The 112,995-nt window shown below is 72.2% G+C and carries 99 protein-coding genes and 1 pseudogene (2 of these 100 only partly in view); 47 read left to right on the top strand and 53 right to left on the bottom strand.

The genetic code is table 11. The features are described 5' to 3' along the window. On the top strand, positions 1-370 hold the final stretch of the coding sequence (locus tag IE318_RS03895) for an N-acetylmuramoyl-L-alanine amidase (protein ID WP_189896291.1). Its footprint begins 1,631 nt before the window's first position; the window shows 370 of its 2,001 coding nt (coding positions 1,632-2,001); its start codon lies beyond the left edge, outside the window; the stop codon is at positions 368-370. An 88-nt stretch (positions 371-458) separates the two neighbouring features. Here IE318_RS03895 and IE318_RS03890 read toward each other — a convergent pair whose 3' ends face one another. The 3 genes from IE318_RS03890 to IE318_RS03880 all read right to left on the bottom strand — a co-directional run bounded on the left by IE318_RS03890 (position 459) and on the right by IE318_RS03880 (position 2,367). Beyond that, entirely contained in the window at positions 459-956 is a 498-nt protein-coding gene (locus tag IE318_RS03890) for a glycosyltransferase family protein (protein WP_030166146.1), read from the bottom strand. A gap of 118 nt (positions 957-1,074) precedes the next feature. Next, positions 1,075-1,986 (bottom strand): universal stress protein, encoded by a 912-nt coding sequence (locus IE318_RS03885; RefSeq protein ID WP_189896289.1) that lies wholly within the window; start codon positions 1,984-1,986, stop codon positions 1,075-1,077. 138 nt (positions 1,987-2,124) lie between these two features. Beyond that, positions 2,125-2,367, bottom strand: coding sequence for a DUF397 domain-containing protein (locus IE318_RS03880; RefSeq protein WP_030166140.1), 243 nt, complete (start codon positions 2,365-2,367; stop codon positions 2,125-2,127). Between the two features lie 646 nt (positions 2,368-3,013). On the opposite strand from IE318_RS03880, the gene paaK reads away from it, so the two are divergent. Further along, a complete protein-coding gene (gene paaK, locus IE318_RS03875) occupies positions 3,014-4,306 on the top strand; it encodes a phenylacetate--CoA ligase PaaK (RefSeq protein WP_189896287.1) in 1,293 nt (430 codons plus the stop codon). Here the strand turns inward: paaK and IE318_RS03870 are convergent. Beyond that, a complete protein-coding gene (locus IE318_RS03870) occupies positions 4,278-5,792 on the bottom strand; it encodes an acyl-CoA synthetase (protein WP_189896284.1) in 1,515 nt (504 codons plus the stop codon). The genes paaK and IE318_RS03870 overlap by 29 nt on opposite strands. A 207-nt stretch (positions 5,793-5,999) precedes the next feature. On the opposite strand from IE318_RS03870, the gene IE318_RS03865 reads away from it, so the two are divergent. Next, positions 6,000-7,796, top strand: coding sequence for a serine hydrolase domain-containing protein (locus IE318_RS03865; protein ID WP_189896282.1), 1,797 nt, complete (start codon positions 6,000-6,002; stop codon positions 7,794-7,796). Between the two features lie 92 nt (positions 7,797-7,888). Here IE318_RS03865 and IE318_RS03860 read toward each other — a convergent pair whose 3' ends face one another. From IE318_RS03860 to IE318_RS03840, 5 genes are all read right to left on the bottom strand, one after another. Further along, positions 7,889-8,080: a DUF2795 domain-containing protein gene (locus tag IE318_RS03860; protein ID WP_030166129.1), complete on the bottom strand. Its 192-nt coding sequence runs from the start codon at positions 8,078-8,080 to the stop codon at positions 7,889-7,891. 99 nt (positions 8,081-8,179) lie between these two features. Beyond that, entirely contained in the window at positions 8,180-9,757 is a 1,578-nt protein-coding gene (locus IE318_RS03855) for a phytoene desaturase family protein (RefSeq protein ID WP_189896280.1), read from the bottom strand. Positions 9,758-9,835: 78 nt separating this feature from the next. Next, positions 9,836-12,145: a serine/threonine-protein kinase gene (locus IE318_RS03850; protein WP_189896278.1), complete on the bottom strand. Its 2,310-nt coding sequence runs from the start codon at positions 12,143-12,145 to the stop codon at positions 9,836-9,838. 141 nt (positions 12,146-12,286) lie between these two features. Continuing rightward, on the bottom strand, positions 12,287-13,084 hold the full coding sequence (locus tag IE318_RS03845) for an oxygenase MpaB family protein (protein WP_189896459.1): 798 nt from the start codon (positions 13,082-13,084) through the stop codon (positions 12,287-12,289). A 232-nt stretch (positions 13,085-13,316) separates the two neighbouring features. Further along, positions 13,317-14,315 carry an aldo/keto reductase family protein gene (locus IE318_RS03840; RefSeq protein ID WP_189896276.1) on the bottom strand — a complete coding sequence of 333 codons (999 nt, stop codon included), beginning with the start codon at positions 14,313-14,315 and terminating at the stop codon, positions 13,317-13,319. A 181-nt stretch (positions 14,316-14,496) separates the two neighbouring features. Here IE318_RS03840 and IE318_RS44675 point away from each other — a divergent pair, with 181 nt between their 5' ends. Further along, positions 14,497-17,031: an alpha/beta hydrolase gene (locus tag IE318_RS44675; protein WP_229903313.1), complete on the top strand. Its 2,535-nt coding sequence runs from the start codon at positions 14,497-14,499 to the stop codon at positions 17,029-17,031. Between the two features lie 150 nt (positions 17,032-17,181). On the opposite strand, the gene IE318_RS03830 is transcribed toward IE318_RS44675, so the two are convergent. Next, on the bottom strand, positions 17,182-17,574 hold the full coding sequence (locus tag IE318_RS03830; RefSeq protein ID WP_030166115.1) for a four-helix bundle copper-binding protein: 393 nt from the start codon (positions 17,572-17,574) through the stop codon (positions 17,182-17,184). 123 nt (positions 17,575-17,697) lie between these two features. On the opposite strand from IE318_RS03830, the gene IE318_RS03825 reads away from it, so the two are divergent. Together IE318_RS03825 and IE318_RS03820 are read left to right on the top strand one after the other, a co-directional pair. After that, complete coding sequence (locus IE318_RS03825; protein ID WP_030166112.1) at positions 17,698-18,099, top strand: ChaB family protein; 402 nt, start codon at positions 17,698-17,700, stop codon at positions 18,097-18,099. Between the two features lie 262 nt (positions 18,100-18,361). Then, positions 18,362-18,715: a DUF8129 domain-containing protein gene (locus IE318_RS03820; RefSeq protein ID WP_189896274.1), complete on the top strand. Its 354-nt coding sequence runs from the start codon at positions 18,362-18,364 to the stop codon at positions 18,713-18,715. A 72-nt stretch (positions 18,716-18,787) separates the two neighbouring features. On the opposite strand, the gene ctaF is transcribed toward IE318_RS03820, so the two are convergent. Beyond that, positions 18,788-19,216, bottom strand: coding sequence for an aa3-type cytochrome oxidase subunit IV (ctaF, locus tag IE318_RS03815; RefSeq protein ID WP_189896271.1), 429 nt, complete (start codon positions 19,214-19,216; stop codon positions 18,788-18,790). A gap of 19 nt (positions 19,217-19,235) precedes the next feature. Then, positions 19,236-21,014, bottom strand: a complete 1,779-nt coding sequence (ctaD, locus tag IE318_RS03810) for an aa3-type cytochrome oxidase subunit I (RefSeq protein ID WP_189896269.1) — start codon at positions 21,012-21,014, stop codon at positions 19,236-19,238. A 153-nt stretch (positions 21,015-21,167) separates the two neighbouring features. Here ctaD and IE318_RS03805 point away from each other — a divergent pair, with 153 nt between their 5' ends. The 5 genes from IE318_RS03805 to IE318_RS03785 all read left to right on the top strand — a co-directional run bounded on the left by IE318_RS03805 (position 21,168) and on the right by IE318_RS03785 (position 28,181). Then, positions 21,168-22,085, top strand: coding sequence for a YhjD/YihY/BrkB family envelope integrity protein (locus IE318_RS03805; protein WP_189896267.1), 918 nt, complete (start codon positions 21,168-21,170; stop codon positions 22,083-22,085). Between the two features lie 110 nt (positions 22,086-22,195). After that, on the top strand, positions 22,196-22,690 hold the full coding sequence (locus IE318_RS03800) for a DUF1360 domain-containing protein (RefSeq protein ID WP_189896265.1): 495 nt from the start codon (positions 22,196-22,198) through the stop codon (positions 22,688-22,690). 57 nt (positions 22,691-22,747) lie between these two features. After that, complete coding sequence (locus IE318_RS03795) at positions 22,748-23,230, top strand: AAA family ATPase (protein WP_229903312.1); 483 nt, start codon at positions 22,748-22,750, stop codon at positions 23,228-23,230. A gap of 185 nt (positions 23,231-23,415) precedes the next feature. Beyond that, on the top strand, positions 23,416-24,831 hold the full coding sequence (locus IE318_RS03790; protein WP_189896263.1) for a right-handed parallel beta-helix repeat-containing protein: 1,416 nt from the start codon (positions 23,416-23,418) through the stop codon (positions 24,829-24,831). A 311-nt stretch (positions 24,832-25,142) separates the two neighbouring features. Then, complete coding sequence (locus IE318_RS03785; RefSeq protein WP_506005409.1) at positions 25,143-28,181, top strand: NPCBM/NEW2 domain-containing protein; 3,039 nt, start codon at positions 25,143-25,145, stop codon at positions 28,179-28,181. Between the two features lie 121 nt (positions 28,182-28,302). Here the strand turns inward: IE318_RS03785 and IE318_RS03780 are convergent, their stop codons facing one another. Beyond that, entirely contained in the window at positions 28,303-29,352 is a 1,050-nt protein-coding gene (locus tag IE318_RS03780) for a LacI family DNA-binding transcriptional regulator (protein ID WP_030166087.1), read from the bottom strand. Positions 29,353-29,614: 262 nt separating this feature from the next. Here IE318_RS03780 and IE318_RS03775 point away from each other — a divergent pair, with 262 nt between their 5' ends. Both IE318_RS03775 and IE318_RS03770 read left to right on the top strand, forming a co-directional pair. Then, complete coding sequence (locus tag IE318_RS03775) at positions 29,615-31,393, top strand: glycoside hydrolase family 35 protein (RefSeq protein ID WP_229903322.1); 1,779 nt, start codon at positions 29,615-29,617, stop codon at positions 31,391-31,393. A gap of 98 nt (positions 31,394-31,491) precedes the next feature. Continuing rightward, the gene (locus IE318_RS03770) at positions 31,492-33,333 is read left to right on the top strand and encodes an RICIN domain-containing protein (RefSeq protein ID WP_373311063.1); all 1,842 of its coding nucleotides are present in this window, start codon (positions 31,492-31,494) and stop codon (positions 33,331-33,333) included. A gap of 37 nt (positions 33,334-33,370) precedes the next feature. Here IE318_RS03770 and IE318_RS03765 read toward each other — a convergent pair whose 3' ends face one another. After that, positions 33,371-33,967: a TetR/AcrR family transcriptional regulator gene (locus IE318_RS03765; protein ID WP_189896259.1), complete on the bottom strand. Its 597-nt coding sequence runs from the start codon at positions 33,965-33,967 to the stop codon at positions 33,371-33,373. 55 nt (positions 33,968-34,022) lie between these two features. On the opposite strand from IE318_RS03765, the gene IE318_RS03760 reads away from it, so the two are divergent. Both IE318_RS03760 and IE318_RS03755 read left to right on the top strand, forming a co-directional pair. Next, on the top strand, positions 34,023-34,643 hold the full coding sequence (locus IE318_RS03760) for a GNAT family N-acetyltransferase (RefSeq protein WP_189896257.1): 621 nt from the start codon (positions 34,023-34,025) through the stop codon (positions 34,641-34,643). Positions 34,644-34,673: 30 nt separating this feature from the next. Beyond that, positions 34,674-35,162, top strand: coding sequence for an inorganic diphosphatase (locus tag IE318_RS03755; RefSeq protein WP_189896254.1), 489 nt, complete (start codon positions 34,674-34,676; stop codon positions 35,160-35,162). A 14-nt stretch (positions 35,163-35,176) separates the two neighbouring features. Here IE318_RS03755 and polX read toward each other — a convergent pair whose 3' ends face one another. Beyond that, positions 35,177-36,946, bottom strand: a complete 1,770-nt coding sequence (gene polX / locus IE318_RS03750) for a DNA polymerase/3'-5' exonuclease PolX (protein ID WP_189896252.1) — start codon at positions 36,944-36,946, stop codon at positions 35,177-35,179. Between the two features lie 201 nt (positions 36,947-37,147). Here polX and IE318_RS03745 point away from each other — a divergent pair, with 201 nt between their 5' ends. Beyond that, on the top strand, positions 37,148-37,927 hold the full coding sequence (locus IE318_RS03745; RefSeq protein ID WP_189896250.1) for a polysaccharide deacetylase family protein: 780 nt from the start codon (positions 37,148-37,150) through the stop codon (positions 37,925-37,927). Between the two features lie 62 nt (positions 37,928-37,989). On the opposite strand, the gene IE318_RS46085 is transcribed toward IE318_RS03745, so the two are convergent. Genes IE318_RS46085 through IE318_RS03730 form a run of 3 tightly spaced genes read right to left on the bottom strand, consistent with a single transcriptional unit; the run spans position 37,990 to position 40,188 of the window. Continuing rightward, the gene (locus tag IE318_RS46085; protein ID WP_268256726.1) at positions 37,990-38,202 is read right to left on the bottom strand and encodes a hypothetical protein; all 213 of its coding nucleotides are present in this window, start codon (positions 38,200-38,202) and stop codon (positions 37,990-37,992) included. Positions 38,203-38,257: 55 nt separating this feature from the next. Further along, positions 38,258-38,890 (bottom strand): response regulator, encoded by a 633-nt coding sequence (locus IE318_RS03735; RefSeq protein ID WP_189896248.1) that lies wholly within the window; start codon positions 38,888-38,890, stop codon positions 38,258-38,260. After that, positions 38,890-40,188, bottom strand: a complete 1,299-nt coding sequence (locus IE318_RS03730; RefSeq protein ID WP_229903310.1) for a sensor histidine kinase — start codon at positions 40,186-40,188, stop codon at positions 38,890-38,892. The genes IE318_RS03735 and IE318_RS03730 overlap by 1 nt, the downstream gene beginning before the upstream one ends. A gap of 180 nt (positions 40,189-40,368) precedes the next feature. Here IE318_RS03730 and IE318_RS03725 point away from each other — a divergent pair, with 180 nt between their 5' ends. Both IE318_RS03725 and IE318_RS03720 read left to right on the top strand, forming a co-directional pair. Then, the gene (locus IE318_RS03725) at positions 40,369-41,106 is read left to right on the top strand and encodes an ABC transporter ATP-binding protein (RefSeq protein WP_189896246.1); all 738 of its coding nucleotides are present in this window, start codon (positions 40,369-40,371) and stop codon (positions 41,104-41,106) included. After that, entirely contained in the window at positions 41,100-43,556 is a 2,457-nt protein-coding gene (locus tag IE318_RS03720) for an FtsX-like permease family protein (RefSeq protein WP_189896244.1), read from the top strand. The genes IE318_RS03725 and IE318_RS03720 overlap by 7 nt, the downstream gene beginning before the upstream one ends. A gap of 165 nt (positions 43,557-43,721) precedes the next feature. Here IE318_RS03720 and IE318_RS03715 read toward each other — a convergent pair whose 3' ends face one another. Together IE318_RS03715 and IE318_RS03710 are read right to left on the bottom strand one after the other, a co-directional pair. Beyond that, complete coding sequence (locus IE318_RS03715) at positions 43,722-45,305, bottom strand: MFS transporter (protein WP_189896242.1); 1,584 nt, start codon at positions 45,303-45,305, stop codon at positions 43,722-43,724. Positions 45,306-45,317: 12 nt separating this feature from the next. Further along, positions 45,318-46,016 (bottom strand): SDR family oxidoreductase, encoded by a 699-nt coding sequence (locus IE318_RS03710; protein ID WP_189896240.1) that lies wholly within the window; start codon positions 46,014-46,016, stop codon positions 45,318-45,320. A gap of 122 nt (positions 46,017-46,138) precedes the next feature. Between IE318_RS03710 and IE318_RS03705 the strand changes: the two genes are divergently transcribed. Beyond that, positions 46,139-46,630, top strand: coding sequence for a winged helix-turn-helix transcriptional regulator (locus IE318_RS03705; RefSeq protein ID WP_051843892.1), 492 nt, complete (start codon positions 46,139-46,141; stop codon positions 46,628-46,630). A gap of 209 nt (positions 46,631-46,839) precedes the next feature. Continuing rightward, complete coding sequence (locus tag IE318_RS03700; protein ID WP_189896448.1) at positions 46,840-47,334, top strand: PaaI family thioesterase; 495 nt, start codon at positions 46,840-46,842, stop codon at positions 47,332-47,334. A gap of 67 nt (positions 47,335-47,401) precedes the next feature. Here the strand turns inward: IE318_RS03700 and IE318_RS03695 are convergent, their stop codons facing one another. Beyond that, positions 47,402-47,740 (bottom strand): nuclear transport factor 2 family protein, encoded by a 339-nt coding sequence (locus IE318_RS03695; RefSeq protein WP_189896238.1) that lies wholly within the window; start codon positions 47,738-47,740, stop codon positions 47,402-47,404. A 257-nt stretch (positions 47,741-47,997) separates the two neighbouring features. On the opposite strand from IE318_RS03695, the gene IE318_RS03690 reads away from it, so the two are divergent. Further along, entirely contained in the window at positions 47,998-48,363 is a 366-nt protein-coding gene (locus tag IE318_RS03690; RefSeq protein ID WP_189896236.1) for a peptidoglycan-binding domain-containing protein, read from the top strand. A gap of 103 nt (positions 48,364-48,466) precedes the next feature. Here the strand turns inward: IE318_RS03690 and IE318_RS03685 are convergent, their stop codons facing one another. From IE318_RS03685 to IE318_RS03670, 4 genes are all read right to left on the bottom strand, one after another. Further along, positions 48,467-48,877 (bottom strand): cupin domain-containing protein, encoded by a 411-nt coding sequence (locus IE318_RS03685; RefSeq protein WP_189896233.1) that lies wholly within the window; start codon positions 48,875-48,877, stop codon positions 48,467-48,469. Between the two features lie 258 nt (positions 48,878-49,135). Then, entirely contained in the window at positions 49,136-50,578 is a 1,443-nt protein-coding gene (locus IE318_RS03680; protein ID WP_189896230.1) for an MFS transporter, read from the bottom strand. Between the two features lie 244 nt (positions 50,579-50,822). After that, positions 50,823-50,993: a hypothetical protein gene (locus IE318_RS03675; RefSeq protein WP_189896228.1), complete on the bottom strand. Its 171-nt coding sequence runs from the start codon at positions 50,991-50,993 to the stop codon at positions 50,823-50,825. A gap of 318 nt (positions 50,994-51,311) precedes the next feature. Further along, the gene (locus IE318_RS03670) at positions 51,312-52,691 is read right to left on the bottom strand and encodes a serine hydrolase domain-containing protein (protein ID WP_189896226.1); all 1,380 of its coding nucleotides are present in this window, start codon (positions 52,689-52,691) and stop codon (positions 51,312-51,314) included. A gap of 107 nt (positions 52,692-52,798) precedes the next feature. On the opposite strand from IE318_RS03670, the gene IE318_RS03665 reads away from it, so the two are divergent. Next, positions 52,799-53,494, top strand: a complete 696-nt coding sequence (locus IE318_RS03665) for a TetR/AcrR family transcriptional regulator (RefSeq protein WP_189896224.1) — start codon at positions 52,799-52,801, stop codon at positions 53,492-53,494. A gap of 70 nt (positions 53,495-53,564) precedes the next feature. Here the strand turns inward: IE318_RS03665 and IE318_RS03660 are convergent, their stop codons facing one another. Next, a complete protein-coding gene (locus tag IE318_RS03660) occupies positions 53,565-54,149 on the bottom strand; it encodes a GNAT family N-acetyltransferase (protein WP_189896221.1) in 585 nt (194 codons plus the stop codon). Between the two features lie 429 nt (positions 54,150-54,578). Here IE318_RS03660 and dhaK point away from each other — a divergent pair, with 429 nt between their 5' ends. Genes dhaK through IE318_RS03645 form a run of 3 tightly spaced genes read left to right on the top strand, consistent with a single transcriptional unit; the run spans position 54,579 to position 56,638 of the window. Continuing rightward, the gene (dhaK, locus tag IE318_RS03655; RefSeq protein WP_030166028.1) at positions 54,579-55,571 is read left to right on the top strand and encodes a dihydroxyacetone kinase subunit DhaK; all 993 of its coding nucleotides are present in this window, start codon (positions 54,579-54,581) and stop codon (positions 55,569-55,571) included. 55 nt (positions 55,572-55,626) lie between these two features. Then, complete coding sequence (gene dhaL / locus IE318_RS03650; protein WP_189896219.1) at positions 55,627-56,226, top strand: dihydroxyacetone kinase subunit DhaL; 600 nt, start codon at positions 55,627-55,629, stop codon at positions 56,224-56,226. A gap of 1 nt (position 56,227) precedes the next feature. Next, a complete protein-coding gene (locus IE318_RS03645; RefSeq protein WP_189896217.1) occupies positions 56,228-56,638 on the top strand; it encodes a PTS sugar transporter subunit IIA domain-containing protein in 411 nt (136 codons plus the stop codon). A 63-nt stretch (positions 56,639-56,701) separates the two neighbouring features. On the opposite strand, the gene IE318_RS03640 is transcribed toward IE318_RS03645, so the two are convergent. Further along, complete coding sequence (locus IE318_RS03640; protein WP_189896214.1) at positions 56,702-57,469, bottom strand: glycoside hydrolase family 75 protein; 768 nt, start codon at positions 57,467-57,469, stop codon at positions 56,702-56,704. Between the two features lie 445 nt (positions 57,470-57,914). Here IE318_RS03640 and IE318_RS03635 point away from each other — a divergent pair, with 445 nt between their 5' ends. Beyond that, positions 57,915-58,868: a fibronectin type III domain-containing protein gene (locus IE318_RS03635; protein WP_229903321.1), complete on the top strand. Its 954-nt coding sequence runs from the start codon at positions 57,915-57,917 to the stop codon at positions 58,866-58,868. A gap of 162 nt (positions 58,869-59,030) precedes the next feature. Then, entirely contained in the window at positions 59,031-59,576 is a 546-nt protein-coding gene (locus IE318_RS03630) for a hypothetical protein (RefSeq protein WP_189896210.1), read from the top strand. A 94-nt stretch (positions 59,577-59,670) separates the two neighbouring features. Here the strand turns inward: IE318_RS03630 and IE318_RS03625 are convergent, their stop codons facing one another. From IE318_RS03625 to IE318_RS03615, 3 genes are all read right to left on the bottom strand, one after another. After that, positions 59,671-60,222: a PadR family transcriptional regulator gene (locus IE318_RS03625; RefSeq protein WP_030166011.1), complete on the bottom strand. Its 552-nt coding sequence runs from the start codon at positions 60,220-60,222 to the stop codon at positions 59,671-59,673. A 42-nt stretch (positions 60,223-60,264) separates the two neighbouring features. Continuing rightward, positions 60,265-62,280, bottom strand: a complete 2,016-nt coding sequence (locus IE318_RS03620; RefSeq protein WP_189896207.1) for an NADPH-dependent 2,4-dienoyl-CoA reductase — start codon at positions 62,278-62,280, stop codon at positions 60,265-60,267. A 163-nt stretch (positions 62,281-62,443) separates the two neighbouring features. After that, a complete protein-coding gene (locus IE318_RS03615; RefSeq protein WP_189896205.1) occupies positions 62,444-62,812 on the bottom strand; it encodes a hypothetical protein in 369 nt (122 codons plus the stop codon). A 374-nt stretch (positions 62,813-63,186) separates the two neighbouring features. Here IE318_RS03615 and IE318_RS03610 point away from each other — a divergent pair, with 374 nt between their 5' ends. Continuing rightward, complete coding sequence (locus IE318_RS03610) at positions 63,187-65,286, top strand: SpoIIE family protein phosphatase (RefSeq protein WP_189896202.1); 2,100 nt, start codon at positions 63,187-63,189, stop codon at positions 65,284-65,286. A 72-nt stretch (positions 65,287-65,358) separates the two neighbouring features. On the opposite strand, the gene IE318_RS03605 is transcribed toward IE318_RS03610, so the two are convergent. Continuing rightward, positions 65,359-66,210, bottom strand: a complete 852-nt coding sequence (locus IE318_RS03605) for a putative protein N(5)-glutamine methyltransferase (RefSeq protein WP_189896198.1) — start codon at positions 66,208-66,210, stop codon at positions 65,359-65,361. A 336-nt stretch (positions 66,211-66,546) separates the two neighbouring features. Here IE318_RS03605 and IE318_RS03600 point away from each other — a divergent pair, with 336 nt between their 5' ends. The 5 genes from IE318_RS03600 to IE318_RS03580 all read left to right on the top strand — a co-directional run bounded on the left by IE318_RS03600 (position 66,547) and on the right by IE318_RS03580 (position 70,550). Next, positions 66,547-66,948 carry a MarR family winged helix-turn-helix transcriptional regulator gene (locus IE318_RS03600; RefSeq protein WP_189896446.1) on the top strand — a complete coding sequence of 134 codons (402 nt, stop codon included), beginning with the start codon at positions 66,547-66,549 and terminating at the stop codon, positions 66,946-66,948. Between the two features lie 80 nt (positions 66,949-67,028). Beyond that, positions 67,029-67,634, top strand: a complete 606-nt coding sequence (locus IE318_RS03595; RefSeq protein WP_189896195.1) for a sulfite oxidase-like oxidoreductase — start codon at positions 67,029-67,031, stop codon at positions 67,632-67,634. Next, positions 67,627-68,382, top strand: a complete 756-nt coding sequence (locus tag IE318_RS03590) for a ferredoxin reductase (protein WP_189896192.1) — start codon at positions 67,627-67,629, stop codon at positions 68,380-68,382. The genes IE318_RS03595 and IE318_RS03590 overlap by 8 nt, the downstream gene beginning before the upstream one ends. Positions 68,383-68,653: 271 nt before the next feature. Beyond that, entirely contained in the window at positions 68,654-69,622 is a 969-nt protein-coding gene (locus tag IE318_RS03585) for an acetylxylan esterase (RefSeq protein WP_189896190.1), read from the top strand. 172 nt (positions 69,623-69,794) lie between these two features. Further along, positions 69,795-70,550: a GntR family transcriptional regulator gene (locus IE318_RS03580; RefSeq protein ID WP_030165980.1), complete on the top strand. Its 756-nt coding sequence runs from the start codon at positions 69,795-69,797 to the stop codon at positions 70,548-70,550. 31 nt (positions 70,551-70,581) lie between these two features. On the opposite strand, the gene IE318_RS03575 is transcribed toward IE318_RS03580, so the two are convergent. After that, positions 70,582-71,319 carry a class I SAM-dependent methyltransferase gene (locus tag IE318_RS03575; protein ID WP_189896188.1) on the bottom strand — a complete coding sequence of 246 codons (738 nt, stop codon included), beginning with the start codon at positions 71,317-71,319 and terminating at the stop codon, positions 70,582-70,584. A gap of 368 nt (positions 71,320-71,687) precedes the next feature. On the opposite strand from IE318_RS03575, the gene rho reads away from it, so the two are divergent. Together rho and IE318_RS03565 are read left to right on the top strand one after the other, a co-directional pair. Further along, the gene (gene rho, locus IE318_RS03570; protein WP_189896185.1) at positions 71,688-72,836 is read left to right on the top strand and encodes a transcription termination factor Rho; all 1,149 of its coding nucleotides are present in this window, start codon (positions 71,688-71,690) and stop codon (positions 72,834-72,836) included. Positions 72,837-72,963: 127 nt separating this feature from the next. Beyond that, the gene (locus tag IE318_RS03565) at positions 72,964-74,151 is read left to right on the top strand and encodes a D-alanyl-D-alanine carboxypeptidase family protein (RefSeq protein ID WP_189896181.1); all 1,188 of its coding nucleotides are present in this window, start codon (positions 72,964-72,966) and stop codon (positions 74,149-74,151) included. A 6-nt stretch (positions 74,152-74,157) separates the two neighbouring features. On the opposite strand, the gene IE318_RS03560 is transcribed toward IE318_RS03565, so the two are convergent. The 4 genes from IE318_RS03560 to IE318_RS03545 form a co-directional block, all read right to left on the bottom strand. Then, on the bottom strand, positions 74,158-75,102 hold the full coding sequence (locus IE318_RS03560) for a glutaminase (RefSeq protein ID WP_189896178.1): 945 nt from the start codon (positions 75,100-75,102) through the stop codon (positions 74,158-74,160). 39 nt (positions 75,103-75,141) lie between these two features. After that, positions 75,142-76,551 carry an aspartate ammonia-lyase gene (gene aspA / locus IE318_RS03555; RefSeq protein ID WP_189896176.1) on the bottom strand — a complete coding sequence of 470 codons (1,410 nt, stop codon included), beginning with the start codon at positions 76,549-76,551 and terminating at the stop codon, positions 75,142-75,144. Between the two features lie 118 nt (positions 76,552-76,669). Beyond that, positions 76,670-77,686, bottom strand: coding sequence for an asparaginase (locus IE318_RS03550; protein ID WP_189896173.1), 1,017 nt, complete (start codon positions 77,684-77,686; stop codon positions 76,670-76,672). 88 nt (positions 77,687-77,774) lie between these two features. After that, positions 77,775-78,452: a FadR/GntR family transcriptional regulator gene (locus IE318_RS03545; protein ID WP_189896443.1), complete on the bottom strand. Its 678-nt coding sequence runs from the start codon at positions 78,450-78,452 to the stop codon at positions 77,775-77,777. A 206-nt stretch (positions 78,453-78,658) separates the two neighbouring features. Here IE318_RS03545 and IE318_RS03540 point away from each other — a divergent pair, with 206 nt between their 5' ends. Together IE318_RS03540 and IE318_RS03535 are read left to right on the top strand one after the other, a co-directional pair. Next, positions 78,659-78,880 carry a hypothetical protein gene (locus tag IE318_RS03540; RefSeq protein ID WP_189896171.1) on the top strand — a complete coding sequence of 74 codons (222 nt, stop codon included), beginning with the start codon at positions 78,659-78,661 and terminating at the stop codon, positions 78,878-78,880. A gap of 50 nt (positions 78,881-78,930) precedes the next feature. Next, positions 78,931-80,817, top strand: coding sequence for an aKG-HExxH-type peptide beta-hydroxylase (locus IE318_RS03535; RefSeq protein WP_189896169.1), 1,887 nt, complete (start codon positions 78,931-78,933; stop codon positions 80,815-80,817). Here the strand turns inward: IE318_RS03535 and fxsT are convergent. The 9 genes and pseudogenes from fxsT to IE318_RS03490 all read right to left on the bottom strand — a co-directional run bounded on the left by fxsT (position 80,722) and on the right by IE318_RS03490 (position 91,554). Continuing rightward, positions 80,722-85,107 carry an FxSxx-COOH system tetratricopeptide repeat protein gene (gene fxsT, locus IE318_RS03530; RefSeq protein WP_189896166.1) on the bottom strand — a complete coding sequence of 1,462 codons (4,386 nt, stop codon included), beginning with the start codon at positions 85,105-85,107 and terminating at the stop codon, positions 80,722-80,724. The genes IE318_RS03535 and fxsT overlap by 96 nt on opposite strands. Continuing rightward, a complete protein-coding gene (locus tag IE318_RS03525; protein ID WP_373311050.1) occupies positions 85,104-86,237 on the bottom strand; it encodes an AAA family ATPase in 1,134 nt (377 codons plus the stop codon). Before IE318_RS03525 ends, fxsT begins: the two co-directional genes overlap by 4 nt. After that, a complete protein-coding gene (locus IE318_RS03520; RefSeq protein WP_030165944.1) occupies positions 86,234-87,733 on the bottom strand; it encodes a VMAP-C domain-containing protein in 1,500 nt (499 codons plus the stop codon). Before IE318_RS03520 ends, IE318_RS03525 begins: the two co-directional genes overlap by 4 nt. Beyond that, complete coding sequence (locus IE318_RS03515) at positions 87,726-88,751, bottom strand: trypsin-like peptidase domain-containing protein (protein ID WP_229903309.1); 1,026 nt, start codon at positions 88,749-88,751, stop codon at positions 87,726-87,728. Before IE318_RS03515 ends, IE318_RS03520 begins: the two co-directional genes overlap by 8 nt. A 125-nt stretch (positions 88,752-88,876) precedes the next feature. Then, entirely contained in the window at positions 88,877-89,713 is an 837-nt protein-coding gene (locus IE318_RS03510; protein ID WP_189896160.1) for an undecaprenyl-diphosphate phosphatase, read from the bottom strand. 93 nt (positions 89,714-89,806) lie between these two features. Beyond that, positions 89,807-90,181 (bottom strand): annotated as a pseudogene (gene crcB, locus IE318_RS03505) (fluoride efflux transporter CrcB). Between the two features lie 9 nt (positions 90,182-90,190). Beyond that, entirely contained in the window at positions 90,191-90,592 is a 402-nt protein-coding gene (locus tag IE318_RS03500; protein WP_189896158.1) for a DUF190 domain-containing protein, read from the bottom strand. Further along, the gene (gene crcB / locus IE318_RS03495) at positions 90,589-91,053 is read right to left on the bottom strand and encodes a fluoride efflux transporter CrcB (protein ID WP_189896156.1); all 465 of its coding nucleotides are present in this window, start codon (positions 91,051-91,053) and stop codon (positions 90,589-90,591) included. The genes IE318_RS03500 and crcB (IE318_RS03495) overlap by 4 nt, the downstream gene beginning before the upstream one ends. Before the next feature lie 195 nt (positions 91,054-91,248). After that, on the bottom strand, positions 91,249-91,554 hold the full coding sequence (locus IE318_RS03490; RefSeq protein ID WP_189896154.1) for a helix-turn-helix domain-containing protein: 306 nt from the start codon (positions 91,552-91,554) through the stop codon (positions 91,249-91,251). A gap of 199 nt (positions 91,555-91,753) precedes the next feature. On the opposite strand from IE318_RS03490, the gene IE318_RS03485 reads away from it, so the two are divergent. After that, positions 91,754-92,182: a MarR family winged helix-turn-helix transcriptional regulator gene (locus IE318_RS03485; protein WP_189896151.1), complete on the top strand. Its 429-nt coding sequence runs from the start codon at positions 91,754-91,756 to the stop codon at positions 92,180-92,182. 99 nt (positions 92,183-92,281) lie between these two features. Here the strand turns inward: IE318_RS03485 and IE318_RS03480 are convergent, their stop codons facing one another. Continuing rightward, positions 92,282-92,689 (bottom strand): SseB family protein, encoded by a 408-nt coding sequence (locus IE318_RS03480; protein WP_030165930.1) that lies wholly within the window; start codon positions 92,687-92,689, stop codon positions 92,282-92,284. A 296-nt stretch (positions 92,690-92,985) separates the two neighbouring features. On the opposite strand from IE318_RS03480, the gene IE318_RS03475 reads away from it, so the two are divergent. After that, on the top strand, positions 92,986-93,306 hold the full coding sequence (locus IE318_RS03475; protein WP_189896148.1) for a DUF2795 domain-containing protein: 321 nt from the start codon (positions 92,986-92,988) through the stop codon (positions 93,304-93,306). A gap of 258 nt (positions 93,307-93,564) precedes the next feature. Here IE318_RS03475 and glpK read toward each other — a convergent pair whose 3' ends face one another. Together glpK and IE318_RS03465 are read right to left on the bottom strand one after the other, a co-directional pair. Continuing rightward, a complete protein-coding gene (glpK, locus tag IE318_RS03470) occupies positions 93,565-95,082 on the bottom strand; it encodes a glycerol kinase GlpK (protein ID WP_189896146.1) in 1,518 nt (505 codons plus the stop codon). Positions 95,083-95,160: 78 nt separating this feature from the next. After that, positions 95,161-95,928: an IclR family transcriptional regulator gene (locus tag IE318_RS03465; protein ID WP_189896144.1), complete on the bottom strand. Its 768-nt coding sequence runs from the start codon at positions 95,926-95,928 to the stop codon at positions 95,161-95,163. 150 nt (positions 95,929-96,078) lie between these two features. Here IE318_RS03465 and IE318_RS03460 point away from each other — a divergent pair, with 150 nt between their 5' ends. Next, positions 96,079-96,504, top strand: a complete 426-nt coding sequence (locus IE318_RS03460; RefSeq protein ID WP_189896141.1) for an ATP-binding protein — start codon at positions 96,079-96,081, stop codon at positions 96,502-96,504. 181 nt (positions 96,505-96,685) lie between these two features. Here the strand turns inward: IE318_RS03460 and IE318_RS03455 are convergent, their stop codons facing one another. After that, entirely contained in the window at positions 96,686-97,693 is a 1,008-nt protein-coding gene (locus tag IE318_RS03455) for a LacI family DNA-binding transcriptional regulator (RefSeq protein WP_189896138.1), read from the bottom strand. 144 nt (positions 97,694-97,837) lie between these two features. Here IE318_RS03455 and IE318_RS03450 point away from each other — a divergent pair, with 144 nt between their 5' ends. Then, a complete protein-coding gene (locus tag IE318_RS03450; RefSeq protein WP_189896136.1) occupies positions 97,838-98,992 on the top strand; it encodes a Gfo/Idh/MocA family protein in 1,155 nt (384 codons plus the stop codon). A 28-nt stretch (positions 98,993-99,020) separates the two neighbouring features. Here IE318_RS03450 and IE318_RS03445 read toward each other — a convergent pair whose 3' ends face one another. Both IE318_RS03445 and IE318_RS03440 read right to left on the bottom strand, forming a co-directional pair. Further along, a complete protein-coding gene (locus tag IE318_RS03445) occupies positions 99,021-99,812 on the bottom strand; it encodes a TIGR03943 family putative permease subunit (protein ID WP_189896134.1) in 792 nt (263 codons plus the stop codon). Then, complete coding sequence (locus IE318_RS03440; protein WP_189896132.1) at positions 99,809-100,855, bottom strand: permease; 1,047 nt, start codon at positions 100,853-100,855, stop codon at positions 99,809-99,811. The genes IE318_RS03445 and IE318_RS03440 overlap by 4 nt, the downstream gene beginning before the upstream one ends. Before the next feature lie 142 nt (positions 100,856-100,997). Here IE318_RS03440 and IE318_RS03435 point away from each other — a divergent pair, with 142 nt between their 5' ends. Both IE318_RS03435 and IE318_RS03430 read left to right on the top strand, forming a co-directional pair. Beyond that, positions 100,998-101,972 (top strand): TIGR01777 family oxidoreductase, encoded by a 975-nt coding sequence (locus tag IE318_RS03435; protein ID WP_189896130.1) that lies wholly within the window; start codon positions 100,998-101,000, stop codon positions 101,970-101,972. Positions 101,973-102,137: 165 nt separating this feature from the next. Beyond that, positions 102,138-103,163, top strand: coding sequence for an alcohol dehydrogenase (locus IE318_RS03430; RefSeq protein WP_189896127.1), 1,026 nt, complete (start codon positions 102,138-102,140; stop codon positions 103,161-103,163). 27 nt (positions 103,164-103,190) lie between these two features. On the opposite strand, the gene IE318_RS03425 is transcribed toward IE318_RS03430, so the two are convergent. Continuing rightward, on the bottom strand, positions 103,191-103,835 hold the full coding sequence (locus IE318_RS03425; RefSeq protein ID WP_189896125.1) for a class I SAM-dependent methyltransferase: 645 nt from the start codon (positions 103,833-103,835) through the stop codon (positions 103,191-103,193). A 194-nt stretch (positions 103,836-104,029) separates the two neighbouring features. Between IE318_RS03425 and IE318_RS03420 the strand changes: the two genes are divergently transcribed. Further along, positions 104,030-104,533, top strand: coding sequence for a lamin tail domain-containing protein (locus tag IE318_RS03420; protein ID WP_189896122.1), 504 nt, complete (start codon positions 104,030-104,032; stop codon positions 104,531-104,533). A gap of 27 nt (positions 104,534-104,560) precedes the next feature. On the opposite strand, the gene IE318_RS03415 is transcribed toward IE318_RS03420, so the two are convergent. Then, positions 104,561-105,505 carry an MIP/aquaporin family protein gene (locus tag IE318_RS03415; protein WP_189896120.1) on the bottom strand — a complete coding sequence of 315 codons (945 nt, stop codon included), beginning with the start codon at positions 105,503-105,505 and terminating at the stop codon, positions 104,561-104,563. Positions 105,506-105,992: 487 nt separating this feature from the next. Between IE318_RS03415 and IE318_RS03410 the strand changes: the two genes are divergently transcribed. The 3 genes in view from IE318_RS03410 to IE318_RS03400 are tightly spaced (at most 31 nt apart) and all read left to right on the top strand, a layout consistent with a single transcriptional unit that may run on beyond the window. Next, positions 105,993-108,560, top strand: a complete 2,568-nt coding sequence (locus IE318_RS03410) for a Pls/PosA family non-ribosomal peptide synthetase (protein ID WP_189896118.1) — start codon at positions 105,993-105,995, stop codon at positions 108,558-108,560. Positions 108,561-108,574: 14 nt separating this feature from the next. Continuing rightward, positions 108,575-111,970 carry a non-ribosomal peptide synthetase gene (locus tag IE318_RS03405; protein WP_189896116.1) on the top strand — a complete coding sequence of 1,132 codons (3,396 nt, stop codon included), beginning with the start codon at positions 108,575-108,577 and terminating at the stop codon, positions 111,968-111,970. Between the two features lie 31 nt (positions 111,971-112,001). Beyond that, a protein-coding gene (locus IE318_RS03400) for a TauD/TfdA family dioxygenase (RefSeq protein WP_030165881.1) crosses the window boundary here: on the top strand, positions 112,002-112,995 show its 5' portion. The gene runs 11 nt beyond the window's last position; 994 of the gene's 1,005 nt are visible here — the first part of the coding sequence; its start codon is at positions 112,002-112,004; the stop codon falls past the right edge of the window.

Here is a 112,995-nt window from a genome sequence, read left to right as displayed (position 1 = left end):
CCTGGGGCAGAAGGCCTGGTTCCAGAACCCGGCGCAGCAGCCCACCGCGGTGAACGCGGCGGGGCTGGTGGTGACGCCGAAGGCCGGGCTGGACAGTGTGCCCGTGTACGGGCGGGCGTATCCGGAGAAGGAGGCCTATCCGGCGGGCGTGCCCGCGCAGTCGGTGTCGCCGCTGCCGTACAAGCTGCTCGCGGGCCAGAAGTACGTGGTCGGTGACCTGGTGCCGGGCGAGTACCTGTACGCGGTCACCTTCACCACGGACTCGCACCGGGTGGTGACCGGCAAGGATCTGTACTACGAGATCCAGTTCGGCCACCGGGTGGAGTTCGTACGGGCCGCGGACGTGCAGCTGGAGTCCTCGGTCCGGTAGGGACCGCGGTACGCGGGACCACGGGGGAAAAGGGCCGGCCTCTCGCTCGACGGGGGCCGGCCCTTCGCTCGCCGCCTGATCCGGTCGGTCAGCCCTGCTGGAACAGCTCGGCGGGCAGCGGCTTGAGGAGGGCGTACAGGTCGTCGGTGATCGGGCGGTCCCAGGCGGCGATGGTGACCAGGACGCCGTCGCTGCGGTCGAACTGCACGCAGGAGATCCGGCTCTCGGAGAGCTTCAGCCGGCGCACGATCAGGAGGTTGTCACCCTGCAGCACCGGCATGTCCTCGGTGCCGACGACGGTGACCTCCTCGTCGTTCTCCAGGGCGAGCAGCAGCTGGGCCACCTCGAAGGGCACCTCGCCCTCGGCGACCTCCCGGGCCGGGGAGCCCTCGGGGAGATTGCCGATGATCATCGCGGTGCCGCGGCCGCCGAACAGGTCGTAGCGCAGGAACACACCCTGGCAGGTGCCGTCCGGCGCGGGCAGCAGCCCGGCGCCGAGGTTGCCGGGCCAGTCGCCCGGGTCCATGGCCAGTACGTCGAAGTCGGGCCCGGCGGGGGTGGCGCTACGGCGACGGAGGAACGACATGCCGCCATGGTACGTGCCCCGGCCCCCTCCGCGTCCTCCGGGCAGCCCCTCCAGCCCCTTCCCGAAATCACCCGAACCCGTTCGGCGCAGGGCACCGTGTGCCGTGCGTGTGCGGCGTTCACTCCTCGGGGGGTGACGGGGGGACCACCGCGATCGGGCTTGCCGCGTGCAGCAGGACGGCGTGGGTGACGGAGCCGATCATGCGGGCCGGGGCGAGCAGCCGACGGCGGTGGCGGCCCACCACGACGAGTTCGGCGTCCCCGGAGGCGGCGACCAGGTGGCCGGCCGCGTCGCCGGGCGCCACGTGCAGGTCGGCGGGTACGCCGGGGTGCCGGGCGCGGTGCGGGTCGAGGAAGCCCTCGGCCAGGGTCCGGACCTCGTTCTCCACCTCGCCCTGGTCGATCAGCGGCGAGATGTACTCGTTGGGAGCGAGCCAGGTCCGGGCGGGCCAGGCGTAGGCGACCACCACCCGGACCCGGGCCCCGCGCCGCGCGGCCTCGGTGAAGGCGAACTCCGTCACCGCCTCGTCGGGGCTGTCGACGTTCAGGCCGACGACCACCCGGGGCCCCGGGGCGGTAGGTGCCTCGCCCGCCTCGTCGTGGACCGCTCGGCCGGGCCGGGGCACCACGACGACCGGGCACTCGGCGTCCCGGGCGGCGGCCAGGCCGTTGGAGCCGAGCAGCAGGCTGGCGAAGCCGCCGCGGCCCCGTGAGCCGAGCACCAACAGCTGTGCGCCGGCGCCCAGTTCGGGCAGCAACGCGCCGGGCAGTCCGTCCAGGGTCACGTACTCGACCGGCGTGCCGTCGTCGGTGCGCCCGGCCAGGTGGGTGCGGGCGTGGTCGAGCACCGGGTCGTCCTCGCCGTTCGGCGGGCCGGCGACCAGGACGTCGGGGGCCCAGGTGGCGTACTGCCGCACATGCACCGCCCGCAGGAGCGCTCCTCGCCGCCGGGCCGCGTCCAGGGCCCAGTCCAGGGCGCGCAGGCTGTCGTCCGAGCCGTCGACGGCGGCGACGACCGGCGGGCTGCTCATGGTTCCTCACCTCCGGGTGGCGACCCTGCCCGCTGCCGGGCTCGTGCCGGGTCCGGCCCGGCGACGGTGCCGGCCCGGCAGGCCCTCACAGATCGCGTGTCCCCAAAAGCGCCGGGCACACCCCCCGATCCGCGCCCGTCAGGTGAGGTCGAACTCCCCCTCCCGCGCCCCCGACACGAACGCGCCCCATTCCGCCGGGGTGAAGATCAGGGACGGACCGCCCGGGCGGCCGCTGTTGCGCATCGCGATGAATCCCTCGACAAAGGCGATCTGGACATCTCCCAGGCCGCGACTGCTGGACTGCCACTCGGCGCTGCTGAGGTCCAGCTCCGGCTTGTCCCATCCCGCGAGCGGGTGCTGCTGGACAGTACTCTCGGCCACGTCCGTGCTCCTCCCGATTCGTCGTCCGCGGGCCAGCCTAGCGATCGCACCCGGGTGCCGACAGGCCACGCGAGGGGGACCTTTGAGGAGCCGGTTGCTCCGCTCCCGCCAGGCGCACGGAGAGGACGGACGGCCCGTGGTGCCCCGTCCTCTGCCGGGCACCGTAACCGGATCGGCGCCGGCCGGGCGGTCACCTCGCCGAGGGCGGCGCGGTGACCGCGAAGAAGGCGGCGACACGGCGCACGAACCACGCCGGGTCGATGCCTCGGCGGCCCGGCGGGCCAGGTCGCGACGGGGTCCCGCCGTGTCGGACCACGGCTCGTCCCGCCGCAGCCGGGCGGCGGCCGGGCGGCCCTCGCCGTGGCGCACAGGCCGAGCGGGCGCAGGGCGGTGGTGATGAGCGCGAACCGTGCCCCCGCCCGGGGCGGCGGGCCGCGTACGGCGCGGCGAGGCTGCCGCCGGCCGAGTCCCCGAGCAGGTGCATGCGCGCTCGACGGCGTCGATCCCGGCCGCCGGGAGGGCCGGCCGCCGAGGGAATTTCCCCTCGGGTCTTGCCTGGGGCCGGACGGCCTGGATTACTGATCCCAGCATCTCGACCGAATGATCGGTCGACCGTATTGTCGTGGTAAGTGAGGGAGAGTTCCGGATGGCGCAGGCGACGGAGCTGCTGGACTCGGGGGAACGGCTGGACGTGGCTGAGCTGCGGGCGCTGCAGCTGGAGCGGCTGCGGGCCTCGCTGCGGCACGCGTACGAGAACGTGCCGTTCTACCGGGAGTCCTTCGACAAGGCAGGTGTACGTCCGGAGGACTGCCGTTCACTCGCCGACCTGTCCCTCTTCCCCTTCACTTCCAAGGCGGACCTGCGCGAGAACTACCCGTACGGGATGTTCGCCGTGCCCCGCGAACGCATCCGCCGTATCCACGCCTCCAGCGGCACCACCGGGCGTCCCACGGTGGTCGGCTACACCGACGACGATCTGTCCATGTGGGCGGACATGGTGGCCCGGTCGCTGCGCGCGGCGGGCGCCCGGCCCGGCGACACCGTGCACGTGGCGTACGGCTACGGACTGTTCACCGGCGGCCTCGGCGCCCACTACGGCGCCGAGCGGCTCGGCTGCACGGTCGTCCCGGCCTCGGGCGGCATGACCGCCCGGCAGGTGCAGCTGATCCAGGACCTCGAGCCCCGGATCATCATGGTGACCCCGTCCTACATGCTGACGCTGCTCGACGAGTTCGAACGCCAGGGCGTCGATCCACGCTCCACCTCGCTGCGGGTCGGGGTCTTCGGGGCCGAGCCGTGGACCGAGGAGATGCGCAGGGAGATCGAGGAGCGGTTCGGGATCGACGCGGTCGACATCTACGGGCTGTCGGAGGTGATCGGGCCGGGCGTCGCGCAGGAGTGCGTGGAGACCAAGGACGGCCTGCACATCTGGGAGGACCACTTCTACCCGGAGGTCGTCGACCCGATCACCGGCGAGGTGCTGCCGGAGGGCGCGGAGGGGGAACTGGTGTTCACCTCGCTCACCAAGCAGGCGATGCCGGTCGTGCGCTACCGGACCCGGGACCTGACGCGGCTGCTGCCGGGCACGGCGCGGGTCTTCCGGCGCATGGAGAAGATCACCGGCCGCAGCGACGACATGGTGATCCTGCGCGGGGTGAACCTCTTCCCCACGCAGATCGAGGAGATCGTCCTGCGCACCCCGGGTGTCGCCCCGCACTTCCAGCTCCGCCTCACCCGCGAGGGCCGGCTCGACGCGCTCACGGTCCGCGCGGAGGCCCGCCCCGGCACCGGCCCGGCCGCCCGGGAGGCCGCCGCCCGCTCCATCACGGCCGCGGTCAAGGACGGCATCGGGGTGTCGGTCGCGGTGGAGATCGTGGAGCCGGAGTCCCTGGAGCGTTCGGTGGGCAAGATCAGGAGGATCGTGGACCTGCGCTCGTGACCCGTGTGCGCAGTTGCCGCTTGAGGATCTTGCCGCTGGCGTTGCGCGGCAGGTCGGGCACGAAGACCACCGTCTTGGGCGCCTTGAAGTGGGCGAGCCGCTCGCGGGCGTGGGCGATCAGCTCGGCCTCGGTGACCTCGCCGCGCGGCACGACGAACGCCGTGACGGCCTCGATCCACCGGTCGTCGGGCAGGCCGACCACGGCCACCTCGGCGACCCGCGGGTGCGTGTACAGGGCGTCCTCGACCTGGCGGGAGGCCACCAGCACACCACCGGAGTTGATGACGTCCTTCACCCGGTCCACGACCGTGTAGTAGCCGTGCGCGTCGCGCACCGCGAGGTCGCCGGAGTGGAACCAGCCGTCCCGGAACGCCTCGGCGGTCTCCTCGGGCTTGCCCCAGTAACCCTCGCACAACTGCGGGGAGCGGTAGACGACTTCGCCGGGGGTGCCGTCGGGCACGTCCTTGCCGTCCTCGTCGACCACCCGGGCGTCCACGAAGAGCACCGGCCGCCCGCAGGAGTCCATCCGGCCCTGGTGCTCGTCGGGGCCCAGCACCATGGCCAGCGGCCCGATCTCGCTCTGGCCGAAGCAGTTGTAGAACGCCAGCCCGGGGAGGCGGTCCCGCAGGCGCTCCAGGACCGGCACCGGCATGATCGAGGCCCCGTAGTACGCCTTGCGCAGTCCCTCGAGGTTCCGGCCGGCGAAGTCGGGGCGGCCCGCCAGGCCGATCCAGACGGTGGGCGGGGCGAACAGACTGTCCGCGCGCCCGGCCTCCACGAGGTCGAGGATCCGGTCGCCGTCGGGTGCGTCGAGGACGATGTTCGTCGCGCCGACGGCGAGGTACGGCAGCAGGAACACGTGCATCTGCGCCGAGTGGTAGAGCGGCAGCGCGTGCACCGGCCGGTCGCCCGCGCTCAGGTCGAGGGCGGTGATCGCGCTCAGGTACTCGTGGACCAGCGCCCGGTGCGTCATCATCGCGCCCTTGGGCAGGGCGGTGGTGCCCGAGGTGTAGAGCAGCTGCACCAGGTCCTCGCCGCGCGGCTCGGGGCCGTCGTACGGCGGCGTTGACGGCAGCGCGGCCAGCAGCGAGTCCTCGGCGTCGCGCAGGGGCAACGACCGCGCGGACGCCGGAAGCCGCCCGGCGAGGTCCGGGTCGGCGAGGACGAGCGCGCTGCCGGACTGGCCGACGATGTAGGCGAGTTCGTCCCCGGTGAGGTTCTGGTTGACGGGCACGTGCACCAGGCCCGCGCGGGCACAGGCGAGGAAGGCGATCAGATAGGCGTCGGAGTTGTGGGCGTAGGCGCCGACCCGGTCGCCGGGGGCGAGCCCCTGGTCGAGCAGGGCGCTTGCCGCCCGGGAGACGGCGTCGTCGAGTTCGGCGTACGTCCAGGAGCGCTCGCCGTACTCGAGCGCGACCCGCGCCGGGGTGCGCCGGGCGCTGCGCCGCAGGACTCCGTCGACCGTGCTCCCGTGTCCAGGCGTCATGACAGATGATCCTCGGCCCGTCACGGAGCGAGGTCAAGCGCCAGGACCGTGTGGGTGCGCGACCGCGGCCCAAGCTCGCCCTCCTCCGTTCCGTCCTCGCCGGGCTCCGCATGCCCCGTTGACAAGGGCCTCTTCTGACAGGAAAGTTTCACCCCGCACGGCAAGTCCCGAAAGATACTTTCAGTCAGTACGACGGGAGGCCTCACGATGACCGACGGCGCGGCGGACAGAGACGGACGCGGGATGACCCGCCGTCAACTGGGCCGAGTCTCCCTGCTCCTGGGTGGTGCGCTGGGCCTGGCCGCCCTGCCCGCGGGCCCGGCCGCCGCGGCCGGACCGCCCGCCTCCCCGGCGGGCCGGCCCACGTTGCGGTACGGCTCGCCCGAACGGGCCGGGCTGCTCCCCGCCCCGCTGCGTCAACTCGTCACCGACGCCGAGGCGTTCCTCGGCCCCTCCCCCAAACACCCCTGGTACGCGGGCGCCGTGCTGCTCGCGGGCCGCGGCGGCACCGTGGCGCTGCACGAGCCGATCGGCATGGCGGTGCGCTACGCGTCGTACGACGAGAAGACCGACGCCGGTGTGGAGTTCCCGCCCGAGCAGCAGCGTCCGGCGACCCGGGACACCGTCTACGACCTGGCCTCCGTCTCCAAGCTGTTCACCTCGATCCTGGCCGTGCAGCAGATCGAGCGGGGCACGCTGGAGCTGGAGGGCAAGGTCGCCTCCTACCTCCCGGACTTCGGGCGCGCGGGCAAACAGGAGGTGACGATCCGCCAGCTCCTCACGCACACCTCGGGTTTCCGCGCCTGGATCCCGCTGTACAGCGCGCCGACGTACGAGCAGAAGCTGGAGCTGATCTGGAACGAGGCGCCGCTGAACCCGCCCGGCACCGCGTACCTCTACTCCGACCTGAACATGATCTCCCTCCAACTGGTCCTGGAGAAGATCACGGGCCGCACCCTGGACGTGCTGCTGGCCGAGGAGATCACCGGCCCGCTCGGCCTGCACCGCACCCGGTACAACCCGCCCGCTTCCTGGAAGCCGGACATCGCGGCCACCGAGGACGCCCGCCTGCCGTGGTCCGGTCTCGACCGGGGCCTGGTGTGGGGCGAGGTGCACGACGAGAACGCGTTCAGTCTCGGTGGCGTGGCCGGGCACGCGGGGGTGTTCTCCAGCGCCTGGGACCTGGCAGTACTCGGCCGGACGCTGCTCAACGGCGGCGCCTACGGGCACGCCCGCATCCTGGAGCCGGAGTCGGTGGAGCTGATGTTCACCGACTTCAACACCGCCTTCCCCGGTGACAACCACGGCCTGGGCTTCGAGCTGTACCAGCACTGGTACATGGGCGCCATGGCCACCCCGCACACGGCCGGACACACCGGCTTCACCGGCACCTGTCTGGTCCTGGACCCGACGACCGACTCCTTCCTGGTCGTCCTCGGCAACTCCGTTCATCCGGTGCGCACCTGGCGCTCCGGCTCGGCTCCGCGGGTCGCGGCCGGCAACAACCTGGCGCGGGCCGTGGCCGTCCGCCCGGACCGGGGCCGCAGGGCCTGGTTCTCCGGCATGGCGAGCGCGACCACGGCGACCCTCGCCCTGCCCGCGCTGGACACCTCCGGCGGCGGTGCGCGGCTGCGCTGCTCCCTGTGGTGGGACACCGAGCCGCAGTCGGACCTGCTCTTCCTGGAGTCCACGGCCGACGGGGGCGCCACCTGGCAGCCGGTCCCGTTCACGACGACGCGCCGGGGCGAGCAGCCGCAGCAGTACCCGGCGGGCACCGCCACCGGCTTCTCCGGCCGCGTCTGGCACCGGCTCACCGCCGACCTCCCGGCGGCCCGGCAGCTGACACTGCGCTGGCGGTACGCGACGGACCGGCTGTACGTGGGGCGCGGCGCCTACGTCGACGCCCAGCGGGTCGACGTGGGCGACCGCGTCCTATTCGACGAGGCCCGCCCGGCGGACGGGGCACGGGTGACGGCCACGGGGTGGACGGCCTCGGAGGACTAGGGGGTGTCCGGCGAACGGCTTCGCGGACGGGAGTGGGCCGTCACCCCTGGGAGACGGCCCCACTCACCTGGGACGGACTGCCGAAGACGGCCTCACTCGTTGAAGACGGCCTTCTGCACCTCGTTCGGTCCGTCGAAGTGGTCCTGCTTGAGGCCGCCGAGCCGGCTGACGATCTTCTCGTTCGCCTTGTTCTTCTTGGCTCGCTCGACCAGATGCTGCTTGTCCGTCGGGTAGTCCATGCCGCTGAGGGCCTTCTGCAGGTCGATGGGGCTGAGGTCGGCCATGGGAGCCTCCCGTGGGGGGTGGTACGGCCGCCGCCGGGCGGCCCGGTCTTGCTGACGAAAACTTCGCACTGTCGGAGTGCCCCACGGCGGCCGAGGCATTCAGCCCTCCTGTCCCGGCCGCCCCTCCAGTACCGCCATGGCCGCGTTGTGCCCCGGCACCCCGCTGACCCCTCCGCCCCGCACCGCGCCCGCGCCGCACAGCAGCACGTTGGCGTGGCGCGTCTCAACGCCCCAGCGGCCGGTACCCTCCTGGGCGTACGGCCAGCTCAGCGCCCGGTGGAAGATGTTGCCGCCGGGCAGGCGCAGATCGCGCTCCAGGTCCAGCGGGGTCTTCGCCTCGATGCAGGGCCGGCCGTCGGCGTCCGTGGCCAGGCAGTCGGCGAGCGGTTCGGCGAGGTGGGCGTCGAGCTGGCCGAGGGTGGCCTTCAGCAGTTCGTCGCGTACGGCGTCGTTGTCCCGGGCGAAGAGCCGCGCGGGCGTGTGCAGGCCGAACAGGGTGAGCGTCTGATAACCCCGTTCGACGAGGTCGGGGCCGAGGATGGTGGGGTCGGTCAGGGAGTGGCAGTAGATCTCGGAGGGCGGCGCCGCGGGCAGCTCGCCGGCGGCGGCCTGGGCGTGCGCGGCGGCCAGCTGGCGGTAGCCCTCGGCGATGTGGAAGGTGCCGGCGAAGGCCTCGCGCGGGTCGACGGAGGTGTCGCGCAGCCTCGGCAGCCGCTTGAGCAGCATGTTCACCTTCAGCTGGGCTCCCTCGGCGGGCCGCGGTGGCTCGTCGCCGGTCAGCGCGGCCAGGGCCTGCGGGGAGGCGTTCACCAGGACGTGCCGGGCGCCGACCGTGCCCTCGCCCTCCGGGGTCCGGTAGGTGACCTCGGCGCTGCGGCCGTCGGAGGCCACCCGGATCACCTCGTGACCGGTGGCGATGCGGGCACCCGCCGCACGGGCGGCGTCCGCGAGGGCGTCGGTCAGCGCGCCCATGCCGCCGACCGGGACGTCCCAGGCGCCGGTGCCGCCGCCGATCACGTGGTACAGGAAGCAGCGGTTCTGCGCGAGGGACGGATCGTGGGCGTCGGCGAAGGTGCCGATGAGGGCGTCGGTGAGGACCACGCCGCGCACCAGGTCGTCGGCGAAGCGTTCCTCCACGGCGACGCCGATCGGCTCCTCGAACAGCATCCGCCAGGCGTCCTCGTCGTCGACGCGGCGGCGCAGTTCCTCGCGGGTGGGCAGCGGCTCGGTGAGCGTGGGGAAGACCCGCCGGGCGACGCGGCCGGTCATGCCGTAGAAGGACTGCCAGGACTCGTACTCCCGGTCGGAGCCGGTGAGCCGGGCGAAGGCCGCCCGGGTGCGCTCCTCGCCGCCGCCGACGAGCAGCCCGGTGGGCCGCCCGTTCCGCTCGACCGGTGTGTACGAGGAGACGGTGCGGGGGCGCAGCCGCACGTCCAGGCCCAGGTCGTCGAGGATCTTCCTGGGCAGCAGGCTGACCAGGTAGGAGTAGCGGGACAACCGGGCGTCGACGCCGGCGAACGGGCGGGTGGAGACGGCCGCTCCGCCGGTGTGATCCAGCCGTTCCAGGACCAGCACCGACCGGCCTGCCCGGGCCAGGTAGGCGGCGGCGACCAGCCCGTTGTGCCCGCCGCCGACGATGACGGCGTCGTACGTGCCCTGTGCCTCGTGTGCGCTCATGGCTCTTGGTAACACGGAGTGATCCACTTCGGCCAGGGGTGCGCGGCCCGGCGCGCACCTGGCCCGTTGGCCCCCGGCTCAGCGACCGCCCGCAGCCCGCTGCTGGCGCAGCACGGCCACCCGGCGGTACAGCTCCCCGGCCTCGGCGCCGCGGCCCAGCTGTTCCAGGCAGTGCGCCTCGTCGTTGCGGCTGGCGAGGGTGTCGGGGTGGTCGGCGCCCAGGACCTGCTCGCGGGCGGCGGCCACCCGGCGGTACTCGGTGAGCGCGTCGGCCCAGCGGCCGAGCCAGCCCAGGCCGACGGCGACCTCGCGGCGGCTGACGAGGGTGTCCGGGTGGCCGGTGCCGAGGACCCGCTCGCGCAGGGCGCACACGTCACGGGACTCGGCGAGGGCCTCCTCCCAGCGGCCGAGACGCCCGAGATTGACCCCGAGTCCGTGGCGGGCCCGCAGGGTCTCGGGGTGGTGGGGGCCGTGCACGCGGCTGCGGTCCTCGATCAGGTCGCGGTAGAGCTCGAGCGCCTCGGCGCTGCGCCCGAGGCGGCCCAGGCTGATGCCGATCTCGTAGCGGGCGGCGAGGGTGTCGATGTGGTCGGCGCCCAGCACCCGGGCGCGAGCCTCGGCGACCTCCCGGTAGGTCCGCAGTGCCTCGGCCCAGCGGCCCAGCTGCCCGAGCGCGTAGGCCACCTCGTACCGGGTGACCAGGGTGTCGGGGTGCTGCGGGCCGAGCACCCGGGCGCGGGCGGCGGCCACCTGGCAGGCCATGCGGTAGGAGTCCTCGAGGCGGCCCAGTCGGCTGAGGTTGAAGGCGAGGTTGTGCCGGCAGCGCAGGCTGTCGGGGTGGTCGGCGCCCATGGTGCGCTCGCGTGCGGTGAGCACCGCCGTGTACACCTGGTGGGCGTCGAAGTGGCGGCCCAGCTGCCCGAGGACGTACGCCATCTCCTGCCGGGCGGCGAGCGTGTCCGGGTGGTCGGGGCCGAGCGCGCGGATGCGGGCCTCGGCCACGTGCTTGTACTCGCGCAGCGCGTCGGCGGCGCGGCCGGTGCGGCTGAGGGTGAAGGCGACCTCGTAGCGGCTGGCCAGGGTGTCGGGGTGGTCGGCGCCGAGGAGCCGGGCGCGCGCGGCGGCGACCTCCCGGTGTATCTCGCCCGCCTCCGTCCAGCGGCCGAGCCGCCCCAGGCCGAGGGCCTCGTGGTGGCGGCCGTCGAGGGCCTCGACGGCCTCCGGGGGCGGGGTGCGCCGCCGATCGGGCCCGGCAGCGGACACGGCACCCGGCGCGGAGGCCGGCACGGCGTCCGGCCGGGCGCCCGTGGCGGGGTGCTCGGCACGGCGCTCGCCCTGTACGGCGGGGTGCGCGGTCCACGCGCCGGACAGACCCGCCGCCGCGTCCGGGGGTGTGCTGTGCGGTCCCGGACCGGCCGCCTTGTGGCCGGTGGACATGTCACGCGTCCAGGACGGCAGCCGGCCGGCCTCGCGGCCCGTCGGCTCGGGCGGGCCCGGCCGCGGGCGCGCGGTGACCACCGTGGGCACGTACGGCGGGCCCGTCCGGCCGGCGAGGAGACGACGTGTCAACTCGTGGGCGTCGTGCGGCCGTTGCTCGGGGAGCTTGGCGAGCAGGTCGAGGATGATCTGCTCCAGGTACTCGGGGAGGTCGGCGCGGTGGCGGCGGGGCGGTGCGGGCGGGGTGTCGCGGTGACCGACGAGGACCGCCCAGGCGTCGTCGAGGTCGAACGGCGGGGCGCCGGTGGCGATCTCGTACAGCACACAGCCCAGCGAGTACAGGTCGCTGCGCTGGTCGACCTCGCTGCCGCCGATCTGCTCCGGCGACATGTAGTGCGGGGTGCCCATGGCGATGCCGGTGCCGGTCAGCCGGGCGGTGAAACCGATGTCGTGGCCGAGGCGGGCGATGCCGAAGTCGCAGATCTTCACGGTGCCGTCGGCGAGGCGCACGATGTTCGCCGGTTTCAGGTCCCGGTGCACGATGCCCTGCTGGTGGGTGTAGGCGAGGGCGGCGGCGACCTGTTCGGCGATCTCGAGGACGTCGGTGACGGCCAGCGGCCGGTGCTCGTTGTCCTGAAGGAGCTGGCTGAGGTTGCGCCCGTCCAGCAGCTCCATCACCAGGTAGAGCACGCCGTCGGACTCGCCGAAGTCGTGCACGACGGTCACTCCCCGGTGCTGGAGGGCGGCGGCCACTCTCGCCTCGCGCCGGAACCGCTCGCGCAGCACGCGAGTGAAGGACTGGTCGTGGTGCGGGCCGAGCGGCTTGAGGCACTTGACGGCGACCTGCCGGCCCAGCGACTCGTCCCGCGCCCGCCAGACCTCGCCCATGCCGCCCCGCCCGATCGGGTCGAGCAGCCGGTACCGGCCCTGGATCAGCCTGGTGTCCGCCATCTCGCGCCGCCGCCCCCGTCGCCGTGTGCCACCGTGTGCCCCGCCGCCCTCCCGGCCGGGCCCGCCTCGCGGACCGCGCCCGGGGGCCGTGTCCCGGCGTCGGTCTGATCCACAAGGGAGACCCTCGCCCAGTATGGCGCGCTATCGTCCGACTTTGTACGGTGCCGGACGGGCTTCGGGGCCGAGCCTGGCCATGGCGCGCAGGATGTGTTTGGGCGGGAGTTGCCAGCGAAGACGTGCGGGAACGCGGCGCAGCAGGGTCCCGGTCGCCCGCAGCCGGCGGGTCACGACGTGGGGCGCGGGGGCCGCTCTGCCGTACAGCTCGTGGGCGTACGGTGGCAGGGCGGCGTACGCCAGATGCGCCACGCGCCGCCACAGCACCTCGCGCGCCGGGACGAGCAGCGGATGCGTCGGCGGGCGGAGCAGGAAGTCGTCCACGGCGCGGGCGTCGGCTCCCGCGGCGAGCTCAGGTCGCACCCCTTCGAAATAGTCCGCCAGGTCCGCCCGGCTCGCGGGCACGGCGTCCGGGTCGAGGCCGACCAGGCGGGCGCTGACGCGGTGTTCGGCGACGTAGCGGTCGGCCTGGGCGTCGGTGAGCGGGAACCCCGAGCGGCGCAGCACGTGCAGATAGGAGTCGATCTCCGCGCAGTGCACCCACAGCAGCAGGTCGGGAGTGTCGAGGCGGTACCGCTCCCCCGTCTCGGGATCGGTCGCCGACAGCATGCGATGGATCCGGCGCACCCTCGCACCCGCCCGCTCGGCGGCCTCGGCCGTCCCGTACGTCGTCGTCCCGACGAAGTTCGCGGTGCGCCTCAACCGTCCCCACGCGTCCCGCCGGAAGTCGGAGTTCTCCATCACCCCGCGCACGGCACGGGGGTGCAGGGCCTGCAGATACAGGGCCCTGATCCCGGCGACCCACATCATCGGATCACCGTGCATCTGCCACGTCACCGACCGCGGCCCGAACAGCCCGGGATCACCCACACTCTCCCGCGCACCCGCACCCGTGCGTATGGTCTCCACCTGGGCAGGCTATCGCTCTCCTACGAGCAGTCCTGCCCCTTCGGACGACCCAGCAGCCCCGTCCCTTCGGAGCGAAGATCACGCCGAACGCCCCGAGCCCGGGCGCACAGGCAACCAGCAACCTGCCGGCAGCCCAGCCGCTACGGGGTCAGCGGTGCTGGACGCCCGGTTGGGCGCCGGGGGCCAGGGTCGGTTCGGTGACCGGGGCGTCGCCGAGGGCCTCGGTGATGGCGCTCAGCAGGTCGTCGGACAGTTCCACGCCGGAGGCGGCCGCATTGGCGTGGACCTGTTCGGCGCGGGAGGCGCCGGTGATCGCGGAGGCGACCTCGCCGCGGCGCAGGATCCAGGCGAGTGCGAGGGTGGGCAGGCTGAGCCCGGCCTCCTCGGCGATGGGGACGAGGCGCTGGACCGCCTGAAGGGTGGCGTCGCTGTAGACGAGGTCCTTCGACACCGCCATGTCCGCGGAGGCGAACCGGCTGCCCTCCGGTACCGGCTGCCCCGGCTTGTACTTACCGGTGAGGACGCCCTGGGCGAGCGGGGACCAGACGATCTGGGAGATGCCGTTCGCGGCGCACAGGCCGAAGACCTCGGCCTCGGGGGCCTGCCACAGCATGGAGTACTGCGGCTGGGAGGAGACGAACAGGTCGGGCCCGGCGATGTCGATCGCGGCCCGGATCTGCTCGGGGGTCCATTCGCTGAAGCCGAGGTAGCGGGCCTTGCCCTGCTGGACCACCTTCTGGAACGCCTCGACGGTCTCCTCGATCGGCACGGTGGGGTCGAAGCGGTGCGCCTGGTAGAGGTCGACGTGGTCGGTCTTCAGGCGGATGAGGGAGGCGTCGATCTGCTTGGCGATCTGCGCCGCGGACAGGCCCTGGTCGGCCGGGTCGTCCGACATCGGGAAGTAGACCTTGGTGGCCAGGATGTAGGAGTCGCGGGGGCGGGAGGAGAGGATCTCCCCCCATGCCGTCTCGGCGGCGCCTTGGCCGTAGACGTTGGCGGTGTCGAAGAAGTTGACGCCCGCGTCGAAGGCCGCCTCGGTGCAGGCGCGGGTCGCGTCCGCCTCGACGCCGCCGGAGTAGGTGAGCCAGGACCCGAGCGAGATCTCCGAGACCTCAAGGTCCGAGCTGCCGAGCTTGCGGTACCGCATGGATGCTCCTCTGTGTCGATGTATCGGATGTATCGGCTGTATCGGGTGAAACGTCTGCGTCGGGTGGTGGATGTCTGAACAGCTTCGGCGTGCCGCCGACAGCTGGTGCTGATTGGGCGTACTGGGGGCGTGTACCCCGGGCGCGGACGAAGCGAGTCGGTCCGGGGGCCGGCGCCTGCTGGTGCGGGTCTCGCGATCACCTACGCCGACTCCCACCTGCGCCCCGGATTCACTGGCCCAGGAAACGATCAAGAAGACCGAGGCGGCCTCGCCAGGCTTCGGGGAAGCCTGGTCCCCGTTCGTCCACCTCTGCTACGGCCGGCCGTTCAAGGGCGGCGGGCGCACCCCCGACGTCAGCGCGCAGGGCGCTCCCCCGGTCCTCGTCGTCGCCAACACCGGCGACTCGACGACGCCGTACGAGGGTGCCCAGCACATGGTGCGCGAGCTGGGCGAAGACGTCGGCGTCCTGCTGACGGTGCGGGCCGAGGGCCATGGGTCCTACGCCTGCTTGGAGGAGTACCGGAGTCATGGCAAGGGCATGCCATACGCTGCCCCGATGAGCGGAGTGATCGACTACGGACGTTTCGGGGAGCGCCTGAAGAGCGTGATGCCGCGGTGGGGGGACCGTGCCCGGATGTCTCCGGAGGAGTTCGCCGCGCATCTCGCGGACACGGCGCCGCGGTGGGAGCTGCTGCGCCGGTTCCAGGAGGAGTGGGGCTACGAGGTTCCCGAGGACGCCGTTCCGTGGCAGCGCTGGTCCGAGAGCGAGCACCGGCAATATCTGCGCCGGCTGAAGGGCGAGGCGGTGGGTGCGGGGGACGCCGATCCGTTCGAGAGCGTGGATGTGAGCCTGCCGATCCCGGCCGCGCTGGACGAGTGGTGGGAGCTGCCGTTCAACTCCTTCACCCACAGCCCGCGCCTGTACTGGACGCACCCCGAGTACCCGCCGACGCTGCGGCCCGACCCGGGCGGTTACGGCGTCGCGGGCGGGCTGCCCGACGACACGGCCCTGGTGCCCGCCGGTGCCGACCGCCGGGTGTGCGTGTTCAAGGCCGAGTACGAGTACTGCAACGAGTGGGGATATGCGGCGGCCGATGCGGGACTTCCGGATCCACGAGTGCTGGCCACCGACTCCGATGAGGAGTGGGTGCTCCAGGCGGGATCCGTCTCGGAGTTCTTCCTCCAACTCGCCGTGCAGCGGCTGCCGTCGTACTACGGCTGGACGGTGTACGGCGACGACGACACCGAGCGGATCGTGGCGTGGGTCCGGGACGAACTGCCCACCCTGGGCTTCGAGCCATGGCGTGAAGTCGGTCAGCACATCACCGTGTACGGCGCTCCCGACGCACTCGTGTTCCACGACACCGGGTACGGCGATGTCGAGTTGACCGTGCACGGACGTACCCCTCAGGCGCTCGAGGCACTGGGTGCCCGCATGGGACTCGACTGGTCCGAGCGGATCCTGACGCCCCGTGCGGTGACGGAGGCCCCGAAGCCGATCGCGCTGCGGGCCGGCGACACGGACGAGACAGGCCGCTGGACGGTGCTCTCGACGTCCCAGGAAACCGTGGAGTCCGGCACCGAGCGGTCCTCGGCGAGTGACGCCGCCGGCTCCTGGACCGTGTCCGGAGCGATCGCCGTCTCCGGCGACGAGGACGGCACCCTGCGGGCGCGCCGGCTCGACAGCGACGCCGCTCCGGTGGTCGCCCGCCCGCCGTCCGGGCCCGCGACGGCCCTGGCCTGCATCGAACTCCCCGACGAGGGGGCACTGATCGCGAGCGGGCATCGGAACGGGACGCTGTACCTGTGGATGCCGGACTCCGGCGACGGGCCGCTCGAGGTGGCGCGTCGGCGCCCGAAGCTCACCGGGCTCGCGCTCACCGCCACCGCCGCGGGGACGGCCCTCGCCGCATGCTGGCGCGACGACGTGGTGGCGCTGTGGGACATCGCGTCGGGCGAACGCGCCGACCTCGATCTCGGCCCCGGTATCACCGATGTGCGGCTGGACGAGGACCTGCGCCTGACGGTCTGCGGGCCGAGCGGACACGCCGTCGTCCGGCTCGACGCCGACGCGCTCTGGCCGGCCCGCGAGCTCATGCTGCGGGTGGTCTCCTTCGAGAACGCGGCCTGTGCGACGGACGCGGACCCCGAGGTCGTGCCCCGGCGCCTCGCACGGCTGCTGTCCTGGGACGCCGACGACGCGCGGCGCGCGATCGACGAACTGGACGTGCTCCTGGATCCCGGGAGGGAGCTGTGTTCGGCCGCGGTACTGGCCTTCGCCTATCTGACGCAGATCGGTGCGGCCGTCGGAGTGGGGGCCCACCACTGTCACGTCCGGCGCCGGGTGCTCGGCCTGGCGCTGCGCATCGTCGCGGCGATGGACACGGCCGAGGGGCGGGCGACGGACGCGGCCGAGGAACACTGGCACGCGGTCGCCCGCGAGATGCTCCGGGGGATCATCCCCGTACTCCCCGACATGCTGGAGGAGGAGGATCCCGCCACGCGCACGGCGGGCGCGCTGCTCGTCGCCGCGCTGCCGGAGCGGGACGAGAGGGCCGACGTGCTGCTGCGCGCACTCGCCGCCGGTGACCCCGATCCGGAGGTCGCGGCCGCGGCCGCGCTGGCGCTGGCGCTCGGCGATGCCACCGCCGTGGACACGCTGGTCTCGGCCGGCTGGGAGCGGGCCGATCTGGACTCGTTGCCGCAAGGCGGGTGATGCGGTCACCCAGGGCCACAGAAGGGGACCGGCGGTGGCTCGCGCAGGCTCACGCCCCCGGAAGGTGAGGACGGCGGCGGACGGCGGCGGAGGCCATGGTCCCCCTCGGCACATCGACAGCGCGTCGATGACCTTCGGTCGGCGCCCGGCTCAGTTCAGGATCGCGATGAACTCCCCGCAGGCCTTGGCGCAGGTCCGGCAGGCGCCCGCGGCCTGCTCGGCGCCCGGGTGCCGGTCGAAGACGTGCGCGCTCTCCAGACAGACGCTCACACACCACTCCAGCTGGGTGCGGAGGGCGGCCTCGTCCTGGGTGTTCTGCTCGGACAGCACCCGGCAGGTCGTGTCGCAGACCTCCGCGCACATGATTCCCATGCGCCGCAGGAGTTCCTGCTCCTCGCTCCCGCCCGGGTCCACCAGGCTCGCCCGCAGGGCGCTGGCCCGCGCACACTCCGTGCACGCCTGCGCACAGGCGAACCGGTCCTCCAGGAACCGTATGAGTTCCTGTTGCGAAGTCGTCGATGGTGTCGTAGATGGCGTAGTCACACTCGGCGGGTAGCCGGTGCCGTACCCGCCAAACCCGCTGCTCCCAAGGGCTCCGCCCGTTTTCCGTGCCTCGTGCAGGGCACTCGACCGGCCCGGAGATCAACCAGGACGGAGGTGGGATCCATGCCCGGACGACAGGAACTGCCGTCGACACTCGAGCGCTCCCCCGAGGACGCCCAGCGCACCTGGATCAAGGCCCATGACTCGGCGGTGGAGGAGTACGGCGAGGGCGAGCGGGCGCACCGTGTCGCGTACGGCGCTCTCAAGCACAAGTACGAGAAGGTCGGCGACCACTGGGAGCGCAAGGAGGGCGGTCGCAAGGGCCCCTCGGACCCCCAGTCGGCCCGGCCCCGCGGCCAGGGCGGGCGCAGCGGCGAGGGCGTCGACGAGAGCGCGTCCAAGGAACACCTGTACGACATGGCGAAGGAGCTCCACATCGAGGGCCGCTCGCACATGTCCAAGGGCGAGCTGCTGGAGGCGATCCGCAAGGAGAACCGTTCCCGCACCCGCCAGGCCCGCTCGTGAGGCCTGGTGAGCCGGGTTAGCCAGGTGCGCCAGTCCAGGTGCGCCAAGCGTGCCGGGTGTGCCGAGTCCGTCTCCTTGCGGGGCGTCCTCTCGCGCACCCGGCCCGCGGTCCGGTCGTTCCCGGTGAGTCGGTTCGTGGTGGTGGGCCCGGGTACTCGCGCGTCGTGAGTTCGACGCCGTACCGGCTGGGCCCCGGTGGCCGCCGACCCCGCCGACCGTCTCGTCTCCACGTGAGGCCGTCGCACAGAGGGAAGTGAGATCCATGGCCGATGATCCCGGCCGCAGTACCCTGCCCCTGCCCGACTACGACCATCTTCCCCTCGGCGCCCTGGAGAGCCGCGTGCGCTCGCTGTCCGCCGAGGAGGTCGAGGAGCTGCTCGCCTACGAGCGCACCCACGCCGACCGCGTTCCGGTGACCGAGGTGCTGACCGCCCGCCTCGAGCAGCTGCGGTCGGGCGCCCAGCCCACCCCGGGCGACCCCACGGCGCTGCGCCCGGAGCAGGCCGCGGGACAGGCGGGTTCCCAGGTGACCCCCGCGACCTCCCCGCAGCCGTTCGGCGCGCCGCCGCACGGCACCCCGGACCAGCGCGGCAAGCCCAAGGGCGACCGCACATAAGGAGCGGGTCACACCTGGTTTCCTTGCCGGCACCGGCGCACTGGCATTCGTGCGCCGGTGCCGTTGCGCAAGTCAGGGGCGCGGGCCCCAGTCCCGATCCGGGCTCCAGTCCGGGTCCGGGGCCGGGTACTGGAACACCATGCCGAGCACCCCGCACCCGAGCACGCCGAAGCCGAGCAGCGCGAGCCACAGGCCGTAGACGACGCCCAGCGCCAGCACGGCCGCGCCGAGCGCGACGACGATCGGCCAGGGGCTGTGCGGGGAGAAGAAGCCCACCGGTCCGGCGGCGTCGATCACCTCGGCGTCGGGGCGGTCCTCGGCGCGCGGGCCGTCGCCCCTGCGGTGCCGCACCCTCAGGAAGAACGCGACCAGAGCGGCCATCACGGCGGCGACGGCCAGGGCGGCGCTGCCCGCGGGCTCGGCGGACCACCAGCCGTAGCCCGCGGCGGTCACGGCGAAGAACAGCGCCACACCGGTGAAGAGCCGGGCCTCGGTTCTCACGACACACTCCTACGGTCCGTCAGCCAGCGGTCTGCCGCTTGCCGTTCGCCTTGCTGCTCGCCCGCCTGTTCGCTTGGCTGTTCGCTTGGCTGTTCGCTTGGTTGCTCGCTCGGCTGTTCGTTGCCTGCCGCTCCCGCCGGACGATGTCCGGGTGGTGCAGGTCGAACGCCGGGGACTCCGACCGGATGCGGGGCAGAGCGGTGAAGTTGTGGCGCGGCGGCGGGCAGGAGGTGGCCCACTCCAGGGAGCGGCCGTACCCCCAGGGGTCGTCGGTCTCGGCCATGCGGCCGTGCCGGGCGGACGTCCAGACGTTGTAGAGGAACGGCAGCGTGGACAGCCCCAGCAGAAAGGCGCCGATGGAACTGACCGTGTTGAGCAGGGTGAAGCCGTCGGCGGCGAGATAGTCGGCGTAGCGGCGCGGCATGCCCAGCTCGCCGAGCCAGTGCTGGACGAGGAACGTGGTCTGGAAGCCGACGAACAGCGTCCAGAAGTGGATTTTGCCGAGTCGTTCGTCGAGGAACCGGCCCGTGAACTTCGGCCACCAGAAGTAGAAGCCCGCGAACATCGCGAACACCACGGTGCCGAAGAGCACGTAGTGCAGATGGGCCACGATGAAGTAGCTGTCGGTGAGGTGGAAGTCCAGCGGCGGGGAGGCGATCAGCACCCCGCTCATGCCGCCGAGCAGGAACGTCACCATGAAGCCCAGCGACCACAGCATCGGTGTCTCGAACGACAGCGAGCCGCGGTGCATGGTGCCGATCCAGTTGAAGAACTTCACCCCCGTCGGCACCGCGATCAGGAACGACATCATGGAGAAGAACGGCAGCAGCACCGCCCCGGTGGCGAACATGTGGTGGGCCCACACCACCGCCGACAGCATGGTGATCGCGATGGTCGCGCCCACCATGCCCACGTAGCCGAAGACCGGTTTGCGGCTGAACACCGGGATGACCTCGGAGATGATGCCGAAGAACGGCAGGGCGACGATGTAGACCTCTGGGTGCCCGAAGAACCAGAACAGGTGCTGCCACAGCAGGGCACCGCCGTCATCGGCCTCGAAGATCCGCGCGCCGAACCTCCGGTCCGCCTCCAGCGCGAGCAGGGCCGCCGTGAGGACGGGGAAGGCGGGCAGCACCAGGATCGAGGTGAACAGCGCGTTCCAGGTGAAGATGGGCATCCGGAACATGGTCATGCCGGGGGCGCGCAGACACAGGATGGTGGTGACGAAGTTGACCGCGCCCAGCGTCGTGGACACTCCGGTCACCACCAGCCCCATCACCCACAGATCGCCTCCCGTGCCGGGGCTGCGGACCGCGCTGTTGAGCGGCGCGTAGGCGAACCAGCCGAAGCCGGCCGCCCCGCCGTGCACCAGGAACCCGGACACCACCATGAGCCCGCCGAACAGATACAGCCAGTACGACAGGGCGTTGAGCCGGGGGAAGGCGACATCGGGCGCGCCGATCTGCAACGGCATGACGGCGTTGGTGAACCCGGCGAACATCGGGGTCGCGAACAGCAGCATCATCACCGTGCCGTGGATGGTGAACAGCTGGTTGTACTGCTGGTTGTCGAACAACTGCAGACCGGGCCGCGCGAGTTCGGCGCGCATCAGCAGCGCGAGCACCCCGCCGAAGAGGAAGAAGGAGAACGCCGTCGTCATGTACAGGTTGCCGATCACCTTGTGATCGGTGGTGGTGATCCACCGCAGCAGGGCCTGTCCGGGTCGTCCGGGTCCCGGACTCGTCCGACGCACCCGCGCCCCGCGCGGCCCCCGCGCCCTCCTTCTGCCCACCGTCATGCGCCGCGGGTACCCGGCGAGGTCTCGCTCAAGCCGCCGCCACTGACGGCCCGTCGGGCTGCGCCCGGCCGGTCGGGCCGCGATGATGTACGCGGGCTGGTTTCACGCGCCCGCGCCCGGTCACCCGCGGCACCGGAAGGAGGCGCCGTCACCATGTCACGCCGAAGGACGCGCCCGTCGTGGGCCGTTGAACTCTACCGGCGGGGCAGGCGGCTGGAACTCATGCACCGGGCGCTGGGGTTCGCCACTCTGGCGCTGATCACCCTGGCTCCGCTGCTGATCGTCGTCGCCGCGGCGGACCCCCTGCGCCACAGCGGGTTCGCGCTCTGGCTGGTGGACGGCATGGACCTGTCCGGCCGGTCGGCCGAGGTGCTCTCCGACGTCTTCAGCCCGCCGCGCGAGGTGACCGGCACCACCAGCGTGTGGGGCGCGGTCCTGCTCGCGGTGTTCGGTCTGTCCTTCGCCGCCGGCGTGCAGAACGCCTACGAGCGGGTGTGGCGGCTGCCCGCCGGGCCGTGGCACCGGATCTGGCGGCAGGCCGTCTGGCTGGGCGTCCTCATGGTCTACCTGTACGTCCAGGTGCAGACCCGCACCGTGCTCGCCGGGAACTACCGCATGCTGCTGAGCGTGGCGATCGGTGTGCTGTTCTTCTGGTGGGGGCCGCACTTCCTCCTCGGCCACCAGGTGCGATGGCGGCTGCTGCTGCCCGGTGCCGTGGCCACCATGGCCGGTTTGGTGGGCCTGCGGGCCTTCTCCTACCTGGTGTTCACCCCGCTCATCGTCACCAACGCGGTCAGCTACGGCTCCATCGGCACCATCCTGGTGGTGGAGTCGTGGCTCATCGGCGCCGGGTTCGTCGTCTACGGCGGCGCGCTGGTCGGTCATGTCTTCTGCGACCGGACGGGACACCTGCTGAAGCACGGGAAGCCTCCCGAGGAGCTCGGAGAACCCGGAGAACCCGGAGAACCCGGGGCAGTCAGGGAGCCCCAGGAACCAGGTGAGCTGGAGGAACCAGGGGGACCAGAGGAACCACAAGACCCGGAGGAGCCCCCACAGCGGACGCGTGGATGAAGGGTGTGCGGGGCACTCGGGCCAGGAGACGCGAACCGCGCCCGCCCCGCCCCGCCCCCGGACCTCACCGGGTCCCGTCCATCCGCACGCCATCGGAGAGGAAGCCCGCCATGACGGCCGCAGAGCGGTCCTACGACGACGAGGGCACCGTGCCCCTCGGCGGGTACGCCGTGCTCGCGGCGACCTTCGCGACGGGTGCGGCACTGTTCGCCGTGGGGGCCCGGCGGAGCGGCGTACGCCTGCCCGACCAGGTTCCGCCGTGGGACGTGGCGCTGCTGGGCGCGGCCACGTTCAAGGCGTCCCGGCTGCTGACCAAGGACAAGGTCACCAGCTTTCTGCGCGCCCCGTTCACCCGTCGCCAGGCCGACACCACGGCGGGCGAGGTCATGGACGAGCCGCGCGGCGACGGAGTCGTCCGGCGCGCCGTCGGTGATCTGGTGTCGTGCCCGTTCTGCGTCTCCGTCTGGGTGGCCGCCACGCTGGCCGGGGGCTACGCCTGCGCACCCCGGGCCGCCCGACTGGTGTGCGCGGGGCTGGGTGCGGTGACGGTGGCGGACTGGCTCCAGTACGCCTGGAGTCTTACGGAGCGGAAGGCCGAGGACTGAGCCGGGCGTGGGGGCCGAGGACTGAGCCGTGGGTACGGGCCGAGGACTGAGCCGGGCGTGAGGGCCGGGGAGCTGAGCGCGGTGACCGAGCTGGCGGTGCTGGTGGGGTTGCAGGCGTCGGGCAAGTCCACGTTCTACCGCTCCCGGCTCGCGGACCGCTTCGAGCTGGTGAGCAAGGACCTGTTCCCCCGTGGCGCGCGCCGCAAGCAGGCCCGGCAGATGCGGCTGGTCGAAGGGGCCCTGGCCGCCGGCCGCTCGGTGGCCGTCGACAACAACAACCCCTCCCCGGAGGAGTGGCGCCCTCTGGTGGACGCCGGGCACGCACACGGCGCCACGGTCATCGCCTACTGGTTCCCGCCGGACCTGGCGGGTTCGCTGCGCCGCAACGCCCTGCGCACGGGCCGCGAACGGGTCCCGGACGTCGGCATCCACGCGACGCACGGACGGCTGCGCCGCCCCGCGCCCGGCGACGGCTTCGACGCGGTGTACGGCGTGCGGTTCGACGGCCACGGTGGGTTCGAGGTCCGGCGGCTCGCCTGACGACCATCGCGTGCCGGCAGCCGGACCCGCCCATATTCATGTCTGTGAATATGAATCATCTACTCGTCTATTGACGCGTTCACGGCACGCTTACCGTGCGGAGAAAGCGCTTTCCCCCCACTCTCGCAAGGCCCGGCCACCCGGCCCCCTTCAAGGGCCGAACCGCCATTCTGGAGACGAGAACGATGCAGCTCAGACCCGTCATCGCGTCCGCCGGCCTGCTGGCCGGCGCGCTCGTCGCACTGTCCGGCGGCACGGCGACACTGAAGGTGCGCATCGCCAACGGAACCACCACCGCACGGCCGGCGGACGTCATCGTGAACGGTTCGACGGCCACGAACGCGACGTTCGCGGGCACCGGCGCCTGGAACACCTGGGCGACGCAGACACTGACCGTGCCGGTGAAGGCGGGCAGCAACACCGTCCGGTTCAGCCCGACCACCTCCGGCGGCCTGCCCAACATCGACTACCTCGACGTCGACGTGTCCGGCGACAGCACGACGCCACCGGCGAGCGGCGCGTTGTACGTGGCCCCGAACGGCAGTGACGGCGCGGCCGGAACGCAGTCGAACCCGACGACGCTCGCCTCGGCGATCAGCCGCGTCGCTCCCGGCGGCACGATCTACCTGCGCGGCGGGACGTACAACTACTCGTCGACGATCACCATCCCGCAGGGCCAGGACGGGACCTCCAGTGCCCGTACCACCCTGTCCGCCTACCCGGGCGAGACTCCGGTGCTGAACTTCTCGGCCCAGAGCGAGAGTTCGTCCAACCGCGGGATCCAGCTCTTCGCCTCGTACTGGCACCTGTACGGCCTGACCGTCGAGCACGCCGACGACAACGGGATCTACGTCGGCGGCAGCAACAACGTCATCGAGCGCGCGGTGACGGCGTACAACCACGACACGGGGCTCCAGCTCGGCCGGATGGCCTCCAGCACCCCCAGCAGCCAGTGGCCGTCGAACAACCTGGTCCTGAGCTCGGAGTCGCACGACAACGAGGACTCCGGCGGCGAGAACGCCGACGGGTTCGCCGCCAAGCTCACCACCGGCACCGGGAACGTGTTCCGCTACGACGTCTCCCACAACAACATCGACGACGGCTGGGACCTCTACACCAAGTCCGACACGGGCGCCATCGGCCCGGTGACCATCGAGTACTCCCTGTCCTACAACAACGGCACCCTCACCGACGGCACCCAGAACACCAGCGGTGACCGCAACGGCTACAAGCTCGGCGGCGAGAAGATCGCGGTCAACCATGTCGTCCGGCACAACATCGCCTTCCACAACGGCCATGACGGGTTCACCTACAGCAGCAACCCCGGCGACATGACCGTCACCGACAACGTCGGCATCGACAACGCCGAGCGCAACTTCCACTGGGAGAGCGGCAACTCCGTGTTCCGGAACGACACCTCGTGCCGGTTCGGCGTCAGCGGCACCAACGACAAGGTCGTGGGCAGCACCGACAGCTCGGACCAGTTCTGGACCGGCTCCAACGGCTCCCGGTGCTCCTCGTACTCCGGCGCCCTGGCGTGGTCCTACGCCTCCGACGGCCATCTCGTGGTGACCTTCGGCGGCAAGCAGGTCACGCCGTAGCGCACCGCGCCGCCTTCCCGGCCGGCCCCGACCGTCACCTTCGGTCGGGGCCGGCCTCGCTCTGTCCGCGCTCTGGTCACGGCGGCGGTGGTGCGCTATACCTTCTCCGCGTGATTGATCCTGCTCGATTCCTCGTTGAATCGAGCAAGTTCAAGCAATCTCGCCGAGATCAGGTGATCAGAGGCGAGCATCCGCCGCCCGACGTGTGCGAAGGGACCGACATGACCGCTCCACCCCGCAGACGCAAGGCCTTCCGTTCCCAAGGACCCCAAAAACCCCGAGGACCCCGTGGATCCCGAGGTGTCCGAGGGGTGGTCCTCGCCGCCGCGGCCGTGTTCGCGGTGCTCGCGGCCACGGTCGCGCCGTCTCCCCCGGCCCGGGCCGCGACCGCCACCACCGAGGGGACCGAGACCGTCATCGGCGCGGTCACCGGCTTCTCGCACTCCGGCGCCTCCTTCACCTTCACGGCGGGCACGGCGAAGGCCCGGGTCGGCTTCGTCTCCGCCGACACCTTCCGTATCGAGGTGGCACCCGACGGCACGTTCACCGACCCCGTCGGCGACGACATCGTGCTGCCCCAGGGCAAGCCGCCCGCCACCCGCTGGGCCGACCGCGGCGACCGCTACGAGCTGTCCACGGACAAGGTGACCCTGCGGGTGTACAAGGCACCACTGCGCTTCGCCCTGTACCGCGTCGACGGCACCCGGCTGTGGGAGGAGACCCGCGGCATCAGCTGGAACGGCACCTCCACCACCCAGACCCTGGCGCGCGGCGCCGACGAGCAGTTCTACGGCACCGGCGAGCAGAACGGCAGCGGCAACACCTCGCACCGCGGCAAGACCCTCAAGGTCGGCGTCGACTACGACTGGGACGAGGGCGGCCACCCCAACTCGGTGCCGTTCTACCTGTCTTCGGCCGGGTACGGCGTCTACCGCAACACCTACGCCCCCGGCACCTACGCCTTCACCGACCCGGTCACCACCACCGAGCAGGAGAACCGGTTCGACGCCTACTACTTCGCCGGTGACAGCGCCAAGGACGTCATCGGCCAGTACACGGAGCTCACCGGCCGCCCGATGCTGCCGCCGATCTACGGCCTGGAGATCGGCGACTCCGACTGCTACCTGCACAACGCCAACCGCGGCGAGCGCCACACCCTGGACGCCCTGAAGGTCGCCGACGACTACGTCGAGAACGACATGCCGCTGGGCTGGATGCTCGTCAACGACGGCTACGGCTGCGGCTACGAGAACCTCGCCGAGACCGCCGAGGGCCTCGTCGACCGCAAGATGCAGATGGGTCTGTGGACCGAGGACGGCCTGGACAAGCTGGCCGACCAGGTCAAGGCGGGTCAGCGGGTGGCGAAACTGGACGTGGCCTGGGTGGGCGACGGCTACAAGTTCGCCCTGGACGGCTGCAAGGCGGCGTACCAGGGCATCGAGGACAACAGCGACGCGCGCGGCTTCACCTGGGCGCCGGAGAGCTGGTCCGGCGCGCAGCGCTGCGGTGTGCAGTGGAGCGGCGACCAGTCGGGCAGCTGGGACTACATCCGCTGGCAGATACCCACGTACGCCGGGGCCACCATGTCGGGCCTGGCCTACACGACCGGTGACGTGGACGGCATCTTCGGCGGCAGCGCCAAGACGTACACCCGCGATCTGCAGTGGAAGGCGTTCCTGCCGACCGTGATGACCATGGACGGCTGGGCCGCCAAGGACAAGCAGCCGTACCAGTACGGGGAGCCGTACACCAGCATCAACCGCAAGTACCTCAAGCTGAAGGAATCGCTGCTGCCGTACATGTACACGTACGCGGCCCAGGCCCACCGCACCGGCGTCGGCCCGGTGCGGCCGCTGGCGCTGGAGTACCCCGATGACGCCAAGGCGGCCGGTGACGCAGCCAAGTACGAGTTCCTGACCGGCGAGGACTTCCTGGTGGCGCCCGTCTACAGCGACACCGCCGTGCGCGACGGCATCTATCTGCCCAAGGGCGACTGGATCGACTACTGGTCCGGCCGGATCTACCACGGCCCGACGACCGTCGACGGCTACCAGGCCCCCCTGGACACCCTGCCGCTGTTCGTCAAGGCGGGCGCGTCGGTCCCGATGTGGCCGGGTGTCAGGTCCTACCAGGACCGCACCGCGAACTCCCCGCTCGCCTGGGACGTCTACCCGCAGGGCAGCACCTCCTTCACCCTGTACGAGGACGACGGGGTGACCCGGCAGCACCGGGACGGTGCGTACGCCGAGCAGCAGGTGGCGGTGACCGCCCCGGACCACGGGGCGGGAGCGGTGCGCATCGCCGTGGGCGCCGAGAACGGTGACTTCGTCGGCCAGCAGAAGAGCCGCCCGTACCGGTTCACCGTGCACACCGGTTCCTCGCCCCGGCAGGTGCGCCTGGACAGCGGCGCGCTGCCCCGGTTCACCTCCAGGGCCGCCTTCGACGTGGCCGCGGAGGGCTGGTGGTACGACGCCTCCGACCGGGCCGGGGTCGTCCAGGTCAAGACGCGGGCCGTGAGCACCGCGCGGGCCTTCCGGATCGACCTCGACGCGGCGAGCGCGGTGGGCGGCAAGGTGCCCGGGGCGACCGGCACGGTCGCGCTCACGCCTCCGCAGGAACTCGGTGCCGGCGTGTCCGGAAAGGTCACGGTGGACTTCACCGCCGGCCGGACCGGGGCGGACACCGCCGAGCTCTCCCTGGCCGCCCCCGAGGGCTGGACCGTCTCACCGGCACGGTCCGTCGGCGGCCTCGAACCGGGTCAGCGGGCGAGCGCGGAGTTCACCGTGACCCCGCCGGCCGACGCGCAGCCCGGCGAGGCCGTTCTCACCGGCACGGCTCGCTACCGGGCGGCGGGAGAGGACCTTGTCGCCGCGCAACGGGCCGCGCTGCGCACCATGCCGGCCCCTCCCGAGGGGGAGACCTGGGCCAGTGATCTGCCCTGGCTGAACGCCACCAACGGCTGGGGGCCGCCCGAACGCGACCGCAGCAACGGGGAGTCGGCCGCAGGCGACGGCCATCCGCTCACCCTCAATGGCACCGCCTACACCAAGGGCATCGGCGCGCACGCGAACTCCGACATCGAGTTCTGGCTCGGCGGACAGTGCTCCTCGCTCACCGCCACCGTCGGCATCGACGACGAGATCAACGGCTACGGCGGCGTGTCCTTCTCGGTCGTCGCCGACGGCAGGACGCTGTGGTCCTCCCCCACCGTCAGCGGAAAGTCCGACCCGGTTCCGGTGAATGTGCCGCTGACCGGGGCCAGGCACGTCCATCTGGTGGTCACCGACACCGACGGCACGAAGTCCGGTGACCACGGCGACTGGGCGGACGCGAAGTTCCACTGCGCCTGACGCGCGGACGCGCCCGATCCACCGGTTCGGCGTCCCGGTCCCAGGGGGTGTCTCGTCGGTCAGGCCGGATCAAAAAGCGGTGCCGGCCACCGCGAGCCCGGCATGATCGGCGAGACACCCCCTACGGCCTCTCGCGCCGTGGGGCCGGGGCGCCGGCCGGTGCGGTGCTCGCCCGGACGACGAGCCGCGGCTCCACCGACGCCGGTTCCGGCAGCGCGCCGGGGTCGGCGACGTGCCGCAGCAGGTGGGCCACGGCGAGCGCGCCCATCTGCCCGAACGGCTGGGCGACCGTGGTCAGCGACGGCGAGCAGTACTCGGCCAGCTCGATGTCGTCCACGCCGACCACGGAGATGTCCTCCGGCACCCGCCGACCCTGCTCGTGCAGGGCCCTGATCACACCGAACGCCATCTCGTCGCTGGCGACGAACACCGCCGTCACCTCCGGGATCCGGGCCAGGACCAGTCCGCCCCGGTACCCCGAGGCGGGCGACCAGTCGCCCTCCAGGGGTGGCGGCACCGGCCGGCCGGCCTCCTCGAGCGTGGCGCGCCAGCCGTCGCGCCGGGCCGCCGCCTCCAGCCACTCCTCGGGACCGGCGAGGTGCCAGACCGTCTCGTGGCCCAGGTCCAGCAGATGACGGGTGGCCAGCCGGGCTGCCAGCGCCTGGTCGACGGCCACCACCTCGGTGGCGTCGGTGCGCGACCCGTCGATGGTGATGGTGGGGACGGCCCGGGTGAACTGCTCGATCCGCGGACTGCTGTGGGTCAGCGGCACCGACAGGATGATCCCCTCGACGCCCTGGTCGGCCAGCCGGGACAGCGCGGCCTCGATGGCGGAGGTGTCGAGCGAGGCGGTGGTCGCGGTGCTGACCGTGTACCCGGCGGCCTGGGCCGCGTGCTCGATGCCGGAGGTGACCGCGGCACGGGAGTAGAAGGTGGTCCGGAGGGTCACCACGCCGATCGTGCGACTGCGTCCCGAGGAGAGCATGCGGGCCGCGTTGTTGCGCCGGTAGCCGAGCTGCTCGACCGCGGCCAGGACCGTGGCCCGTGTCTTCTCCCGCACGTTGGGGTGCCCGGACAGCACGCGTGACACGGTCTGCGCCGACACTCCGGCGACCCGCGCCACATCGGTCATCCCCGGCGGCCGCCCCTCGGCGCCCTTCTGCTTCGCCATGGGTTCCTTCCTCGTACCGGGCTCGATGATATCGCCCACAACCGGATGCATCCGCTGCTTCCCTCGGGCTCCGTCCTGCCTGCGCTCCATCTGTTGGCATCGATAACATCCTCTGCCATAGTTGCGCCCGTCGGCCCGCGCCCAGCATCCAGGAGGAGCCGTGAAGAGCCACGTCCGTCGGCGGGACGGCATCGATCACATCCCGGAGTTCCCCACGGATCCTTCGGGGACCACGGAAAGGGCCGCGGTCCCCGCACAGTCCCTGCTGACCTGCTCCGGCGGCACGCTGCTGCGCGCCGGACGGCCGCACCGGGTGCTGTCCGGTTCACTGCACTACTTCCGCGTCCATCCCGAGCAGTGGGCCGACCGGTTGCGGCGGCTGGCGGCGCTCGGCCTGAACACCGTGGACACCTACGTCCCGTGGAACTTCCACGAGCGCTCCGCGGGTGACGTGCGCTTCGACGGCCCGCGCGACCTGACGCGCTTCGTCCGGCTGGCGCAGGAGACGGGACTGGACGTCGTCGTGCGCCCGGGACCGTACATCTGCGCCGAGTGGGACAACGGCGGGCTGCCCGCCTGGCTGACCGGCACCCCGGGCATGCTGCTACGCACCTGCCACGGCCCGTTCCTGGACGCGGTGGGGCGCTGGTTCGACGCGCTGATCCCGCGCGTCGCCGAGCTCCAGGCCGGCCGGGGCGGACCGGTCGTGGCCGTGCAGATCGAGAACGAGTACGGCAGTTACGGCGACGACCACGCCTACGTCCGCTGGGTGCGCGACGCCCTCGTCGAGCGCGGTATCACCGAGCTGCTGTACACGGCCGACGGGCCGACGCCGCTGATGCAGGACGGCGGGACCGTGCCCGGGGAGTTCGCCGCGGCCACGCTCGGCTCACGCCCGGCCGAGGCGGCGGCGCTGCTGCGCTCGCGCCGCCCGCACGAGCCGTTCTTCTGCGCGGAGTTCTGGAACGGCTGGTTCGACCACTGGGGCGAGAAGCACCACGTCCGGTCCGCCGCGGGCGCGGCCGAGACCGTGCGCCAGATCCTCGACGCGGGCGGCTCGGTGAGCCTGTACATGGCGCACGGCGGCACCAACTTCGGGCTGTGGGCGGGCGCCAACCACGACGGTGAACGCCTTCAGCCGACCGTGACCAGCTACGACTCGGACGCGCCGGTCGCCGAACACGGCGCGCTCACCCCGAAGTTCTTCGCCCTGCGGGAGAAACTGGCCGCGTACGGCGGCCCGGAGGCGAGGATCCCCGCGCCACCGGCCGATCCGCCGCTGCTGGCGCCCCGCACCCTCGACGTCACCCGGCGGGCCGCACTGCTGCCCGCGCTGCGCTCGGCCGCAGAGCCGGTCCGGGCTCCTGTGCCGCTGAGCTTCGAGGAGCTCGGCCAGGCCTCCGGTCTGGTCCTCTACGCCGCCGAACCGCTGCTGCCGCCGGGCCGCCACGAGCTGACCGTCACGGGCCTGCACGACCGCGCCCAGGTGTTCGTCGACGGCGCCCCCGTCGCCGTACTGGACCGGGAGACCGCGTCGTTCACCGTGCCCGGCGCGGGCGCCCGCGTCCGGCTGGAGGTGCTGGTGGAGAACCAGGGCCGGATCAACTACGGCCCGTTGCTCGGGCAGGGCAAGGGCATCCTCGGCGGGGTGCGCGTGGACCGCCGGCTGGTGCACGGCTGGAGCATGTACCGGCTGCCGCTGGACGAGTGGGGGCCGCAGGACACCGCCCGCGCCGCGGCGGCGGCACCCCCCGGCGGCGGCGCGGGCTTCGCCACCGCCCGGCTGGCGGTGGCCGAGCCGGCCGACACCTTCCTGGCCCTGCCCGGCTTCGGCAAGGGCTTCGTGTGGGTCAACGACACCCTGCTCGGCCGCTACTGGGAGATCGGTCCGCAGCGCACGCTCTACGTGCCCGGCCCGCTGCTGCGCGCCGGTGACAACACACTCACCGTCCTGGAGCTCGAACGGTTCGGCGACCGCCTCGCCCTGCGCGACCGGCCCGTCCTCGGACCGCCCGAGGAGTACGTCGAGACCTTCGACTGACACCCCGCACCCCACAGGAACCGCACAGGCACCACACCCAGGGGGCGGCGCATCCCGGCGCCACCCGTCACGAGTAAGGAGCACCTGTGTCAACTCCACTGTCAACTCCACGGAGAAGACTGGCCGGAGCGCTGGTCGCCGCGGTCGTCGCCACGGCACCGGCCGTGCTCGGCGGCGGTGCGGCGGCCGCCGCGCCCGCGACGCCCGACGCCGACCCCACATACACCGTCACCGTCGACGCGAAGGGTTCCTGGACCCATCCGGACGACACCCCGGCCGCCCCGTACATCGACAAGGACGGCACCTTCCACTTCCAGCAGTCCCACGCCCTCTACGGCGCGAACGACAGCCGCCAGTGGACCTTCTTCACCGGCAAGGACTTCGACACCGCCGCCCGTGACGGCCGCCTGAGCGACGCGGTGAACCCGGCCGACCCCGAGGACCGGAACAACGACACCACCTCGCGGTGCAACAACAGCCCCACCGGCCTGACGGCCACCTACGCCCCGGCCGGTTCGGGCTACGCGCAGAAGAACTACTGCGACCTGGCGGGTGTGTGGGTCGACCCGGACACCGGCGACTGGTACGGCCTGGTGCACAACGAGTTCACCCCGCAGCCGTTCGGCGACGGGCTCCACTACGACGCCATCGACTACGCCGTCTCGAAGGACCAGGGCCGGACCTGGGCCATCAAGGACCACGTGATCACCTCGCCGTACAGCACGCGGCGCGGCGACACCACCGCGTTCCCGCAGCAGACGTACCACTACGGCGACGGCGACCCGCGCCTGTTCGTGGACACCGCCTCCGGCTATTTCTACGTCTTCTACGGCTCGCGGATCGTGGAGAAGGGCGGCGGCTGGAAGGCCTTCCACGCGCATGTGGCCCGCGCCCCGATCTCCGGGAAGATGGCGCCGGGTTCGTGGCGGAAGTGGTACGACGGCTCCTGGTCGCAGCCCGGCACGGGCGGCGAGGAGAGCAACATGGTGCCCGCCGACGCCACGCATCCCACCGGCTACACCCCGCCGGAGCAGGAGTACGACCCGGCGAACAGCGGCACGGTGAGCCAGCAGGTGGCCGCGGGCAAGATGCCCCCGACCTCGCCCCTGTTCGTCATGGACATCACCTACGACGCCCATCTGGGGCTGTACATCGGCGAGCCGCAGGCCGTGGACCAGAGCGGGAACGCTCCGCAGCAGTTCTACGCCACCGACGACCTCGCCACGCAGAAGTGGCGGCTGATCGGCGACACGGGCGGCCACACCAACGCCTCCTGGTACCGCTGGTTCCTGGACCCCGCCAACCGGACCTCCTCCACCATCGTGGGCAGGTCGTTCCGCTCGTACTGCTCCTTCGGCTGCTCGGGCGGCTCGGCGAGCGAGTACGTCGACGTCACGATCGGCACCTCCGCGCCCGCCACGCCGGTCGACCCGCGCCGGACGTACCGCATCACCAGCGGCGGCGGCCGCGTCCTCGCCCAGGTCCCCGGCGGCTCCGCCACCACCTCCACGGCCAGGGCCACCGGTTCCGCCCTGCAGTCCTGGATCTTCACCGGCAACGGCGACGGCTCGTACCGCATCGCCAACGCCGCCACCGGCGGCCTCCTGGGCGTCGGCTCCTCCGCCACCGCGCAGCGCGCCTGGGGCACCGGGCCCACCGTGACCGCCGCCCACACCGGCGGGCCCTCCGTCGGTCAGCAGTGGTGGGTGATCCCCGGCACCACCGCCGACGGCACTCCCACCGGAACGTACCGGCTGGTCAACCGCTACAGCGGCCTGGTGATCGGGCTGTCCGCCGACGCACGGCGGCTCGCCGAGACCACACCGGCCCGCTACTGGAGCGACACCAGCGGCAACCGCGTCGGAGGAGCACGCACCGCGGCCGAACAGACGCTGACCCTCACCCCCACCGGCCGGGCAGCCGCCTCACCCCACGACTGACGCCTCCCTGCCCTCCCCCGCCCTTCGCCCTGCTGCGTCAGCCGCGCAGCAGGGCGAGCTGGTGTCGTACCGCGGCACCGACCCGGGGTTCGTCGTCGGAGGCGAGGAGGTCGAGCAGGGCACCGCGGAGCACCGCCAGGGCCAGCGTGCGGCGGACGGCACCGGTCTCGGAGTCCCGCTCCGGCCGCGGCTGGCAGGCGGCCAGGACCGCGAGCCAGTCGTCGACGGTGGCACGGGCGAACCCGGCCCACGCCCCGTCGGGCTCGACGAGGGACCGGGCGTACGCCTCGGCCCACAGCCGCAGCAGCGGGCGGTGCTCCTCGGCGGCGAGCCACGCCCACACCCGTTCGACCGCCGGAACCAGTCCGATGGGCTGCCCGGACCGGTCGGGCTGCCCGCCGTGCCCGAGGCGGTCCAGGATCGCCAGCTCGTCGGTACGGGCGCGCGCCAGCAGCGCCCGCACCAGACCGTCCTTGTTGCCGAAGAGGAACATCAGGACCCGGGGGCTGGAGCCGATGGCCGTGGCCAGCGGGCGCAGCGACAGATCGGCCAGGCCGTGCGCGAGTGCGTATCGGTAGGCGGCCTCCAGCAGTTCGACCTGCCGGGCGGACGGGGCTGTCGTTTCCTCGGGCATGGGGCTAGCGTAGCGTTACTGAAACAGTTGTGTCAGTGGGTGGAGGGAAGCGACCATGCCGCAGCAGGACCACCGGGCGCACGTCACCGTGCGCCGCGCCGACCGTCCCGGCGACCTGGGCTGGGTGGTGATGGCGCACGGTGAGGTCTACGACGAGCAGTTCGGCTGGAACACCGACTTCGAGGTCCTGGTGGCCCGGATCGTCGCCGACTACGCCGCCGGGCACGACCCGGCCAGGGAGGCCGGCTGGATCGCCGAGGTCGGCGGCGAACGCGCGGGATGCGTCTTCCTGGTGGCCGGTGACGAGCCGGGCGTGGCCAAGCTGCGCATTCTGCTCGTCACCCCGGCCGCCAGGGGCCTGGGTGTGGGCAGCCGCCTGGTCGGGGAGTGCCTGGCCTTCGCCCGCGAGGCCGGCTACCGGCAGGTGACGCTGTGGACCAACGACGTGCTGGTGTCCGCGCGCAGGATCTACCAGGGCCACGGCTTCACTCTCGTCGACGAGGAACCCCATCACAGCTTCGGTCACGACCTCGTCGGCCAGAACTGGACCCTCGACCTGCACGCCGGCCCGGCGGGGGACGCGGCGGGCCCGCTCGGTGACGGCGCTCGCGGGAGCACACTGGAGGTGAGCGCCGGGCACGGCGGCGACGGGTCTCACCGCGGCGTCGGCCGGTGACGCGGCTCGGCGCGGCGTCAGGAGGACACCGTGGAGTTCGACGTGATCGTGGAGATCCCCCAGGGGTCCCGCAACAAGTACGAGATGGACCACGAACTGCACCGCATCCGGCTGGACCGGCTGCTGTTCACCTCCACCAAGTACCCGGCCGACTACGGCTACATCGACCACACCCTGGGACGGGACGGCGATCCTCTCGACGCCCTGGTGATCGTCGGCGAGCCGACGTTCCCCGGGTGCACCATCGAGTGCCGGGCCGTGGGCATGTTCTGCATGAAGGACGAGCAGGGCCCGGACGAGAAGATCCTCTGTGTGCCCGCGCACGACCCCCGGTTCGCGCGCCTGCAGGACATCGGTGACGTCCCCGACTTCGACCGGCTGGAGATCACCCACTTCTTCGAGGTGTACAAGGACCTGGAACCCGGCAAGAGCGTCGAGGGCTCCCACTGGGAGGGTCGGGAACAGGCGTACGCCCAGATCGATGCCTCACGCGCCCGGGCCGGCGGGACCTCCACGTGATCACCTGACCGGGCTCAGGTCCCGGACCGCCGCCCGGTGCGGCCCTTGTCCAGGAAGCGCCGCAGCCGCGCCTCCGTCCAGGTGTTGATGACGTCGTCCTTGGTGAGCCAGCCGCGCTGGGCCGTGCCCACGCCGTAGCGCATGTTCGCCAGGTGCAGAGTGGAGTGGGCGTCACTGTCGACGGCGAACTTCACCCCGTGCCGCCTGGCCCGCAGGATGTCCTCGTCGCGCAGGTCGAGGCGGTCCGGGTGGGCGTTGATCTCCAGCGCCGTGCCGGTGCGCGCGCACGCGGCGAAGACCTCGTCCAGATCGGCGTCGAGGCCCGGCCGCTTGCCGATGATCCGGGTGGTGGGGTGGCCGATGATGTTGACGTACGGGTTCTCGCAGGCGCGCACCAGCCGTCGGGTCAGCTGCTCTCGGCCCTGGTTGAAGTGCGAGTGCACCGAGGCGACGCCCAGATCGAAGCCGGCCAGGAACTCCTGCGGCCAGTCCACCTCCCCCTCGGGGTCGATGTTCAGCTCCGCCCCGTGCAACAGCCGCATGCCGCCGCCCCGGCTGCGCCGGCCGCGCTTGCCGTAGGCACCGTCGAGTTCGCGGACCTGCTCGCGCTGGGCGAGCATCCGCTCGTCGGTCATGCGCTGCATGTACAGGGTGGGCCCGTGGTCGGTCACCGCGTAGTAGGCGTAGCCGCGTTCGGCGGCCGCCGCGACCATCTCCTCCAGCGGGGCCAGGCCGTCGGTGAGGTCGGTGTGGGTGTGCAGATCGCCCCGGATGTCGGACTCCTCGACCAGTTCGGGCAACTCGCCGTGGAGTCCGGCCTCGATCTCCCCGCGGTCCTCGCGCAGCGCCGGATGGATCCACGGCAGGCCGAGCCTCGCGTAGACCTCCTCCTCCGTCTCGGAGACGATCTTCTCGCCGCTCTCGGTGTCGAACAGCCCGTACTCGGACAGCTTCAGCTTCTGGTGCACGGCCAGTTCACGGGTGCGGATGTTGTGCGCCTTGGAGCCGGTGAAGTACTGCAGCGCCGCGCCCCACGAGTCCGGTGGTACGACGCGCAGGTCGACGGAGAGGCCCTTGGTGGTGCGGATCGAGGTCTTCTTCTCGCCGTGGGCGATGACCTCCGAGACGTACGGCAGCTCGGTGAGCGCCTGCATCAGCGGCTTGGGCCCGGTCGCGGCGGCGAGCACGTCGATGTCGCCGATCGTCTCGCGGAAGCGGCGCAGTGAACCAGCGTAGGCACACCGCCGGCAGCCGGTCACCCGGGACAGCTCGGCGACCACGTCGTCGGCGAGGTCCAGGGCCACGTCGAGCAGCACGCGGTCCTCGGAGGCCTGCAACAGCTCGATGCCGTGCAGGATGTTCTCCTCGGTCTTGGGCCCGAAGCCCTTCAGGTCACGCAGCCGCTCGGCGTGGATGGCGTCGGCCAGCTCGTCGACCGAGGAGATGCCCAGCTCCTCGTGCAGGACGCAGGCCTTCTTCGGGCCGAGGGTGGGGATCGCCGTCAGCCGCCGCACACCGGCGGGGATCTTCGCCCGGAGTTCCTCCACCGCGGACACCTTGCCGTCGCGGAAGTACTCGGCGATCTTCTCCGCGATCGACTTGCCGACGTTGGGGATCTCCTGCAGGCCCTTGACGTCGAGCGTGGAGACGTCGGCGTGGTAGCCGCCCACCGACCGGGCGGCCTTCTCGTAGACGCGCGCCTTGTACGCGTCTCCTCCGGTGATCGAGATCAGGTCCGCGTATTCGGCGAACAGCGCGGCGACCTCGTCGTTGGAACGAGCCACACCTCCAGCGTAGGCGGCCGCGGCCGGCCGCGCCGAGCGCCGGCGCGGCGCTCCGGGGACCGCGGTCGTATGCGGAGCGGCGAATCGGCATCCGGGATCTCAGGCCCGATGTGGATCACATGCACGGCAGGGCAACCCAAGGGCCGAAAAGCCCGTCAGTAATGAGCGTCGACAGTCATCCGGTCCAGGGAAGGTCCCCCCATGCCGCTGCGCACCCGAATAAGACGGCCCCGCCTCCTCATCGCCCTCGCGACGGCCGTCGCCCTGACCGCGGCCGTCGCTCTGATCGTGGCCCTGACGGTCACGACGTACGACCACACCTCGCCGCGCGCCGCCCGCAGCAAGGCATCCGGAACGGTGGCGGGCCCCGTCGACTGCCGCAAGGCGAAGTGCGTGGCCCTCACCTTCGACGGCGGCCCCAGTCTCACGACCCCCAGGCTGCTGGACATCCTGAAGCAGCAGCATCTGCACGCGACGTTCTTCGTGCAGGGCCGGGGCCACATCGCCGAGTACCCCGAGATCCTGCGCCGTATCGCCGACGAGGGGCACGAGATCGGCAACCACACCTGGACGCACCCGGTCCTCACGCAGATCGACGCGGACGACGCCCGTGCGGAACTGACGCACACTCAGGACGCCATCGAGAAGGTCACCGGCACCAAGCCCGTCCTGATGCGGCCGCCGCAGGGCCGCACCAGCCGCGAGGTGGCGCGGATCTGCAAGGACCTGGGGCTGGCGCAGGTGCTGTGGAGCGTCACGGCCAAGGACTACGAGACGACCGACACGGACCTGATCACCAAGCGGGTGCTCGAGCAGACCCACCGCGACGGCATCATCCTCCTGCACGACCTGCACAAGGGGACCGTGCCCGCCGTCCCCGGGATCGTCAAGGCGCTCGAGGACCGCGGCTACACCATCGTCACGGTGTCCCAACTGCTGGCCCCGGCCCAGCCCGAGCCGGGGATGGTCTACCGGCCCTGACCCTGCACGGCCTGCGGACGAGGCCGCCGTGCCGCCGTCGCCGTGACGCAGTCCGGCGTGTGTCAGGGGCAGCTGATCCTGGTGTCGCCCGGGTCGGTCCGGCAGACGTCGGCCCCGGCTCCGCCGTCGACCGTGTCGTTGCCTCCCACCCGGTCACGGGAGTTGAGGACGTCGCGGCCGGGGCCGCCCAGGATCGTGTCGGCGCCGGGGCCGCCGACGACGACGTCCGCGCCGTCCCCGGCGTAGTCATCGCCACGCCGGGACGGCTCGGGCAGACCTTGGCGACCCAGCTCGACCTCGTACGGTGCTCCCGGTGCGTGCCGGTCCGGGTCAGGCCCGCAGGTAAGTGAGGACGGCCAGGACCCTGCGGTGGGTCTGGTCCGTCGGCGGCAGGTCCAGCTTGGCGAGGATGTTGCCGATGTGCTTGCCGATCGCCGCTTCGGAAACCACCAGCTCCTTGGCGATCGCGCCGTTGGACTTGCCTTCGGCGATCAGTGCCAGCACCTCTCGTTCGCGCGGGGTGAGCTGCTCCAGCGGATCGCGGCGGCGACGCAGCAACTGGCGCACCACCTCGGGGTCGACCACCGTCCCACCGTCCGCCACCTTGTGCAGCGCCGCCACGAACTCCTCGACCTGGCCGACCCGGTCCTTGAGCAGATAGCCGACCCCCGATCCGTCGCCGGAGTCCAGGAGCTCCGCGGCGTATGTCCGTTGCACGTACTGGCTGAGGACCAGGACCGGGAGGGTGGGGCGCTTCCCCCGCAGCCGCACTGCCGCGTGCAGGCCCTCGTCCTGGAAGCCGGGCGGCATGCGCACGTCCGTCACCACGATGTCGGGGGCATGCTCCTCGACCGCGGCGACCAGGGCCTGCGCGTCCCCGACGGCCGACACCACCTCGTGGCCGAATCGGCCGAGCAGGCCGACGAGCCCTTCCCGCAGCAGCACGCTGTCTTCGGCCACCACTACGCGGAGCGATCGGCCGCCTTGGTCAACTCGCAAGGAAACTCCACACGCAACAGAGTCGGTCCACCCGGCGGACTGGTCAGGGCCAGTCTGCCATCGAGGACCGACACCCGGTCCGCGAGACCGGTGAGGCCGCTGCCCGCCGAGGCGTCCGCGCCGCCGCAGCCGTCGTCGCGCACTTCGAGGAACAGGAGTCCGTCGCGATGACCGCCGCTCACCCGCGCGCGCTCGGCCCCGCTGTGTTTGGCGACGTTGGCGAGTGCCTCGCAGACCACGAAGTACGCCGCGGATTCGACCGCCTGGGCCGGTCGGCCCGGCAGTTCGAGGTCGATGTCGACGGGGACCACGCAGCGGTCGGCGGCGTCGGCGACCGCAGCTTGAAGGCCGTAGTCCGTGAGGACCTTGGGGTGGATGCCGTGGATGAGCTCGCGTAGCTCCGCGAGCGCTTTGCCCGCCTCCTCGTGGGCCTTGGTGAGCTGGTCGGCGAGCGGGCCGGCAGGGGCGTCGAGGCGGGCCAGCCCGAGGGCCATCGTCAGGGCCACGAGGCGCTGTTGGGCGCCGTCGTGCAGATCGCGCTCGATGCGGCGCCGCTCCGCCTCGAAGGCGTCGACCAACCGGACGCGGGAGCGGGTCAGTTCGACCACCTTGGCGCTGAGCTCGCCCTCGGGGGAGGCGATCAGCAGCCGGGTCAGCTCGGCGCGGGCGCCCGCCGTGACGCCGAGCACGTAGGCGCACAGGGCCATCAGGAGCAGGCCCAGTACGGCGACGCCGAACGCGGTCGGCCATGTGGTGACCGTCCACTGTTTGAGCACCTTCGCCTCGTGGCCGTCGCCGACCGTGGCCATCAGCAGCGGGGTGGCGACCATGGACAGCGGGAAGAGCAGGGCGACCGTGATCGCCAGGGCGTCGACCGGCCACAGCAGCCCGGCGAACAACAGCGCGTACCCGAGCTCCCGCCAGGTGGTCTGCTCCCGCAGTCGGGTGACCAGCCAGGCCCACAGCCCCGGCGCGGCCGGCACCTGGTGCCGGCCGGACACCGGGGTGCGGTGGATCAGGCGCAGCCTGCGCCGCTCCACCTCGGCCACCGGGAGCCCGCTGAGGGCGACCAGGACGAGCAACGGCAGCCCCACCAGGACGATGGCGAGCGCACCGCAGAGCGTGGCCACTGCCACGATCCCCACCAGGGCGGCGGCGCCGGTCACCGCGCCGGTGAGCAGATACGCGGCGGAGCGCCAGGGCCAGGCCGACAACAGGAAGCCCGGCCGGGACATGGCCTGCCACACATTCCGAGGGTGCATGAGCATGACCGTAAGCGGCCCGACCGGCCCGGTGCCATCGGTCCGGACTCCGTATCGGGGGTAGGGCCGGCCCTACCCCAGGTCTCGCTCTGGCCGTACTGCGTCACGAGGGGCTTGCGCGGTTCGGTGGAGACACCGACGAGCCGACGGACCGAGGAGCAGGTGCTGATGGGTGGACACATGACGAACGACGCGATCGGATTGCGCGACGTGACCCGGCGGTACGACTCGGGCCGTACTCACGTCACCGCCCTCGACGAGGTATCGCTCGCCTTCCCGAGGGGGACCTTCACCGCCGTGATGGGCCCGTCCGGGTCCGGCAAGTCGACCCTGCTGCAGTGCGCCGCGGGCCTGGACCGGCCCACGTCCGGCTCGGTCACCGTGGGCGGCACCGAGCTGACCGGGCTGAGCGAGACCAAGCTGACCCTGCTGCGCCGCGAGCACATCGGGTTTGTGTTCCAGGCGTTCAACCTGCTGCCCTCGCTGACCGCCGAGCAGAACGTGGCCCTGCCGCTGCGGCTGGCCGGCCGCCGCCCGAAGAAGGCCCAGGTGCGCGAGGTGCTCGCACAGGTCGGACTCGGCGACCGTGCGCGCCATCGACCGACGGAGATGTCCGGCGGCCAGCAGCAGCGAGTTGCCCTGGCCCGCGCTCTGATCACCCGCCCCGAAGTGCTGTTCGGCGACGAGCCGACCGGCGCACTCGACTCGCAGACCAGCCACGAGGTGCTGACCCTGCTGCGCGGCATGGTCGACCGGGACGGCCAGACGATCGTCATGGTCACCCACGACCCCGTCGCCGCCTCCTACGCCGACCGCGTCGTCTTCCTCGTCGACGGCCGTGTCAACGGTGAGCTGATCGGCGCCTGCGCCGAGGACATCGCGGCGCGCATGACCAAGCTCGAGGCGGTGCCGTGCTGAGCACCACGCTGCGCGCCCTGCGCACCCGCTGGGTCACCTTCGTCGGTAGTTTCGTCGCCCTCTCCCTGGGCGTGGCGCTGCTCGCCGTGATGGGACTGGCCCTGGCGTCCTCGCTGGACGCACCCGACCGGGGGCCGGAGCGGTTCGCCGCCGCGCCGGTCGTCGTCAAGGGCCAGGACACCCTCGACGTGCCCACCTCGATCGGCGACCGCACCCGGAAGCTCGCGCAGCCACGAACCGTGCCCGACGCCACGGTCGCGAGGCTGCGCGGCCTCGGGACCGTCGTCGAGGACCGGTCGTTCGCCGTGCGGGCCGAGGGCGGTCCCGCCGATCTGGTGGGCCATCCCTGGTCCACCGCGGCCTTCGCGCCGTACGAGCTCGACGCTGGACGCGCACCCGAGGCCGCTGACGAGGTTGTCGTCAGCGGTGACTGGGCCCGTCCGGGCACCCGGGTGCGGACCGACGGCGGCACCGTGCGCGTCGTCGGCACCGTGCGCGGGCTCGGCTTCGAGAACGCCGTGTTCTACACCGACGCCCGCGCCGCCGAACTGTCGCCGCGCAGTCTCCAGCTCGTGGTCGACGCCGATGCGGCGGCCGTGCGCGAGGCGGTGCGCGGCAGCGAGGGCGTGCAGGTTCTCACCGGGGACGCGCGCCGGTACGCCGACGCCGACCCCGACCGGGACAGCGAAGCCCTCACCGCGATGAACGCCATGTTCGGCACGGCCGGCGGCGTCACCGCCTTCGTGTCGGTGTTCGTGGTGGCCTCGACCTTCGCGTTCGCGGTGGCCCAGCGGCGCCGCGAGTTCGGGCTGCTGCGCACCGCCGGGGCGACCCCGGGGCAGATCCGCCGCATGGTCGTCCACGAGGCGCTCGCGGTCGGTGTGCTCGCCTCGGCCGCCGGCTGTGTGCTCGGTTCCTACGGGGCACCCGAGCTGGCCGAGTGGGCGGTCGACGAGAGCCTCGCGCCCCGCTGGTTCACCATCGGCGACTACACCTGGCCCTACCACATGGCTTTCTGGACGGGCCTGTTCGTGGCCCTGTGCGGCGTGCTGGCAGCGTCCTGGCGGGCCGGGCGTACCGGTCCCACCGAGGCACTGCGCGAGGCGTCCGTGGACGCCCGGCCGATGACCTGGAGCCGCCGGCTGTTCGGCGCGGCCCTGCTGATCACCGCCGCGGTGACGCTGGCCCTGGACCTGGTGACGAACCTGGGCGACCTGCTGCAGCGCAAGACCTATGTGAGCCGGCCGATGCTGCTGATCACCGCGGTCGCGCTGCTCGCGCCGGTGCTGGTACGGCCACTGGCCCGGCTGATCGCCTGGCTGCCGGCCCGACTTCCGGGCGCCGGCGGGATGCTGGTACGTGAGAACGCCGCCGCCGGGGTCCGCCGCACCGCCGCCGTCGCTGCGCCTGTGCTGGTCACGGTCGCGCTGGCCGGCTCGCTGCTCGGCGCGACTGCCACCCTCGACGGGGCGAAGGCCACCGAGGTGCGCGAGCAGACGGCTGCCGACTTCGTGGTCACCCCGGCGGGCGGCGCCGGCTTCGACGAGGCGACGCTGCAACGGCTTCGGGCCGTGTCCGGTGCAGAGGTCTCGCCGAGCTCCTCGAGCGCCGTGTACGTCCTGGAGGACGGCGTGGCGCTCATCCGGTCCGATGCCAGAGCCGTCGATCCGCGGCCGCTCGCGGCAACGGCCCGTCTCCCGCTCGTCGCGGGGAAGGTGAGCGATCTGGACGACGACTCGATCATCGTCAACGAGGAGTGGGAGAAGCACACCGTGGGCGAGCGGGTGGACGTGTGGCTCGGCGACGGCACGAGGAAGTCCCTGAAGATCGCCGCGGTCATGACCATCGGCACCGGCAACAACGGCGTCTATGTCACCCCGCGCAACGCCCCCGCGGCGCCCGTCGACCGGGTCGACGTGCGCCTCGCGCCCGGCACCGACACGGCCACCGTGGCCGCCGCTCTGCGTCAGGCGGTGCGGGCGTCGGGCGGGGTGGTCCTCAACAAGGACGCCTGGGTGCGGGCGACGTACCCCGAGACCGACCGGACGTCCCGGATGGGATTCTTCCTGGTCCTCGGGATCGCCCTCCTCTACACCGGCATCTCGCTGGCCAACACGATGGTCATGGCGACCTCCGACCGGGTCCGCGAGCTGGCTGTGCTGCGACTGGTCGGCGCCACCAGGTGGCAGGTGCTGCGGCTGGTGGGCGCCGAGGCGCTGATGGTGGTCATGGTGGGCGGTCTGCTGGGAGCGCTGGTCGCCGGCCTCAACCTGGTGGGCATGTGGAGTGCGCTGGGCCTGCTCTCGGTGTGGACGTCCATCGAGATCCCGTGGGCGACGCTCGCGGCGGCCCTGGGTGCCTGCGCGGTTCTCGCCGTGATCTCCGCGGTCGTCCCGGCCGGCCTCTCCCTGCGCCGCAGGGCGGTGGAGCTGGCGGGCGTACGCGAGTGACCTCCGGCCGACGTCGGCCTGCCCGGACGCCGCCCTGCCCCGGCAACCGGGCTTCCGCCCCCACCGGCAAGCGTCGCTGCGCAGGCGAATCCGTGGTTGTCGGCGTCGCTCCTGAATTCATGGTCCTCGGCGTCGCTCCCGGAAGCCACGCGTCGAAGCTCCGCGTCAGCTCGTCGTGGCGGTGGTGTGGTGCGGTCGGTTGTGGATCAGCAGGGCCGAGGCGAGGGCAGCGCACAGGAACACGGCGGCGATGACGGTCATGCCGGCGTGGACGCCGGAGGTGAAGGCGTCGCCGATCGCGGCGGTCACGTTCGGCGGGGCCGCCCGGTTGCCGCCGCTGCCGGTGGAGACGGCGTGTTCGACGGCGGGCCAGGCTGCCCGGGGGACGTGGTGAGCGCCGAGGCTGTCCGGCAGCCGGGACCGGAGCCGGCCGGCGAGGAGTGCGCCGAGGAGGGAGGTGCCGGTGACGGATCCGATCTGGCGAAAGGCGTTGACGGCCCCGGAGGCCATGCCGGCGCGTTCGTGGGAGACGCTGACCAGGGCGGCGGCGGTGCTCGGCGCGGCCACCATCCCGCTTGCGGCTCCGAAGAGCGCGTACAGCCACCACACCCGGGCATAGGGGGTGGTCGGACCCAGCGTGGTGAGTCCGGCCGTGGCGGCGGCTCCGACGAGGAAGCCGAGGGTCAGTGGGAGCTTGAAGCCGGTGCGGCGGATCACACGTCCGGTCGCGTAGCTGACGATGACGTAGCAGCCGAAGAACGCCAGCAGCCGCCATCCCACGTCCAGGGCGGACAGATGCTGGACTCGCTCGTAGAAGAGCACCGACAGGATGGCCAGGCCGGTGAAGCCGAACAGGGAGACGGCCGCGACGAACATGACGGCACTGAAGGACGCCGACCGGAACAGGGTGATGTCCAGCATGGGTGTGCGCCCGGCGCGCTCGACGAGGACGAAACCGGTCAGGGCCGCGGCCGCGATGATCCAGGCCGCGAGGATGCGGGGGCTGGTGTAGCCGTCGTGTCCGCCTTCGATGAGGGCATAGACGAGGGCGGCGATGCCCAGGACGGCCAGGACCTGGCCGGGGATGTCGAGCTTGCCGCCGGGGCCGCGCGATTCGGCGACGAAGGCGGCGGCGGCCATCGTGACCACGGCGAGGACGGCGGTCGACAGGAAGACCGTGTTCCAGTGGAAGTGGTCCAGCAGTGTGCCCGCGATCAGAGGGCCGACGGCGAGTCCGATACCGGAGGAGGCCGCCCAGATGGTGACGACTTCGGTGCGCCTGTGTGGGTCGGGGAAAGCGGCTCCCAGGATGGCCAGGCTGTTGGGCAGGATGAGAGCACCGCCGAGGCCGGAGACGAGCTGGCCGGCGATGACGCCTCCCGTCGAACCCGCCGCGTAGACGATGAGCGAGCCGGTGATCATGACCGCGGCGCCGGTGACGAAGGCGCGCTTGCGGCCGTAGAGATTGCCGACGGTGCCCGCGGACATCACCAGACTGGCCACGAGCAGGGTGTACGCGGAGGGGATCCAGACGAGGCCGGTCGGGGAGACGTGCAGGTCGTCCTGGATGGCCGACAGCGCCGACACCGATGCGGTGATCAGCAGAAACGTCGTCATGGCGCCGAGGCACATCGCGATGAGCGTGATGCCGGCGGCGGCCCGGGAGGGCTGGTTCGGGGAGAGCCGGACACCGGTGTGCCGGCCGGCCGGCTTGAGCCGGCCCGGGGCGGGGGAAGGAGCGGAAGCCATGCTGTCCTCGCCTCAGCCGAGCTGCGGGTAGAGGGCGGCGACGCCACCGGAGAGGCCGGCCTGGACCCGGCGGCTGAGGTCGTCCACGACGATCTCGGGTGCGCCGGCGGCGATGCCGTCCACGGCGGCACGGGCGACGTCCGCCGGGTCGGTCTTGGGCTCGGTGACATGGCGGGCCATGTCGGTGTCCATGTAGCCGACGTGGAGCCCGGAGACGGTGATGCCCCGGGGTGCGAGCTGCTGACGCACCTCGTTGGTCAGGCTCCACTGCGCGGACTTGGCCGCGGAGTAGGCGCCCACAGCGGGGAAGGTGACCCATGACAGCACAGACAGGATGTTGAGGACGGCGCCTCCGCCCTGGGACTCGATCACCGGGGCGAAGGCCCGGATCATGCCGAGGGTGCCCAGGTAGTGGGTCTCCATCTCCAGGCGGACGTCGTCCCAGCTGCCGGTCAGCAGATCGGCGCCCGTGGAACTGCCCGCGTTGTTGATCAGCACGGTGATGTCACGGACCTCCTCGGCGGCCGCGGCGACGGAGGCGGGGTCGGTGACGTCGATCCGGATCGCCTTCACACCGGGCAGATCGATCTGGTCCGGTCGGCGGGCCGCCCCGTACACCGTGGCGCCGCGCGCGACCAGTTCCTGGGCGAGCGCCCTGCCGAGCCCTCGGTTGGCTCCGGTGACCAGGGCGGTTGCTGTGCTGATGTCCATGGTTGGTTCTTCCCTCGGGAGGTCCGGGGGTGCGCACACCCCAGCTGACTTACGCTTTCAGAAGTTAGCTACGACGGTATAGGCTGACTTCATAAGAGGCAAGCCAGGTGGAGGGCCGAGAGATGAACGATCTGCTGAAGGAACGGGACGCCTGGTCCATGGCCAACTGCTCCATCGCCAGGACCCTGGAGATCGTCGGCACCAGGACGGCGCTGCTGATCATGCGCGAGGCGTTCTTCGGCACACGCCGGTTCGACGACTTCGCCAAGCGTGTGGGCATCGGCGAACCCGCCGCCTCGACGCGCCTGAAGGAACTCACCGCCGCCGGTCTGCTGGAGCGCGTCCCCTACCAGGAACCCGGGCAGCGGACCCGGTACGCCTATCAACTGACCCAGAAGGGGCGGGACTTCCTGCCCGTCCTCTCGGCGCTGCGGCAGTGGGGCGACACCTGGGCCGCCGACGAACAGGGACCCCCCGTGGTCGTACGCCACGAGAACTGCGGCGCCCCGGTGCACGTGGCGCTCCGCTGCGACGACGGCCACGACGTGCCGATCGGCGACGCGTTCGTCGACGCCGGCCCGGGCCTCATCCGCGTCAGCCCGGACAGTCCCTGAACCCGGTGGCGGCGAGGCGCGACCCAGCAGGAGTGGCCCGTCCCGTCCCCTCCCGCGAGTGGCCCCGCCCCCGCCCCCCTCGCCAACCGGCACGCCACACCGACACACACGCCCCGCCCCGCCCCGCCCCGCCCCGAGGAGCTGCCCCCATGTCCGACACATCGAAGAAGTCCCCGGTCACCGGAGCGGCCGGCGAGACGGGAGCGGAGATACAAAGGTCACGTGTGTTCGGCTGGGAAGACCCCGCCATATCCGCCGACGCCGTCCCTCACCACAGCGGTCTCGACTTCCTCCGCGAGATCCTGGCCGGACGACTGCCCGCCCCGCCGATCGCCGCCACCCTGGGCTTCACCCTGGAGGAGGCCGAGCACGGCCGGGCGGTCTTCGTACTGGTGCCGGGCGAGGAGCACTACAACCCGATCGGCAGCGTCCACGGCGGCGTCTACGCCACGCTCCTCGACTCGGCGGCCGGCTGCGCGGTGCAGTCCGTGCTGCCCCGGGGCATGGGATACACCTCGATCGACCTGACCTTGAAGTTCCTGCGCCCGATCACCGTCGACACCGGCAAGGTCCGCGCCATCGGCACCGTCCTCAACAGCGGCCGCCGCACCGCCCTCGCCCAGGCAGAGCTCCGCGACTCCGACGACCGGCTCCTGGCCCACGCCACCAGCAGTTGCATGCTCTTCCCGGTCCCGGTGAGCTGAGCGCGATCGGGGACCCAGGGACGTCACACCGTCCCGTTCACGGGTCGCACAGGCCGGTGGCGCGCCTTCACACCCGGCCGCCGAAGAAGACCTGCACCTCCCGGATCTGCCCGCCCCGGACCGTGATCGCCTCCATGTTGCGGTACCGCCCGCCCGTCGCCGGCTCGTATTCGTAGTGGACGAAGACGAGTTCGTCGTCCACTGCCGTGACGTGGAGCAACCGCTGTTCCCTGAACCGGTCCGCGGTGGGGAAACACCGCTCGAAGAACGCCGACTTGCCGATGTGATCGTCCTGCGGGCTGGTGAACGTGAAGTCGTCGGCGTAGAGAGGGAAGGCCGCGTCCCGGTCCTGTGACCGGTAGTGGCGGAAGGCGGCCTCGACGACGCCTGTCGGAGTGGTGCCCATCGGATCTCCTCGATCGGACGACTGCCCCTGCTCCGCCACCCTAGGACCCGCCGACCGCCCGGAGACGTCAGAACGTGGCGCCCGCGCGGCGCCGACCGGTTCATGGCGTGAAGGGCGCGGCCGACCGGAACGCGCAGACCCACGCAACGATTGAACGGGGCATAACGCGCGGACACCCCCCCTTGTGAGCGATGATGGGCCCTATCGTCCGTTGACGCCGTATTTGCCCAGCAAGTGGCCGGGCCGGGAGGAGCGGCATGAGTCGGAACGGATTGATCACCATGGGCGTGGCGCTGTGCACAGCCGCAGCATTCGGCCTGGCAGTGCCGCATACCGCCGCGGCCGCCACCAATCGCTGCTCCTACACGTCATCGACGCTTCGGCCCACGCTCACGTACGGTGACACGGGCTCGTCCGTCAAGCAGGCGCAGTGCCTGAGCAACGCCTGGGGAGGCCAGCCACCGAAGCTGGCTCTCGATGGGGACTTCGACACCGTCACGCTGAAGAAGATCGAGTGGATCCAGGGCTGCCACGGCTTGCCGCCGAACGGTGTCATCGAAGGCCACACTTGGCAGGTTCTCTATCACCCGGCCCTGGATTGTTATGACCCCTATCCGGCCTGAGCCGGCACCGAGTGCCGCCGTGAGCCAGTGCACGACACGGTCAGTGCCGGAATGGGCCCAGGTCAGCCACGGCGGAGAGAGCAGGCCGGAATACTGGTGATCTTCATCGCTGGGTGACCCGTAGGTGTTGCCGTTCGGCCAGCTCCTCCGCGCCGACCACGGTGAGAACGGGGGTGCCCGGCAGCGCGAACATGGTCACCACCAGCTCTGACTGCGCGTCCGGAAGGTTGTTGGCGCCCTGGTAGTGGATCACGTCGCCCCCCGGCTCGAACACGGCGTCACCGGCCCTGAGTATCCGAGGCGCCTGCCCCTCCAGCTCGAAGAGGATCTCCCCCTGGGTCACGTAGCCGAAGAGCGGCCCGGGGTGCCGGTGCGGCGGTGCGCCGGGGTCACCGGGCGGCAGGGTGACCCGGACGGTCCTGGCCTCGGCGCCGGCCGGGACACCGGTCACCGCCTCCGGCAGGGTCGCGATCACCTCAACGCCCGGGGGCAGGTGTGCGTGTTCAGCGCTCATGCGTTCCTCCATACAGGGACTGTCATGAGTAAAGACAAGACGGCGTCCCCGTTTGTGACAGCCCTGTGCGGCGAGCCGCCAGGAGTCCCTGTCCGCCACGGCCGATCCCGCACAACGACGCGACGTCCTGCGCGACGAGGCAGCGGCGCGCACAGACATCAGGGCCGCCCGTGCCCCGGTTTCCCGGAGCCGGACGGCCCTTCGGCAGTGGTGTGCTCTGGGGCGGGGCGATGCCGTAGCGGCGTCTCCGCGCGCCCCCTAGGCCGCAGCCCGGTCGCCCTGTGCCGCCGCCGTGGTGTCGGGCTGCTTCGCCATGGCCGCCGCTTCGCTCCGCATCGTCAGCAGGGTGACGATCCCGCCCACCGCGGCGATCACGGCGGCCCAGACGAAGGCGGCGCCGAAGCCGTCCGTGAGGGCGGGCAGGTCGCCCAGCTGTCCGGCGCCCTGCGAGGTGGCCACCGCGGTCAGTGCGGCGAGGCCCAGGGCCGACCCCACCTGGTAGGTGGTGTTGACGATGCCGGACGCCAGACCGGCCTGCTCCTGCGGGGCGCCGGACATGGCGGCCATCATCGCCGGGATGTAGGCGAGGGACATGCCGAGCGCGGCGACGAGTGAGGCGGGCAGGACGTCGACCGCGAAGGTGCCGGTCGGTTCCACGGCGGAGAGCCACAGCAGGCCCGCAGCGAGGATGAGCAGGCCGCCGCCGATCAGTGGCTTGGCGCCGAACCTGGCCAGCAGCCGGGCTGTGACAGCGGTCATGAAGATCATCAGCAGGCCGGTCATGGGCAGCAGCGCGGCACCCGACGCGAAGGCCCCGTAGCCGAGCACCTGCTGGAGATAGAGGTTGAGGAAGTACCACATCGGGATCCAGGCGGCACCGAGCAGGGCCATCGCAAGGTTGGCCGAGCCGAGCCGCGGCACGCGCCAGATGCCGAGCGGCATCAGCGGTTCGCGCACCGACTTCTGCATCACGAGGAAGAGCGCGAGCAGTACGGCGGCGCCGACGAGTTGCAGCACGGTGCCGGTCGACGTCCAGCCGGTCTCCGGGGCGCGCACGATGGCGAAGACAGCGAGCGCCAGGCCCGCGGTGACAGCGACGGCACCGAGCACGTCGACGGAACCGCGTCGGCCGCCGACGGCCGGGAGCAGCTTGGTGGCGGCGAGGGTGGCGACGCCGATCGGGATGTAGACGATGAAGACCCACGGCCAGCTGAGCCACTCGGTGAACACACCGCCGAGGAACACGCCGGCCGTGCCGCCGGCGGGCGCGGCCGCGCCGTACAGCGCCATGGCCTTGCCGAGCTCCTTCGGGTCGTGCGCGAAGAGCATCATCAGCAAGGTCATCGCGGACGGCGCGATCAGCGCACCGCCCACACCCTGCACGGCTCTGCCGACGACCTCCACCCAGGCCGTCTGCGCGGCAGCCGCGACCACGGACCCGGCGATCAGCACAACCCAACCGGTGCTGAAGACCTTGCGCGCGCCCAGCAGGTCGGACAGGCGGCCACCGAGCAGCAGCAGTCCACCGAACGCGATGACGTACGCGTTGAAGACCCACTGCAACTCGCCCTGCGAGAAGCCGAGGTCCTTCTGCATCTCGGGGAGCGCCACCCCGATGATCGACGTGTCCATGATCACCATGAACTGAGCGGCGGCGAGCACCACGAGTGCCCACCAGCGCCGGGGATTGACGGCTGACATGGGTTTCACCTCTCCCGCTTCGTATACCCCCAGGGGGTACCTGGCGATGGCACCGTAGCATACCCCCAGGGGGTAACAAGAAATGAGGATCAGTGGTCAACTTCTCGCCAGGCCAGCTACTTTGAGCCGATCGACTACGACCAGCGCATCGGGCAGCTCTGCGTGGGGCGTGACGCCGCCCCCACGATCGAGACCCGGGTCCGGGCCGGCGGGAAGCGCAAGCAGCGCGAACAGTCACCGATCTTCACAGCCCCACAAAGGCCGCTGTGGCCGGGCGCTGGATCAGTGGCTGCGGAGCCAGTACCCACTCGAAGACCACTGGATCAGCCTCTGGGAAGAGATCGACGTCTTCCTCAAACAGCTTGGCAACAACGCCAGTCGCTCCTTCGCCGATGACAAGCGCGGCGAATACCACGAACTGATCGTCGAGATGCCAAGGCGGTCAGCGGACTGGCACGCGGCCACAAGGGCGCAAACGCGAACGCACCCCAAGCGCCTCGGAAGGATCTTCGCTGTTGCACCGCCCGAGCGCGGGCCGCCCGACTGCGCTGCGGCAATGCCGCATACGGTGTTGTAGGCACCGCAGTAGCTCCCCAGGAGCCGGTCGCTGGAGCGCATATCGATGAGCGCGCACCGGAATTGTGGCGCAGACGGGACGTGTCCATGAGCCGACTTCTGTCGGTTGGAGGTGCACGAAGGGGCTGCCGTTCGGGTCCGCCCCGCCTGCGTCGGATCAGGGTGCCTCCGTGACCCGGCTGAAGAGTCGGCCGGCGAGGTCGATGCCTGTGACCGCGCCGCCTGCGTCGCGGGAGAAGTAGCCACGCTGCCCCTTGAGGCCGCCTTCGCTGACGATGTACTCGTCGCTGTCGCCGGGAAGGAAGGCGATGTCCGCGGCCGGGTAGTCCGGGGGCATTTCCTCCTGTGATGCCTCGCGGATCTCCGGCTTGATGCCGACCGCCAGGGTGAGGCGGGTGCCGTCGGTGGCGATGTCGAGGTTGATGGCGTCGATCTCGTAGCGGCCGGCGACCTGGCGGGCTCGTGTCTCGTCGTACGGGACCGGCTCCGCCGTCTTCTCGACGACGCCGAGGTAGTGCTCGAGCGCCCACCGCACGACGGACTGGTTGAAGGGGTAGCCGTCCGGGCCGGCGTTGGCCAGGGAGACCACCGCGAAGTCGCGTTCGGGCACGATGAGCAGCTCGGCGAACTGGCCGTTGCCCGAGCCGCCGTGGCCGATTGCGTGCAGGCCGTCCAGGTCGTGCAGGAACCAGCAGATGCCGAAGCCGTCGCCGAGCGTGCTGGCGCGCAGCCCGACCGTCTGCTCCCACATGCGGTGCAGGTGCGCGGTGGGCAGCACGCCCTCGCCGTCGCCGAGTTGGAACCGTGCCCAGCGCAGCAGATCGCTCACCGAGGAGGCGAGACCCCCGCCGGGGTTGTCGCCGCGCGCGCCCTCCTTGAACGCCGCCCAGGGTCGGGCGGGGCGCAGTTCGCCGTCGTCGCCGCGGTTGTAGCCCACGGCGAACTTGCGGACCATCACCTCGGACAGGCCGTACACGGTGTCCGCAAGGCCCACCGGGTCCAGGACGAGCGAGGCCATGGCCTGCTCGAAGGGCAGGCCCGTGACCTTCTCGACGATCCGTCCGGCCAGGTTGTATCCGGCCTGGCTGTAGGAGGCGCGGGCCCCGGGCGGTGCGATCAGCGGCAGCTGGGGCAGCTTCGCCACGAGCCCGGCCAGGGAGCGGTCGCCCTCGCCGTCGTCGATCAGGTTCCAGTCCAGGCCCGCGGTGTGGTTGAGCAGGTTCAGGACGGTGATCTGCGCCGCGGCCGGCTCGTCGGCGAGCTTCAGCTCGGGCACATAGCTCCGCACCGGCGCGTCCAGGTCCACCTTCCCCTCGGCGACCAGGCGCATCAGCGCCGTCGCCGTGAAGGTCTTGGACACCGACCCCAGAGGGAACAGTGTCTTCTCGTCGACCGGCAGCGGGTTGCTGAGGCTGGTCACGCCGTGCGAGGCGTAGACCTCCCGGCCGTCCAGGAGCACTCCGACGGCGACACCGGGAACGCCGAACTCCATGGCCTGCGACTCGACGAACTCCGACAGCGGCTTGTCCTGCGGCATTGCTCCTCCTCCAGGTCACTTGAACTAAGTACGAGAAGGAGCGTAGGCGGCTGCTCGAACAAAGTGCAAGACCCATGGGTGAACTAAGTTCAAGTAAGGTGGTGCCCATGCCACGAGACACCCTGACCGCAGACCGGATCGTCCGTGCGGCCATCGAGCTGCTCGACACCGAGGGACTGGACGGCCTCAACATGCGGAGCCTGGCCAAACGGCTCGGCTCGGCCGCCACGGCCGTCTACTGGCACATCAAGACCAAGGACGACCTGGTCCGACTCGCCAGCGACGCGATCTGGCACGAGGTCGAGCTGCCCGACCTCGCCACCACCGACTGGCGCACGGCCGCCACCGCCCAAGCTGCCGGCATGCACGCGATGCTCACCCGGCACCCCTGGCTCGTCCAGGCGTTCGGCAGCCACTTCCTGCACGGACCCGGCCAGGCCCGGTACAACGACCTCAGCCTGGCCATCTACGAAAAGGCAGGCTTCGCCGCCGCCGACGCGGACCGGGCGGCCGCCGCCGTGTTCACCTTCGTGCTCGGCAGCGCGCTCGGCCCCGCCGCACAGGTCTCGCTGAACCGCCGGCTGAACAAGAACGGCGCAGACGCCAAGCAACTGATGGCCGACGCCATGACACGCGCCACCGAGACGGCCATGCGATTCCCGCATCTGCGCGAACGACTCGACACCACGGCCGCCACAGAGTACGCCGCAGCGCCCGACAGCTCCTTCGACTTCGGGCTTCAGTCCCTCCTCGACGGCTTCGAGGCCCGCCTCACCGGCGACCGTGCCGGCCGGCGCCAGTGACCGCCCCGGGACAAGCAATGTGCCTCGCCGGAGCCGCTATTGCCGAAGCAAGAGGCCTGGCCGCCGTTCGCTATGAGGCGACCGTCCTCGTCGCGGCCCTCGGCGAACGGCTGTGACCGGCTCCATCGAGAGTGATCCAGTAAAGGCGCTTGACCCCGATTTCGGTGCTGCGCACATCTTCAAGGACGCCGCCGTTGTTTTCGATGGTCCGCGCCGAGCCGACGTTGCCGTCGTCACAGGTGAGAAGGACCCGGTCCAGACCGAGCCCCGGCGCCCTCAGCAGAACCGCCCCCAGGGCCCACGTGGCCAGCCCGCGTCTCCTGGCAGAAGGCCGAACGCTGTAGCCGATGTGTCCGCCGCCTTCCAGCAGAAAGGCGTTCAGATAGTGCCGGAGGTCGATGGCCCCGAGGTACGTCTCACCGTCGACGATCCACCAGTGGGTGGCATGGACGCGTCCTTCCCCGACAGGCAGCGACCGGTCCGACTGCTGCCGCAGGCGCTCGACCCATGAGGCGAAACCCTCCGGGCTGTCGAGGTCATCGTCACCAACCACACGCAGGCCCGCCCCGTCCTGGTGAGCACCAGGCTGCCACTCGTCACGCGCCGAGAGCCACGAGGAATGCAACTGCCCCGTGGGAGCGATCAGTTCAGCCATGCGAGGGACGATAACACCCGCTCCCCACGTGATCGGGCTCCTTGTGCCAGGTGGGGAGTCCGGCCCGTTCGATGGATGGGGTGCAGCGGGTAATCTGCCGGTCGATGCCCCTTGGGCAGTGACGAGCCGCCTGTGATGGTCCTCTTCTCTTCCCGGCCTCTGCACACCTTGCCGCCCCTCGCGAACCGACAGCGTGACCTTCGCTCCCGCAAGGTCGATACTGCCGTCATCAGAAACTGCAGCCGCCCGACAACCGATCACCGCAGGCCTGGCAGGCCGTCACCGCAGCCGGCATCAGGTCGGCATCACTACCGTCAGGACTCGCCCCGGACCGTCACGAACCGCCAAGATCAAAAATTGACCTTATGCGCTCTGACCTCGGAAAACGCAGGTCCAGAGCCCGCCTGCTAATCTCTTCGGGAGGTACCCATGAGGATGCTGATCAACGTCGCCGAGACCGTCGTCGCGGACGCACTGCGCGGGATGGCGGCCGCTCATCCCGGGCTGACGGTCGACGTCGAGAACCGGGTGATCGTACGGCGGGACGCCCCCGTGGCGGGGAAGGTCGCCCTGGTGTCCGGTGGCGGGTCGGGGCACGAGCCGCTGCACGGCGGGTTCGTGGGTCCCGGGATGCTGTCGGCGGCCTGTCCCGGGGAGGTCTTCACCTCGCCGGTGCCCGACCAGATGCTGCGGGCCGCGGCGGCCGTGGACAGCGGCGCGGGCGTGCTGTTCGTCGTGAAGAACTACACCGGTGACGTGCTCAACTTCGACATGGCGGCCGAAATGGCCGAGGACGAGGGCATCCAGGTCGCCAAGGTGCTCGTCAACGACGACGTGGCGGTGACCGACAGCCTGTACACGGCCGGGCGGCGCGGCACCGGCGCCACCCTGTTCGTGGAGAAGATCGCGGGCGCGGCGGCCGACGAGGGGCAGCCGCTGGAGCGGGTGGAGTCGATCGCACGGCAGGTCAACGAGAGCTCGCGCAGCTTCGGTGTGGCGCTCAGCGCCTGCACCACCCCGGCCAAGGGCAGCCCCACCTTCGATCTGCCGCCCGGTGAGCTGGAGCTGGGCATCGGCATCCACGGCGAGCCGGGCCGGGAGCGGCGGCCGATGATGACCTCGGGCGAGATCGCCGACTTCGCGGTCAACGCGGTCCTGGAGGACCTCGGCCCGAGCAATCCGGTGCTGCTGCTGGTCAACGGCATGGGCGCCACTCCGCTGCTGGAGCTGTACGGCTTCAACGCGGAGGTGCACCGGGTCCTCGCCGAGCGCGGGGTGGCGGTCGCCCGCACGCTGGTCGGCAACTATGTGACCTCCCTCGACATGGCCGGTGCCTCCGTCACCCTGTGCCAGATCGACGAGGAGCTGCTGCGGCTGTGGGACGCGCCGGTGGACACGCCGGGTCTGCGCTGGGGAGTGTGACCCGGCCCCCCTCCCCCGACTCCGCCCATCACACCTGTCACGCAAGGGAGTTCCAGTGCTCGACGCCGATTTCTTCCGCCGCTGGATGGCGGCGACCGCCGCGTCCGTCGACCGCGAGGCGGAACGGCTCACCGCCCTCGACTCGCCCATCGGGGACGCCGACCACGGCAGCAATCTGCAGCGCGGCTTCACGGCCGTGCGGGCCACGCTGGAGAAGGACGCGGCTGACACGCCGGGCGCGATCCTGGTCCTGGCCGGGCGCCAGCTGATCTCGACGGTCGGCGGGGCCTCCGGCCCGCTGTACGGGACGCTGCTGCGTCGGACCGGCAAGGCGCTCGGGGACGCCCCGGAGGTGACCGAGGAGCAGCTCGCCGAGGCGCTGCGGGCCGGTGTGGAGGGGGTCATGACGCTGGGCGGCGCGGCTCCGGGCGACAAGACCATGGTCGACGCGCTGGTGCCGGCGGTGGACGCGCTCCGTGACGGCTTCGCGGCGGCGCGCACGGCCGCCGAGCAGGGGGCCGAGGCGACCACGCCGTTGCAGGCCCGCAAGGGCAGGGCGAGCTATCTGGGCGAGCGCAGCATCGGCCACCAGGACCCGGGGGCCACGTCGTCCGCGCTGCTGATCGCGGGGCTGGCCGAGGCGGCGGAGGCCTGACATGGGCGACGACAAGCTGGTCGGGATCGTGCTGGTGTCGCACAGCGCGGAGGTGGCCGCGTCGGTGGCCGCTCTGGCGAAGGAGCTGGCCGGCGGGGCCGAGGCGGTGCCGGTGGCCCCGGCGGGTGGCCGAGAGGGCGGCGGGGTCGGTACGAGCGCCGAGCTGGTCTCGGCCGCGGCCGCCTCCGTGGACCGGGGGGCCGGGGTCGCGGTGCTCACCGATCTCGGCAGTGCGGTGCTCACCGTGAAGGCGCTGCTCGCCGAGGGCGACGAGCTGCCGGACCGCACCCGCCTCGTCGACGCACCGTTCGTCGAGGGTGCGGTCGCCGCGGTCGTCACTGCGGCCACGGGAGCGGATCTGGACGCGGTGGAGGCGGCGGCCGCGGAGGCGTACGCCTACCGGAAGGTGTGACGTGCGGGTGTGAACAGCGTCTGGCCCGGGCGGGTGCGGCGGCCCGGCCGGGCGCGTGCCCGGTCATCTGGTGCGTGGGCGGTCGCCCTGCACCAGTTTCCGGGCCAGGCGTTCGCCCTCCGCCACGGCGGCGGCGTGGTTCTCGATGTGCTTCAGCTTGGAGTGCTCGAAGACGATGTAGGTCACGCCCGAGCGGGTGCCGCCGGCGCGCGGGTCGGCGGGGATGCCGAGGCGCCGGGCGGTGGCGTAGGAGGCCTCGCCGATGATGTCCCGGGGGCCGGTGTCGCCGACGACCGCGTACTGAACAAGGCCCCGGTAGACGACGGCCGCGACCGAACCGCTCCCCAGGCCGTGGGCGCGGTGGTTCCAGAGGCGGCTGGGGGCGGGCAGGACGATGTAGGGCAGGCGCTCGGCGTTCAGACGGCGGCCGTCGGACTGTGCGGAGGCCGCGGCGGGCGAGAAGCCCGGGTCGGTGTGGCGGTTGCAGCGGCGGGTGGGCCGCCCGTCGCAGTCGATGTCCATGTCGGACTTCCAGAAGACGGCCCCGCGCAGGCCGCAGACCGGGATGGTGGCGGGCCGGCCGGCGTCGGGACGGTAGCGGCCGCGGGACACCGGCGCGCAGCCGCGCGCCTTGGCCAGCAGGTCGGCGGCGCGGACGTCGCCGTCGCGCCGCGCCGCCGGCTCCTCGCGAGGGCGGTGCGGCACGGTGACGGTGGCAGGTGCTGCCACCGGCTCCTCAGCAGGGCGGTCCGGCACGGTGGCGGCGGGCGGTGTCGTCGGGGCCAGCAGGGCGGCGCTCGCCGCGACGAGCGTCAGCGACTGGACACGCACGATGCGGAACCCTCTCCTCGGGGACATGGACGACATTCATCCCAAAATGGGGTGAATTCATCGTGCGCCCACGTTAGGTGACCGGCCGGGGCGTCGCCCGCACCGCTTGTCGGACGGCCGGGGGCCGAAGCCGTGCCGGCCCGGCCCCCGGTCGCCCGCACCGGCGCGGTATCAGCGACGACAGCGGTCCGCGCCCACGGCACGAACTCCCCTTCTGCTCCGGGCAGTTCGGCCGGGGTGAGGTTTCAGCATACGTAACTCCCCGAGAGCGGCGGCAACGACGCCCCTCTTGATGCGCTCCGGCCGACGCGGCATATTGGTCCGGACCATTGGATCGAGCGGTGTCCCGGCCATCCGCACCGTAGTTGACGGGGAGGCAGACCTCGTGCGACGCGTTCCCGAGCTCGTTTCCCGCCATGGCCGTGTTCCCGGGCGTGTCGTGGCCGTGTGCGGTGCGCTGGTGCTGCTCGCGGCCTGCGGCCGGAGCGCCGCGGACGACGGGGAGGGCGGTGGTCCCGGGGCGCCGACCGGAGTGACCGCCGCGGCCGGCAGTGCGACCAGCGTGCACGTCATGTGGAACGCGGTCACCTCCACGTCGGGCATCAACGCCTACCAGGTGTATCGCGGCACCACGAAGGTCAAGGAGGTACCGGCGTCCGAGCACATGGTGGACGTTCCCCGGCTCAGCCCCGCGACGACCTATGTCTTCACCGTGCGGGCGCGGGACAACCGCGGCCGGCTGGGGCCGCGCAGCCGGGAGGTGCGGGCGACGACACCCGCCGCGGTCGCGGCGGACCACTCGGCCCCCAGCCGCCCGCTCGCCCCGCGGGGCCGGGTGGTGGGCAGCCGGGCCGTGCAGCTGTCCTGGTCCGCCTCGACGGACGACCGGGGCGTGGCCTCCTACGACATCTACCAGGGCGCCACGAAGATCCACAGCGTGGGCGGGAGCCAGACGGCGACCGTGGTCACCGGGCTGCGGCCGCACACCCGCTACTCCTTCACCGTCCGGGCCCGCGACGCCGCCGACAACCTCTCCCCCGCGAGCGCCCCCGTGCGGCTCACCACCGCGCCGGGCTTTGACGACGGCCGGGGCACCGCGCCCACGTCCTTCCGCGCCGCCACGCATCGCACCGACGGCGCCTACTACCTCGACCTGGACTGGGTCCCGCCGCGCACGGACGGTGTGGTGACGGAATATCAGGTGGAGCTGGACGGACGTCCGGCCACCTCCCTCGTCTGGGGCGGCACCGCACCGCGCGAGAAGGCGTCGTACAGCTTCTACCTGGGCCGGGACGCCGGGATCAGCCACCAGGTGCGCATCCGCGCCAAACTCCCCGACGGCACCTGGGGCGGCTTCTCGCCCACCCGCACGGTCACCACGGGCCAGGGACAGTCCTAGACCCTCTCCACTCGCTCGGCCGTTCGGCCGTCGGCCGCGTGGGTGGGGTACGCGTGCGGCGGGCCGTCACGGGGGATGGGCTGCCTCGGAGGCGGCACGGGCAACTTCCGTCCGCGGCGGTACTCGTGACGGCCCGCCGACCGTGCCGCCGGAGGAGAGTCCATGCGCGATCGATCCCTCCTGCGCGGCGGCCCGGGGCCCGTCGCCGCGGCCGCCGCCCTCACGCTCCAGATCGCCGCAGGAACGGCCGTCGCCGGGCCGGGGATCTCCGCGACCACCAGCGGCTCCACGGTGACGGTGACCACCAGCTCGTGCACCCCGGTCAACGGCGCCTGGGGCACGGCCTCGCTGCTCGGCCCCGGCCAGACCGGCTTCGCCCAAGGACGCCGGGCGGCGCTGGCGGGGACGGTCGCCGGCCAGTCGGCGGTCTGGCGGAGCGTGCGCCCGGGCACGTACACGGTGATCGTGGTGTGCGCCGACGACATGACGGCGGGCACCCAGTCCGTCGTCGTCTCCGCCCACTCGAAGCCGGCGGCCTCCTCCGCCCCCGCCGCCTCCGGGCCGTCGCGCGGTCTGCTGGACCGCCTGGGCAGCGGTGTCAAGGCCAACGGCACCATGGTGCTGGCGATGGGCGGAGCGCTGGTCGGAGCCGCGATGATCGCCACCGGCTGGGTGATGCGCCGCCGTTCGAAGCCCTACCCGCTGTGAGCGGCGGGCCGGGGGCCGGGAAGGACACGGTCGACGTGGGTCGGCGTGGGTCGAGGCGGGGTGACGTGGGTCCAGGCGGGTAGACGCGGTCGTCTCAGGCCGGATCCGCGCCCGGCAGTTCGGCGAACTCCTCCAGTGCGTGTCTGAGCCACCCGGTCCAGAAGGTCTCCAGGTCGATCCCGGCCCGCAGCACCAGGTGCTGCAGCCGGTCCTGGGGGCCGTCCTTCCCGGGCGGGAAGTCGCGCTTCTCGATCTCCTGGTACTCCGCCAACTGCCGCTCGTGCAGCTCAAGATGGCGCCGGAGGTCGTCCCCGAGCCCCGCCGTGCCGACCACGGCCGCGGCGCGCAGCCGCAGCAGCAGGGCGTCGCGCAGCGGCTTGGGCTCCTGGGACGCCGCCGTCCAGCGGGCCAGTTCGGCCCGGCCCGCCGGCAGTACCTCGTAGCTCTTGCGCTGCCCCCGGGCCGGCTGCTCGGCCGGCAGGGTGCGGATCAGGCCGTCCGCCTCCAGTTTCCCCAGCTCCCGGTAGATCTGCTGATGCGTCGCCGACCAGAAGTAGCCGATCGACTTGTCGAAGCGGCGCGTCAGCTCGAGCCCCGACGACGGCTTCTCGAGCAGGGCGGTGAGGATCGCGTGCGGGAGTGACATGGGGTCATCCTAGGGACGGGCCGGCCCTGCCCCGGCGCGCCCCTACAGGGCCGCCGCCAGCTCCGTGCCCTGCTTGATCGCGCGCTTGGCGTCCAGTTCGGCGGCCACGTCCGCACCACCGATGAGGTGGGCGCGGCGTCCGGCGGCGACCAGCTCGTCGTACAGGTCGCGGCGCGGCTCCTGTCCGGTGCACAGCACGACGGTGTCCACCTCCAGGACGGTGCTCGCGCCGTCCACGGTGATGTGCAGCCCGCTGTCGTCGATCCGGTCGTAGCGCACGCCCGGGATCATGGTGACGCCGCGGTGCTTGAGCTCGGTGCGGTGGATCCAGCCGGTCGTCTTGCCGAGGCCCGCACCGACCTTGCTGGTCTTGCGCTGGAGCAGGTGGACGGTGCGCGGCGGGGCGGGCCGCTCGGGCGCGGCGAGGCCGCCGGGGGCGCGGTAGTCGGTGTCGACGCCCCAGGCGCGGAAGTACGCGGCGGGGTCCTCGCTGGTCTTGTCGCCGCCGTCGGTCAGGAACTCGGCGACGTCGAATCCGATGCCGCCCGCGCCCAGGATCGCCACCCGGTCGCCGACGGGGGCGCCGTCGCGCAGCACGTCGAGGTAGCCGAGGACGCGCGGATGGTCCACGCCAGGGATCTCGGGGGTGCGCGGGGTGACGCCGGTGGCGACGACCACCTCGTCGTGCTCGGCGAGGTCGCCGGCGCTCACCCAGGTGTTGAGGCGTACGTCCACGCCGTGCGCGTCGAGCTGGTGGCGGAAGTAGCGCAGGGTCTCGTCGAACTCCTGCTTGCCGGGCACCTTGCGGGCGACGTTCAGCTGGCCGCCGATCTCGTTCGCGGAGTCGAAGAGCGTGACGTCGTGGCCGCGTTCGGCGGCGCTCACCGCGCAGGCCAGCCCGGCGGGACCGGCGCCGACGACGGCGACGCGCTTGCGCCGCCGGGTGGGCGAGAGCACCAGCTCGGTCTCGTGGCAGGCGCGCGGGTTGACCAGGCAGGAGGTGATCTGCCCGCTGAAGGTGTGGTCGAGGCAGGCCTGGTTGCAGCCGATGCAGGTGTTGATGGCCTCGGGACGGCCGGCGGCGGCCTTGGCCACGAAGTCGGGGTCGGCCAGCATCGGGCGGGCCATGGAGACCATGTCGGCGCAGCCGTTGGCGAGCAGTTGCTCGGCGAGTTCCGGCGTGTTGATGCGGTTGGTGGTGACGAGCGGGACCGAGACCGCGCCCATGAGCTTCTTCGTCACCCAGGTGTAGGCGCCGCGCGGCACCGAGGTGGCGATGGTGGGGATGCGGGCCTCGTGCCAGCCGATACCGGTGTTGATGATGGTGGCCCCGGCCGCCTCGACGGCCTCGGCGAGCGTGATCACCTCCTCCAGGGAGGAACCTCCGGGCACCAGGTCCAGCATGGACAGCCGGTAGACGATGATGAAGTCCTCGCCGACCGCCTCGCGCACCCGGCGGACGATCTCGACCGGGAAGCGCATGCGGTTGTCGTAGGAGCCGCCCCAGCGGTCGGTGCGGTGGTTGGTGCGGGCCGCGATGAACTCGTTGATCAGGTAGCCCTCGGAGCCCATGATCTCAACGCCGTCGTAGCCGGCCTGCCGGGCGAGCCGGGCGGTGCGGGCGTAGTCGTCGATGGTCCGCTCGATGTCGGCGTCGGTGAGCTCGCGGGGGGCGAAGGGGCTGATGGGCGCCTGGAGCGGGCTCGGTGCGACCAGGTCGCGGTGGTAGGCGTAGCGGCCGAAGTGCAGGATCTGCAGGGCGATCCTTCCGCCCTCTCGGTGCACGGCCTCGGTGACGGTCCGGTGCTGGGCCGCCTCCTCCTCGGTGGTGAGCTTGGCGCCGCCCTCGTAGGGGCGTCCCTCGTCGTTGGGGGCGATGCCGCCGGTGACGATGAGGCCCACTCCGCCGCGCGCCCGGGCCGCGTAGAACTCCGCCATCCGCTCGAAGCCGCGCTCGGCCTCCTCCAGGCCGACGTGCATGGAGCCCATCAGGACGCGGTTGGGCAGGGTCGTGAAGCCCAGGTCGAGCGGGCTCAGCAGGTGCGGGTAACGGCTCATCGGGCCCTCCGTGCGCGGTGTCGTCACCGCATTTGTAGAGGACGCCGAGGCGTTTATGCAACTAGTTGCACAACCGGGAGGGCGTGCTCGGCCACCGGAGGGCCGTCACTCCGGTGGCCGTACGACCGCCGCCGTCCCGGCTCCGGACGGCCGGCGGCCCGGATCAGCGGCTCTCCAGGCGTACGTGCAGCTCGCGCTCCTGGTCGCCGGACGCCGTGCACAGGTCCTGGACGGTGAACAGGGAGTCCAGGGTCGTGCGGAACCGGTCGATCGCCCAGTAGCCGCCCTGCACGTCGGCCGTGACGGACGCCCCGAGGTGCGCGGGATCGCACGTCCCGCGGGGCTCGGCGACGTCGAAGGTGCCGAGCCACACCGTCGGGCGTACCTCGTGGTAGTCGCGGGGCACGTCGTCCGCGCGCCGGTCCGACGAGAAGCAGGCGCGCAGGGCGTCGAACACGATCCGGGCGTCTTCCTTGCTGCATCCACTCAGTTCCACCGAGACGGATTCGGGGTGCTCGGGCTCACTGACCATCGTGATCGCTCCTCTCGTGGCCACGCTGCGACTGCCGCACAGGCTTCCTGCGACTGCCGCACAGGGTTCCCCCGAAACCGCGCCCCACCCCACCCCTCAGCAAAGCACCACCTCCCGGCGGAGCACCACCGGCGGAGCGCCACCGGTGGTGCTCCCCGTCAGGGACCTGATCCGGGCGGGACATCCCGGACATCGCGCAGCATGCGGGCCCCCGTCGGTTCTTACGGGCGACTCGGCGGGACGACCACCCGGGTGGTGAGGGATGGTGGAAAGAGGCGACAGACCCTCGGAGAGGTGAGCGTGGGCGCGGTACAACAGGGGGTGTCGGCACCGGGGACGGCGGGCCGCGTGGACGGGCGAAGGCGGTGCGTGCGATGACAGCAGCCGGGGCTGCCTCGGCCGAGGGCCAGGAACCGTTCGGCGGTCCGGTGGGGCCCAGCGGGCTGCTCGACGTGCTGGGCGTGGCCTCCGTGGTCCTCGACGCCCAGGGGCGCATCGTGCTGTGGAGCCCGCAGGCCGAGGAGCTCTTCGGCTACTCGGCACAGGAGGCGCTCGGGCAGCTCGCCGGCCGGCTGATGGTCCACGAGGAGCACCTGGACCTGGTGATCAAGCTGTTCGCCGACGTCCTGCGGACCGGCCAGGGCTGGGCGGGCGCCTTCCCCATACGGCACAAGGACGGCAGTACCCGCCTGGTGGAGTTCCGCAACATGCGGCTGCTGGACGACCGCGGCGACGTCTACGCGCTCGGGCTCGCCGCCGACCAGACGACCGTGCGCCGGCTGGAGCGGGACGTGGCGCTGTCGGCGCGGATCGTCTCGCAGTCCCCGATCGGGCTCGCCGTCCTGGACACCCGGCTGCGGTACGTCTCGGTCAACCCGGCCCTGGAGCGCATGGACGGGGTTCCGGCCGAGGCGCACATCGGACGGACCATCGCCGAGGTGCTGCCGCAGGTGGACACCGGCACGCTGCAGACCGCGGCGCTGCGGGTGCTGGAGAGCGGCCAACCCCTCGTGGACGTCTTCGCCGTCGGCCGGACACCCGCCGATCCCGAGGAGGACCACGCCTGGTCGGTCTCGCTGTACCGGCTGGAGGACGCCGTCGGCACGGTGCTGGGCGTGGCCCTGTCGAGCGTGGACATCACCGAGCAGTACCGGGCCGGCATCGAGGCTGAGGCGGCGCGCCGGCGCCTGGCCCTGATCGCCGACGCCTCGGCCCGGATCGGCACCACCCTGGACCTGGACCGGACCGCCCGGGAGCTCGCCGACGTGGCCGTGCCCGAGCTGGCGGACGTGGCGGCCGTGGACCTGCTGGAGGCGGTCGTCGGGGGCCGGCGCAGCAGCCTGGGCCCCACCGAGCCGGCGGTGATCCGGGCTCTGGCCGTCCGGGCGGACCACGCCGTCGACGCCCTGGAGGCCGCCGACCCGCCGGGTCAGATCGCCCGGTACGGCCCCGAGCGGCTGGTCACCCAGTGCGTGCGCACCGGACGCCCGGTGCTGGTGCGGCATGTGAAGGACGAGGACCTGGCGGGCATCGCCCGGTCCCCGGAAGCGGCCGTCCTGCTGGGCCGCGTGGGCGTGCACTCGTATCTGGCCGTGCCGCTGATCGCGCGCGGCGAGGTGCTGGGCGCGCTGGACCTCAAACGCATCCGGAACCCCGAGCCGTTCAGCGAGGACGACGTCCTGCTCGCCCGGGAGCTGGCCGCGCGCGCGGCCGTGCAGATCGACAACGCCCGCTGGTACCAGAACGCCCGCGACACCGCCCTCACCCTCCAGCGCAGTCTGCTGCCCCGCCATCCCTCCGTCACGGGCGGGCTGGAGGTCGCCTCCCGGTACCAGCCGGCGGGTGCCACGATCGAGGTGGGCGGTGACTGGTTCGACGTGATCCCACTGGAGGGCGACAAGACGGCGCTGGTCGTCGGGGACGTCATGGGAAGCGGCATCAGCGCGGCCGCCACGATGGGCCGGCTGCGCACCGCCACCAAGGCCCTGGCCTCGCTCGACCTGGATCCCGCGCGGCTCCTGGAGCACCTGGACCGGATCACCGACGGCCTGGACCAGTCCATCGCCACCTGCCTGTACGCCGTCCACGACCCGCATCTGCGGCAGTGCCGGATCGCCAACGCCGGGCACCTGCCCCCGGCCCGGGTCCGTCCGGGCCGTCCACCGGAGCTGCTCGACCTGCCCACCGGGGTGCCGCTGGGCGTCGGCGGGGTGGCGTTCTCGACCACCACCATCGATCTGGAGCCGGGTGACCAGCTGGTGCTGTACACCGACGGACTCGTGGAGACCCGGCGGCATCCGCTGGACCAGCGCCTGGAGTCGCTGCTGATGCTGCTCGGCGATCCGGGGCGCCCCTTGGAGGACCTCTGCGACATGCTGCTGCGCACGCTGCACCAGCCGGACAACCACGACGACGTGGCGCTGCTGGTGGCCCGCGCGCAGACGCTCGCGCCGCCGGGCGACCCGACCGACTGACGGCGGGCCTGGGCGTTCCCGGCGAGCCCGGGTCCGGCGAGCCTAGGTCCGGCGAGCCCGGGTCCGGCGAGCCTAGGGTTTCGTGCCGATGACCACGTTCGCGTAGAGCTGTGCCGACACGGCCAGGCGTGGGGTCAGGCCGGCCCTGGTGAACGCCTCCACGGCGGCCGGGGTCTGGCGTTCGCTCGTCTCGACGAGGAGGCAGCCGCCGGGGGCGAGCCAGGCGGGGGCTCCGGCGGTGACACGGCGCAGCACGTCGAGGCCGTCGGCGCCGCCGTCCAGGGCGACCGTCGGTTCGTGGTCTCGGGCCTCGGACGGCAGGAGCCCGACCTCGGCGGTGGGGACGTAGGGGACATTGGCGGCGAGGATGTCGACCCGGCCGCGCAGCCCGGCCGGCAGCGCCTCGAACAGGTCGCCGAGGTGGACCCGGCCCCCGAGGGGACCGATGTTGCGCCGGGCGCAGCGCACCGCGGCGGGGGCGATGTCGGCGGCGTGCAGTTCGGCCGGGCCGAGCGCGGCGGCCAGCGCGGCGCCCACCGCGCCGGACCCGCAGCACAGGTCCACGACGACGCGGGCGTCCGGGGCCTGGGCGACGGCCTGCTCGACCAGAAACTCGGTACGGCGCCGGGGCACGAAGACGCCGGGTTCCACGAGCACCCGCAGGCCACGGAACCCGGCCCAGCCCAGGACGTGTTCGAGCGGCAGCCCGGACGCGCGCCGGTCCACCAGTGCGGTGAGTTCGCCGGGGGTACGTGCGGCCGCGAGGATCAGCTCCGCCTCGTCCTCGGCGAACACACAGCCGGCCGTGCGCAGCGCGGTGACGACCGCGGCACGCGACTCCGGCGGGAAGGGGCCGGCGGCGGAAGGGGAGGACGGATCCGGAGAGGAAGGAGAAGAGGAGCGCGCAGTGGGACGTTCGGGCATGGAGAGCCGGGACCTTTCGGGAGCCGAAGGGCGCTCCTCCGGGTCACCTATCGGCGATGACCCGCGCGGTCGTGCGGAGAGAGCACCCGAGCTGACACAGCGATGATGGGTCTCACCTCCTCGGCTTCCCGCGGTCCGGACCGTCCGCGACCGCTGGTCACCCTACCCCAACCCGCGGACGCCGACGGTCCCTTCGGTCTCCTCCGGCGACGGCCGGCAGCCACGGCCCGAAGCGGCCAGTTGTACTATGCAACCAGAGCGACTGGGAGGTGTTCCGTGACAGCGGCCGAGGGCGAGGGCGAAGGCGAGACGGCCGTGGAGACGATCCAGCGCGAGATGACGGTCTTCGCGCGCCGGGCCCGGGCCTCGGCGGGGCGCATGCACCCCGAGCTGTCACTGGTGTCCTACACGCTGCTCGGGCATCTGGAGGAGCGGGGCGGCTGCCGCGCCACCGACCTGGCGGCGCACTACGCGCTGGACAAGTCCACGGTCAGCCGGCAGGTGGCCGCTCTGGAGCGGACCGGCCTCATCGAGCGGCGCCTGGACCCCGAGGACCACCGGGTGCAGGTGCTGCATCTGACGGACACCGGCCGGGAGATCCTCGCCCAGGTCACCGAGAGCCGCCGGGCGGCCTTCCGGGAGCGGCTGGCGGACTGGCCGGAGGAGGATCTTCAGCGGTTCGCGACGTATCTCACCCGCTACAACGCGTGGATCCCGGCGCCGAAGGACAGGGGCTAGGGGTGTCGGAAACACCCCTAGGACTGCCCTGGCCAGGGCCGGTCCGCGGCCGCCCCGGGGAACACGTACGGTGGAGCACCATGAACGTCACCCGAGGATTCACCGGGCGTCCGCGCGTCGCCGACCCCGGACTGCCGCCCGGGCAGTACGACGCCGCCGACGACTGGCCCGTGCTGTCCGCCGAGGTCACGCCCGGCATCGCGGCCTCGGACTGGACGTTCCGCGTCGACGGCCTGGTCGCCGAGCCACGCACCTGGGACTGGGAGCAGACACGGCAGCTGCCCGCGTCCGCGTACGAGGGCGACATCCACTGTGTGACCGGCTGGTCGAAGTTCGGGGTGCGGTTCGAGGGCGTGTCACTGGACGTCTTCCTCGACGCGGTACGGCCCGTCGCCGGCGCCACACACGCCGTCGCCTACTCGCACACCGGGTACACCACCAACCTCCCCCTCGAGGACCTGCGGGGCGGGCGCGCCTGGATCGCGTTCGCGTACGACGGCGCGCCGCTGCCCGCCGAGCACGGCGGTCCGGCGCGGCTGCTGGTGCCGCACCTGTACTTCTGGAAGAGCGCCAAGTGGATCGCGGGCCTGCGCGTCCTCGACCACGACGAGCCGGGCTTCTGGGAGCAGAACGGCTACCACGCCCGGGGCAACCCCTGGGAGGAGCAGCGGTACTCCGGTGACTGAGACCTTCGCGCCCCCGACCCGGTTCGCCGTGCCCGGCCGTATCGCCGTGAGCGAGCAGGCGGCCACCCGGTGGCAGACCGCGACCCTCACCGAGATCCGGCGGGAGACCCCGCACGCGGCGACCTTCCGCCTGGCGGTGCCGGCGTGGCCGGGGCACCTGCCCGGGCAGCACCTGACGCTGCGGCTGACCGCGCCCGACGGCTACACGGCGCAGCGCCACTACTCGATCGCCTCGGCGCCCGACGACTCCGGGCACATCGAACTGACCCTGGACCACGTCGAGGGCGGCGAGGTCTCCGGCTGGTTCCACACCGTGGCCCGCCCCGGCGACCGGGTGGAGGTGCGCGGCCCGCTGAGCGGCTTCTTCGCCTGGCCCGGCGACCGGCCGGCGCTGCTGCTCGGCGCGGGCTCCGGGGTCGTACCGCTGATGTCGATGGTGCGCCACCACCGGGCGCGGCAGCTGGCCGTGCCGCTGCGGCTGCTGGTGTCCGCGCGCAGCCCCGAAGAGCTCATCTTCGCCCGGGAGTTCGGCCCGGAGACCACGCCGGTGTTCACGCGCCGCGCGCCCGGGGGCGTGCCGGTGGGACGGCTGTCGGCCGCGCATCTGGCGCCGCTGGTGGCGCGGCCGCCCGCGGGCGGCTGGGAGGCTTACGTGTGCGGGTCCAACGGCTTCGCGGAGCACGCCTCGCGGCTGCTCGTCGCCGCGGGCCTGCCCGTGGACCGCATCCGGATCGAGCGCTTCGGCTGACGGGGACCGGGCCCTGCGACCCGCACACCGGGCTTCGCGGTGGCCGGTCGCGTACAGGTGACCCGACCACCTGCCCGGGCTCCGAGCCGCCGGGCCGTCCGGCCCGTCGAACGAAACCGGTCCGCGCGGTCGCTCTGACCAGCGGCGATCGGCCCACACAGGCCCTCGCGCGCGGGCGGTCACTGCGCGGACAGGGGCTGGCGAGTCCTCCGACCACCGCCGTACGGTGTGATCACCTATCGGTGTTTTCTGTGCGCGAAGGCGGTTTTTGATGGCCCTGTTCGATCTTCCCCTCGACGAACTCCGTGAGTACCGCAGCGAGTCCACCGAGCCGGAGGACTTCGACGCCTTCTGGTCCAAGACCCTCCAGGAGGCCCGCGCGCACGATCTGGACGCCCGCTTCGACCTGGTCGACACAGGACTGACCACGGTCAAGGTGTACGACGTGACCTTCGCCGGGTTCGGCGGGCACCCGGTCAAGGGCTGGCTGACGCTGCCCACCCGGGTCGACGGGCCGCTGCCGCTGGTCGTGGAGTTCATCGGCTACGGCGGCGGCCGCGGCCTCCCGCACGAGCACCTGCTGTGGGCGTCGACGGGCCGGGCGCACTTCGTGATGGACACGCGGGGACAGGGCAGCGCCTGGGGCGGCGGGGGCGGCACGGCCGACCCGGTGGGCGGTGCACCGGCGTACCCCGGCTTCATGACGCGCGGCATCGACGCGCCGGAGAACTACTACTACCGCCGGGTGTTCACCGACGCGGTGCGCGCGATCGAGGCGGCGCGCTCGCACCCGCTGACCGATGCGGCCCGGACCGTGGCGATCGGCGGGAGCCAGGGCGGCGGCATCACGATCGCGGTGGGCGGCCTGGTGCCGGATCTGGCCGCGATCGCTCCGGACGTGCCGTTCCTGTGCGACTACCCGCGCGCGGCGACGCTGACAGACCGCCACCCGTACCGGGAGATCGGCCTGTTCCTCAAGACCCACCGCGGGCGCACCGAGGAGGCGCTGCGCACCCTGTCGTACTTCGACGGCGTCCACTTCGCCGCCCGGGGCCGGGCGCCGGCCCTCTTCTCGGCGGCGCTGGAGGACCAGACCTGCCCGCCGTCGACAGTTTTCGCCGCGTTCAACGCCTGGGCACACGAGGACAAGACCATAGAGGTGTACGACTTCAACGACCACGAGGGCGGCGGCCCCTATCAGGAGGCGGCCAAGCTGCGCTGGCTGCGGTCGTACGCCTGAGCCGGGCGCCGGGGCCGGCCGGTCCAGGTCGCGTAGGTGCGGTCGGGGTGGATCACGGACGGATTTCGGCCGAACCGCCCGGCCGCACTTCCGAACTGGTTTAGACCAATGGTAGATCTGGTGGCGCAATGAGCCCGAGCGGCTACGGTACGTCATCAACAGGAGGCGGGGCATGGCCCGCACCACCCCCCGGAACCACCCGACGACGGAAGGAACGACCGAGGAACGGCCGCTGTACTGGAGAGTCGCCGGCGAGCTGGTCGGAGAGCTGCGCGACGGCACCATCCCGCCCGGTGAACGGCTGCCGGGCGAACGGCAGTTGGCCGCGCACTTCGGGGTCAGCCGGGAGACCGTCCGGCAGGCGCTGGACGTGCTGCGCCGCGACGGGCTGATCTCCACCGACCGGCGGGGCAGCCATGCCACGCTGACCGGACTGCCGGTCGAGGCACCCTCCTCGCTGGCCTTCCCGGTCGGCGTCCGCACCGCCGACCCGGACGCCTTCGACCGGGCCACCGTCGCCTGGGAGGCGCCCCCCGCGGAGCACGCCGTGGCGCTCGGTCTCGCCCCGCACCGGCCGACCCTGGTGCACCGCTACCGGTCGGCGGCGGCCGACGGCACCGGGCTGCGCACGGCCGTGACCTCCTTCTCCGCCGTCGCCCTCGCCGAGGTCGAGGAGCTCGCCCGCTACCGCGACCGCGCCGACGGCTCGGGCGCCGCACAGCTGCGGCGGACCTACGACTGGATGCGCCGGGCGGGCCTGACCCTGCATCACCGCGACTCGATCACCCGGCTCGAGAGCGGCGCCTCGGTACGGGTGATCCGGCGCGTCCACGACCAGTACGCACGCCCGCTGGAGATCACCGACCTGATCGTGGACGCCCGCCAGGACGCCCTCGTCTACGAGTTCACCCTGCCGGCCGCGGTCTGACCCGCCCTCCCCCGGCCCGGCCGCCCGCTCGTCAGAAGTCCGCCGGGGCCGGCCTGCGGGCCGCGATCATCCGGGCCCGGGGGCTGCCGTCGGCGCGATGGCCGAACCCGGGCAGCGCGTACAGCTCGACCCGGAAGCCCGCGCGCTCCAGCTCCCGCCGCACCTGCCCGAAGCGCAGGGCGCGGTAGTACATGACGAACGGCGGCCGCCACACGGCGTTGCGCACCCGCATCACCGCGTCGAAGCCGAGCAGCATCCAGAACGCGGCCGAGCGCGGCCGGGGCGGGGCGAGGACCGGGAACGCGAACAGGCCGCCGGGCCGCAGTGCCGCGTGGACGCCGGCGAAGAGTCCGGGCAGTTCGGCGGGGAGGAAGTGGCCGAACGCGCCGAGGCTGACGACGAGGTCGAAGCCGGAGGTGAAGGGCAGGGCACGGGCGTCCGCGCGCACCAGGCGGGCCCGGGGACCGGCGTCCGGGAGCCGTTCCCGGGCGACGGCGAGCATCCCGGCGCTGAAGTCGACCCCGGTGACCGACCTCCGGCACACGCGGGCCAGCACGTCGAGGCCCGCGCCCGTGCCGCAGCACAGGTCGAGTCCGTCGTCGTAAGGCCCGGTCAGGTCCAGGAACGTGCCGACGGCGTCCAGCACCGCGTCCGGGGTCCGGAACGGGGTGTGGTCGAACTTCGGCGCGAGCAGGTCGTAGCCCCGCTCGACGGAGGACAGCGCCTGCACGGCGAGCTCGCGGAGCGTGGGACCTTCGGGGCTGAACATCGGCGTCAGCTTACCCGTGGTCCCACGGACAGGTCCGTGGTACATTGCGATCAGCACGTGTGTACGCCCCGTTTGCGGGCGCCGGTGCGAGTTCTCCTTTCTTTCGTGCCGCGAGTTCTCTTTTTTTCGTGCCTTTCGGCCGATCCGTACGCCGCTTCAGATCGCGCGTCCGGTATGTCGGCCTTCTGTCACCACCCGGTCGGTCGTGTGTGTCCCGCGTTCGCGGGTCCGGCGTACCCGGGGTGGTGTTCTCGCGCCGCCGCGGACCCTGCTCCGAGCAGCCTCCGCCCTGCGGCTTCTCCCCTTCCCCACACGCCTGTTGCCCCACGCGCCTGACGTGTCGTCCGTCCGTGAAAGGACCACCATCCATGACCACCACACTCGAACACCCTCCGGTGGAGCGCCGGCCGTCACCGGCCGCCCGGCCCGTCACCGGTGTCCTGGACATCGACGCCGGCGGGAAGGGCAGGCTGCGCGGTGCGGACTGCCTCTCCTCCCCCGCCGACCCCCAGGTCTCCGCCGCCCTGATCCGCCGGCACGGACTGCGCAGGGGCGACCTGGTCGAGGGCGTCCTCGGCGACCGGCGCTCCGTCACCGGCATCGTGCGCGTGGGCGGGCGCGCCCCGGACGAACCGGGGGGCCGACGCCGCTTCGCCGATCTGACCCCGCTGCACCCGCGCGAGCGGCTGCGCCTGGAACATCCGGCCGCCGGTCTCACCGGCCGCGTGGCGGACCTGGTCGCGCCCGTGGGCAAGGGCCAGCGCGGTCTGATCGTGGCACCGCCCAGGACCGGCAAGACCGTGCTGATCCAGCAGATCGCAGCCGCCGTCGCCGGGAACCACCCCGAGTGCCGGCTGATGGTCGTGCTGCTGGACGAGCGCCCCGAGGAGGTCACCGACATGCGGCGATCCGTGCGCGGCGAGGTCTACGCCTCCACGTTCGACCGGACGGCCGCGCAGCACATCGCGCTCGCCGAACTCGTCGTGGAGCGGGCCAAGCGGCTCGTGGAGGCCGGCGAGGACGTCGTCGTGCTCCTGGACTCCCTGACCCGGCTGTGCCGGGCCCACAACAACGCGGCCGCCACGGGGGGCCGCACCCTCAGCGGCGGTGTCGACGCGGCCGCGCTGCACGGCCCCAAGCGGCTGTTCGGGGCGGCCCGCCTGGCCGAGGAGGGCGGTTCGCTCACCATCCTCGCCACCGCGCTGGTCGAGACCGGCTCCCGCGCCGACGACCTCTTCTTCGAGGAGCTGAAGAGCACCGGCAACCTGGAGCTCAGGCTCAGCCGCGAACTCGCCTCCCGCCGCCTCTTCCCGGCCGTCGACATCCAGGCCTCCGGCACCCGCCGCGAGGAACTCCTCCTCTCCCCCGCCGAGTTGACGGCGACCCGCGGGCTGCGCCGGGTACTGCGGGACCGCGACGGGCGGACCGGTCTGGAGACCCTGCTGGAGCGGCTGCGCGACACACCCGACAACGCCACGTTCCTGCGCCGCGTCCAGCCGACGCTGCCGAGCGGCTAGCCGGGCATCGGCCGGGTGCCCGTGGCGACCCGAATGGCGGCGGGCGCTGGGACATCCGGGTGCCGGTGGTCCCCGTTCGGCCCTCGGCAAGCTCCCGCCTCCGCCGGTTCGTTCCTAGCTTTGCGATATGACGATCGGCTTTTCTCCTCGAGCGACCCTGTCGGCCTGCGCACTGTGCGCGGCGGGCATGCTGCTGCTGGCCTCACCGGTGGCCGCGGTGGGCGGGTCCGGAGCGGACCCGGGCACCCAGGGGCGGCCGAAGACGGCGATGCCCCAGCCGGCCCTGCTGAATCGCGAGGGCACACTTGTCCGGCTCCACGCCGGGGCACCCGAGACGCCGGACGTCTCCGCGATGTCCTGGCTGGTCGCCGACGCCGGCACCGGCGAGGTGCTCGCCGCGCACAACGCGCACGTGAAACTGCCGCCCGCCAGCACCCTCAAGACCCTGTTCGCCCTGACCGTGCTGCCCGCCTTCCCCGGCGGCGTCCAGCACACCGTCAGCCACGACGAGCTGATGGGGATCGGCGAGGGCAGCAGCCTGGTGGGGGTCGTCGCGGGCAACACCTACAAGGTGGCCGACCTGTGGCGCGGGGTGTTCCTCAACTCCGGCAACGACGCCGTGCACGTGCTCGCCGCGCTGAACGGCGGCTGGGAGCACACGGCCCGGCAGATGCAGGCCAAGGCCCGCACACTGGGCGCCCTGGACACCCATGTCGTCTCCCCCGACGGCTACGACGCCGACGGGCAGGTGTCCTCGGCGTACGACCTGGCGGTGTTCGGGCGGGCCGGGCTGCGCAACCCGGACTTCGCGCGCTACTGCTCCACGGCCGAGGCCGCCTTCCCCGGACTGGGCGGCGCGACGTACGAGATCGCCAACACCAACCGGCTGCTGACCGGTGCCAAAGGTGTGAAGCCCTACCCCGGTCTGATCGGCATCAAGAACGGCTACACCACCAACGCCGGAAACACCCTCGTCGCCGCGGCCCACCGGAACGGGCGCACCGTCCTCGTGACGGTGATGCACCCTCAGCAGGGCGGCGGACTGGGGGTGTACGAGGAGGCACGCGCACTGCTCGACTGGGGATTCGACGCCTCCGGGCACGTCGATCCGGTGGGCTCCCTGGACGCGCTGCGCCCGGTGGCCCACACGGCCCAGGCCGCGTCCCCGGCCGCCGCGCCGCACGCGGCCGCATCGGGGCCCGCCTCGGACTGGGACTGGCCCACGACGGGCGCGGTCGCCGGCGGGGCCGGGCTGGGCGCGGGCGCGCTGGTGATCGCCCTGCGGCGCAAGGGCAAGCCGATCGCCCGCGGCTGAGCCGGCTCAGAACACCGACAGGCCGGTGAGCGTGGTGAAGCGGTCCAGGGCCGCGACGCCCGCCACCGAGTTGCCCCGCTCGTCCAGACCGGGACTCCACACGCACAGCGCGCACCGGCCGGGTACGACGGCGATGATGCCGCCGCCCACACCGCTCTTGCCGGGCAGCCCGACCCGGTAGGCGAAGTCGCCCGCCGCGTCGTACGTCCCGCAGGTCAGCATGATCGCGTTGACCTGCTTGGCCTGGCTGCGGCTCAGCAGCCGGGTGCCGTCGGCGCGGACGCCGTGCCGGGCCAGGAACGTGGCGGCCAGGGCCAGGTCGGCGCAGGACGCGGCGATCGAGCACTGACGGAAGTACTGGTCGAGCAGGACCGGCACCGGGTTGTCGATGTTGCCGTAGGACGCCATGAGATGGGCGAGGGCGGCGTTGCGGTCGCCGTGCGCGGTCTCGGAGGCGGCGACCTCCTCGTCGAAGTCGAGGTCCGGGTTGCCGCTCTCGGCACGCAGCAGGGCGAGCAGTTCGCCGGCCGCGTCCCCGGTACGGGTCTGGAGGCGGTCGGTGACGACCAGGGCGCCCGCGTTGATGAACGGGTTGCGCGGGATGCCGTTCTCGTACTCCAGCTGCACCAGCGAGTTGAACGGGTTGCCCGACGGCTCGCGGCCCACGTGCTCCCACAGCTCGTCGCCCTCGCGGGCCAGGTCGAGCGCGAGGGTGAACACCTTCGTGATGGACTGCGCCGAGAACGGCTCCTGCCAGTCCCCCACCCCGTACACCGTGCCGTCCAGCTCGGCGACGGCCATGCCGAAGGCGCGCGGGTCGCGGGCCGCGAGCGCCGGGATGTAGTCGGCGGGGCGCCCGCGGCCGGGCGTGTGCTCGACCTCCTCGGCGATGCGCTCCAGGACCGGCTGGAAGGTCGGGGAGGACGACGGGGGAACTGGCATGATCACCATTGTGCCTCCGGCCGGTCCCGGTGCACCGCCGCGGCCGGCTCAGACCAGAGGTGCGCCGCTGCCGGCCACGACCTCCGGCCGCAGCAGGTCCGCCAGCCGCTCGGCCGGCAACAGGCCCTTCTCCAGCACCAGTTCCGCGACTCCGCGGCCGGTGGCGAGGGCCTCCTTGGCGATGTCGGTGGCGGCGGTGTAGCCGATGTGCGGGTTGAGGGCGGTGACCAGGCCGATGGAATTCTCTACGGTGGCGCGCAGCGCCTCGGTGTTGGCGGTGATGCCGTCGACGCAGCGCTCGGCGAGCGTCAGGCAGGCGGCCCGCAGATGAGTGATGCTCTCCGACAGGGAGTGCAGGATGATCGGCTCGAAGGCGTTGAGCTGGAGCTGTCCGGCCTCGGCGGCCATGGTGATGGTGACGTCGTTGCCGATCACCTCGAAGGCGACCTGGTTGACGACCTCGGGGATCACCGGGTTGACCTTGCCGGGCATGATGGACGATCCGGCCTGCACCGGCGGCAGGTTGATCTCGCCGAGGCCGGCGCGCGGCCCGGAGGAGAGCAGCCGCAGGTCGTTGCAGCTCTTGGAGAGCTTGACCGCGATCCGCTTGAGCACACCGGACATCTGGACGAACGCGCCGCAGTCCTGGGTGGCCTCGACCAGGTTGGCCGCGGTGACCAGGGGCAGTCCGGTGATGTCGGACAGGTGGCGGCGGGCGGACTCGGCGTATCCGGCGGGCGCGTTGAGGCCGGTGCCGATCGCGGTGGCGCCGAGGTTGATCTCGTGGATCAGCTCGACGGCCTCCGCGAGCCGGCTGCGGTCCTCGTCGAGCATGACGGCGTACGCGGAGAACTCCTGCCCGAGCGTCATCGGCACCGCGTCCTGGAGCTGGGTGCGGCCCATCTTCAGTACGTCGCGGAACTCGACGGCCTTGCGGGCGAAGGCGTCCTGGAGCACGGCCATCGCCTTGAGCAGCCCGCGCACCGCGAACACGGTCGCGATCTTGACGGCGGTCGGGTAGACGTCGTTGGTGGACTGGCCGAGGTTGACGTCCTCGTTGGGGTGCAGGTGCCGGTACTCGCCCTTGGCGTGGCCCAGCAGCTCCAGGGCGCGGTTGGCGACGACCTCGTTGGCGTTCATGTTGGTGGAGGTGCCGGCGCCGCCCTGGATCACGTCGACGACGAACTGGTCGTGCAGCTTGCCGGAGCGGATCTCCCGGCAGGCGGCGACGATGGCGGCGGCCTTGCCCGGGGCCAGCAGTCCGAGCTCCTCGTTGGCGAGGGCGGCGGCCTCCTTGACGGCGGCCAGGGCGTCGATCAGGTGCGGATAGGCGGAGATCGGCGTTCCGGTGACGGGGAAGTTCTCCGTGGCGCGCAGGGTGTGGATGCCCCAGTACGCGTCGGCGGGGACGTCGCGGTCGCCGAGCAGGTCGTGTTCGCTTCGGGTGACGGCGGTCATGAGGATGCGGCCTCTTTCGGAGGTACGAGGTCTCGTCGTCCCCCTCCCGTCGTCCGCCCGGAGGACTGGCGGACCGGGACATGACGACAGAGCCCGGAGAGGAGGGGTGCGGGTGTGGTCAGGCGCAGGCCGGCTCGGTCAGTGGCTCCAGCGTGCGGACCGGGCGGACCCGGCCGACCGGGACGCCGCCACCCAGCAGCGGCTCACCCGCGAACTCGGTGAGCAGCTCCGCGTCGACGCCGGCCCGGACCAGGGCCGCCGCGGCGACCGGGATCCGGGCCCGGTTCGCACCGTCGGCTATCTTCACGGCGACAGCCCTGCCGTCCGGCAGCGCGGCGACCTGGACGCCCTCGAACCCGTCCTTGGCGAGCAGTCCGGGCACGGCCCGCATCAGCGCGGCCACGTCCCGGCCGGAGCCGGAGGCCATCTCGGCGTGCTCCCGCATCGCGTCGGCCACGCGGGCCTCGGGGCTGCCGGGGGCGGCCGTGGTGACACGGGCGAGGGCGCGGGCCAGGCCGTACAGGGAGACGGCGAACAGGGGCGCGCCGCATCCGTCGACCGTGACCTGTGCGATCCGCTGGCCGGTGAGGTCCTCCACGGTCTCGGCGACGGCCTGCTGGAGGGGGTGGGCCGGGTCCAGGTAGTCGTCCAGGGACCAGCCGTTGAGCTTGCAGGTGTAGAGCATGGCCGCGTGCTTGCCGGAGCAGTTCTGCGCGAGCCGGGAGGGCCCGCGGCCCTCGCGCACCCAGGTGTCCCGGACGGCCGGGTCGAACGGCAGGTCGGGGACGTTGCGCAGGTCGTCCTCGGTCAGTCCGGCCAGTTCGAGGATCCGCCGGGCGCCGGCCAGGTGGCGTTCCTCGCCGGAGTGGCTGGCCGCGGCGAGCGAGAGCAGGTCGCCCTCGAGCGGGAGGCCGGCCCGCACCATGGCCACGGCCTGGACGGGCTTGAGCGCCGAGCGCGGGTAGAAGGCCGCCTCGATGTCGCCGAGCTGGAAGTCGGTCCGGCCGTCGGCGCCGAGGACGACGACGGAGCCGTAGTGGATGCCCTCGGTCACGCCGCCGCGGACGAGGTGGGCGACGGGGGCGTGGAGGGGGTCGCGGACGAGGGGTGCCGCCGCGGGCGAAATGCTGTACATCACTGCCTGCATCACTGGTGGGTGGGTGAAGTGGGCCTGCGCGGGATTCGCGTGCCGGCCCTGCTGGGGGTGCGGTCGGCGGGGCGGCTCACGCCTCGGTTCCGCCGTCGGTGGGCTGGTCGGGGCGCGCCGCGCGCATGATGTCGGTCAGGGTGGTCTCGACGCGGTCGAGGTGGTGGGACATCGCGGCCACCGCCTCCTGCTCGCTGCCGCCGGTGAGGGCCTCGACGATGGCGCGGTGCTCCCGGTTGGACTGCTCGCGCCGGCCGCCGAGCTCGTTCAGGAAGGCCGACTGGCGGGCCAGCGCGTCGCGGATCTCCTCGATGACCCGTCGGAACACCGGGTTGCGGGCGGCCTGGGCGACGGAGAGGTGGAAGAGGGTGTCCAGCGCGACCCACGAGGTGGTGTCGGTCTCCTGCTCCATCCGCTCCAGCAGGTGGACCAGGTGGTCCAGGTCCTCGGGGGTGCGGCGCCGCGCCGCGTAGCCGGCGACCGGGATCTCGATGTGCCGGCGCACCTCCAGCAGGTCGCTGGCCGCGTAGTCGCCGAAGGTGGGGTCCTCCACCGCACTGGCGACGACGAAGGTCCCCTTGCCGGTCCTGGAGACGGTCAGGCCCATGGTCTGCAGCGCCCGCAGGGCCTCGCGCAGGACCGGCCGGGAGACCGCCAGGGTGCGGCACAGCTCCGCCTCGGAGGGGAGCTTGTCCCCGATGGCGTACTCGCCGCGCTCGATGGCGCCCCGCAGGTGGGTGAGCACCGCTTCCATCGCGCTGACGCGTCGCGGCACCGGTCCACCTGTCTGGCTGTCTGACAGGTTCACGGGCTGATGGTGCGGGTGGCGAGTGCTTCCTGTCAAGCGAAGCGAAAAGACGGCGTTCACTCCGCGTTTTGTCGCGAAAGCGAGCATCCAGCCGGTGATTCTGTCCTTGGGCGCTCTTCCCGGCCGCACCGCCTTCCGCCACCATGGAGCACATGGCGGACACAGCGGCATCGGCGGAGACCTTGCAGTCGGACCTGATCGACCTGACGGACGTACCCCTGGCCGAATTAGGCGAGGTGCCCCTCTTCCCGGCGGCGCTCGCCAGTCTGCTCGGGGGGCTCGCGGCTTCTCCCGCGCCCTTGTGCGAGGGCAACATGGCCGCCATGTGCGGGACTACTCCGTGGCTGTCCACTGGTGCGCCGCATGACAGTTGAGCGCGCTTGAGAGGTTCCGGCTGCCGCTGTCGACCGTCACCGCAGTCGCCATGGGACAGGTCACTGACGCCGATCTCGCGTTGCTGCGGTCGTCCCAGCGCAGCCGGCTCCTGCTCGCCCTCGCCGCGATCCTCGCCCACCCCGGCCAACCCGCGGAGAAACCCCCGCGCGGCGCTTCCGGGCCGACGCGTCCGGCCACGGCCTGGGACATACTCGCCCACGCCCAGCGCTCCGACCCTTCGGCGGTCGAAGCCGTTCTCGGGGATCCCTGTGTCGGCTCATGGGCGTTTCCCCTGCTGCGCAGGCTCCGCCACGGTGCGGCGGCGGCCGGCACGCGGGTGCCGCACTGGGCGGAGACATCCCTGTTCGCCGCACTCGCGGGTGCCGCCGCCGTCCGGGCCGGTATCCGTGCCACGGTCCGAATCCCGGCCTATCACGGACGTGTGTGGCTGCCGTCGCTGGGTGTGACCGAATCGGTGGGCCGCGGCACATGGGCGGTGGCGACGCTCGAGACCGGTCCCCACGGCACAGCCACCTTCGGCGATCGGGGCTCCGTGCGGCTGCCGGACGATCCGGCACGCCCCGCCGACGGCTGGCATCCGCTCACCCGCTCCGGCGGGCCGTACGGCGCAGGGACCGTCGCACTCGACCATCTCAGTCCGTTCCGCGACTTCCGCTCGCTTGCTGATCCGATCGCGCTGCCACCGCAGACCCTGGAGCGCTGGCACGAGCTGATCGCTGAGAGTGACGCGCTCCTGCGCCGTGACCAGCCCGAGGCTCACCGTCTGGTGGCGGGCGCCATCCGTACCATCGTGCCGGTCGACGGCCCGAGCGCGCTGCGCGCCGTCAGCGCCACGGTGCCCGACGCTCACGGCGCGGTCACGATGTCGCTGCCGCTGGACGCGGCGGCCATGGCGGCGATCCTCATCCACGAGGCCCGTCACCAGCTTCTCGACGCCCTCGCCGACCTCACCCCGCTGTTCGTGCCGGTCCACGAGGGTCCCGAGCCCACCTACTTCGCTCCCTGGCGGGCCGATGCGCGCCCACTGCGCGGACTGCTGTTCGGCGCCCACGCCTTCACCGGCGTGATGTCGTTCTGGCGGACGCAGCGCGGCGCCGACAAGGAGCGCGCGGAGTTCGAGGCCGCTCTGCACCACCGGCAGGTACGAACAGCCCTGGCCGCGTTGCGGAACGCCGCCGAGGGGCTGACACGCGCGGGCGGGCTCGTCGTCGAAGGGCTCGCCACGGCCTTCCACCAGCACGGCCCGCTGGAGCCCGCCACGACGCCACCACGTCGGCTGGCCGAACTGGTCCACCACGACGAGCAGGCGGCATGGCGGGTGGCCCACCTCGCGGTGGACCCCGACGAGGCGGCGCTCCTGGCCCGCCGACTGCTGGCGGGCGAACCGCCGCCCGCACAACTGCCCCCTGCCCGGATACGCACGGCGGGCAGCGGCACCGCCCATCCGTCCGGCGGTCAGGCGCCCCGCACATGGCTCGCTCGCCTGCGATGCACCGACGGACAGGCGTTCGCGGCCGTGCGCCGAGAAGTCGGGCAGCCACACGCCCACCCACTCGGCATCAAGGGAGCGACCACCGGAGACGCCCTCCTGGTGGCCGACGAACCGGATGCGGCCCTGGACTGGTACCGGGGCCGGCCCGGCTCCACCCAGGCATGGATCGGAATCGGTCTTGCCCACCGGGCGAGTTCCGCCCGGCTGCTGGTGGAACGTCCGGAACTCGTGCTGGCGCTGCACGACGCAGTCCAGGACTCGGGCGTGAACCCGCCGCCCCCCGAGAGCCTGGCGGAGTGGCTGGGTTCGCGCCAGAGGGCGCCGGGCTCAGATGCTCAGCGCGTCGATGTCGCAGTTGGCCCGGATACCATTGGCCGCGTCCCGGGTGGCCTGGTGATCGGCACCGAGCACCCGCCGGAATGAGGCGAGGGCCCTTTCGTACTGCTCCTTCGCTTCCACCGTCCTTCCCAGACCCTTGAGGTCATAGGACAGGTTGAGCCGGATGGCCAGCGTCGACGGGTGCTCCTCGCCGCGTGCCTCGACGCTCTGCCGCAGCAGTTCCTCGTCGATGTCGTGCGCCTGACGCACCTCGCCCAGCGCGAAGTGGTCGCTGGCCAGGTTGGTTCGCGCCAGGATGGTACGCGGATGCCGTTCGCTCAGCACACGGCTCAGACCGCTCACCGCCTCCTCGTCGAGCGCGCGGGACTCCTCGATCTGCCCGAGCAGCCGCAGGGTGACCGCCAGGTTCGTGGCGGTGGCGTAGGTATGCGGATGTTCCGCGCCCAGCAGCTCACGCGTGTGCATCATCGTCTGCCGGCCGAGCGCCGCAGCACCGGCCAGATCACCGGTCTGCCGCAGGTCGGTGGCATGGTTCAACGCCGCACGGGCCGTGTCGAGGGACTTCTCGCCCTGCGTGCGCCGCAGCACCTCCAGAACCTTGGAGGAGAGTTCCAGAGCACCGAGGTGGTCGCCCACCTTGCGGCGGGTGACGGACAGTTCGCGCGTGACCCACACCGTGAGCGAGTGCTCGTCACCGAGCATCTGCACGGCCCGCTCGCGCAGCACCTCCTGGCCCTCCAGGGCTGCCTGGAACCGGCCGAGCTCCTGCAGGTCGATGTAGAGCTGGTGAAGGGTGAAAAGGGTCAGCAGGTGGTCGTCGCCGATGACCTCCACCCGGCGCTGATAGGTGTCCTCGTCCAGGCGCAGCGCCTGCTGCAGATCCCCTGCCAGGCGTAGGCTCACGCCGTAGTTGTGCGCGGCCTGCAGCGTTCCCGGATCGTCGGGGCCCTGTTCGCGCAGCGTCGTCTCGTACGCCTGCTGATCCAGTTCGCGGGCCCGGTAGAAGTCCCCGCGTGCGCGCAGCACGATAGCCAGCACACTCAGGGCGCGTTGGGTCGCCTCGTGGCTCTCGCCCAGCACGCGACGGCAGCGTTCGACCAGTTCCGACTGGACCTCGTAAGCCTCCGCGTAGCGGCCGAGCCAGCGCAGCGCCTCGGCGCGCACCTGGTCGATGGAGAGCACGTGCTCGTGATCGTCTCCCAGCAGGCTTCGCCAGCGCCCCGCGGCCTCCTCCGCCGCTTCCAGCGCCGACTCGTAGTCGCTGCGGGCGAGCAGGAAGCGGGCCTCGTTGAGCACGAGCTCCCGGACCCAGCCCTCCTGGCACTCGACCATGCCGGATGCGCGGACGTGCGGCAGCAGTGCGGAGTAGCGGGGCCACATGGTGGATCGCTGCGGATTACGGGGGTCGGAGTGCGCGAGGATCTCGTGTGCGCAGTGGCGCATCTCGGCTCGCTCGTGGCCGTTCATCTGCTCGATGAGGACTCGCTGCACGAGACGGTGAACCTGGATCGTCGATTTGCGGTGGTCGATACGCGCGAGGGCGTAGCGCCCGATCTCCCGTACGGCCCTGGCCAGCTTGATCGGGTCGTCGAGGGCGGAGCGCAGCGCCTCGGGGGCCGCGACGCCGCGTACGGCGGAGAAGAAGTCCCAGTCGATCGGCTCGGGCGCGAAGAACGCGCAGACCTGCAGCAACTGCAGAGCGGCCGGGTGGTCTTCGCGCAGCCGGTCCAGGGAGACGTTCCAGGCGGCGGCGACCGGAAGGTCGTAGTCGGCGGGCGGGTCGACCTGAAGCAGTTCCGCGTACTTCGTCTCGAAGAGATCGAGGTACTGGTGAACCGGCATTCCTGTCTCCGCCAGCCAGACAGCGGCCTGCTCCACGGCCAGGGGCAGGTCGCCGAGCGAGTCGGCGAGCCTGTCGGCCGCGTCATCCGGAATCTCCGGACTGCGTCGCTTGATGAGCGCGACGCTTTCCTCACGTGCAAACACATCGACCTCTAGGGAATTGGCCAAGCTCGACCACTGGGCATTACGGGACGTCACCAGCACTCGCCCGGGCCCGTCGTTGGGGAAGAACTGCCTGACCTCATGCGGGTTCTCCGCGTTGTCGAAGACCAGGAGCCAATTCGAGTAGGGTTCTCCGACCCGCAGGGCCTCCAAGACCGCAGGTACGGCGCTTCGGTCGGCGCCCGCCCGCAGGTTCATCTGTTCCCCGAGTTCGATCAGGGACTGCACGATCAGGTTGGTCTGTTCGGCTGGAATCCACCAGATGAGCCGATAGTCGCGGCTACGTCGATACACATGTTCGATGGCGATCTGGGACTTCCCCACGCCCCCCATGCCGTGCAGGGCCTCGGGAAGCACGGCCGTCGTCCCCTCGGTCAGACGCCTGTTCAGTTGTTCCAGCAGTTCTTCGCGTCCTGTGAAATTGCGGTTCCGTTGCGGAACGTTCCCCCACAATCGCGGCGGCGCATCCGTACGAGCGACGGTCGGGACGGGCTGCGACGCGGTGGACACGGAACCTCCTGGTGCTTCGTGCGGCGAGGCGGACTCCTGCTCGGATGAGACAGGAGGCGGCGAGTGCTCGCCAACCGTAGTGGATACATCACCCTGTGTCACACCGACTGGTGTGGAGGGGTTCTCGGGTTCGCTCAGGAGCCGCCTGAGACGTCCGGCGCGGGCCAGATACGGCCCGGCCAGGGCGGAGAGCGCCGAGTGCAGGGGGCGCACGAACGGGCGGGTGCGCGCCGTGACCGGCGGGTCCGCGGCGTTCAGACGCCATTCGACGAGCCGTTCCCCGCCCGCGATCGTTGTGGCAAGGCGGGGTCCGAGATGCGCGGCCACCTGGCGCAGCACGCTCATGGTCTCGGCCCGGGAGCCGAGGCCCAGCAGCTCCTCCCTGACCCCTTCGTCGAAGTCGTAGGAGACCTGTCGGTCGTCCTCGGCGTCGACGTGCTGATCGGTTCGGTGCAGCAGGCCGAACAACACGATCTCGGCGAGGTTCCACGCCTCGGCACCCGGCAGGGACCTCTGGATGAGTCGCATGACCGGCAGGTTGAGGGGGGCGGCGGCCAGCCGGCGCGCCAGGGCCACCGCGGTCGGTGACGCCTTGGCCATGAAGTTCCTGACCGTGTCCCGTGCGCGCGTCGCCGGGATCTCCGACCAGGGCAGTGCCTCCTGCCGGAGCACTCCCAGGTCTCCTCGCGGGCTGGTGAGGAGCACGGCGGCCTCGTGCCGGCGGCCGGACGCCGCCACCAGGCGCGCCCAGCGCCCGAGCGCCCCCGGCGACATCTCCAGCACGGGGACCGGCACGGCCTGCTCGGCGTGGGCCGCCGCTCGCGTGCCGAGGCCCATGCCCGGGCCGCTGGTGCCCAGGACGCGCAGCAGCCGGTTCGGGGCGGCGGCCGCGACGGTGTCCAGCTCCGCCCTCATCGCGGTCGGCAGGGTGAACTCCCAGACCTCCTGCGGCATCAGGCTGAGCACGGCGGTCGGGGAGGTGCGGGCGGCCGAGCTCAGGAACGCCGCCGCGTTGCCGTTGCGCCAGGCCTGGGCGAAGCCGTCCGTCACCACGAGCACGACGTCGTCCGGCCCGCTGCCGACGGCGGGCGCCCGGCGCCGATGGCGGCGCACCACGGAGCCGGCGGCGGCCACGTCCACGGAGGTCACGGTGATGTGCCGGAACGCCGCCGTCTGTTCCAGCACCCCGCGTAACTGACGGATCGTGCCGGTCCACAGCTCCATGGACGGCGAGCCGTCGATCAGCAGGACGAGGCCCAGCCGGCGCTCCTCCGGCTGCCGGCAGACCGGCAGCCACAGTCCGTCCGCGGCGATCCGGTCCGCGGTCGCCTCCTCGTCCAGCTCCCACGCATCCGGTTCCGGGCGACGCAGCCGCAGTGGCCGTAACGCACGGGCCAGGGCCAGTCCGCCGCGCGGCAGGGATACGGCATGGACGGGCTCCGGCTCGAGCGGCTCGTGGGCGCCCGGTTCGGCCGGTCTGTGCGGCGGGCCGTCCCCGCCGTCGGTGTTCCCCGTCGGATCGCCGCCCGGAAGACGGAACGCCCGTTCGACCACCTCGGTGCCCCTACCGTCCGGCGCGGCGCCGTTGTGTCCGGTGCCGGAGCCGCCCGGGGCGGTGCCGTTCTGCTCGGCGTCCGTCGGCGTCGGGTCCGGTCGTTCCGGTTCGGGGACGGGTGATGCGGTTCCGGTCCCGTTGACGCGCTGCGTCCGACGGCTGCCCGGGGAGCGGCGACCGGTCCGCGGGGGTGACCAGCCGCGGTAGGGTGCCGCCGCGTCCTGGCAGGCAGCCAGGTACACGGCGTCCCGGACGTCCAGCCAGGAGACGCCGCTCACCGGTGGTTCGTCGGCCGAGTGGGTCATTCCGGCCTCACCGGCGGTGCCGTCCCGTCGAGTCGGTGCCAGATCGCCTCGGTGAGGCCCAACAGTCCTTCGTCGTCTCCGGACGGACGTGAGGCGGCCAGATAGAAGGAGTTCAGCAACTGATCGATGGACAGTCCCCCGCGCTCCCGGCTGCGCCTGAGGAAGTCGGCGATCAGGGTGCCCGCCCGTTCCTCGGCCAGTCCGTCACCGAAGTGGGCGGCCGCCATGGCCGCGAGGTCCTCGTCGCCCGGCTCGGGCATCTGAAGCAGCAGGCACCGTCGCAGGAACGCGGGCGGGAACTCCCGTTCGCTGTTCGACGTCATCACGACCACCGGAAAGGCGCGGCATTTGACCACGCCTGCGACGATGTCCGCCTCCCCGTCCGGATCGTCCGTCTGCACCCGGACGACGGGGTTGCGGCGCCGGGCGCGGCGCAGCTCGGGAATGGTGAACGTGCCGTCCTCGAACACGCTCAACAGGTCGTTCGCCAGATCGAGGTCGCTCTTGTCCAGCTCGTCGATCAGCAGGACGCGCGGCTCCGCGTGGGGCAGCAGAGCCGTGCCGAGCGGGCCGAGCTGGATGTAGTCGCCGATGTCCGGCGGGGACGTCCGCGCCTCCTCGCCCCGCGGCGCCTCCCCGGCCGCGGCGCGCAGCGCGGCGGTGTCCTGGATCCTGCCGATCGCGTCGTACTCGTACAGCCCGCGCTGGAGGGTGGTCCTGCTGGTGATGTGCCACCGCAGTACCCTGCCCAGCCGTAACTCGCGGCTGATCCGGTAGGCCAGGCTCGACTTGCCGGTGCCCGGTCGCCCACTGACCAGCAGCGGACGGCGCAGCAGCAGGGCGGCGTTGACCAGGTCGGCTTCCGTGCGCGCGGCGCGCGGCGCGTATCCGGCGGGCTGGTGGCCACCCAGCCGGCGGACGTTCTCCTCCTCGTCGTCCGGCGGTGGATCCACCACGGGACCTCCGTCGAACGCCCGCCAGGGCGGGGGCGGCGGGAGCAGTTCGCCGAGCGTCGTGTCGTGCAGCGGCTCACCGCTGCCGCGGTAGATCCACCAGCGCGGCCGCCCTGAGGCGCCGGTCGGTGGCCGGAGCTCTTGATGCGGCAGGGACGTGTCGTCAGGTGGCGTCACCGGCCCTCCTCCACGACCGTGGGCGCGGCCTCGTGGCTGCTGCGCGCGGGCACGACCGGCATACGGTCGGGGTCGTCCCACAGCAGAGCCACATGCCGGCCGACAACAGCGTTCGCTTCAGGATCGCGGTCCGCGGCGGCAATCCGCAACGCCTTGACCACGCCCGGCAACCCTCGCAGATCATGGCGCGCGAGCAGATCGCGCAGCTGAGCGCGAAAGGCGGTGTCCGCGGGTCCCCTGCGATCCCAGAGCACGACAGGGACCCCTGCCCGCAACGCCTCCCCGAGCTCATCCGTGCGTCCATGCGCCCCGGCGGCCCTCCGTGCGCTCCCGGGAGCCGAGCTCAGGACCACGACGGCCGGGGGCGGATCGGACAGCAGGTGGGCTCTGCCGTCCTCCGGGAACCAGTGGACACGTCCGGCGTTGCCCTCGCTGAAGACACGCCATCTGCTTCCCCAACGGCCGTGCAGGTCGCGTCGATCGTGACGGTCCAGACTGCGCAGAACGACGTGATGTTCCTCCCCCAACACCCCACCCACTCCTTGGAAAGCCGTCTTGCGCCATCGTTCCACGCGCAGGTCCAGCAAAGCACGCGGAAGGACGAACTCGACCGCGATGTCCGTCTTCAGATATCCCCAGTCGCTCTCCGCGCGATGGATCAGTTCGCGCACGGTCTTCTCGGCCTGTCCCAGGGCGATGCGCCGGTCCGTGCCCCTCTGCTGGTGCCCGGGCTGCACCCGCCACCAGTAGGAGAGCAGGACGTCCGTCGGCCGCTCGGAGTCCAGCAGCGGCCGTAATCGGATGACCAGGTAGCTCGTGGGGCTCCACACATCCGTCCGGAGTGACTCGGAGGTCTTCACGGCCGGCTCGTCGCGGCGGGTATCGGGTTCCGGCGGGGCGAAGTCGTGCGCGTCCGCCCAGTCGGCGAGCGCGAGGTGCCGCTCGCCGTCCGCGACGAGGGCCAGCTGCCGCAGCACCTGGAAGCAGGGAAGGCTCTCCCCCGGGCGGGCGTTGAGCGTGGCGGCGTGCAGGAAGACGGACCACGGTTCGGTGCAGTACGCCGGCGGAAGCGAACGCCCCCGGCCGTGCAGGAAGTCCGCGTACCAGCGACGCAGGTCGGGCACGCGCACGCCGTCGAGCAGCACGAGGACCTCGTTCCACTCCTCGGTGGTGAACAGCTCGACCTCCCAGGCCGCGTACGCCGCCTTGAGCCGCTGGATCACCGTCGTGTTGCCCTCCCGCACCTCGAGATGACGCACCAGCGGAGCCAGCCTCTCCGGCCCCTCGCACATCTCCTCCATGAGCTGCACGAGCACTGCTCGGCGGCCGCTCGGCACGGTGCTGTCCACCGCTGCCCGGCTGCGCCGGCCGAACCGGCGGATGACCTGCCCCAAGGCGACGGGATCCAGCAGCGTACAGGCGTCCTCGACCACATCCACCAGGTATCTGGGCAGCTCGCGCGGCTCGTCCCCGACCAGCTCCTCCGTTTCAGTCATCCAGGCCCCCCGCGGCCGGTTCCGCCGAACAGCAGATCCGGTCCAGCACGGCCACGGCCTGCTCGGCGGACCTGGAGCCCGCGCCCAGGGCCAGCACCGCGGCCCGCAGGGCGGCACAGCCGCCGCGGTGGTCCATACAGCTCTGGACGAGTCCCTGCAGGTGCTGCCGAGGCCAGGGATGGTCCGGCGCCGTGCGCCGGACGGGAGCGGGCAGCTGTGCCCGCAGCAGGCGGCCGCTGTCGTGTCCGATCTGCGGCACGTCCAGCAGGGCGTCGGCCAGTTCGTACTGCTCCTCGACGGAGGGCGGGTCGCAGGCCCGGGCGGGGGCGGCCCGGACGGCGGCTGCCAGCGGCGGCCACAGTCTGGTGACCGCCTCCACGGGCAGCATCCAGGCGACCTTCGCCGTGCGTTCGGTGAGGGCCGCGGTGACGATCCCGACCAGACGCCGGTCGGCCGGGTCCCAGACCCCCGCTCCGCTGAAGCCCCTCTCGACCGGTGCCCCGGTCATGTGCAGGCCGTCCAGCTGCACCCACTCGGGACAGGCGCCGCCCCGGCCGGTCGGGTGCGCCGTCGCGACCAGTCCCGCCGGCGCACCCCGGGGGTAACCCACGATCGCGACCCGTCGGCCGTCCGTGGGGCTGTGCGCGGCCACCGGCAGCGGGCCCGCGCCCCGCGGAAGCCGGTGCCCGCCGTCGTGGAGGGCGAGAACGGCCAGATCACCGCGGTCGGTCAGTAACGCCCCCGGAGGAGGACTGTCGAGCGGCGGAGGTGGTGACCAGGCCTCGGTGAGGACGTCCGCACGCGCCGACCATCCGCGACCGGGAAGGTCGACGACCAGGTGCCCGGCGCCCTCCCGCGCTTCGGGACGTGCCCCGTCGTCCAGCCCGAGGGCCGCCGTGACGACGTGCGCGCAGGTCAGTACGCACAGCCCCGCACCGGCCGGCGCGACCAGCGCCCCGGCGCCCCAGACGGCGCCGTCCTCCGAGAGTATCCGGACTTGCCCTCCCTCTGGCCCCACAGTGATCGTCTCCCCCATACGTCACGCATGTGCCCGAACCCGTTCCCTCAGTGTAAGAGGGCATTCCTCTTCGGTTTTCGGTTGTGCGCCGGGGGATTCCGGGGCCGCCGCGCCGCTCGGCGCGGTCAGGCGTTGAGCGTGCCCGTGCCCAGCAGGCCGAACAGCAGCACGCCGACGACGATCCGGTACAGGACGAAGGCGTTGAAGGAGTGCCTGGCGACGAACTTCAGCAGCCAGGCGATGGAGGCGTAGGCGACGACGAAGGAGACGATCGTGCCGACGGCCAGCGGGGCGGCGCCCACGCCCGCACCCAGGGCGTCCTTCAGCTCGTACAGACCGGCGCCGGTGAGGGCCGGGATGCCGAGGAAGAAGGACAGGCGGGTGGCGGCAACGCGGTCCAGGTCCAGGATGAGCGCCGTGGACATGGTGGCGCCGGAGCGGGAGAAGCCGGGGAAGAGCAGGGCGAGGATCTGCGAGGTGCCGACGAGCATCGCGTCCTTGAAGGACGTGTCGTCCTCGCCGCGCTTGTGCCGTCCCATCTGGTCCGCGCACCACATCACACCGCTGCCGACGATCAGCGAACCGGCCACCACCCACAGGGAGGCCAGCGGGCCCTCGATCAGGGGCTTGGCCGCGAGGCCCACCGCGACGATCGGGATGGTCGCGTAGATCACCCACCAGGCGAACTTGTAGTCGTGGTGGTAGCGCTCCTCGCGGTTGGTCAGGCCGCGCAGCCAGGCGGACACGATCCGCACGATGTCCTTGAAGAAGTACACGAGCACGGCGGCGATGGCACCGACCTGGATGACGGCGGAGAACCCGACCACGGAGTTGTCGTCGACCGGGATGTCCATGAGCCCCTCGGCGATCTTGAGGTGGCCGGTGGAGGACACGGGGAGGAACTCGGTCACCCCCTCGACGACTCCGAGGACGACGGCCTGACCGACGGAGATGGCGCTCATGGGATCCAGTTCTGGGAAGAGTTGGTCGACAGTGTTGTAGACGGTCCTTGCGTTGCAGACACTCTTACTACGCCAAAGTGAAGTCCCGGTGACCTACGACCACAGGGCCTGTGACATCCAGACTCCGGCGAAGGCGGCACCGAGACCCGCCACGACACTCGCGGCGGCGTTGGCGGCAGCGTAGAGCCCGGCGCCGGTCTCGGTCAGCCTCAGGGTCTCGTAGGAGAACGTCGAGTACGTCGTCAGGGCCCCGCACAGGCCGGTGCCCAGCAGCAGCTGCACGTGCGGACCGGCGGCACCGGCCGAGACAGCGCCGGTCAGCAGCCCGAGGATCAGGCAGCCGGTGACGTTCACCACGAAGGTGCCCCAGGGGAAGACCGAGTCGTGGCGGGACTGCACCGCGCGGTCGGTGAGTTAGCGCAAGGGGGCGCCGACCATGGCCCCCACGGCCACCAGCAGCCAGTTCACAACGATCTCTTACCCTTCCCGCCCGTGTCGGCCTGGATCACCGAGGCCGGATCCGCCCTCGTCCGTGCCGCCGTGGCCACGGCCGGCATACCGGATGACCTCGCAGTCGTCGAGGATGACGAGCCCCTCGGTGACCAGCTCGTCCAACTGCGGCAGAAAGGCCCGCACCCGCTCCTCGGTGTCGACGATCACGATCGCCACGGGCAGGTCCTCGCTCATCGACAGCAGCCGCGAGGTGTGGATGAGGGAGGACGCGCCGAAGCCCTCGACGCCGCGGAAGACGCTCGCGCCGGCCAGGCCGGCTGCGTGCGCCCGGTGCACGATCTCCGAGTACAGGGGCTTGTGGTGCCAGGTGTCGTTCTCGCCGATGAAGACGGTCACGCGCAGGGCACTGCCGGTGAGCCTCGTCATGGCTGCCTCCACTTCAGGACCCGGCGGGCCGCCGTCACGGCGAGCCACACCGCCGCGAGCGCCGCGCACAGGGTCGCGGCGAGATAGGCCAGGCCGGTGCCGGGACGGCCGGAGTCGGTCAGCCTCTGGATGTCGACGGCATAGGTGGAGAAGGTGGTGAAACCGCCGAGCACGCCGGTGCCGAAAAAGGGGCGGACCAGGCGGTGGGCGGCCCATACGTCGGTGATGACCACCATGAAGACGCCTATCACCGCGCAGCCGACGACGTTGGTCCAGAAGGTCGCCCAGGGAAAGCCGCCGGGCGGCGTGGGCCACCACAGCGAGGCCGCGTAGCGGCCGAAGGCACCGATTACGCCGCCGAGCGCCACGACCGCGACGACCGGCGCCTGGGCGCGCCAGGCGTGCCGCCGCGCCGGACGTCCGGTCCGGACGCTCAGGCTCTCGGTCTCGGGGGCTGTCATCGTCGTGCGTCTCCTACTCGCCCGGGCCCTGCGGACATGCGGGGCCGCTGCCTTCGCAAGTAGGGACCGTTGGCGGCGACGGTGCCGCGGTTCTGGTACGGCGGGCCCCACCGCCGCGCCGCGAGGGTGACCGCGGCCGGGCAACAGGGTAGCGCCGCGCGGCGGGGCGGGTCACGCCGAGGAACCCTGTCGAGGTCACCAGCCCTTCTCGAACAGCCGGGCCACCTCGGCGATGCGGAACTCGTCACGCCGGTAGTAGGTGCGGCGGCGGATCCGGCGGGTGCGCAGCAGGCCGAGGTCGGCGAGGAGGGCGAGGTGCGTCTCGGCGACGCGCCGGGGTATGCCGAGGGCGGCGGCGACGGCCTCGGCGGTCGCGCCGTGCTCGGCCGGGTCGATACGGCGGTTGCGGTGCCGTGACCGTTGCGCGGGGACGTGCGCTGCGGGGTCCTTGAGCCACTCCAGGATGACCAGACGCGTCCGGCCGGCGGGAGTCCTCAGCATCTCCGCCTCCTGTCGTCGAGGCCGTCCCGTCCTGAGGTTTTCCCACTGTGGCGCGGACCGACCCGTCGTGTCCGGGACTCGACGGCGCTTGTCCGGTACGTGACGGAGGCCGGCGGCGCCGCCCGGCTCGGCGACAGCCCCGCCCGGACGGCGGTCGCCGGATTCATGCACGCGCATGGATCGCATTAGCATGCGGCCTATGGGAGCGAACGCGGCCGACGCCCGGCTGGAGGAACAGTGGCGGGGCATCCTGTCGGTGCACGCGCGGACGATGTGCGAGATCGACCGTGTGCTGCATCCGTACGGCCTCGGCGCGAGCGACTTCGAAGTGCTCGACATCCTGGCGTCCGGCCCGGACGGGGCCGCCGAAGGGGTCGGGGCGGAGGCGGACGAGGAGCGCCGTCATCACCGGGTGCACACCCTCGCCGGCCGGGTCCACCTCAGCCAGAGCGCGCTCTCCCGGCTCCTCGGCCGGCTGGAGAGGGAAGGCCTGCTCGAACGGTCGGTGTGCACCAGGGACCGGCGCGGGGTGTGGGTCTCGCTGACCCGCAAGGGCCGCGAGCTGCACGCCGAGGTGCTGCCGCTGCAGCGCGCGGCGCTGGCACGCACGCTGGGCGGCAGCCGGTGACGACGGGACGAGCCGGCCGATGACGACGGGACGAGCCTGTCCGTGCCCGTCCCGCGCCCGCTCGCTCCCGTCGGTCCTGTCGGGTTCCCTCGGTCCCGCTCAGGCCTGTGGCCGGGCCAGCAGAGTGCGTACGCCCTCCGAGGTGAGTGTCAGTCCGTGCGGGGAGCTGGCGTCTATGGTGAGCGACAGGTCCTCGGCGGGCCACTGGGAGGCCAGCGCTCCGAGCGGCACCAGGCGGTAGCGGGAGACGAAGGGCAGCAGCTCCGACATCTCCAGTTCGGAGGTGAACACGGGCACCACCGGCACGCCGCCCGGCTGTTCCAGGACCGGCAGCGCCACCGCCGACGGGTTGGTGGCCTCCTCGTCGCTCACGTCGTCGGGTACGGGGATCAGCACGTCGCTCCCGGCGAGCGCGTCCAGTGCCGCCGTGTCCTCGGCGTTCTCGGCGAGCACGTCCAGCGCCCGCTGGGCGAGCGTAGGGGTGTTGTCGTGCGCGGGTGTGTCCATGGCAGATTCCCTGGTCGCGGCGGTCGTGCGGCCCGCCCGGAGTTGGTCGTGGCGCCCGCCCCCGGTACGGCCCTGGTCGCGTACCCGACCACACGCGGCGCAATCGTCCCGGCCACGGGAATCCTCGGGACCCGCACGAAAGCATCGCAGGCAGTCGCACGCAGGCGGCCGTGCCCGCCGGGGCGGCACCGGGAGGTGAGTGCCAGGCCGCGACGGATACCCGGTATGTCCTGGTCATTCGGATTCGCTTCCGCGTCCGAAGGATGCGCATCCCATCCGGAGAGGTAGAAGGAGTCATGGCCCACAGGACGAGCGCCCAGGACGTGGTGAAAGCCATCAAGGACGTCGACTTCCCGGCCGGCAAGGACGATCTGGTGCAGGCGGCCGACCGGTCCGGTGCCCCGCAGGAGGTCGTGAAGGCGCTGCGCGGGATTCCGCCCGAGCAGTACGCCAACCGCGAGGAGGTGGCCCGGTCGGTGCGCACGGCCCCCGACTCCGACCTCGGCACGAGTCCCGCACAGCGCGCCGAGCAGGCCCGTGAGGGCGGTAGGCCCGGCCAGTCCCAGCACCTGCGTGAGGTGCCGAAGCCGCCGGTGGAGGAGGAACTGGACCGCTGAGACGGGGACGCGTGACCGCACGCCCGCGACACGGGCGGGCCCTCCGCGATGCGCGGCGCGGAGAGCCCCGGGGCTCATTTCCGAACCCCGCGGGTCTGAGTAACCAGCGGCCCGGGAGCCGATTCGGGCGCGGCATGCCGGATACGCGCAACCGCATCCCGCCCAAGACGCATACCCGCACCCCGCCGCACACCCGAACACCTGCACCCGCGCCACGCCGACGACCGCACCGGCACTCCGCCGGGTGCCCCCAAGCCGTCAGTGCGGCTGCCCGGGCTCCCGGACCCAACCCAGGGACCGTTCGACGGCCCGCTGCCAGCTCTCGTACTCCCACGCGCGCCGTTCGGGATCCATGTCGGGCAGCCACTGGGCGGCCCGGTGCCAGTTGCGGCGCAGGACCTCCAGGTCCGGCCAGTATCCGGCGGCGAGCCCGGCGGCGTAGGCGGCGCCGAGGGAGACCGTCTCGGCCACCAGCGGCCGTACGACGGGTACGTCGAGGACGTCGGCGAGCATCTGCATGAGCAGGTTGTCCGAGGTCATGCCGCCGTCCACCTTGAGCTCGCGCAGCGCGAGCCCGGAGTCGGCGTTCATGGCGTCGACGACCTCCCGGGTCTGCCAGGCGGTGGCCTCCAGGACGGCCCGCGCCAGATGGCCCTTGGTGATGTACGAGGTGAGGCCGACGACGACCCCGCGCGCGTCGCTGCGCCAGTGCGGGGCGAACAGGCCGGAGAAGGCGGGGACGATGTAGCACCCGCCGTTGTCCTCCACCGTGCGCGCCAGGGTCTCGATCTCCGGTGCGGTGCTGATCAGGCCCAGCCGGTCGCGGAACCACTGGACCAGCGAACCGGTGACGGCCATCGGGCCCTCCAGGGCGTACACCGTGGGCTGGCCGGCGATCTTGTAGGCCACGGTGGTGATCAGGCCGTGCCGGGAGCGCACCAGGTCGGTGCCGGTGTTCATCACCAGGAAGCTGCCGGTGCCGTAGGTGCACTTGGCCTCGCCGGGCGAGAAGCAGGTCTGGCCGAACAGGGCGGCCTGCTGGTCGCCGAGGGCGGCGGTGATGCGGACGCCGGGAAGCAGCGCCCGGGCCTCGCCGTAGCTCTCCGCGGAGGAACGGATCTCGGGCAGCAGGGTGCGCGGCACACCGAAGAACTCCATGAGTTCCGGGTCCCAGGTCAGGGTCCGGATGTTGACGAGCATGGTGCGGCTGGCGTTGGTGGGGTCGGTGATGTGCAGGCCGCCGTCGGTGCCGCCGGTCAGGTTCCAGATCAGCCAGCTCTCGACGGTGCCGAACAGCACATCACCGTCCTGGGCGCGCTGCTCCAGGCCCTCCACGTGGTCGAACAGCCAGCGGATCCGGGGGGCGGAGAAGTAGGTGGAGGGCGGCAGGCCGCAGCGGTCGAGGAAGAACTCGTCGCCGGGCCGGTCCCGGAGCGCCTCGACCAGCGGCGCGGTGCGGGTGTCCTGCCAGACGATGGCCCGGCCCAGCGGGGCGCCGGTGCGCCGGTCCCAGAGCACCGTCGTCTCGCGCTGGTTGGCGATCCCGACGGCCGCGATCCGCCCGGTGTCCACGCCCGCGCTCGCGAGCGCCTCGGGCACGATGCGCCGGACGTTGCGCCAGATCTCGAGGGCGTCGTGCTCGACCCAGCCGGGCCGGGGGAAGTGCTGCTGGTGCTCTCGCTGGGCGACGGACACCAGCCGCCCACGATGGTCGAACAGGATGCATCGTGTGGACGTGGTGCCCTGGTCGATGGACATCACATACCGCTCAACCATGTTCGGACCGTCCTTCCGATGCGTCGCGCACGTGGGAGGCCTGGACGGTGAGACCGTCCAGCGGAGAGCCACGGGGATCTACCAGCGAACCGCCCCCAGATCCCGGGAGATCGCCCGGGCCGCCTCCCGGAGCAGCGCGATCAGCGCGGGCAACGGCCGGCCCCGGGGATCGCAGATCCGCTCGACGGCGCCGGACAGGCCGATCGCGCCCACCACGAGACCGCCGTGGCCGCGGATCGGGGCGGCGATGCCGGCGTCTCCCATGCTCATCTCCTGCACCTCGGCTCCCCAGCCGAGCTCGCGGATCTCGGCCAGCGCCCGGTCCAGGTCCTCCCGTACGACGAGGGTGTGGCGGGTGTACGCCTCCAGGCCGTCCGCGGGCATCGGGTCGAGGGTGGCGGTGCCGAAGGCCAGCAGGACCTTGCCGAGCGAGGAGGCGTGCAGTGGCAGCAGCGCGCCCACGTCCAGGGTCTGCAGGGTGTCGTCGGGCCGGAAGACGTGGTGGACGATGAGGACCTTGCCCTCCAGGGGCGTGCCCAGGCGGACGGCCTCCCCGCTGCGGGCGGCCAGCGCGTCGGCCCAGTTGATGGAGCGCGAGCGCAGTTCGTTGACGTCGAGGTAGCTGGTGCCCAGGTGCAGCAGCGCGGCCCCGAGCTGGTACTTCCCGGTGCCCTCGTCCTGCTCGACGAAGTCGACGTGCTGGAGGGTGCGCAGAATGCCGTGGGCGGTGCCCTTGGCCAGCCCGAGGGACGACGCCACCTCGCCGAGCCCGAGCCTGCGGGGCCCACCGGCGAGCAGGCGCAGGATCGCCGCCGCTCGTTCGATGGACTGGACGGGTCCGGCCATACGGTGATTTTAGTCCTGTTTGCCCCGGTGAGGAGTGCCGTTCGGTAATGCCGACCGCCGCGCGTTGACCGGGCACGCATCCGTTTCTTAGCGTTCTTTGTCGCGCCCGGCTCCCGGTCGGCAGCGCCGCCCGGAGGAGGAGGGGACACCATGTCCGTAGCGCAGCTCGAGGCCGCGCCTCACAGGGAGGTGGACCACGCCTTCCCGCTGCCGGACACGCCAGGTACCGTGTCGGCCGTCCGCCATCGCGTTCGCGCGCTCCTGGGCGCCTGGGACCTGCCCGCCGAAGCCGCCGACGACGTGCTCCTCGTCGTCTCGGAACTCGTCACCAACGCACTCGTGCACGCCCGGCCGCCCGCCACGCTGCGCCTGTGGCGGCTGCCGGTCGACGGCCGACGGGCCGTCCACGTCGAGGTGAGCGACCTGGGGCCCGCGGCACCGCCCGGACCGGCGGCGGCACCGGACCCGGACGAGCACGGCCGCGGCCTGAACATCGTCACCGCGCTGTCGGCCCGGTGCGGGGTGCGCGCGGACTGCGGCGGGACCAGCCGGTGGGCGGAGGTCCTCGCGGGCTGAACGCTCAGCCGGGGCCGCCGCAGGACCCTCAGCCGGGGCCGCCGCAGGACCCTCGGCCGGGGCTGCCGCAGGTGATCGGATCCGACCCCGGTTCGGCCATGTCGGCGCCCTTCTGCTTCGCGCCGGTGGGCCGCGCGGCACCGGGCGGCGCGGGACGAACACCGCGAGGCCGTGAAGCGGCTCAGCCGCCGCCGGACGGCGCTGCCGTGGTGCCACGCACCTCCAGGACGGGCACGGTCAGGTCCACGGTACGCGGACGGCCCGGGTCCTCGATCCGGTCCAGCAGCCGCTGCGCGGCGCGCCGGCCCACGTCGTGGCTCGCGTTGTCCACCGTGGTCAGCCACAGGTGCCGCAGCCGGGACAGGTAGGTGTTGTCGTATCCGGCCAGGGACAGGTCGCCGGGCACCCTGAGACCGCTCTCCTCGGCCGCCGACAGCGCGCCGACACAGGTCATGTCGTTGACGGCGAACACGGCGGTCGGCCGCTGCCGGCGGCTCAGCAGCCGGACGGTGGCCCGGTAGCCGCCCTCCTCGGTGAGGTCGCCCTGCTCCACCACCGCCGTGTCCGCCAGACCGTGCTCGCGCATGGCGGCCTCGAAACCCCGGCGGCGCAGCTCACCGACCGCGCCCCGCCCCGCGATGTGCGCGATGCGCCGGTGACCGAGGCCGATGAGGTGCTCGGTGGCCAGCCGGGCACCGCGCTCGTCGTCGCCCGCGATCACGTCCACCCCGGGCAGTTCCGGTTCCCGGGTGCCGGCCACGACGGTGGGCACCCGGTCGGCCGCCGTGCGCAGCGCCGCCGGGTCCTGAAGGGTGCCGACGGCGACCACGCCGTCCACACGCAGTTCGGTGAACGTACGGGTGAGGTCCTGCCCCAGGCGCCGGTTGAGCCGTCCGTCGGCGAGCAGCACGTGCAGGCCGCTGTCGTGGAGGCGGGCGTTCAGTCCGTCGAGGAGTTCGACGAACCAGGGGTTGCGCAGGTCGTTCAGGAGGACGCCGACGGTTCGGGTGCGCCGCTCGCTGAGGCTGCGGGCGGCGGCGTTGGGCCGGTAGCCGAGCTCCTCGATCGCGGCGAGGACGGCCCGCCGCTTCTCGGGACGCACGCTCTCGGAGCCGCGCAGCACCAGCGAGACCAGGGACTTCGACACACCGGCCCGCGCGGCCACGTCACGAATGGTCGGGGGTCGCACGCGATGGACCGTTCCACAAGCGGACGGCCCTTGTAAAGGGCGAGTGCGCGGCCGGGATCAGTGCCTTGACACCCGGCGGGGGCGACAGTCATGGTGAGCGAGGTTTTGGATCGGTCCAAAGACGGGCTGTGAAGAGGGGCTGCCATGGTGAACACGCTCGGCGTCGCCGTCGTCGGATTCGGCTGGATGGGGCGGGTGCACACCCAGTCCTACGTCCGTGTGCCCCACCACTTCCCGGAACTGACGGTCCGTCCGCACCTGGTCGCGGTCGCCGACGAGGTGCCCGGCCGGGCGGACGAGGCGGCCGGGCGGTACGGCTTCGACTCCGCGACCCGCGACTGGCGGGAGATCGCCGCCGATCCCCGGGTGCGGGCGGTCAGCATCACCGCGCCGAACTTCCTGCACCGCGAGATCGGTGTCGCCATGGCCGAGGCCGGCAAGCACATCTGGATCGAGAAGCCGGTCGGCCTCACCGCCGACGACGCCCGCGCGGTCGCCGACGCGGCCGCGCGGGCCGGCGTGCAGGGCACCGTCGGCTTCAACTACCGCAACGCGCCCGCCGTCGCCGCCGCCCGCGAGATGATCGCCACCGGCGAGATCGGCGCGGTGACCCATGTCCGCATCCGGCTGTTCAGCGACTACGCCGCCCACCCCGAAGGTGCGCTGACGTGGCGGTACGAGCGCGAGCGCGGCGGCAGCGGGGTCCTGGGCGACCTGGCCTCCCACGGTGTCGACCTCGCCCGCCACCTGATCGGCGAGATCGACTCGCTGGCCGCCGACACGGCCGTGTTCGTCCCCGAGCGGGCCCGCCCGGCCGGCGCCACCGCCGGGCACGCCCGGGCGACGGGCGGTGAGTCCGGCCCCGTCGAGAACGACGACTACGCCGGCTGCCTGCTGCGCTTCGCCTCGGGCGCCCGAGGCGTGCTGGAGGCCTGCCGGGTCTCGGTCGGCGAGCAGAACGCCTACGGCTTCGAGATCCACGGCACCACGGGCGCGCTGTTCTGGGACTTCCGCCGCATGGGCGAGCTCGGCGTCAGCCGCGGCACCGCGTACCAGGACCAGCCCGTCAGCACCCTCCACGTCGGCCCCGGGCACGGTGAGTACGCCGCCTTCCAGCCCGGGGCGGCCAACGCCATGGGCTACGACGACCTGAAGGTCATCGAGGCCCACCACTTCCTGCGCTCCGTCACGGAGGGCACCGCCCACGGCGCGACCCTCGCCGACGCCGTCGCCGCGGCGACGGCCCTGGACGCCATGGCCGTCTCGGCACGCGAGCGGAGGTGGGTGACGGTGGCGTGAGCCCTCACCCCGGCCGTCACCCGAGCCGTCAGCGGGTCGGCACGAGCGGGAGGTCGTCCGTGTAGCCGTTGATCGGTCGCGGGATCTTCTTGATCTCACGGGCGTCCATGGCCGCCTGGGCGGACGTCGTGCCCAGGGTGCCGCCCGGGTGCCAGGTACCGGTGACGGACACCCAGGTGTCGGCGGCCGGCGCCGGTGTCCCGTAGATCCGTACCTTCACGGACTGGGCGTCCGCCGCGCAGCAGGAGAGGATGATCCGGGTCAGGTACCAGGTGTCGCGGCCCTTCTCCGGCGTGACGAAGCCGGTCAGCAGGACGGTGCGGCCCCGGATGGCCTGCTCGCGGTCCTGCTGCACCCGGCGGGTGAAGTCGGTGAGGGTCATCGGGAGCGGTGACGTCGCGGGCAGCGGGTCGAAGTGACTCTGCCGGTCGACGGCCCTGGGGGCCTCGCGGGAGGCGGTGTACGCGCCGAGGGCCGGCGGGGCGTAGAACAGCAGGCTGAGCGCCGGAAGCAGCAGCAGCCAGGCGACGCGGGGCACGGAGCCGTGGTCGTGACCGTGAACGGCGTGGCGGGAGGCGTTGCCGTGACCGTCGTGGGGGGCGTGGCCGTGACCGTCGTGGGGGGCGTGGGCGGTGCCCGCGTCCGGCCGCGACGCCCATGCTTCCGCCACGCCCAGGACGAGCAGCACCGCGCCGGAGGCGATCAGCAGCGGTCGCATGCCCTCCTTGACGTAGCGCAGGAAGAGGTCGGTGAAGAGCGAGGCGTGCAGCAGGCCGAGGCCGCTGAGCACGAGCAGGGCCACCTGAAGGGGGCGTCTCACAGCAGGAAACCTCCGACGAGCGCGCTGCACAGTACGGCGACGACCATGGTGGCGGTGGAGAAGCGGACCGCGAACGCGCGGCCGAAGGTGCCGGTCTGAAGGGCGATCAGCTTCAGGTCGACCATGGGGCCGACCACCATGAACGTCAGCCGGGCGAGGGGGGAGAACCCGGTGAGCGAGGCCGCGACGAAGGCGTCGGCCTCCGAGCAGACCGCCAGCAGGACGGCGAGCGCCGCCAGGAACAGCACCGACAGCCAGGGCGAGCCGGAGAAGGTGTCGAGCACCGTGCGCGGGACCGTCACGTTGAAGGTGGCCGCGGCCATGGCGCCGAGCACCAGGAAGCCGCCCGCGTGCAGGAAGTCGTGCTGGAAGCCGCGCCGGAACTCCGTCCAGCGGTTGTGCCCCGGCTGGTGCCCGGTGTGCCGCACGGTGGGCCGGAGCCACTTCTCACGGCCCAGGAAGAGCCAGAGCCAGCCCATGACGGCGGCGGTGGCCAGCGAGGCGAGCAGCCGGGCCAGCACCATGGCGGGCTTGCCGGGGAAGGCGATCGCCGTGGCGGTCAGCACGACCGGGTTGACGGCGGGCGCCGACAGCAGGAACGCGAACGCGGCGGCCGGGGTCACGCCCCGGTTGATCAGGCTGTTCGCGACCGGCACCGAGGCGCATTCGCAGCCGGGCAGGACGACTCCGGCGACCCCGGCCACCGGGACGGCGAGGACGGGCCGCTTCGGCAGCACCCGGCTGAACACGCGGGCCGGTACGAAGGCGTTGATGGCGCCGGACAGGGCCGTGCCGAGCAGCAGGAAGGGCAGCGCCTGGACGGTGACGGCGAGACAGACGGTCCGCCAGGCCTGCAGCGCAGGCGCGTCCGCCCACCGCCCGGCGGCGAAGATCACCCCGCCGGGGACGACGGCCGCGCCCAGCAGGAGGATCGGCCAGAACCGGGGCAGGCCGCGGGCGGAGGCGTCGTCGGCCGCCACGGAGGCGGCAGGGACCGCCGAGGGCGTCACCGCCTCCTCCCCCAGTACGTCTGTCTCGCGCATGCAGGCTCCGAAGATCGATTCTCCGGAGAGAACATAGCGGGCCCGCCGCCCCGTCCCGCGCGCGGGACGCGCCGACCGTTTTTGAACGCGTTCAACTCTCTGGGCTACAGTCGCTCCCACCGACAGAGGGGGTCGACGTCCGATGAAGATCGTGCTGCCCGGCGGGACCGGGCAGGTGGGTACGGTGCTCGAGCGCGCGCTTGCCGCCGCCGGGCACGAGGTCGTGGTGCTGAGCCGGCACCCCGTGGGCCCAAGGCAGGTCCGGTGGGACGGGCGGACCCTGGGTCCGTGGGCCGGGGTGATCGACGGCTGCGACATGGTGGTGAACCTGGCCGGACGCAGCGTCAGCTGCCGGTACACCCCCGCCAACCTCCGGGCGATGATGGACTCGCGGGTGGACTCCGCCCGGGTCGTGGGCGAGGCGATCGCCGCCGCCGTACGGCCGCCGCGTGTCTGGCTCCAGATGAGCACGGCCACCGTGTACGCCCATCGCTTCGACGCGCCCAACGACGAGCGGAGCGGGGTGATCGGCGGGTCGGAACCCGGGGTTCCCGGCTATTGGGCCTACAGCGTCGAGATCGCCAAGGCCTGGGAGCGTGAGCAGCAGCGGGCCGACACCCCGCACACCCGCAAGGTCGCCCTCCGTTCCGCCATGGTGATGAGCCCCGACCGGGGCGGTGTCCTCGACGTCCTGCTGTGGCTGACCCGGCTGGGTCTGGGCGGCCCGGTGGCGGGCGGCGGGCAGTACGTGTCCTGGATCCACGAGCACGACTTCGTGCGCGCGGTGGAGTTCCTGGCCGGCCGGGAGGACATCGCCGGGCCGGTGAACCTCGCGGCGCCGAACCCCGTGCCGCAGCGCGCCCTCATGCGCGAGCTGCGCACCGCCTGGGGTGTCCCGATGGGTCTGCCGGCGACCGCGTGGATGGCGGAGACCGGCGCCTTCGTGCTGCGCACGGACACCGAACTGCTGTTGAAGAGCCGACGTGTCGTGCCCGGCCGCCTGCTCGAGGCGGGCTTCGCCTTCGACCACCCGCAGTGGCCGCAGGCCGCCGCGGACCTCGTCCGACGCGTCCGGACCCGACCGCGCGCCCGCCGCCCCGCCCGCGGCACGCGATGAGCGCCCCCGACCCGCCGACCGCACGACGGTCGACACCGGCAGGAATCCTCCGGGCGCCGAGGCGGCCCCAGTGGCAGTGCTCGGCGCGCGCAATCCGTTTCGGGCTGGTGTGCTGGGGGTGGGGGTACGTGTCGGGAGCGCCGTATCGAACCGGGAGAGTCGGACATGAGTACCTACAGAGTCGCCCAGGCGACCGCTGCCGGTGGGCCGTTGGAGATCGCCGAGCGTGAGGTGGTGGAGCCGGGTCCCGGACATGTGCGGATCGCCGTGGAGGCCTGCGGCGTCTGCCACAGCGACGCGTTCTTCGTGGACGCGGCGGTGCCCGGCGTCCGGTTCCCGGTGGTTCCCGGGCACGAGATCGCCGGCCGGATCGACGCGCTCGGCGAGGGCGCGCGGGAGTTCGGCTGGCAGGAGGGCGACCGGGTGGCGGTGGGCTGGTTCGGCGGCAGCTGCCGCCACTGCACGCCGTGCCGGCAGGGCGACTTCATCGTGTGCGAGAACCTGAAGGTGCCCGGCTGGGCGTACGACGGAGGCTTCGCCGAGCGGGTGATCGCACCGGTCGACGCCCTGGCCCGGATCCCCGAGGGGCTGGCGGCGAGCGACGCGGGGCCCATGGCGTGCGCCGGCGTGACCGTGTTCAACGGGCTGCGGCGCAGCCCCGCCCGGCCCGGCGACCTGGTCGCGGTGCTCGGCATCGGCGGCCTGGGGCACCTGGGAGTGCAGTACGCGGTGGCCATGGGCCTGGAGACGGTGGCGATCGCCCGGGGCGCCGACAAGGCCGAGATCGCCAAGCGGCTGGGCGCCCACCACTATGTCGACAGCACGGCGGGCACGCCCGTCGCCGAGGCGCTGCGCTCCCTGGGCGGCGCGCGGGTCGTCCTGGCCACCGCGGGCAGTTCCGAGGCCATCGCGGCGACCGTGGACGGGCTCTCGCACCGCGGCGAACTGGTCGTCATCGGCGCGACGCCCGAGCCGCTGGGGATCAGCCCGTTGCAGCTGATCATGGCCGGCAAGGAGATCCGCGGCCATCCGTCCGGCACCGCGCAGGACGTGCAGGACACCATGGCGTTCAGCGCTCTGCACGGGATCCGCCCGATGACCGAGACGGTACCGCTGGAGCGGGCCGACGAGGCGTACCGGAAGATGCTCTCGGGCGCCGCCCGCTTCCGTATGGTGCTCACCACGACGTGAACGGCGTGACCACCCGGGCCCGCACAGTCAGGGCTTGCGGGCCAGCAGGCAGGCGTGCCGCCGGGTCAGCCTCCCCTGGGGCTCCTGCTCCAGGGTCGCGGTGACCACGAGCCCGGCCCGGCCCAGCAGTTCGGCCACCCGTTCCGCCGGCGACAGGTACGACTCGTAGGACACGGGGTGGCCGTACCCCTGGACGGGGCGCAGGTGTTCGTCGCCGGTGTAGCACCCCCACAGCAGATGGCCGCCGGGCGCGAGGACGCGGTGGAACTCGGCGAAGACCGCGGGCAGGTGGGCGGGGGGCGTGTGGTGCGTGGAGTACCAGGCCAGGATGCCGCCGACGGCGCCGCCGCCGATCCCGAGGGCGGTCATCGACCCCTGTACGAACCGCAGGTGCGGATGGGCGCGCCGGGCCAGCGAGAGCATCCGGGACGACAGGTCGACACCGAAGGCGTCGACGCCGGACGCGGCGAGGTGGGCGGTGACCTTGCCGGGCCCGCACCCCACGTCGGCGACCGGCCCCGTCCCGGCGCGCCGCACCGACTCGGCGAACACCGCCAGCATGCCGCGGGACAGCGGATCCAACGCGGCCGGTTCCGGCACGCGTTGGGCGTAGGTGGCGGCGACTGTGTCGTACGACTCGCGCACGGCAGCGAGATAGTCGGTCTCGGTCACACCGCCACGCTATCCGAGCACACGCGCCGCCCACGGCACGGGGCCTCGAGCGGTGCCGTCACACGAACGGCCGCACACCCGACACCGGCACCCACACCCATCGCCTACACATTTCCCCCACCTTTCCGTCACCTGACCATCACGTCTTGGGTAAGCTCCTGCCGCTCCGTTCGCACCACTGAGGGGGGAACCTCATGCGTATACGCTCCGCGCTCGCCACCACCGCCGCCACCGCCACCGTCGCGGCGGTCGCCGTCGTCGCCGCGGCCCCGGCACAGGCTGCCGAGTACTCCTCCGCCCTGAAGATCAAGGGCATCCAGTACGACGCGCCCGGGCGGGACTCCAACAGCTGCAGCACGGGCAACACCAAGAGCGAGTACCTGACCATCAAGAACTACTCGCGCTCCACGACGGTCAACCTCAAGGGCTACGTCGTCAAGGACGCCGCCGGCAACACGTACCGGTTCTCCGCCAACCACTACCTCCAGCCCGGCGACTATGTGAGCCTGCGCGGCGGCAAGGGCACGGAGTCCGACGCCAAGAACGTCGCCTACCGCCAGAACTGCAACTTCATGTGGAACAACGACAAGGACACCGTCTACCTCTACAAGCCCTCCGGCGCCCGCGCGGACGTGCACTCCTACACCAGGTCCCGCGACGACCGGGACGGCAACGGCTACATCACGTACCACGGCTGACCCCGCGCCCGGGCCTGTTCCTGACGGCTACTCCTCGTCCTGCGTGCTGACGCGGGTGCGCCCGGGCTCGGGCGGCACGCCTTCCTGGGCGCGGACGGTGAGGACGTCGCCGACGAAGAGGTCGTAGGCGAGCACGCCGACCACACCACCGACCAGCGGCCCGACGATGGGGATCCACCAGTAGTGGCTGAACGAACCGGCCAGGGACCCCGGTAGCGCAAGGTCGCCCCACCCCGCGGCGAACGTGAACAGCCGGGGGCCGAAGTCGCGGGCCGGGTTGATGGCGTATCCGGCGTTCGCGCCGTACGAGATGCCGATCGCGGCGACGACGAAGCCGACCACCAGCGGCCCGAGGTTGGCCTTCACCGCGGTGTTGCGCAGGTCGACGACCGCCGCGATCAGCATCAGCAGCAGCGCGGTGCCGACGATCTGGTCCACCAGCGGTCCCCAGACGCCGCCGTGGAAGTAGGGCGCCGGGAAGGTCGCGAAGATGGAGAACGAGGCGACGGTGTGCCCGTTGGTCTTCGGTCCCTTCATCGCCGCGTCGAAGGTGTTGATGGCGTCGTGGTACACGGCGTACACCAGGGCCGCTCCGGCGAAGGCGCCCACCAGTTGCGCGCACCAGTACGGGACCACCTTCACCCACGGGAACCTGCGCCGCACCGCGAAGGCCAGCGTGACCGCGGGGTTGATGTGCGCGCCGCTGACGCCGCCGGCCACGTACACGCCGAAGACCACGGCGAACGCCCAGCCCCAGGTGATCAGCAGCCAGTCCCCGGCCCCCAGGAAGAAGGTGGTGGGCCCTGCCGTCCGGCCCGATCCGGGCAGCGCCGCGACCGCCGTGGCCACCGAGCCGCATCCGAAGGCGATGAGGACGAAGGTCCCCAGGAACTCAGCCAGGCACTCGCCCCACAGACCTCCACGGCGCCTGAGACGTGAGGGTTTGATCAGAGGCGGTATCTCTACGGCCATACAGGCCCCCTCGACGAACGGTCCGGCCCGCGGGCCGGCACAGCCCTGCTTCGGGCGGCCCCGCGATCGTGCGCAGTCGCGGCCCCGCGTCACTGCTCAGTGTGCGCGTCCGTACGGGCTGTGGCCACTCGGCTGACAAGGGTTTCCCATCGGGCCGCCCTCCGCACCCGCGCGCACCGTCGCGACGCGCGGGAAGGGCCGGACGAGTGAACTCCATATGGGTGATCCCGCCGCACGTCCCAGCCGGCGCGGGGGCCGGGAAACAAGCGGCGAGCCGGGCTGTACCGGCGTGCCGGTGACCCGCGGCCGGCCGGCGGCACAAGTGGCAACGGCCCCCTGACGGCACAAGACTGATCCATGCTTTGGTGATCAGTCTTCGCGATCAGGCCACAACGGATTCAGCCACAACGGATGCAGACGACAGCGCACGGTCTCGGGGACCGGTCACGCCGGCCGGTGGTTTTCGGCCCTTCCGCAGGGAGCACGCATGGTGGAGAAGTCTGCCGACATCCTGATGCCCGAGCCGGACGGACCCGCCATCGCCCCACGCGGAGACACCGCGCCGACGCCGACGGACACCGAACGGGAACTCGCCGGCATCCTGGCGGACCTCGTGGACGCCGACGATGTGCCGGCGGACAGCCACTTCTTCACCGACCTCGGCGCGAACTCCCTGGTGATGGCCCAGTTCTGCGCACGGGTGCGGAAGCGGCCGGACCTGCCGTCCGTGTCCATGAAGGACATCTACCGGTGCCCCACGATCCGCGACCTGGCGGCCGCGCTCGCACAGCCCGCGTCCGCGCCCGCCGGATCCGCCACCTCGGCCACCGCCCCGGAACCCGCCTCACCCCCCGCGCCTCCGGCACGGCCGGGCCCGTCGGCGCCGGAGCCGCCGCCCGCCCGGGACGCACCGGGCGGTACGGTGCGCTACCTGCTGTGCGGGACCCTTCAGCTGCTGATCTTCCTCGGCTACTCGTTCGTGATCGGGATGGCGACCACCCAGGGCTATGAATGGGTCGCCTCGGCCTCGGGTCTCCTGGCCATCTATCTGCGGTCGCTCGTGTGCGGCGGCGCCGGGTTCATCGCCGTGTGCGCCTTCCCGGTGGTGGCCAAGTGGATTCTCGTCGGACGGTGGAAAGCCGGTGAGTTCCCGGTCTGGTCTCTGGCGTATCTGCGGTTCTGGATCGTCAAGGCGCTGCTCCACGCCAATCCCATGATCCTCTTCGTCGGCAATCCGCTGTACGTGATGTATCTGCGGGCGCTCGGCGCACGGATCGGCAAGGACGTCACGATCCTCTCCCGCTCCGTGCCGGTCTGCACCGACCTGCTCACCATCGGCGCCGGCACGGTGATCCGCAAGGACGCGTACTTCCTCTGCTACCGAGCGCACGCCGGGCGCATCCAGACCGGCCGGATCACCCTCGGCCGGGACGTGTTCGTCGGTGAGAAGACGGTGCTCGACATCGACACCGCCATGGGCGACGAGGCCCAGCTCGGACACGCCTCCGCCCTGTACCGGGGTGAGGAGATCCCTTCCGGCGAGCGCCGCCACGGCTCCCCGGCACAGCCCACGCAGGTCGACCACGTGCGGGTGCCCCCGGCCCGGTGCGGCACCCTGCGGCGGGCCTGCTTCGCGCTGTCCTCCCTGCTCCAGCTGCTCCTGATCTATCTGCCGCTCGTCGTCGGCGGCGTGTACATGGTGTTCGCCGCGGTCCCGGCGCTCAGCGACCGGTTGGACGCGCGGACGCGGGCCACCTCGACCGGGGAGTTCGTCACCGACACGCTGGTCGTGGCCTCGGTGCTGTTCCTCGGCGGTCTCGTCCTGGGCGTGGCCGCCCTGTGCACGGTGCCGCGGCTGCTGCGCCTGGTGGTCAGACCCGACCGGACCTATCCCCTCTACGGCTTCCGATACGCCGCCCTCCGGCTGACGACCGCCCTGACGAACATCCGGTTCTTCACCTGGCTCTTCGGCGACAGCTCCTACATCGTCCCCTATCTGCGCGGCATCGGATACGACCTGTCGAAGGTCGAGCAGACCGGCTCCAACTTCGGCACCGAGGTCCAGCACGAGACCCCGTTCCTGGTGTCCGTCGGCAGCGGCACGATGGTCGCCGACGGGCTGTCCGTCCTCAACGCGGACTACTCCCGCACGTCCTTCCGGGTCTCCCGGGTCTCGATCGGCGCCCGCAACTTCCTCGGCAACAACATCGCCTTTCCGGCCGGTGGCCGGACCGGCGACAACTGCCTGCTGGCCACCAAGGTGATGGTTCCCCTGGACGGCGAGATCCGCGAGGGGGTCGGCCTGCTCGGCTCGCCCTGCTTCGAGATCCCCCGCACGGTCGAGCGCGACACCCGGTTCGACCATCTGCGCACCGGCGAGGAACTGCGCCGCAACCTCGCCGCGAAGAATCGTTACAACGCCCGCTCGATGGCGCTCCATCTGTTCCTGCGCTGGCTGCACACGGTCGCGCTCACGGCGGTCGGTCTGGCCTCGGTCGACCTGTACGGCACGCTGGGACACGTGGTGATCGCCTGCTCCCTGGCGCTCACCGTCGCCTTCAGCGCGGGCTACTACGTGCTGGTGGAGCGGATGCTCACCTCGTTCCGCCCGCTGCGCCCCCGGCTGTGCTCCATCTACGACCCCTACTTCTGGTGGCACGAGCGGCTGTGGAAGGTGCCGGACCACTACCTCGCCCTGTTCAACGGGACGCCGTTCAAGAGCCTGATGTGGCGGCTGATGGGGGTGCGCATCGGCCGCCGGGTCTTCGACGACGGCTGCTACATCACGGAGCGGACGCTCACCGCGATCGGGGACGACTGCACGCTGAACGTCGGCAGCAAGATCCAGTGCCATTCGCAGGAGGACGGCACCTTCAAGTCCGACCGCACCACGCTGGGCGCCGACGTCACCCTCGGGGTCGGCGCGCATGTCCACTACGGCGTGACGGTGGGCGACTCGGCGGTGCTGGCCCCCGACTCCTTCCTGATGAAGGGAGAGGAAGTCTCCGCGAACGCGCACTGGGAAGGCAACCCCGCCGCGCCGACGGCGAACTGAGGAAGGGTCATTCGATGGGAACGCTCGTGGCAGCGGACCGGGACTTCTGGGCCGACGTGCTGACCGCCGGTGGATTCACCGCCGTTCCACGGTGGGTGGGCGGGCAGCCCGTGCCGGGTGTGGCCCGGCACGAGGAGCCGGTGCCGGCCGACGTGGTGGAGTCGGTGCGCGCGCTGGCGGCGGAGCTCGGGGTGCCGGTCAGCGCGGTGCTGCTGGCCGCCCACGCCAAGGTGCTGGCCGCGCTGTGCGGTGAGCGCGACGTGGTGACGGGGTACGCCACGGGGGGCGGGGGCGGGCCGGTGCCCTGCCGGCTGACCGTCGCGCCGCCGACGTGGCGCGGGCTGGTGCGCAGCGCCCGCCGGGTCGAGGCGGACCTGCTCACGCACCGGGACTTCCCCGTCGGCGAACTGCGGCGCGAACTGGGGCTGACACAGCCGCCGTACGAGGTGCTGTTCGACCCCGGGGAGACCGCGGGCACCGGCGACGGCACCCAGGGCTCCCGGACCGCCGAGAGCGCCCGGAGCGCCAAGGGCACCGAGGACTCGGGCGGCGGCGCCGGGCGCGCCCCCAGTGCCGGGGCCGCCGAGGGCGCGCTGCCCGGGGACGTGGTGCTGGACGTGCGCTGGAGCGACGGGGACGGGCCGGCGGCGCTGCGGCTGCGGTACCGCACGGACGCGCTGGACGCCGATGCGGTGGCCCGGATCGGCGGCTATCACCTGGCCGCGCTGCGGCTGATGACGGCCGACGCGGACGCCGAGCACGTCGGACAGAGCCTGCTGTCGCCCGAGGAGCTGCGCGAGCAGCTCGACGGACTGGCGGGACCGCACCGCGAGCTGCCCGAGGCGCGGGCGCACGAGCTGTTCGAGCGGCAGGTACGGGAGCGTCCTGACGCGGTGGCCGCGGTGCACGGCGAGCGCTCGTGGACGTACGCCGAGCTCAACGCCCGCGCGAACCGGCTGGCGCGGGCGCTGCTGGCGCGCGGGCTGGGCCGCGAGGACGTGGTGGCGGTGGTCACCGAACGCAACCTGGACTGGCTGGCGGCGGTCCTCGCCGTGTTCAAGGCGGGCGGCGTCTATCTGCCGATCGAGCCGCACTTCCCGCCCGGCCGGATCGCGGCGACACTGAAGCGGGCCGGGTGCCGGCTGGCCCTGACCGAGCCCGGCAGCACCGCCTCCCTGGACCGGGCCGTGGCCACGTCGGCGCCGGACGTCGAGAAGCTGCTGGTGGACACCGCCTACGCGGAGGACCACGCCGAGGACGACCTCGGGGTGGAGGTGGCACCCGGCGGGCTGGCGTACATCTACTTCACCTCCGGCTCCACGGGTGAGCCGAAGGGTGCGATGTGCGAGCACGCCGGCATGCTCAACCACCTGTTCGCCAAGATCGACGACCTGGGGATCGGTCCCGGCCGGGTGGTGGCGCAGACGGCACCGCAGTGCTTCGACATCTCGCTGTGGCAGCTGCTGGCCGCCCTGCTGGTGGGCGGGCGGACCCTGCTGGTGGAGCAGGACGCGGTCGTGGACGTGGAGCGGTTCGTGGACACGCTGGTCCGCGGCCGGGTGGGGGTGGCGCAGGTCGTGCCCTCCTACCTGGAGGTGGTGGCGTCGTACCTGGAGCAGCACCCGCGCGAACTGCCCGACCTGGCCTGTGTGTCGGTGACCGGGGAGGCGCTGAAACGGGAGCTGGTCCAGCGCTGGTTCGGCGTCGCCCCCGGCATCCGGCTGGTCAACGCCTACGGGCTGACCGAGACCTCCGACGACACCAACCACGAGGTCATGGACGCCGTGCCGGAACGGGTGCTGCTGGGCCGGCCGGTCAACAACGTCCGTGTCCTCGTCGTCGACGAGCACCTGTCGCTGGTGCCGCTGGGCGCGCCCGGGCTGATCGCCTTCTCCGGGGTCTGCGTGGGGCGCGGCTACGTCAACGACCCCGAACGCACCCGTGAGGCCTACCGGGAGGACCCGTACCGGCCGGGCGAGCGGCTGTATCTGGGCGGCGACTGGGGACGCTGGCACCCCGGGGGCAAGCTGGAGTTCCTGGGCCGCCGGGACAGCCAGGTCAAGATCCGTGGGTTCCGTATCGAGATCGGTGAGATCGAGAACACCCTGCTGCGGGTGCCGGGGGTGCGGGACGGCGCCGTGGTCGTCGCCGAACTCGCGGGCCGCAGCACGCATCTGATCGCCTACTACTCCGGCCGGCGCCTGGCGACGGAGGAGCTGCGGCGGGCGCTGGGGGACGCGCTGCCCGCGTACATGGTGCCGACGGCCTTCCACTGGCAGGACGCCCTGCCGCTGACCGCCAACGGCAAGATCGACCGCAAGGCCCTCACGGCGCTGGCCGAGCAGGCCGCACGGACCGAACCCGCGGCACGTGCGCAGGGGCCCGGCGGGGAGCACGGCGACGCCCCGCGCACGGCGACCGAGCGCAGGCTGGCCGAGGCGTGGGCCGAACTGCTGGGGCTGCCCGCGGAGCGGATCGGCCGCGGGGACCACTTCTTCGACTCCGGCGGCACCTCGCTGTCGGCGGTGAAGCTCACCATCGCCCTGAACCGGGCCGTGTCCCTGAAGGACATCACCCGCCATCCGGTCCTGGCCGACCTCGCCGCGCTGCTGGACGGCACGGCCCGGCAGCGCGCCGGGCTGCTTCAGCCGCTGGCGGGAGCGGACGGCCGGCGGGAGTGCGCCCTCGTGTGCTTCCCGTACGCGGGCGGCAACGCGGTCAACTTCCAGCCGATGGCGAGCGCCCTGGCGGGCAGCGGTCTGGCGGTGTACGCCGTCGAGCTGCCCGGCCACGACCTGGCCGCCGCCGACGAGCCGTTCGCGCCGTTGGAGCAGGTGGTCGAGGAGGTCGTCGCCGAGATCACCGGGCGGGGGATCGGGCGCGTCATGCTGTGGGGCCACTCCTCCGGCACCGCCCTCGCCGTGGAGACGGCGCGCCGGCTGCCCCGGCGCGGGGTGGAGGTGGTGCGGGTGTTCCTCGGCGCGCAGTTGCCCGGGACGGCCGCCGAGCGGCGCGCCGCCGCGGCGGAGCTGGCGCGGTGCGGCAACGCCGAGATCGCGGCGCGGCTGGGCGCGGACAGCGGCTACACGGAGCTGGGAGAGCTGAACGCGCGGCACGCCGAGCACATCGGTGCCGCCTACCGGCACGACTGCGTCTCGGCGCACCACTACTTCGCCGACGCCCTGGACTCCCCGCCGGCGGCGAGGCTGGCCGCGCCGGTCACCGTGGTCGTCGCCGCCGACGATCCGCACACCGCCGGATTCCACGAGCGTCACCGTGACTGGCGGCTCCTGGCCGACCACGTGGATCTGCGTGAACTCGCCGACGGCGGCCACTACTTCCCCCGCACCCGGCCGGCCGAGGCGGCGCGGGCCGTGCTCGGCGCCGCTGAGTTGCTGGCCTCCTCCTGAGGCCCTCCCCGCCCAACGAAAGGAAACCGAGATGTCGTTCTCGTCCCCGGCGTCACTGCTGGAGGTGGAGCTGCGACCGGACCGGCCGCCGGTCCTGCACGTCGAACCCCCGGTCGACGCGGCCGGCTGGGCGGCCGAGTACCGTCCGGCGCTGCGCGCGCAGGTCACCGAGCACGGCGCGGTGCTGGTGCGCGGCCTGGGGCTGCGGGAGCCGGAGCAGGTCCGGGCGGTCTTCGCCGGGCTGGGCGGTGAGCTCATGGCCGAGCGGGAGGTGTTCGCTCCCCGGACGTCGTACGGCGCGGGGCTGTACTCCTCCACGGCCTGGCCGGACAACCAGCCGATGTGCATGCACCACGAGCTGAGTTACGCGCTGCGGGTGCCGGGCCTGATGCTGTTCGCGTGTCTCACCGCGCCCACGGGGGGCGGGGCGACGGCGGTGGCCGACGGCGAGGAGGTCCTGCGGGCGCTCCCCGCCGAGCTGACCGAGCGGTTCGAACGCGAGGGCTGGCTGCTCACCCGCAGCTACAACGACGAGATCGGGGCGTCCCTGGCCGAGTCGTTCGGCTCGGAGGACCGGGAGACCGTGGAGAACTACTGCCGCGCCCACGCCATCGACTTCGCCTGGCAGCCGGACGGGTCGCTGCGCACCCGGCAGCGCCGTGCCGCCGTCCTGCGGCATCCGGTCACCGGCCGCCGCTGCTGGTTCAACCAGATCGCCTTCCTCAACCAGTGGACGCTGGCGCCGGAGGTGCGCGAGTACCTGGTGGACGAGTACGGCGAGGACGGGCTGCCCTTCAACACCCGCTACGGGGACGGCACGCCGATCGGGGAGGACGTGGTGCAACTGCTCAACGCCACCTACGAGGAGCACACCCGGCGCGAGCCCTGGCAGCCCGGCGACCTGCTGCTGGTCGACAACATCCGCACCGCGCACAGCAGGGAGCCCTTCACCGGCGAACGCGAGGTGCTGGTCGCCATGGCCGAGCCCCGGCTGCTCGCCGAGGGCCGCCCGACCCCGGAGGGAA

The organism is Streptomyces spiralis (assembly GCF_014654675.1).
GTDB lineage: Bacteria > Actinomycetota > Actinomycetes > Streptomycetales > Streptomycetaceae > Streptomyces > Streptomyces spiralis.
This window is presented reverse-complemented; position numbering and strand designations above follow the sequence as displayed.

What these genes read in the sequence shown, in the direction of transcription:
- IE318_RS03890 (WP_030166146.1), bottom strand. Translation starts at nt 956, where the DNA reads ATGTCGTTCCTCCGTCGCCGTAGCGCCACCCCCGCCGGGCCCGACTTC.
- IE318_RS03885 (WP_189896289.1), bottom strand. Translation starts at nt 1,986, where the DNA reads ATGAGCAGCCCGCCGGTCGTCGCCGCCGTCGACGGCTCGGACGACAGC.
- paaK (WP_189896287.1), top strand. Translation starts at nt 3,014, where the DNA reads ATGGCGCAGGCGACGGAGCTGCTGGACTCGGGGGAACGGCTGGACGTG.
- IE318_RS03870 (WP_189896284.1), bottom strand. Translation starts at nt 5,792, where the DNA reads ATGACGCCTGGACACGGGAGCACGGTCGACGGAGTCCTGCGGCGCAGC.
- IE318_RS03865 (WP_189896282.1), top strand. Translation starts at nt 6,000, where the DNA reads ATGACCGACGGCGCGGCGGACAGAGACGGACGCGGGATGACCCGCCGT.
- IE318_RS03860 (WP_030166129.1), bottom strand. Translation starts at nt 8,080, where the DNA reads ATGGCCGACCTCAGCCCCATCGACCTGCAGAAGGCCCTCAGCGGCATG.
- IE318_RS03855 (WP_189896280.1), bottom strand. Translation starts at nt 9,757, where the DNA reads ATGAGCGCACACGAGGCACAGGGCACGTACGACGCCGTCATCGTCGGC.
- IE318_RS03850 (WP_189896278.1), bottom strand. Translation starts at nt 12,145, where the DNA reads ATGGCGGACACCAGGCTGATCCAGGGCCGGTACCGGCTGCTCGACCCG.
- IE318_RS03845 (WP_189896459.1), bottom strand. Translation starts at nt 13,084, where the DNA reads ATGCACGGTGATCCGATGATGTGGGTCGCCGGGATCAGGGCCCTGTAT.
- IE318_RS03840 (WP_189896276.1), bottom strand. Translation starts at nt 14,315, where the DNA reads ATGCGGTACCGCAAGCTCGGCAGCTCGGACCTTGAGGTCTCGGAGATC.
- IE318_RS03825 (WP_030166112.1), top strand. Translation starts at nt 17,698, where the DNA reads ATGCCCGGACGACAGGAACTGCCGTCGACACTCGAGCGCTCCCCCGAG.
- IE318_RS03820 (WP_189896274.1), top strand. Translation starts at nt 18,362, where the DNA reads ATGGCCGATGATCCCGGCCGCAGTACCCTGCCCCTGCCCGACTACGAC.
- ctaD (WP_189896269.1), bottom strand. Translation starts at nt 21,014, where the DNA reads ATGACGGTGGGCAGAAGGAGGGCGCGGGGGCCGCGCGGGGCGCGGGTG.
- IE318_RS03805 (WP_189896267.1), top strand. Translation starts at nt 21,168, where the DNA reads ATGTCACGCCGAAGGACGCGCCCGTCGTGGGCCGTTGAACTCTACCGG.
- IE318_RS03800 (WP_189896265.1), top strand. Translation starts at nt 22,196, where the DNA reads ATGACGGCCGCAGAGCGGTCCTACGACGACGAGGGCACCGTGCCCCTC.
- IE318_RS03790 (WP_189896263.1), top strand. Translation starts at nt 23,416, where the DNA reads ATGCAGCTCAGACCCGTCATCGCGTCCGCCGGCCTGCTGGCCGGCGCG.
- IE318_RS03780 (WP_030166087.1), bottom strand. Translation starts at nt 29,352, where the DNA reads ATGGCGAAGCAGAAGGGCGCCGAGGGGCGGCCGCCGGGGATGACCGAT.
- IE318_RS03765 (WP_189896259.1), bottom strand. Translation starts at nt 33,967, where the DNA reads ATGCCCGAGGAAACGACAGCCCCGTCCGCCCGGCAGGTCGAACTGCTG.
- IE318_RS03760 (WP_189896257.1), top strand. Translation starts at nt 34,023, where the DNA reads ATGCCGCAGCAGGACCACCGGGCGCACGTCACCGTGCGCCGCGCCGAC.
- IE318_RS03745 (WP_189896250.1), top strand. Translation starts at nt 37,148, where the DNA reads ATGCCGCTGCGCACCCGAATAAGACGGCCCCGCCTCCTCATCGCCCTC.
- IE318_RS03730 (WP_229903310.1), bottom strand. Translation starts at nt 40,188, where the DNA reads ATGCACCCTCGGAATGTGTGGCAGGCCATGTCCCGGCCGGGCTTCCTG.
- IE318_RS03725 (WP_189896246.1), top strand. Translation starts at nt 40,369, where the DNA reads ATGACGAACGACGCGATCGGATTGCGCGACGTGACCCGGCGGTACGAC.
- IE318_RS03715 (WP_189896242.1), bottom strand. Translation starts at nt 45,305, where the DNA reads ATGGCTTCCGCTCCTTCCCCCGCCCCGGGCCGGCTCAAGCCGGCCGGC.
- IE318_RS03710 (WP_189896240.1), bottom strand. Translation starts at nt 46,016, where the DNA reads ATGGACATCAGCACAGCAACCGCCCTGGTCACCGGAGCCAACCGAGGG.
- IE318_RS03705 (WP_051843892.1), top strand. Translation starts at nt 46,139, where the DNA reads ATGAACGATCTGCTGAAGGAACGGGACGCCTGGTCCATGGCCAACTGC.
- IE318_RS03695 (WP_189896238.1), bottom strand. Translation starts at nt 47,740, where the DNA reads ATGGGCACCACTCCGACAGGCGTCGTCGAGGCCGCCTTCCGCCACTAC.
- IE318_RS03690 (WP_189896236.1), top strand. Translation starts at nt 47,998, where the DNA reads ATGAGTCGGAACGGATTGATCACCATGGGCGTGGCGCTGTGCACAGCC.
- IE318_RS03685 (WP_189896233.1), bottom strand. Translation starts at nt 48,877, where the DNA reads ATGAGCGCTGAACACGCACACCTGCCCCCGGGCGTTGAGGTGATCGCG.
- IE318_RS03680 (WP_189896230.1), bottom strand. Translation starts at nt 50,578, where the DNA reads ATGTCAGCCGTCAATCCCCGGCGCTGGTGGGCACTCGTGGTGCTCGCC.
- IE318_RS03670 (WP_189896226.1), bottom strand. Translation starts at nt 52,691, where the DNA reads ATGCCGCAGGACAAGCCGCTGTCGGAGTTCGTCGAGTCGCAGGCCATG.
- IE318_RS03665 (WP_189896224.1), top strand. Translation starts at nt 52,799, where the DNA reads ATGCCACGAGACACCCTGACCGCAGACCGGATCGTCCGTGCGGCCATC.
- IE318_RS03660 (WP_189896221.1), bottom strand. Translation starts at nt 54,149, where the DNA reads ATGGCTGAACTGATCGCTCCCACGGGGCAGTTGCATTCCTCGTGGCTC.
- dhaK (WP_030166028.1), top strand. Translation starts at nt 54,579, where the DNA reads ATGAGGATGCTGATCAACGTCGCCGAGACCGTCGTCGCGGACGCACTG.
- IE318_RS03645 (WP_189896217.1), top strand. Translation starts at nt 56,228, where the DNA reads ATGGGCGACGACAAGCTGGTCGGGATCGTGCTGGTGTCGCACAGCGCG.
- IE318_RS03630 (WP_189896210.1), top strand. Translation starts at nt 59,031, where the DNA reads ATGCGCGATCGATCCCTCCTGCGCGGCGGCCCGGGGCCCGTCGCCGCG.
- IE318_RS03625 (WP_030166011.1), bottom strand. Translation starts at nt 60,222, where the DNA reads ATGTCACTCCCGCACGCGATCCTCACCGCCCTGCTCGAGAAGCCGTCG.
- IE318_RS03620 (WP_189896207.1), bottom strand. Translation starts at nt 62,280, where the DNA reads ATGAGCCGTTACCCGCACCTGCTGAGCCCGCTCGACCTGGGCTTCACG.
- IE318_RS03615 (WP_189896205.1), bottom strand. Translation starts at nt 62,812, where the DNA reads ATGGTCAGTGAGCCCGAGCACCCCGAATCCGTCTCGGTGGAACTGAGT.
- IE318_RS03610 (WP_189896202.1), top strand. Translation starts at nt 63,187, where the DNA reads ATGACAGCAGCCGGGGCTGCCTCGGCCGAGGGCCAGGAACCGTTCGGC.
- IE318_RS03605 (WP_189896198.1), bottom strand. Translation starts at nt 66,210, where the DNA reads ATGCCCGAACGTCCCACTGCGCGCTCCTCTTCTCCTTCCTCTCCGGAT.
- IE318_RS03600 (WP_189896446.1), top strand. Translation starts at nt 66,547, where the DNA reads ATGACGGTCTTCGCGCGCCGGGCCCGGGCCTCGGCGGGGCGCATGCAC.
- IE318_RS03595 (WP_189896195.1), top strand. Translation starts at nt 67,029, where the DNA reads ATGAACGTCACCCGAGGATTCACCGGGCGTCCGCGCGTCGCCGACCCC.
- IE318_RS03585 (WP_189896190.1), top strand. Translation starts at nt 68,654, where the DNA reads ATGGCCCTGTTCGATCTTCCCCTCGACGAACTCCGTGAGTACCGCAGC.
- IE318_RS03580 (WP_030165980.1), top strand. Translation starts at nt 69,795, where the DNA reads ATGGCCCGCACCACCCCCCGGAACCACCCGACGACGGAAGGAACGACC.
- IE318_RS03575 (WP_189896188.1), bottom strand. Translation starts at nt 71,319, where the DNA reads ATGTTCAGCCCCGAAGGTCCCACGCTCCGCGAGCTCGCCGTGCAGGCG.
- rho (WP_189896185.1), top strand. Translation starts at nt 71,688, where the DNA reads ATGACCACCACACTCGAACACCCTCCGGTGGAGCGCCGGCCGTCACCG.
- IE318_RS03565 (WP_189896181.1), top strand. Translation starts at nt 72,964, where the DNA reads ATGACGATCGGCTTTTCTCCTCGAGCGACCCTGTCGGCCTGCGCACTG.
- IE318_RS03560 (WP_189896178.1), bottom strand. Translation starts at nt 75,102, where the DNA reads ATGGTGATCATGCCAGTTCCCCCGTCGTCCTCCCCGACCTTCCAGCCG.
- aspA (WP_189896176.1), bottom strand. Translation starts at nt 76,551, where the DNA reads ATGACCGCCGTCACCCGAAGCGAACACGACCTGCTCGGCGACCGCGAC.
- IE318_RS03550 (WP_189896173.1), bottom strand. Translation starts at nt 77,686, where the DNA reads ATGTACAGCATTTCGCCCGCGGCGGCACCCCTCGTCCGCGACCCCCTC.
- IE318_RS03545 (WP_189896443.1), bottom strand. Translation starts at nt 78,452, where the DNA reads ATGGAAGCGGTGCTCACCCACCTGCGGGGCGCCATCGAGCGCGGCGAG.
- IE318_RS03540 (WP_189896171.1), top strand. Translation starts at nt 78,659, where the DNA reads ATGGCGGACACAGCGGCATCGGCGGAGACCTTGCAGTCGGACCTGATC.
- IE318_RS03535 (WP_189896169.1), top strand. Translation starts at nt 78,931, where the DNA reads ATGGGACAGGTCACTGACGCCGATCTCGCGTTGCTGCGGTCGTCCCAG.
- fxsT (WP_189896166.1), bottom strand. Translation starts at nt 85,107, where the DNA reads ATGACCCACTCGGCCGACGAACCACCGGTGAGCGGCGTCTCCTGGCTG.
- IE318_RS03520 (WP_030165944.1), bottom strand. Translation starts at nt 87,733, where the DNA reads ATGACTGAAACGGAGGAGCTGGTCGGGGACGAGCCGCGCGAGCTGCCC.
- IE318_RS03510 (WP_189896160.1), bottom strand. Translation starts at nt 89,713, where the DNA reads ATGAGCGCCATCTCCGTCGGTCAGGCCGTCGTCCTCGGAGTCGTCGAG.
- IE318_RS03500 (WP_189896158.1), bottom strand. Translation starts at nt 90,592, where the DNA reads ATGACGAGGCTCACCGGCAGTGCCCTGCGCGTGACCGTCTTCATCGGC.
- crcB (WP_189896156.1), bottom strand. Translation starts at nt 91,053, where the DNA reads ATGACAGCCCCCGAGACCGAGAGCCTGAGCGTCCGGACCGGACGTCCG.
- IE318_RS03490 (WP_189896154.1), bottom strand. Translation starts at nt 91,554, where the DNA reads ATGCTGAGGACTCCCGCCGGCCGGACGCGTCTGGTCATCCTGGAGTGG.
- IE318_RS03485 (WP_189896151.1), top strand. Translation starts at nt 91,754, where the DNA reads ATGGGAGCGAACGCGGCCGACGCCCGGCTGGAGGAACAGTGGCGGGGC.
- IE318_RS03480 (WP_030165930.1), bottom strand. Translation starts at nt 92,689, where the DNA reads ATGGACACACCCGCGCACGACAACACCCCTACGCTCGCCCAGCGGGCG.
- IE318_RS03475 (WP_189896148.1), top strand. Translation starts at nt 92,986, where the DNA reads ATGGCCCACAGGACGAGCGCCCAGGACGTGGTGAAAGCCATCAAGGAC.
- glpK (WP_189896146.1), bottom strand. Translation starts at nt 95,082, where the DNA reads ATGGTTGAGCGGTATGTGATGTCCATCGACCAGGGCACCACGTCCACA.
- IE318_RS03465 (WP_189896144.1), bottom strand. Translation starts at nt 95,928, where the DNA reads ATGGCCGGACCCGTCCAGTCCATCGAACGAGCGGCGGCGATCCTGCGC.
- IE318_RS03460 (WP_189896141.1), top strand. Translation starts at nt 96,079, where the DNA reads ATGTCCGTAGCGCAGCTCGAGGCCGCGCCTCACAGGGAGGTGGACCAC.
- IE318_RS03450 (WP_189896136.1), top strand. Translation starts at nt 97,838, where the DNA reads ATGGTGAACACGCTCGGCGTCGCCGTCGTCGGATTCGGCTGGATGGGG.
- IE318_RS03440 (WP_189896132.1), bottom strand. Translation starts at nt 100,855, where the DNA reads ATGCGCGAGACAGACGTACTGGGGGAGGAGGCGGTGACGCCCTCGGCG.
- IE318_RS03435 (WP_189896130.1), top strand. Translation starts at nt 100,998, where the DNA reads ATGAAGATCGTGCTGCCCGGCGGGACCGGGCAGGTGGGTACGGTGCTC.
- IE318_RS03430 (WP_189896127.1), top strand. Translation starts at nt 102,138, where the DNA reads ATGAGTACCTACAGAGTCGCCCAGGCGACCGCTGCCGGTGGGCCGTTG.
- IE318_RS03420 (WP_189896122.1), top strand. Translation starts at nt 104,030, where the DNA reads ATGCGTATACGCTCCGCGCTCGCCACCACCGCCGCCACCGCCACCGTC.
- IE318_RS03415 (WP_189896120.1), bottom strand. Translation starts at nt 105,505, where the DNA reads ATGGCCGTAGAGATACCGCCTCTGATCAAACCCTCACGTCTCAGGCGC.
- IE318_RS03410 (WP_189896118.1), top strand. Translation starts at nt 105,993, where the DNA reads ATGGTGGAGAAGTCTGCCGACATCCTGATGCCCGAGCCGGACGGACCC.
- IE318_RS03405 (WP_189896116.1), top strand. Translation starts at nt 108,575, where the DNA reads ATGGGAACGCTCGTGGCAGCGGACCGGGACTTCTGGGCCGACGTGCTG.